The organism is Pantoea sp. At-9b (assembly GCF_000175935.2).
Taxonomy (GTDB): Bacteria; Pseudomonadota; Gammaproteobacteria; order Enterobacterales; family Enterobacteriaceae; genus Pantoea.
In genome coordinates this window covers 2132060-2247402 of record NC_014837.1, presented here as the reverse complement: position 1 = coordinate 2247402, position 115343 = coordinate 2132060, and the positions used below count along the sequence as shown (strand labels likewise).

Annotated in this window: 104 protein-coding genes and 1 pseudogene (2 of these 105 running past the window's edge); 57 read left to right on the top strand and 48 right to left on the bottom strand. The window is 55.9% G+C overall.

Features of this window, described 5'->3' with window-relative positions; translation table 11 throughout:
• The 3 genes from PAT9B_RS10285 to PAT9B_RS10275 all read left to right on the top strand — a co-directional run.
• Nucleotides 1-2020, top strand: the 3' portion of a protein-coding gene (locus tag PAT9B_RS10285) for a TonB-dependent siderophore receptor (protein ID WP_013509202.1). Its footprint begins 113 nt before the window's first position; 2020 of the gene's 2133 nt are visible here — the last part of the coding sequence; the start codon falls outside the window, past its left edge; its stop codon occupies nucleotides 2018-2020.
• Nucleotides 2021-2199: 179 nt separating this feature from the next.
• The gene (locus PAT9B_RS10280) at nucleotides 2200-3405 is read left to right on the top strand and encodes an FAD-dependent oxidoreductase (RefSeq protein WP_013509200.1); all 1206 of its coding nucleotides are present in this window, start codon (nucleotides 2200-2202) and stop codon (nucleotides 3403-3405) included.
• 139 nt (nucleotides 3406-3544) lie between these two features.
• Nucleotides 3545-3745, top strand: coding sequence for a DUF2767 family protein (locus PAT9B_RS10275; RefSeq protein WP_013509199.1), 201 nt, complete (start codon nucleotides 3545-3547; stop codon nucleotides 3743-3745).
• Between the two features lie 39 nt (nucleotides 3746-3784).
• Here the strand turns inward: PAT9B_RS10275 and nifJ are convergent, their stop codons facing one another.
• Entirely contained in the window at nucleotides 3785-7312 is a 3528-nt protein-coding gene (gene nifJ, locus PAT9B_RS10270) for a pyruvate:ferredoxin (flavodoxin) oxidoreductase (protein ID WP_013509198.1), read from the bottom strand.
• A 295-nt stretch (nucleotides 7313-7607) separates the two neighbouring features.
• On the opposite strand from nifJ, the gene PAT9B_RS10265 reads away from it, so the two are divergent.
• Complete coding sequence (locus tag PAT9B_RS10265) at nucleotides 7608-7880, top strand: DUF333 domain-containing protein (protein WP_013509197.1); 273 nt, start codon at nucleotides 7608-7610, stop codon at nucleotides 7878-7880.
• Nucleotides 7881-7895: 15 nt separating this feature from the next.
• Here PAT9B_RS10265 and PAT9B_RS10260 read toward each other — a convergent pair whose 3' ends face one another.
• Nucleotides 7896-8888 carry a 2-hydroxyacid dehydrogenase gene (locus tag PAT9B_RS10260; protein ID WP_013509196.1) on the bottom strand — a complete coding sequence of 331 codons (993 nt, stop codon included), beginning with the start codon at nucleotides 8886-8888 and terminating at the stop codon, nucleotides 7896-7898.
• A 176-nt stretch (nucleotides 8889-9064) separates the two neighbouring features.
• Here PAT9B_RS10260 and PAT9B_RS10255 point away from each other — a divergent pair, with 176 nt between their 5' ends.
• The 3 genes from PAT9B_RS10255 to PAT9B_RS10245 are packed head-to-tail and all read left to right on the top strand — an operon-like array spanning nucleotide 9065 to nucleotide 12203.
• A complete protein-coding gene (locus PAT9B_RS10255; protein WP_013509195.1) occupies nucleotides 9065-11686 on the top strand; it encodes a YdbH family protein in 2622 nt (873 codons plus the stop codon).
• A complete protein-coding gene (locus PAT9B_RS10250) occupies nucleotides 11683-11871 on the top strand; it encodes a YnbE family lipoprotein (protein ID WP_013509194.1) in 189 nt (62 codons plus the stop codon). Before PAT9B_RS10255 ends, PAT9B_RS10250 begins: the two co-directional genes overlap by 4 nt.
• Nucleotides 11872-11882: 11 nt before the next feature.
• The gene (locus PAT9B_RS10245; protein ID WP_013509193.1) at nucleotides 11883-12203 is read left to right on the top strand and encodes a YdbL family protein; all 321 of its coding nucleotides are present in this window, start codon (nucleotides 11883-11885) and stop codon (nucleotides 12201-12203) included.
• A 56-nt stretch (nucleotides 12204-12259) separates the two neighbouring features.
• On the opposite strand, the gene azoR is transcribed toward PAT9B_RS10245, so the two are convergent.
• The gene (gene azoR, locus PAT9B_RS10240) at nucleotides 12260-12859 is read right to left on the bottom strand and encodes an FMN-dependent NADH-azoreductase (protein WP_013509192.1); all 600 of its coding nucleotides are present in this window, start codon (nucleotides 12857-12859) and stop codon (nucleotides 12260-12262) included.
• A gap of 203 nt (nucleotides 12860-13062) precedes the next feature.
• Here azoR and hrpA point away from each other — a divergent pair, with 203 nt between their 5' ends.
• The gene (hrpA, locus tag PAT9B_RS10235) at nucleotides 13063-16959 is read left to right on the top strand and encodes an ATP-dependent RNA helicase HrpA (RefSeq protein WP_013509191.1); all 3897 of its coding nucleotides are present in this window, start codon (nucleotides 13063-13065) and stop codon (nucleotides 16957-16959) included.
• 92 nt (nucleotides 16960-17051) lie between these two features.
• On the opposite strand, the gene PAT9B_RS10230 is transcribed toward hrpA, so the two are convergent.
• The 5 genes and pseudogenes from PAT9B_RS10230 to rstA all read right to left on the bottom strand — a co-directional run bounded on the left by PAT9B_RS10230 (nucleotide 17052) and on the right by rstA (nucleotide 22224).
• The gene (locus tag PAT9B_RS10230; RefSeq protein ID WP_013509190.1) at nucleotides 17052-17858 is read right to left on the bottom strand and encodes a serine protease; all 807 of its coding nucleotides are present in this window, start codon (nucleotides 17856-17858) and stop codon (nucleotides 17052-17054) included.
• 280 nt (nucleotides 17859-18138) lie between these two features.
• Nucleotides 18139-18479, bottom strand: a pseudogene (asr, locus tag PAT9B_RS10225) (acid resistance repetitive basic protein Asr).
• A 213-nt stretch (nucleotides 18480-18692) separates the two neighbouring features.
• Nucleotides 18693-20180, bottom strand: a complete 1488-nt coding sequence (locus PAT9B_RS10220) for a carboxypeptidase M32 (RefSeq protein WP_013509188.1) — start codon at nucleotides 20178-20180, stop codon at nucleotides 18693-18695.
• A gap of 14 nt (nucleotides 20181-20194) precedes the next feature.
• On the bottom strand, nucleotides 20195-21502 hold the full coding sequence (gene rstB / locus PAT9B_RS10215; protein WP_013509187.1) for a two-component system sensor histidine kinase RstB: 1308 nt from the start codon (nucleotides 21500-21502) through the stop codon (nucleotides 20195-20197).
• Entirely contained in the window at nucleotides 21499-22224 is a 726-nt protein-coding gene (gene rstA / locus PAT9B_RS10210; RefSeq protein ID WP_013509186.1) for a two-component system response regulator RstA, read from the bottom strand. Before rstA ends, rstB begins: the two co-directional genes overlap by 4 nt.
• Before the next feature lie 176 nt (nucleotides 22225-22400).
• Between rstA and PAT9B_RS10205 the strand changes: the two genes are divergently transcribed.
• Nucleotides 22401-22814 carry a hypothetical protein gene (locus tag PAT9B_RS10205; RefSeq protein ID WP_013509185.1) on the top strand — a complete coding sequence of 138 codons (414 nt, stop codon included), beginning with the start codon at nucleotides 22401-22403 and terminating at the stop codon, nucleotides 22812-22814.
• Here PAT9B_RS10205 and PAT9B_RS10200 read toward each other — a convergent pair.
• Together PAT9B_RS10200 and ydgH are read right to left on the bottom strand one after the other, a co-directional pair.
• Nucleotides 22811-24202, bottom strand: coding sequence for a basic amino acid/polyamine antiporter (locus PAT9B_RS10200; RefSeq protein WP_041525790.1), 1392 nt, complete (start codon nucleotides 24200-24202; stop codon nucleotides 22811-22813). The two genes, PAT9B_RS10205 and PAT9B_RS10200, sit on opposite strands and share 4 nt — an antisense overlap.
• 208 nt (nucleotides 24203-24410) lie before the next feature.
• Nucleotides 24411-25364 carry a DUF1471 family protein YdgH gene (gene ydgH / locus PAT9B_RS10195; RefSeq protein WP_013509183.1) on the bottom strand — a complete coding sequence of 318 codons (954 nt, stop codon included), beginning with the start codon at nucleotides 25362-25364 and terminating at the stop codon, nucleotides 24411-24413.
• 540 nt (nucleotides 25365-25904) lie between these two features.
• Between ydgH and pntA the strand changes: the two genes are divergently transcribed.
• Complete coding sequence (gene pntA, locus PAT9B_RS10190) at nucleotides 25905-27437, top strand: Re/Si-specific NAD(P)(+) transhydrogenase subunit alpha (protein ID WP_013509182.1); 1533 nt, start codon at nucleotides 25905-25907, stop codon at nucleotides 27435-27437.
• An 11-nt stretch (nucleotides 27438-27448) separates the two neighbouring features.
• Nucleotides 27449-28837 carry a Re/Si-specific NAD(P)(+) transhydrogenase subunit beta gene (gene pntB / locus PAT9B_RS10185; protein ID WP_013509181.1) on the top strand — a complete coding sequence of 463 codons (1389 nt, stop codon included), beginning with the start codon at nucleotides 27449-27451 and terminating at the stop codon, nucleotides 28835-28837.
• Between the two features lie 62 nt (nucleotides 28838-28899).
• Here pntB and uspE read toward each other — a convergent pair whose 3' ends face one another.
• Together uspE and PAT9B_RS10175 are read right to left on the bottom strand one after the other, a co-directional pair.
• On the bottom strand, nucleotides 28900-29862 hold the full coding sequence (gene uspE / locus PAT9B_RS10180) for a universal stress protein UspE (RefSeq protein ID WP_013509180.1): 963 nt from the start codon (nucleotides 29860-29862) through the stop codon (nucleotides 28900-28902).
• A 118-nt stretch (nucleotides 29863-29980) separates the two neighbouring features.
• Nucleotides 29981-30733, bottom strand: a complete 753-nt coding sequence (locus PAT9B_RS10175) for an FNR family transcription factor (RefSeq protein WP_013509179.1) — start codon at nucleotides 30731-30733, stop codon at nucleotides 29981-29983.
• Between the two features lie 295 nt (nucleotides 30734-31028).
• Here PAT9B_RS10175 and smrA point away from each other — a divergent pair, with 295 nt between their 5' ends.
• On the top strand, nucleotides 31029-31595 hold the full coding sequence (gene smrA / locus PAT9B_RS10170; RefSeq protein ID WP_013509178.1) for a DNA endonuclease SmrA: 567 nt from the start codon (nucleotides 31029-31031) through the stop codon (nucleotides 31593-31595).
• Here the strand turns inward: smrA and PAT9B_RS10165 are convergent.
• Nucleotides 31592-32512 (bottom strand): LysR substrate-binding domain-containing protein, encoded by a 921-nt coding sequence (locus PAT9B_RS10165; protein WP_013509177.1) that lies wholly within the window; start codon nucleotides 32510-32512, stop codon nucleotides 31592-31594. The genes smrA and PAT9B_RS10165 overlap by 4 nt on opposite strands.
• A gap of 312 nt (nucleotides 32513-32824) precedes the next feature.
• Between PAT9B_RS10165 and PAT9B_RS10160 the strand changes: the two genes are divergently transcribed.
• Together PAT9B_RS10160 and PAT9B_RS10155 are read left to right on the top strand one after the other, a co-directional pair.
• Nucleotides 32825-34159 carry an aromatic acid/H+ symport family MFS transporter gene (locus tag PAT9B_RS10160; protein WP_013509176.1) on the top strand — a complete coding sequence of 445 codons (1335 nt, stop codon included), beginning with the start codon at nucleotides 32825-32827 and terminating at the stop codon, nucleotides 34157-34159.
• 88 nt (nucleotides 34160-34247) lie between these two features.
• Nucleotides 34248-35585 carry a VOC family protein gene (locus PAT9B_RS10155; RefSeq protein WP_013509175.1) on the top strand — a complete coding sequence of 446 codons (1338 nt, stop codon included), beginning with the start codon at nucleotides 34248-34250 and terminating at the stop codon, nucleotides 35583-35585.
• 42 nt (nucleotides 35586-35627) lie between these two features.
• Here the strand turns inward: PAT9B_RS10155 and PAT9B_RS10150 are convergent, their stop codons facing one another.
• Nucleotides 35628-36062 carry a DoxX family protein gene (locus PAT9B_RS10150; protein ID WP_013509174.1) on the bottom strand — a complete coding sequence of 145 codons (435 nt, stop codon included), beginning with the start codon at nucleotides 36060-36062 and terminating at the stop codon, nucleotides 35628-35630.
• A gap of 191 nt (nucleotides 36063-36253) precedes the next feature.
• Here PAT9B_RS10150 and PAT9B_RS10145 point away from each other — a divergent pair, with 191 nt between their 5' ends.
• Both PAT9B_RS10145 and PAT9B_RS10140 read left to right on the top strand, forming a co-directional pair.
• Nucleotides 36254-37771, top strand: a complete 1518-nt coding sequence (locus tag PAT9B_RS10145; RefSeq protein WP_041525789.1) for a carboxylesterase/lipase family protein — start codon at nucleotides 36254-36256, stop codon at nucleotides 37769-37771.
• Nucleotides 37772-37984: 213 nt separating this feature from the next.
• Nucleotides 37985-39661, top strand: coding sequence for a methyl-accepting chemotaxis protein (locus PAT9B_RS10140; protein WP_013509172.1), 1677 nt, complete (start codon nucleotides 37985-37987; stop codon nucleotides 39659-39661).
• On the opposite strand, the gene PAT9B_RS10135 is transcribed toward PAT9B_RS10140, so the two are convergent.
• Nucleotides 39619-40500, bottom strand: coding sequence for a LysR substrate-binding domain-containing protein (locus tag PAT9B_RS10135; RefSeq protein ID WP_013509171.1), 882 nt, complete (start codon nucleotides 40498-40500; stop codon nucleotides 39619-39621). The genes PAT9B_RS10140 and PAT9B_RS10135 overlap by 43 nt on opposite strands.
• A gap of 129 nt (nucleotides 40501-40629) precedes the next feature.
• On the opposite strand from PAT9B_RS10135, the gene PAT9B_RS10130 reads away from it, so the two are divergent.
• Nucleotides 40630-41796: a methionine aminotransferase gene (locus PAT9B_RS10130; protein WP_013509170.1), complete on the top strand. Its 1167-nt coding sequence runs from the start codon at nucleotides 40630-40632 to the stop codon at nucleotides 41794-41796.
• A 15-nt stretch (nucleotides 41797-41811) separates the two neighbouring features.
• Nucleotides 41812-42591, top strand: a complete 780-nt coding sequence (locus tag PAT9B_RS10125; RefSeq protein WP_013509169.1) for a transporter substrate-binding domain-containing protein — start codon at nucleotides 41812-41814, stop codon at nucleotides 42589-42591.
• An 82-nt stretch (nucleotides 42592-42673) separates the two neighbouring features.
• Here PAT9B_RS10125 and pepT read toward each other — a convergent pair whose 3' ends face one another.
• Nucleotides 42674-43900, bottom strand: a complete 1227-nt coding sequence (gene pepT / locus PAT9B_RS10120) for a peptidase T (RefSeq protein ID WP_013509168.1) — start codon at nucleotides 43898-43900, stop codon at nucleotides 42674-42676.
• Between the two features lie 131 nt (nucleotides 43901-44031).
• On the opposite strand from pepT, the gene PAT9B_RS10115 reads away from it, so the two are divergent.
• The gene (locus PAT9B_RS10115; protein ID WP_013509167.1) at nucleotides 44032-45627 is read left to right on the top strand and encodes an ABC transporter substrate-binding protein; all 1596 of its coding nucleotides are present in this window, start codon (nucleotides 44032-44034) and stop codon (nucleotides 45625-45627) included.
• Between the two features lie 3 nt (nucleotides 45628-45630).
• Here PAT9B_RS10115 and PAT9B_RS10110 read toward each other — a convergent pair whose 3' ends face one another.
• A complete protein-coding gene (locus PAT9B_RS10110; protein ID WP_013509166.1) occupies nucleotides 45631-46557 on the bottom strand; it encodes a LysR family transcriptional regulator in 927 nt (308 codons plus the stop codon).
• A gap of 149 nt (nucleotides 46558-46706) precedes the next feature.
• On the opposite strand from PAT9B_RS10110, the gene PAT9B_RS10105 reads away from it, so the two are divergent.
• Nucleotides 46707-48128 (top strand): M20 family metallopeptidase, encoded by a 1422-nt coding sequence (locus PAT9B_RS10105; RefSeq protein WP_013509165.1) that lies wholly within the window; start codon nucleotides 46707-46709, stop codon nucleotides 48126-48128.
• On the top strand, nucleotides 48125-49399 hold the full coding sequence (locus PAT9B_RS10100; protein ID WP_013509164.1) for an MFS transporter: 1275 nt from the start codon (nucleotides 48125-48127) through the stop codon (nucleotides 49397-49399). Before PAT9B_RS10105 ends, PAT9B_RS10100 begins: the two co-directional genes overlap by 4 nt.
• Before the next feature lie 89 nt (nucleotides 49400-49488).
• Here PAT9B_RS10100 and aldA read toward each other — a convergent pair whose 3' ends face one another.
• From aldA to PAT9B_RS10090, 3 genes are all read right to left on the bottom strand, one after another.
• Nucleotides 49489-50925 (bottom strand): aldehyde dehydrogenase, encoded by a 1437-nt coding sequence (aldA, locus tag PAT9B_RS10095; protein ID WP_013509163.1) that lies wholly within the window; start codon nucleotides 50923-50925, stop codon nucleotides 49489-49491.
• A 202-nt stretch (nucleotides 50926-51127) separates the two neighbouring features.
• Nucleotides 51128-51226, bottom strand: a complete 99-nt coding sequence (locus PAT9B_RS30580) for a YoaK family small membrane protein (RefSeq protein ID WP_150105782.1) — start codon at nucleotides 51224-51226, stop codon at nucleotides 51128-51130.
• Nucleotides 51227-51251: 25 nt separating this feature from the next.
• Nucleotides 51252-51575, bottom strand: a complete 324-nt coding sequence (locus PAT9B_RS10090) for a hypothetical protein (RefSeq protein ID WP_013509162.1) — start codon at nucleotides 51573-51575, stop codon at nucleotides 51252-51254.
• 367 nt (nucleotides 51576-51942) lie between these two features.
• Between PAT9B_RS10090 and rhaT the strand changes: the two genes are divergently transcribed.
• Entirely contained in the window at nucleotides 51943-52977 is a 1035-nt protein-coding gene (gene rhaT / locus PAT9B_RS10085) for an L-rhamnose/proton symporter RhaT (protein WP_013509161.1), read from the top strand.
• A 55-nt stretch (nucleotides 52978-53032) separates the two neighbouring features.
• Here rhaT and rhaR read toward each other — a convergent pair whose 3' ends face one another.
• The gene (gene rhaR / locus PAT9B_RS10080; RefSeq protein WP_013509160.1) at nucleotides 53033-53896 is read right to left on the bottom strand and encodes an HTH-type transcriptional activator RhaR; all 864 of its coding nucleotides are present in this window, start codon (nucleotides 53894-53896) and stop codon (nucleotides 53033-53035) included.
• A gap of 15 nt (nucleotides 53897-53911) precedes the next feature.
• Nucleotides 53912-54733, bottom strand: coding sequence for an HTH-type transcriptional activator RhaS (gene rhaS / locus PAT9B_RS10075; RefSeq protein ID WP_013509159.1), 822 nt, complete (start codon nucleotides 54731-54733; stop codon nucleotides 53912-53914).
• A 292-nt stretch (nucleotides 54734-55025) separates the two neighbouring features.
• Between rhaS and rhaB the strand changes: the two genes are divergently transcribed.
• The 4 genes from rhaB to rhaM are packed head-to-tail and all read left to right on the top strand — an operon-like array spanning nucleotide 55026 to nucleotide 58905.
• On the top strand, nucleotides 55026-56507 hold the full coding sequence (rhaB, locus tag PAT9B_RS10070; RefSeq protein WP_013509158.1) for a rhamnulokinase: 1482 nt from the start codon (nucleotides 55026-55028) through the stop codon (nucleotides 56505-56507).
• A complete protein-coding gene (locus PAT9B_RS10065; protein WP_013509157.1) occupies nucleotides 56491-57747 on the top strand; it encodes an L-rhamnose isomerase in 1257 nt (418 codons plus the stop codon). Before rhaB ends, PAT9B_RS10065 begins: the two co-directional genes overlap by 17 nt.
• An 11-nt stretch (nucleotides 57748-57758) precedes the next feature.
• Nucleotides 57759-58601 (top strand): rhamnulose-1-phosphate aldolase, encoded by an 843-nt coding sequence (gene rhaD / locus PAT9B_RS10060; protein WP_013509156.1) that lies wholly within the window; start codon nucleotides 57759-57761, stop codon nucleotides 58599-58601.
• On the top strand, nucleotides 58591-58905 hold the full coding sequence (gene rhaM, locus PAT9B_RS10055) for an L-rhamnose mutarotase (RefSeq protein ID WP_013509155.1): 315 nt from the start codon (nucleotides 58591-58593) through the stop codon (nucleotides 58903-58905). Before rhaD ends, rhaM begins: the two co-directional genes overlap by 11 nt.
• An 84-nt stretch (nucleotides 58906-58989) precedes the next feature.
• Here the strand turns inward: rhaM and PAT9B_RS10050 are convergent, their stop codons facing one another.
• Entirely contained in the window at nucleotides 58990-59637 is a 648-nt protein-coding gene (locus PAT9B_RS10050; RefSeq protein WP_013509154.1) for a TetR/AcrR family transcriptional regulator, read from the bottom strand.
• A gap of 270 nt (nucleotides 59638-59907) precedes the next feature.
• On the opposite strand from PAT9B_RS10050, the gene PAT9B_RS10040 reads away from it, so the two are divergent.
• On the top strand, nucleotides 59908-60165 hold the full coding sequence (locus PAT9B_RS10040) for a YdgH/BhsA/McbA-like domain containing protein (RefSeq protein WP_013509152.1): 258 nt from the start codon (nucleotides 59908-59910) through the stop codon (nucleotides 60163-60165).
• Between the two features lie 42 nt (nucleotides 60166-60207).
• On the opposite strand, the gene PAT9B_RS10035 is transcribed toward PAT9B_RS10040, so the two are convergent.
• The 4 genes from PAT9B_RS10035 to PAT9B_RS10020 form a co-directional block, all read right to left on the bottom strand.
• A complete protein-coding gene (locus PAT9B_RS10035) occupies nucleotides 60208-61392 on the bottom strand; it encodes a sugar transporter (protein ID WP_013509151.1) in 1185 nt (394 codons plus the stop codon).
• A 189-nt stretch (nucleotides 61393-61581) separates the two neighbouring features.
• A complete protein-coding gene (gene cybB / locus PAT9B_RS10030) occupies nucleotides 61582-62121 on the bottom strand; it encodes a cytochrome b561 (RefSeq protein WP_013509150.1) in 540 nt (179 codons plus the stop codon).
• A gap of 111 nt (nucleotides 62122-62232) precedes the next feature.
• A complete protein-coding gene (locus PAT9B_RS10025) occupies nucleotides 62233-62484 on the bottom strand; it encodes a hypothetical protein (protein ID WP_013509149.1) in 252 nt (83 codons plus the stop codon).
• A gap of 158 nt (nucleotides 62485-62642) precedes the next feature.
• Entirely contained in the window at nucleotides 62643-63899 is a 1257-nt protein-coding gene (locus PAT9B_RS10020; RefSeq protein ID WP_013509148.1) for an MFS transporter, read from the bottom strand.
• Between the two features lie 94 nt (nucleotides 63900-63993).
• On the opposite strand from PAT9B_RS10020, the gene PAT9B_RS10015 reads away from it, so the two are divergent.
• From PAT9B_RS10015 to PAT9B_RS10000, 4 genes are all read left to right on the top strand, one after another.
• Nucleotides 63994-64890: a LysR family transcriptional regulator gene (locus tag PAT9B_RS10015; RefSeq protein ID WP_013509147.1), complete on the top strand. Its 897-nt coding sequence runs from the start codon at nucleotides 63994-63996 to the stop codon at nucleotides 64888-64890.
• A 134-nt stretch (nucleotides 64891-65024) separates the two neighbouring features.
• Nucleotides 65025-66242 (top strand): ROK family protein, encoded by a 1218-nt coding sequence (locus tag PAT9B_RS10010; RefSeq protein ID WP_013509146.1) that lies wholly within the window; start codon nucleotides 65025-65027, stop codon nucleotides 66240-66242.
• Between the two features lie 105 nt (nucleotides 66243-66347).
• Nucleotides 66348-67049 carry a dethiobiotin synthase gene (gene bioD / locus PAT9B_RS10005; protein ID WP_013509145.1) on the top strand — a complete coding sequence of 234 codons (702 nt, stop codon included), beginning with the start codon at nucleotides 66348-66350 and terminating at the stop codon, nucleotides 67047-67049.
• Nucleotides 67050-67227: 178 nt separating this feature from the next.
• Entirely contained in the window at nucleotides 67228-68604 is a 1377-nt protein-coding gene (locus PAT9B_RS10000) for a nucleobase:cation symporter-2 family protein (RefSeq protein WP_013509144.1), read from the top strand.
• Between the two features lie 39 nt (nucleotides 68605-68643).
• Here PAT9B_RS10000 and osmV read toward each other — a convergent pair whose 3' ends face one another.
• From osmV to PAT9B_RS09980, 4 genes are read right to left on the bottom strand one after another with little or no spacing between them, the layout of a single operon-like run.
• Nucleotides 68644-69780: an osmoprotectant ABC transporter ATP-binding protein OsmV gene (osmV, locus tag PAT9B_RS09995; protein ID WP_013509143.1), complete on the bottom strand. Its 1137-nt coding sequence runs from the start codon at nucleotides 69778-69780 to the stop codon at nucleotides 68644-68646.
• Nucleotides 69780-70427, bottom strand: a complete 648-nt coding sequence (osmW, locus tag PAT9B_RS09990; protein ID WP_013509142.1) for an osmoprotectant ABC transporter permease OsmW — start codon at nucleotides 70425-70427, stop codon at nucleotides 69780-69782. Before osmW ends, osmV begins: the two co-directional genes overlap by 1 nt.
• Before the next feature lie 9 nt (nucleotides 70428-70436).
• Nucleotides 70437-71363, bottom strand: a complete 927-nt coding sequence (locus tag PAT9B_RS09985; RefSeq protein ID WP_013509141.1) for a glycine betaine ABC transporter substrate-binding protein — start codon at nucleotides 71361-71363, stop codon at nucleotides 70437-70439.
• 15 nt (nucleotides 71364-71378) lie between these two features.
• Nucleotides 71379-72095, bottom strand: coding sequence for an ABC transporter permease (locus PAT9B_RS09980; protein ID WP_013509140.1), 717 nt, complete (start codon nucleotides 72093-72095; stop codon nucleotides 71379-71381).
• 385 nt (nucleotides 72096-72480) lie between these two features.
• Here PAT9B_RS09980 and PAT9B_RS09975 point away from each other — a divergent pair, with 385 nt between their 5' ends.
• Nucleotides 72481-73944, top strand: a complete 1464-nt coding sequence (locus tag PAT9B_RS09975; protein ID WP_013509139.1) for an MDR family MFS transporter — start codon at nucleotides 72481-72483, stop codon at nucleotides 73942-73944.
• 80 nt (nucleotides 73945-74024) lie between these two features.
• Here the strand turns inward: PAT9B_RS09975 and PAT9B_RS09970 are convergent, their stop codons facing one another.
• Nucleotides 74025-74318: a DUF1161 domain-containing protein gene (locus PAT9B_RS09970; protein ID WP_013509138.1), complete on the bottom strand. Its 294-nt coding sequence runs from the start codon at nucleotides 74316-74318 to the stop codon at nucleotides 74025-74027.
• Nucleotides 74319-74370: 52 nt separating this feature from the next.
• On the bottom strand, nucleotides 74371-74706 hold the full coding sequence (locus tag PAT9B_RS09965; protein ID WP_013509137.1) for a DUF1283 family protein: 336 nt from the start codon (nucleotides 74704-74706) through the stop codon (nucleotides 74371-74373).
• 130 nt (nucleotides 74707-74836) lie between these two features.
• Here PAT9B_RS09965 and PAT9B_RS09960 point away from each other — a divergent pair, with 130 nt between their 5' ends.
• Nucleotides 74837-75166 (top strand): YnfA family protein, encoded by a 330-nt coding sequence (locus tag PAT9B_RS09960; protein WP_013509136.1) that lies wholly within the window; start codon nucleotides 74837-74839, stop codon nucleotides 75164-75166.
• Between the two features lie 35 nt (nucleotides 75167-75201).
• Here PAT9B_RS09960 and ydfG read toward each other — a convergent pair whose 3' ends face one another.
• The gene (gene ydfG / locus PAT9B_RS09955; protein ID WP_013509135.1) at nucleotides 75202-75948 is read right to left on the bottom strand and encodes a bifunctional NADP-dependent 3-hydroxy acid dehydrogenase/3-hydroxypropionate dehydrogenase YdfG; all 747 of its coding nucleotides are present in this window, start codon (nucleotides 75946-75948) and stop codon (nucleotides 75202-75204) included.
• Between the two features lie 120 nt (nucleotides 75949-76068).
• On the opposite strand from ydfG, the gene PAT9B_RS09950 reads away from it, so the two are divergent.
• The 7 genes from PAT9B_RS09950 (at nucleotide 76069) to dcp (ending at nucleotide 85259) form a co-directional block, all read left to right on the top strand.
• Nucleotides 76069-76638 (top strand): hypothetical protein, encoded by a 570-nt coding sequence (locus PAT9B_RS09950; RefSeq protein ID WP_013509134.1) that lies wholly within the window; start codon nucleotides 76069-76071, stop codon nucleotides 76636-76638.
• 68 nt (nucleotides 76639-76706) lie between these two features.
• The gene (locus PAT9B_RS30575; RefSeq protein ID WP_013509133.1) at nucleotides 76707-76889 is read left to right on the top strand and encodes a hypothetical protein; all 183 of its coding nucleotides are present in this window, start codon (nucleotides 76707-76709) and stop codon (nucleotides 76887-76889) included.
• A gap of 357 nt (nucleotides 76890-77246) precedes the next feature.
• The gene (gene guaD, locus PAT9B_RS09945) at nucleotides 77247-78575 is read left to right on the top strand and encodes a guanine deaminase (RefSeq protein WP_013509132.1); all 1329 of its coding nucleotides are present in this window, start codon (nucleotides 77247-77249) and stop codon (nucleotides 78573-78575) included.
• On the top strand, nucleotides 78572-80014 hold the full coding sequence (gene xdhA / locus PAT9B_RS09940; RefSeq protein WP_013509131.1) for a xanthine dehydrogenase small subunit: 1443 nt from the start codon (nucleotides 78572-78574) through the stop codon (nucleotides 80012-80014). The genes guaD and xdhA overlap by 4 nt, the downstream gene beginning before the upstream one ends.
• Nucleotides 80004-82370 carry a xanthine dehydrogenase molybdopterin binding subunit gene (gene xdhB / locus PAT9B_RS09935; RefSeq protein ID WP_013509130.1) on the top strand — a complete coding sequence of 789 codons (2367 nt, stop codon included), beginning with the start codon at nucleotides 80004-80006 and terminating at the stop codon, nucleotides 82368-82370. The genes xdhA and xdhB overlap by 11 nt, the downstream gene beginning before the upstream one ends.
• The gene (xdhC, locus tag PAT9B_RS09930) at nucleotides 82357-83139 is read left to right on the top strand and encodes a xanthine dehydrogenase accessory protein XdhC (protein ID WP_013509129.1); all 783 of its coding nucleotides are present in this window, start codon (nucleotides 82357-82359) and stop codon (nucleotides 83137-83139) included. Before xdhB ends, xdhC begins: the two co-directional genes overlap by 14 nt.
• A 74-nt stretch (nucleotides 83140-83213) precedes the next feature.
• Nucleotides 83214-85259 carry a peptidyl-dipeptidase Dcp gene (dcp, locus tag PAT9B_RS09925; protein ID WP_013509128.1) on the top strand — a complete coding sequence of 682 codons (2046 nt, stop codon included), beginning with the start codon at nucleotides 83214-83216 and terminating at the stop codon, nucleotides 85257-85259.
• Between the two features lie 61 nt (nucleotides 85260-85320).
• Here dcp and hpxO read toward each other — a convergent pair whose 3' ends face one another.
• A complete protein-coding gene (gene hpxO / locus PAT9B_RS09920; protein WP_013509127.1) occupies nucleotides 85321-86478 on the bottom strand; it encodes an FAD-dependent urate hydroxylase HpxO in 1158 nt (385 codons plus the stop codon).
• A gap of 310 nt (nucleotides 86479-86788) precedes the next feature.
• On the opposite strand from hpxO, the gene PAT9B_RS09915 reads away from it, so the two are divergent.
• Together PAT9B_RS09915 and PAT9B_RS09910 are read left to right on the top strand one after the other, a co-directional pair.
• On the top strand, nucleotides 86789-87034 hold the full coding sequence (locus PAT9B_RS09915) for a hypothetical protein (protein WP_013509126.1): 246 nt from the start codon (nucleotides 86789-86791) through the stop codon (nucleotides 87032-87034).
• 75 nt (nucleotides 87035-87109) lie between these two features.
• On the top strand, nucleotides 87110-88369 hold the full coding sequence (locus PAT9B_RS09910) for a phosphatase PAP2 family protein (RefSeq protein WP_013509125.1): 1260 nt from the start codon (nucleotides 87110-87112) through the stop codon (nucleotides 88367-88369).
• 77 nt (nucleotides 88370-88446) lie between these two features.
• On the opposite strand, the gene PAT9B_RS09905 is transcribed toward PAT9B_RS09910, so the two are convergent.
• Nucleotides 88447-88776, bottom strand: coding sequence for a DHCW motif cupin fold protein (locus PAT9B_RS09905; RefSeq protein WP_013509124.1), 330 nt, complete (start codon nucleotides 88774-88776; stop codon nucleotides 88447-88449).
• Between the two features lie 63 nt (nucleotides 88777-88839).
• Nucleotides 88840-89679, bottom strand: coding sequence for a class I fructose-bisphosphate aldolase (locus PAT9B_RS09900; protein ID WP_013509123.1), 840 nt, complete (start codon nucleotides 89677-89679; stop codon nucleotides 88840-88842).
• 154 nt (nucleotides 89680-89833) lie between these two features.
• Between PAT9B_RS09900 and ampC the strand changes: the two genes are divergently transcribed.
• The 6 genes from ampC to PAT9B_RS09870 all read left to right on the top strand — a co-directional run bounded on the left by ampC (nucleotide 89834) and on the right by PAT9B_RS09870 (nucleotide 94296).
• Nucleotides 89834-90964 (top strand): class C beta-lactamase, encoded by a 1131-nt coding sequence (ampC, locus tag PAT9B_RS09895; RefSeq protein WP_013509122.1) that lies wholly within the window; start codon nucleotides 89834-89836, stop codon nucleotides 90962-90964.
• Nucleotides 90965-90966: 2 nt separating this feature from the next.
• Complete coding sequence (locus tag PAT9B_RS09890) at nucleotides 90967-91407, top strand: GNAT family N-acetyltransferase (protein ID WP_013509121.1); 441 nt, start codon at nucleotides 90967-90969, stop codon at nucleotides 91405-91407.
• A 38-nt stretch (nucleotides 91408-91445) separates the two neighbouring features.
• Nucleotides 91446-91988, top strand: coding sequence for a hypothetical protein (locus PAT9B_RS09885; RefSeq protein WP_013509120.1), 543 nt, complete (start codon nucleotides 91446-91448; stop codon nucleotides 91986-91988).
• Between the two features lie 17 nt (nucleotides 91989-92005).
• Nucleotides 92006-92467, top strand: a complete 462-nt coding sequence (locus PAT9B_RS09880; protein ID WP_013509119.1) for a GNAT family N-acetyltransferase — start codon at nucleotides 92006-92008, stop codon at nucleotides 92465-92467.
• Between the two features lie 14 nt (nucleotides 92468-92481).
• Nucleotides 92482-92877, top strand: coding sequence for a VOC family protein (locus tag PAT9B_RS09875; RefSeq protein ID WP_013509118.1), 396 nt, complete (start codon nucleotides 92482-92484; stop codon nucleotides 92875-92877).
• Between the two features lie 90 nt (nucleotides 92878-92967).
• Nucleotides 92968-94296 (top strand): FAD-binding oxidoreductase, encoded by a 1329-nt coding sequence (locus PAT9B_RS09870; RefSeq protein WP_013509117.1) that lies wholly within the window; start codon nucleotides 92968-92970, stop codon nucleotides 94294-94296.
• A gap of 3 nt (nucleotides 94297-94299) precedes the next feature.
• On the opposite strand, the gene PAT9B_RS09865 is transcribed toward PAT9B_RS09870, so the two are convergent.
• From PAT9B_RS09865 to PAT9B_RS09845, 5 genes are read right to left on the bottom strand one after another with little or no spacing between them, the layout of a single operon-like run.
• Complete coding sequence (locus tag PAT9B_RS09865) at nucleotides 94300-95241, bottom strand: agmatinase (RefSeq protein ID WP_013509116.1); 942 nt, start codon at nucleotides 95239-95241, stop codon at nucleotides 94300-94302.
• Nucleotides 95231-96007, bottom strand: coding sequence for an amino acid ABC transporter ATP-binding protein (locus tag PAT9B_RS09860; RefSeq protein WP_013509115.1), 777 nt, complete (start codon nucleotides 96005-96007; stop codon nucleotides 95231-95233). The genes PAT9B_RS09865 and PAT9B_RS09860 overlap by 11 nt, the downstream gene beginning before the upstream one ends.
• Nucleotides 96004-96675 carry an amino acid ABC transporter permease gene (locus tag PAT9B_RS09855; protein WP_013509114.1) on the bottom strand — a complete coding sequence of 224 codons (672 nt, stop codon included), beginning with the start codon at nucleotides 96673-96675 and terminating at the stop codon, nucleotides 96004-96006. Before PAT9B_RS09855 ends, PAT9B_RS09860 begins: the two co-directional genes overlap by 4 nt.
• Nucleotides 96676-96687: 12 nt before the next feature.
• The gene (locus PAT9B_RS09850) at nucleotides 96688-97416 is read right to left on the bottom strand and encodes a glutamine ABC transporter substrate-binding protein (RefSeq protein ID WP_013509113.1); all 729 of its coding nucleotides are present in this window, start codon (nucleotides 97414-97416) and stop codon (nucleotides 96688-96690) included.
• Nucleotides 97417-97431: 15 nt separating this feature from the next.
• Nucleotides 97432-98397 (bottom strand): agmatinase, encoded by a 966-nt coding sequence (locus PAT9B_RS09845; RefSeq protein WP_013509112.1) that lies wholly within the window; start codon nucleotides 98395-98397, stop codon nucleotides 97432-97434.
• Between the two features lie 105 nt (nucleotides 98398-98502).
• On the opposite strand from PAT9B_RS09845, the gene PAT9B_RS09840 reads away from it, so the two are divergent.
• The 4 genes from PAT9B_RS09840 (at nucleotide 98503) to PAT9B_RS09825 (ending at nucleotide 102149) form a co-directional block, all read left to right on the top strand.
• Nucleotides 98503-99384 (top strand): LysR family transcriptional regulator, encoded by an 882-nt coding sequence (locus PAT9B_RS09840; RefSeq protein ID WP_013509111.1) that lies wholly within the window; start codon nucleotides 98503-98505, stop codon nucleotides 99382-99384.
• 246 nt (nucleotides 99385-99630) lie between these two features.
• The gene (locus tag PAT9B_RS09835; RefSeq protein WP_013509110.1) at nucleotides 99631-100065 is read left to right on the top strand and encodes a helix-turn-helix domain-containing protein; all 435 of its coding nucleotides are present in this window, start codon (nucleotides 99631-99633) and stop codon (nucleotides 100063-100065) included.
• 141 nt (nucleotides 100066-100206) lie between these two features.
• Entirely contained in the window at nucleotides 100207-101208 is a 1002-nt protein-coding gene (gene gap / locus PAT9B_RS09830; RefSeq protein WP_013509109.1) for a type I glyceraldehyde-3-phosphate dehydrogenase, read from the top strand.
• A gap of 215 nt (nucleotides 101209-101423) precedes the next feature.
• A complete protein-coding gene (locus PAT9B_RS09825) occupies nucleotides 101424-102149 on the top strand; it encodes a pirin family protein (protein ID WP_013509108.1) in 726 nt (241 codons plus the stop codon).
• 41 nt (nucleotides 102150-102190) lie between these two features.
• Here the strand turns inward: PAT9B_RS09825 and PAT9B_RS09820 are convergent, their stop codons facing one another.
• From PAT9B_RS09820 to PAT9B_RS09805, 4 genes are read right to left on the bottom strand one after another with little or no spacing between them, the layout of a single operon-like run.
• Nucleotides 102191-103009, bottom strand: a complete 819-nt coding sequence (locus tag PAT9B_RS09820; RefSeq protein ID WP_013509107.1) for an alpha/beta fold hydrolase — start codon at nucleotides 103007-103009, stop codon at nucleotides 102191-102193.
• Nucleotides 103010-103059: 50 nt separating this feature from the next.
• Nucleotides 103060-104679 (bottom strand): MFS transporter, encoded by a 1620-nt coding sequence (locus tag PAT9B_RS09815; protein WP_013509106.1) that lies wholly within the window; start codon nucleotides 104677-104679, stop codon nucleotides 103060-103062.
• Nucleotides 104666-105094 carry a DoxX family protein gene (locus tag PAT9B_RS09810; RefSeq protein ID WP_013509105.1) on the bottom strand — a complete coding sequence of 143 codons (429 nt, stop codon included), beginning with the start codon at nucleotides 105092-105094 and terminating at the stop codon, nucleotides 104666-104668. Before PAT9B_RS09810 ends, PAT9B_RS09815 begins: the two co-directional genes overlap by 14 nt.
• Nucleotides 105095-105098: 4 nt before the next feature.
• Nucleotides 105099-106976 (bottom strand): amidohydrolase, encoded by a 1878-nt coding sequence (locus PAT9B_RS09805; RefSeq protein WP_013509104.1) that lies wholly within the window; start codon nucleotides 106974-106976, stop codon nucleotides 105099-105101.
• 266 nt (nucleotides 106977-107242) lie between these two features.
• Between PAT9B_RS09805 and PAT9B_RS09800 the strand changes: the two genes are divergently transcribed.
• The 5 genes from PAT9B_RS09800 to PAT9B_RS09780 are packed head-to-tail and all read left to right on the top strand — an operon-like array spanning nucleotide 107243 to nucleotide 114438.
• On the top strand, nucleotides 107243-107929 hold the full coding sequence (locus PAT9B_RS09800) for a hydrolase (RefSeq protein WP_041525948.1): 687 nt from the start codon (nucleotides 107243-107245) through the stop codon (nucleotides 107927-107929).
• Nucleotides 107930-107979: 50 nt separating this feature from the next.
• Nucleotides 107980-108180 carry a DUF1427 family protein gene (locus PAT9B_RS09795; RefSeq protein ID WP_013509102.1) on the top strand — a complete coding sequence of 67 codons (201 nt, stop codon included), beginning with the start codon at nucleotides 107980-107982 and terminating at the stop codon, nucleotides 108178-108180.
• Nucleotides 108181-108182: 2 nt separating this feature from the next.
• Nucleotides 108183-108437 carry a XapX domain-containing protein gene (locus PAT9B_RS09790; RefSeq protein ID WP_013509101.1) on the top strand — a complete coding sequence of 85 codons (255 nt, stop codon included), beginning with the start codon at nucleotides 108183-108185 and terminating at the stop codon, nucleotides 108435-108437.
• Between the two features lie 44 nt (nucleotides 108438-108481).
• Nucleotides 108482-108865: a response regulator transcription factor gene (locus PAT9B_RS09785; protein WP_013509100.1), complete on the top strand. Its 384-nt coding sequence runs from the start codon at nucleotides 108482-108484 to the stop codon at nucleotides 108863-108865.
• Nucleotides 108865-114438 (top strand): AAA family ATPase, encoded by a 5574-nt coding sequence (locus PAT9B_RS09780; protein WP_013509099.1) that lies wholly within the window; start codon nucleotides 108865-108867, stop codon nucleotides 114436-114438. Before PAT9B_RS09785 ends, PAT9B_RS09780 begins: the two co-directional genes overlap by 1 nt.
• On the opposite strand, the gene PAT9B_RS09775 is transcribed toward PAT9B_RS09780, so the two are convergent.
• Nucleotides 114435-115055, bottom strand: coding sequence for a response regulator transcription factor (locus PAT9B_RS09775; protein ID WP_013509098.1), 621 nt, complete (start codon nucleotides 115053-115055; stop codon nucleotides 114435-114437). The two genes, PAT9B_RS09780 and PAT9B_RS09775, sit on opposite strands and share 4 nt — an antisense overlap.
• Before the next feature lie 260 nt (nucleotides 115056-115315).
• Nucleotides 115316-115343, bottom strand: the 3' portion of a protein-coding gene (locus PAT9B_RS09770; protein WP_013509097.1) for an alpha/beta fold hydrolase. The gene runs 809 nt beyond the window's last position; the window shows 28 of its 837 coding nt (coding positions 810-837); the start codon falls outside the window, past its right edge; the stop codon is at nucleotides 115316-115318.

Sequence of the window (115343 nt, the reverse complement as noted above, 5' to 3'; positions counted from 1 at the left end):
TAATACCTTGACGGTGACGGCCGCCCAACAAACAGAACAAACTAACAACGGATATTCCAGCCCAACCACTTCGGTCGCCAGTAAAACGCCCACGTCCAAACTGAATGAAGCGCAGTCGGTGAGCGTGGTGACGAATAAACAACTGAGCGATTATCAGTCCACCACGTTATCAGATGCTATGCGTTTTGTGAGTGGTGCGGCGCAAGCGAATACGCTGGGCCAGACGGAAGATGGTATTGTGCGCCGCGGCTTTGGTTCAAACTCCGATGGTTCTGTGTTCCGTGACGGTATCCGTAGCAGCCAGGGACTCAACCTTGATGCCACCACAGACCACGTTGAAGTATTGAAAGGGTCGTCTTCACTGTTATACGGTATTTTAAATCCCGGTGGGATGATTAATGTCGTGAGTAAAAAACCGCAATATGAGTGGCACACCATTGTGGGTGGACACTACAACAGCACAGGCGGCGGCGCAGGAAATATTGATATTACCGGCCCACTGGGCAATGGTTTTGCTTTCCGTCTGATTGCCGAAAAACAAGCGCAGAACTACTGGCGCGGATACGGCAACGAAAAACATAATCTGCTGGCACCTTCATTACAGTGGTATGGCGAAAAAGCCAGTTTTAATATCAGCTATGAAAGTTATCAATATGATATTCCTTACGATCGTGGCACGGCATTTATTGATGGCAAACCGATCGATATCGGTTATAAAACGCGTCTGGATGATTATTCCAACCGTGCATGGGGGCGTAATCAGACCTTCAACAGCTACTGGGATTATCAGTTCAATGATATTTGGTCGACCCGCGTTACCGTAGGTATGAACCAGCGCAAGTACAATAGTAATACCATGACAACCACCGCCATTAATACAACCACCGGTGTTGTTACGCGACGTCCGGATGCCTTCCGTGGCTTTAACCACAAAACAAAATATATTTCGTGGGATGCCATCGGTACGCCCGAAATATTTGGCATGACGCATAATCTGGTGGTCGGTACGGATTATGAAATGAACCAAACTTATCGTGCTCACGCTTATAACGGCACAAAAAATAATGACTTTACCCTGAGCAACCCGGTTTATGGATTAGAAACCATCACCGATAGCAGTACGGAAAAAACCGCCGACAGTAATCTGCTCAACCGCATTCACAATCGCTCGATCTATCTTAAAGACAACATTGACCTGACGTCGCAATGGACCGTGGTAGCGGGTGCCCGTTATCAGCACTTCGAACAACGCGAATCAAGAGGCAGTGATTCCACACTGACTTATAGCGATGAAGGTAATAAGTTTTTGCCACAAACAGGGCTGATTTATAAGCTGACACCGACGGTTTCTTTCTATGGCAGTTTGAGTAAATCGTTTACGCCATCGACTAATCCGGATGACAACGGTAACGTTGAAGCGCCGGAACAGGGTACGACCTATGAAGTCGGCAGCAAATGGCAGATGACACCTGCACTGCTTGGAACGGTTGCACTTTACCGTATCGATGAGCGTAATGTGGCCTTATCATTAAACGATGGCACCTATGCCGTGGATAAAGCTCGCTCCAGTGGCGTTGAAGTAGAGGTTAACGGTGAGATTTATCCTGACTGGGATCTCAGCGCTAATTACAGCTACAACGAGGCGAAAATCGTTAACGATAAAACGGACCCAACGAATAATGGCAACCGTCTGCAAAACGCACCACGCAATTCCGGCGCGGTATATTTAAGCCACAATCTGCGCTTAAATCTGTTGCCGGGCAGTTTCCGTATCGGTGGCGGTGTTCGTTATATGGGCACGCGTGCCGGTGATCCGAGCAACAGTTTCACCCTGCCTGCCTACACCGTCGCGGACAGTTTTATTGGTTGGGACAATCAGCTGCTGGGTAAAAAAACGCATTTACAATTAAACCTCAACAACCTGTTTAACAAGCACTATTACACCTCCAGTGGCGGCAATTTACGCGTTGCGGAAGGTGAAACGCGCAACCTGGTGCTCAGCGCAAGCGTTGAGTTCTAAGGCGGAGGTTTAAAGCTGCCAGCAAAAACAACACCGTAATCCGGGGGTATGCAGAGAGGCTGCCGACCGGATTACGGCTGTTCACTTCAGACATCCCCATTAAGCCTCGCCGCACCCATCACTATACACAAATGATAATTATTATCATAAACTCAGGTGGTGCTGACCAAGGAGCGAGAATGAAGCCTGAAGCGAATGCGATCCTGAACACCGATTGCTGCATTGTGGGTGGCGGCCCGGCCGGGTTAATGCTGGGATATCTGCTGGTGCGTGCCGGCCTGCGGGTGGTGGTGATTGAAAAGCATGCCGATTTTCTGCGTGATTTTCGCGGGGATACCATTCATCCCTCGACGCTGGAGATCATGCACCAGCTTGGTCTGCTGGAGGCGCTGCTGCAACTGCCGCATCAACGGGCGGAGAAATTGCAGGCTGAAATCGCAGGCCAGGAAGTCACCATGGCGGATTTCTCCCGTCTTCCCGTCCAGTGCCGTTTTATCGCCTTTATGCCGCAATGGGATTTCCTCAACTTTCTCGCCCAGCAAAGTGCGGGTTATGCCGGATTTACGTTGCTGCAATCCACCACCTTTGACCGGTTTATTGACAACCAGGGCCGCGTCGCCGGGATTCACGCGATCACCGAACAGGGGCCGGTCGAGATCCGCGCGCAACTGGTGGTGGGGGCCGATGGCCGCAACTCCGCCGTGCGTGCTGCTGCCGGGTTAACCAGCCGGGCGTTTGGTGCTTCGCGCGATGTGGTTTGGTTCCGGCTGGATAAGCAGCAGGGCGATCCGGTCTGGGGCATGGGACATAAAGGGCCACGGCAAAACTTTATCGTTATCGATCGCGGTGAGTACTGGCAGTGTGGCTACACCATCCCCAAAGGTGAGTTTGAGGAGCTGCAAGTGGCGGGGCTGGATCAATTCAAAGCTGCGATTGCGCAGGTTGCGCCCTTTGGCGTGGCGCGGCTGTCCCAGTTGAAGGAGTGGCAGCAATTTAAGCTGCTGTCGATCCGCATTGACCGCCTCGATAGCTGGATGAAACCGGGTTTACTCTGTATCGGTGATGCGGCGCACGCCATGTCGCCGATTGGCGGTGTTGGTGTGAATCTGGCGATACAGGATGCGGTCGCCGCCGCCAATTATCTGACGCAGCCACTACGCCACGGGGAGGTTACCCTGCGTGACCTGGCTCGCGTGCAGAAGCGACGTCAGTTCCCGACGGTGGCGACCCAGTTCCTGCAAATTAAAATGAGTAGCAACAAACGCAAACCGGGTAAGAAAAGCAACATGCCAACCCTTATCCGCCGTTTTCCGTTCTTACGTTTCGTATTTGGTCGCCTTATCGGGCTGGGATTCCGCATGGAGAAGCCGCGTTTTTCCGGTTAATCATCGCTCAGGATAAAGATCAGCATTCTTTGCCCGAATTATTTGTGCATTTATTGATCTGCGCGAAGATTTTGCTCGCGCCACGCTGACAGGATGAAGGCAAGAGTTACTTTAGTTTCTAAAGGGTGAGGAGAGGCGGATGCAAACTTACGATATGGTTTTTGAAGAAGCGTGCCGGTTAGTCGGTCAATGTTACCTGGAACTGGCGCAGCGTGGCGTGGCAACAGAAAAAGATGTGTTAGCAACGGAGTTACAAAATTTGCAACTCCGCTACCGTGAATTAACCGGATCACCCAATCGGGCGGTGGAGATGGCGATTACCCAACTCAAGCCCTGTTAATTATCATCAAGCCCGGCCTTCTGCGCCGGGCTTTGTTTATCACTCACTTTTCTCAGCTTTCCCTGCCAGCTCCGCTAACCGCTGATAACGCTGGTTAGCGGCCTCGCTGGCATCCCGCCAAAGCTGTGCCGCGGCTTCTGGTTGTTCGGTTTGCAACTGGCGGAAACGCTGTTCGTTCATCAGCGCCTGTTCCAGCTCGGAAGTGGGTGGGCGCGAATCCAGCGCCAGCGCGGCTTTACCCTGTTCCGCCCGTCGTGGGTCAAAACGATACAATGGCCAGAATCCACTGGTGGTCAGCAGGCGCATCTGTTCGTGGCTGTAAGCGAGATCATAGCCGTGTTCTTCACACGGGCTGTAGGCGATGATCAATGACGGTCCGGGCCAGGCCTCGGCTTCCTGAATCGCTTTCACAGTTTGATTCAACTGCGCGCCAAGGGAAATCTGCGCCACATAGACATGGCCATAGAGCAAGGTCGCCATGCCGAGATCTTTACGTGCCTTACGTTTTCCCTGCTCGCCAAATTTGGTGACCGCGCCGAGCGGGGTGGCCTTCGACGCCTGGCCGCCGGTGTTGGAGTAACATTGCGTATCCAGCACCAGGACATTGACGTTTTCACTCAGGCTCATCACATGATCCAGCCCACCGTAACCGATGTCGTAGGCCCAGCCATCCCCGCCGATTAACCACACCGATTTATCGACCAGCGCATCCGCCGCAGCGATTAACGCCTGAGCGGCGGCGTGCGGCGCATGCTGTAAGTGCGCACGTAACTGGCTGATCTGTTCCCGTCGCACGGAAGTGGTGACGTTGTCACCTTTAAGTTCGGCAACTAACGTTGCGGGCAACTGCGCCGCGCATTGCTCCAGCAGACGGAGTGCGCGCTGGCGCTGTTGATCGACGCTCAGACGGAAGCCTAAGCCAAATTCGGCGTTATCTTCAAACAGCGAATTGGCCCATGCCGGACCGCGTCCTTCCGCATTGGTGGTATAGGGCGTGGAGGGTAAATTACCGCCGTAGATGGAAGAACAGCCGGTGGCATTGGCGATCAGCAGGCGATCGCCGTATAACTGCGTTAACAGCTTGATATACGGCGTCTCCCCGCAACCGGAACAGGCACCGGAATATTCGAACAGCGGGGTGATCAGCTGCGAGGTACGGATATCAATCCGCTCCAGCTGCTCGGCGCTGATCTCCGGCAGGGCGAGAAACGCATCATAATTGATTTTTTCCGTTTCGACGTGTTCGAGGCGCGATTGCATATTGATGGCTTTGATCTCCGGGTGCTGGCGATCGCTGGCCGGACAGACCTCGACGCACAGATTACAGCCGGTGCAATCCTCCGGTGCCACCTGCAACACGTATTTTTGTCCACGCATATCGCGGGATTTGACATCCAGAGATGCCAGGCTGATAGGCGCGCCTTCCAGCGCTTCTGGCGTTACCACTTTGGCGCGAATCGCCGAATGGGGGCAGGCCGCCACACAATGATTGCATTGGGTACAAAGGTCGGGCTGCCAGATGGGGATCGCTTCGGCAATATTCCTTTTTTCCCACTGCGTCGTACCGGTGGGCCAGCTACCATCGGGCGGCAGGGCGGAAACCGGTAACTTATCGCCCAGTCCGGCCAGCATGGCGGCGGTGACGGTTTTAACAAAATCGGGCGCGTTAGCGGCGACCACCGGCGGGCGATGTGGACTGTCCGCATCCACCGCCTGCAACGGTACGGCCTCCAACGCTTGTTGTGCCATGGCCAGCGCCTGCCAGTTGCGCTGCACCAGCTCTTCGCCTTTGCTGCGATAGCTGCGGGCAATGGCGTTTTGCAGTTCGCTCAGGGCGCTGTCGCCCGGCAGGATTTGCGTCAGTTGAAAGAAAGCCATCTGCATCACGGTATTGATGCGTGCGCCGAGCTGGCATTCCCGCGCGATGCGTGCCGCATTGATCACATAAAAACGCGCCTGCTTATCGTTGAGCTGTGTCTGCACCTCCTGCGGCAGGCGATGCCAGACTTCATCGGCGGCATAGGGCGTGTTAAGCAGAAAAATGCCGCCGGGCTTCAGTTGATCGAGCATCGAATATTTGTCGATAAATTGTAATTGGTGGCAGCCAATAAAATCGGCCTGCTGGATCAGATACGCGGACTGAATCGGCTGCTGGCTGACGCGCAAGTGCGAAACCGTCAGGCCGCCCGCCTTTTTCGAGTCATAAACAAAATAACCCTGCACCTGCCACGGCGTAGCATTGCCGATGATTTTCAGGTTGTTTTTGGTTGCGCTGACGCTGCCATCACTGCCCAGTCCGTAGAACAACGCTTCAAGATGGGCGCGGTTCGGCACAATGTTGGCTTCGGGCGGCAGCGAGAGATGGGTAACATCATCATAAATTCCCACGGTAAAGCGCGCGGGGGGCTGGGGGCGTTGCAGCGCGCGGAACACCGCCAGCACCGCGTCGGGGGCAAACTCTTTGGACGACAGGCCATAACGCCCGCCGCACACCTGCGGCAGGGTGCGGCGTTCGCCCCGGCTGAAGGCTTCAGCCAGTGCCGTCATCACATCAAGAAACAGCGGTTCACCCAGCGCGCCGGGTTCTTTGGTGCGATCCAGCACCGCCACGCGTTGCGCCGATAACGGTAGCACACTGAGCAGATGCTGTGCGGAGAACGGGCGATACAAGCGCACCTTCACCAGCCCGACTTTCTCACCGCGCTGTAGCAACTCATCAATGGCTTCTTCGGCGGTACCACAGCCGGACCCCATCATCACGATCACCCGTTCCGCCTGTGGGTGGCCATAAAACTCAAACGGCTGATAACGGCGGCCGGTTTGTGCGGCAAACGCCGCCATCGCGCTTTCAACATGCCCGGTGCAGGCGTCATACCAACGGTTGGTTGCTTCACGCGACTGGAAATACGTATCCGGGTTAGCCGAGGTGCCTCGCACGCTGGGATGATCGGGCGTCAGGGCGCGAGCACGATGTTGCGCAATCGCCTCCTGTGGCATCAGCGTCAGCAGCGTTTCGTCACTGATCGGCACAATTTTGTTGATTTCGTGTGAGGTCCGGAAGCCATCAAAGAAATGAATAAACGGGATGCGGCTGTTGAGTGACGCCATCTGGGCGATCAGGGCGAAATCCTGCGCTTCCTGGACGCTGGAGGCACATAACTGTGCACAACCGGTCTGGCGCACCGCCATCACGTCGGAGTGATCGCCAAAGATGGATAACGCATGGGTGGCAACGGTGCGCGCGGCAACATGCAGTACAAACGGCATCAACTGTCCGGCCAGTTTGTACAGGGTCGGGATCATCAACAACAATCCCTGCGATGAGGTGAATGAAGTGGATAATGAGCCGGTTTGCAGTGCGCCATGCACGGTGGCAATCGCACCGCCTTCGGATTGCATTTCAACCACGCGTGGTACATCACCCCAGATATTGCGGCGGCCTTCCCCGGACCAGCCATCGGCGAGTTCAGCCATGGTGGAACTGGGGGTGATGGGATAAATGGCGATAACTTCGCTGGTGCGGAAAGCGACAGATGCCACTGCGCCATTGCCGTCGACGGTAATCATAAAACGTCCTTTGCTTCGCTGAGAATGCCCGCAAAATTGCCGGGGTTAATTATCTCAGTCTAGCAAAGCGGCCAGGCGTCACTTTCTCATCTGTGTGATGCCATTGGTTTGCCGCACCGCTGACTAAGGTTGCGGTTTTTTGCATCACTTTGAGGGTGTGAAAGGGGATTCAGGATAATTCTGGTTGCAAAGTGTGAAAGAAAATTTTGTAAAAAGCTGTGTCGCCTCTCGACCCCTTGCTGCGCCTGACATATGCTGGTTCGAATTTTTCCCCCAACCGCCCGGAGCCTGATCGATGAAAGCCGCTTCCTTCCTGCTGGCCGGTGCTGCGCTGTTACTTTCCGCTTGCAGCAGCAATAGTGATAATGAACCGCCACAACAGGCGACCGCTGCACATATTCAACCGCAGGTGGTGATGTCGTCATTGGCGGAAACCAATTGCGCCAATGCCGGGGGAACGCTGGCGTTTTCACGCCAGTTAGATGGTTCGCGCATCGGCATGTGCCAGATGGCGAATGGTCGTCGCTGCGATGAGCAGGCGCTGATCGGTGGACGTTGCGCCCGCTAACGCAGGCGCGCGTTGTCAGGCTTGCACCAGATTAGGACAGGTTTCACCGCGTTCCAGTTGCTGCAAATTGCTCAGCGTGGTTTCGGAGATGGCGGTCAAGGCTTCCGCCGTCAGAAACGCCTGATGGCCGGTAAACAACACGTTATGGCAGGCGGACAGGCGACGGAACACGTCATCCTGAATCACATCATTCGATTTGTCTTCAAAGAACAGATCGCGTTCGTTTTCATACACGTCCATCCCCAGTGAGCCGATTTTTTGCTGCTTCAGCGCATCGATCGCCGCCTGAGAATCAATTAAGCCGCCACGGCTAGTATTAATAATCATCACGCCATCTTTCATCTGGCTGAAGGCGGCAGCGTTGAGCAGATGGTGATTTTCTGGCGTTAGCGGACAGTGCAGGGTGATGACGTCGGAGGCTGCCAGCAGGGTTTTCAGATCGACGTATTCCGCACCCAACTCCAACGCCTGGGCGCTGGGATAAGGATCAAACGCCAGCAGACGCATGCCAAATCCTTTCAGAATACGCATCGCCGCCACGCCAATCTTACCGGTGCCGACCACACCGGCGGTTTTACCGTACATATTGAAACCGGTTAGGCCATCCAGTGAGAAGTTGGCATCACGCGTGCGTTGATACGCGCGATGGATGCGACGGTTCAGCGTCATCATCAGGCCAACGGCATGTTCCGCCACGGCTTCCGGCGAATAGGCGGGCACGCGCACCACCTGCAATCCGAGAGCGGCCGCCGCCTCGAGATCGACGTTATTGAAACCGGCACAGCGCAGCGCGATATATTTCACTCCCAGCGCCGCCAGCTCTTCCAGCACCACTTTGCTGCCATCATCATTAACGAAAATACACACGGCATCACAACCTACGGCGTTCTTGGCCGTGGTTTCCGTCAGCAGAAAGTCAAAGAACACCAGTTCGTATCCATAGCTGGCGTTAACATGTTCAAGATACTTCTGGTCGTACTGTTTGGTACTGTAAACCGCAACTTTCATTGTTTCGCTCCTGAAAAATGGAATGTTGGCAGAAGACAGAATAACGTTTTCTGTGTCACTTTGCTGATAAAAACCGCGCGATTAATTGGCTGCTGGCGGGTAAAACCTTCATTTACCCGGCATAACATGCCATCATCTTTGTCAGGATTTTGTAAGGGACAGGAACGTTAGCTGCCATGACGCGGAGCCTTCGCCGAATACTTGCTGCGCTACTGGCGCTGATACTGCTGCTACTGGGATTGCTGCTGACGGTGACACAATGGCTGCCGCGGCTGGCGGGCATCTGGCTGCCGGAAAATACCCGTGTGGAGCTGAACGGTGCGCCTGGCTGGCAGCAGGGCGGCCTCTATTTCCCGGAAGTGCGTTACCTGGCGGGCGATTGCGAACTGGCGAAAGTCAGCGAGGCCCGCCTCGGTTGGCAGCAGCAGCGCTGGCAACTGCGCGCCCGACAAGTGCAACTCGACAGCCACTGCCTGCAAGCGCTGCCGCAAAACACCGCCCCGAGTGATGCACCCCGCACGCTGGCACAGTGGCAGGCCATGCTACCGGGCGCGGATATTCACCTCGATCAACTGGTACTGCTGCCGTGGCAACACTATGCCGGGCAATTTGATCTCACCCTGGATAACACCGCGCAGCAACTGCATTATCAGGGCGAGAATCTTACCGTGGACGCCCGTCTGCAAGGACAGGAGCTACACCTCTCGCGGCTAACGCTGACGCAGCCGTTGCTGCCCAAACCACTGGATTTACAAGGCTCGCTAACGCTACCGACCTTTGCCGACGGATTACCGGTCGCCGGGACGTTACAGGGCGATGTCAGCCTGAGGCAATGGCCACAGCCACTGCGAATGGCGCTGGACTGGCAGCAGCAGCAGGGGAGTTTGACGGTGAGCCAACAGGGCGACGATCAACCCTTACTGCAACTGCCGTGGCAGGTTGATGAGCAGCACATCCAGATTAGCCAGGGGCACTGGCGCTGGCCGCAGTCTGAGCAGCCACTGTCGGGTGGCCTGGCGCTGACCTTTACCAACTGGCAGCAGGGGCTGGATCACACCCAGGTTCAGGGGCGCTTCAACCTGCTGACGCAAGGCAAAGGGGGCAAAGGCAACCTGGTGCTGAGCGTCGGACCCGGCACCCTTAGCCTGACTGACAGCGCCTTACCGTTCCAGCTTACCGGCGAAAGCAAATTTGCCAGCTTGCAATTGTATGGTGCCATCCCCGGTGAGTTGCAGGGAATGTTGACCGACCCACAACTGGTGCTGAAACCGGGCGCGTTGCTGCGTCTGCGTGGCCGCCTGCTGTCGACGCTGGAGGTGGATGAGGCGCGCTGGCCACTGGCTGGTGTCACCCTGAGCAGCAAGGGGATTAATGGCCGCTTGCAGGCAATCCTGCAAGCGCACGATCCCAGCTTTGGCCGTTTACGCTTGCACCTTGATGGCCGTGCGACGCAGTTTTGGCCGGACAGCGGGCGCTGGAACTGGCGTTACTGGGGGGATGGCCTGATGCAGCCACTCGACGCTAAATGGGATGTCAGAGGTACCGGCAGTTGGCAGGATACGCTGATCAGTCTCGATACGCTGGATACCGGTTTCGATCAACTGGCGTATGGCATGGTGCAAGTTGGCAAACCCCGTTTAACCCTGACCGCGCCAGTACGTTGGCAACGCGATGCGCAACAACCCAGTTTCAACGGCGGCTTTGTGCTGAAATCCGGCCAGACGCAATTTAGCTATGGTGGCTGGCTGCCGCCTTCAGAACTTGAATTTGCCGCCAAAGGTCGCGATCCCAGCCAGTTTATCTGGCGCGGCCAGCTTAAGGCCGGAGATATCGGCCCATTACGGGTACACGGACGTTGGGATGGTGAGCGCCTGCGCGGTGAAGCCTGGTGGCCGGCGCAATCGCTGACGGTATTCCAGCCGCTGCTCAGTAGCGATTTAAAGATGCGTATTCAATCCGGGCAACTCCAGGCTCAGGTGGCTTTCTCTGCCGCCACCGATCAGGGCTTAGAAGCCGGAGGCCACTGGGCGGTGAAAAAAGGCAGCGTATGGATGCCGGACAGCGAAATCAACGGTATCGATTTTTCACTACCGTTCCGCCTCAAGGCGCACCAGTGGCAGCTCGGACGGCGCGGGCCGGTTTCGCTGCGCATTGCTGAGGTGAAAAACCAGTTTGCCTTGCAGAACATCACCGCCGATTTACAGGGGCATTATCCCTGGCAGGAACGCCAGCCGTTGACGCTGTCCAACGTCAATCTTGATCTGCTGGGCGGCCATGTCAGCTTGCCAGAACTGCGCCTGCCGCAGCATGAGGCGGCGCATATTTCCCTGCGCGACATCGATCTCAGCCGTCTGATTACCGCTATCAAACCAAAGCAATTTGCCATGTCCGGCAAGGTGAATGGCGAGTTGCCGCTGTGGGTGAATAACCCGCGCTGGCTGATTGAAAAAGGCTGGATCGCCAACAGTGGCCCCCTCACGTTCCGCATGGATAAAGATATGGCCGATGCCATTACCAGCAACAATATTGCCGCAGGCGTGGCGATGGACTGGCTGCGCTATATGGAGATCTCCCGTTCGTGGGCCACACTGGATCTGGATAACTTCGGCAATCTGACTCTGCAATCGGAGGTCAAGGGCACCAGCCAGTTCAGCAATCGCCGCCAGTCGGTCAATCTTAACTACCGTCATCAGGAAAACCTGTTCCAGCTGTGGCGCAGCCTGCGTTTTGGCGATAATTTGCAATCCTGGGTGGAGCAAAATGCCACCCTGCCATCCAAGAAGGATCCCCAACCATGAGCCTGAGGGCATTACTGGTGCTGGCAGCCGGGCTGCCGCTGATCGGTTGCGTGCCGCGTATTGAAGTTGCCGCACCGAAAGAGCCGATCACCATCAATATGAATGTGAAAATCGAGCATGAAATCCACATCAAGGTCGATAAAGATGTGGAAGCGCTGCTGAAAAATCAGAGCGGATTATTTTGAGGAGGGTGGCGATGAAACGCAAAGCAATCGCCTTGTTGCTGGCGACGTTATTGATCCCTTCCGCCTGGGCGCTGACGCTCGATCAGGCTCGTCAGCAGGGGCGTGTCGGGGAAACCCTGAGCGGCTATATTGCGGCCCGGCAACAGGACAGCGAAACCCTGGCGCTGGTGAAACGGATTAACGAGGGACGGAGCCAACAGTATCAGCGAGTGGCGCAGCAGAACAATCTCACCACCGGCGAAGTGGCGCGCATTGCCGGGGAGAAACTGGTCGATCGTGCCGGAACCGGCGAGTATGTGCAGGGTATTAACGGGCAATGGCTGCGAAAATAGCCCAAAAAAAACCGGGCACTCAGGCCCGGCAAAAAGATAGCATTCTTTTTTAGCGCTTACGCAGCAACAATTTCTTTGATCGCGTCTTTGGCATCGCTGGCCGCTTTGGTCGCCACTTCTGGACCGTAAGCGATACCTTCAGCGAACACGAAGTTCACATCGGTGATACCGATGAAGCCGAGGAACAGCTTAACGTATGGGGTCAGCAGGTCGGTCGGGGTATCTTTATGGATGCCGCCACGGCTGGACAGGATCACCGCACGTTTGCCTTTCACCAGACCTTCCGGGCCTGCTTCGGTGTAACGGAAAGTCACGCCAGCACGGGCAATCAGGTCGAAGTAGTTTTTCAGCTGAGTCGGGATGTTGAAGTTGTACATTGGCGCAGCGATCACCACCACGTCATGAGCCTGCAATTCAGCAATCAGTTCGTCAGACAGCGCCAGCGCTTCCTGTTGACGCGGAGACAGCGGAGCGTCAGACGGACGCAGCGCGCCAACCAGCTCACCGTCCAGAACCGGGATCGGATTCGCAGCCAGGTCGCGCACGGTGACGGCATCACCTTTGCTCTGTGCCTGCTCAACATAGAAATCAGCCAGTTGGTTGGACTGAGAGTAACCGGCGAGGATGCTGGATTTCAGAACTAATACTTTGCTCATGGTGTTTTCCTGTTTGTTACGCGGAAGGCTTACCGCTCAATGCGTTACACTCTACGGAGATCACCGTGCGGTGAAAAGCGCAATATTTCGAGACCTATGTTCGAATTTATTGAATAAGGCCGCACGCACGGTCAGGGCGGCAGGGGCAAATTATGCTATCATGCCGTCCATTAATTCGTTGAATACGCCGGTAATTCACCACTATGTCATCATCTGTTACTTCACCTTTGGCTCCTCTCTGGACGCGTCTTGATAACCTGATGCTACGCGACCGCCAACGGTTACAGCGGCGGCTCCAGGGCGCGACCAAAGTGAAAAATCCTGACGCGCAGCAAGGGATTGCGGCCGAGCTGGACGCTGAGTTCAGCCTCGCCGAGCAGCGTGTGGCGCAGCGCATGGCCGCCACGCCGCGCATTACCTTTCCGGAAAATTTGCCGGTCAGCCAGAAACAGCAGGCGATTGCAGAGGCGATTCGCGATCATCAGGTGGTGATCGTTGCGGGTGAAACCGGTTCGGGGAAAACCACCCAGTTACCGAAGATTTGTCTGGCGCTGGGGCGTGGGGTGAAAGGGCTGATTGGGCATACCCAGCCACGCCGTCTGGCGGCACGAACGGTGGCCAACCGCATCGCCGATGAGCTGGAAACCTCGCTCGGCGGCTGTATCGGCTACAAGGTACGTTTTAATGATCAAGTCAGTGACACCACTCAGGTGAAGCTGATGACGGACGGTATTCTGCTGGCAGAAATCCAGCAGGACCGGTTGCTGCTGCAATATGACACCATCATTATTGATGAAGCGCACGAACGCAGCCTGAACATCGATTTTCTGCTCGGTTATCTGCGCGAGCTGCTGCCGCGCCGTCCTGATTTAAAGGTGATCATCACCTCGGCGACCATCGATCCACAGCGTTTTTCACGCCATTTTCATCACGCGCCGGTGATTGAAGTTTCCGGGCGTACCTTTCCGGTGGAGGTGCGTTATCGCCCCATCGTTGAAGAGGCCGAGGATACCGATCGTGACCAACTTCAGGCGATTTTCGATGCGGTGGATGAACTGGGGCAGGAAAGCCGGGGCGATATCCTGATCTTTATGAGCGGGGAACGCGAAATTCGTGATACCGCCGATGCGCTGATGAAGCGCGATTTGCCCCACACCGAAATTCTGCCGCTGTATGCCCGACTGTCGAATGCAGAGCAGAACCGGGTGTTTCAGTCACACAGTGGACGCCGCATCGTACTGGCGACCAACGTGGCGGAAACCTCACTGACCGTTCCCGGCATTAAGTACGTGATCGATCCCGGTACGGCGCGTATCAGCCGCTACAGCTATCGCACCAAAGTGCAGCGTTTGCCGATTGAGCCGGTTTCCCAGGCATCGGCTAACCAGCGTAAAGGCCGCTGTGGCCGTGTGTCGGAAGGTATCTGTATTCGTCTCTACTCCGAAGACGATTTCCTCAGTCGGCCAGAGTTTACCGATCCGGAAATTCTGCGCACTAACCTCGCGTCGGTTATCTTGCAGATGACCGCGCTCGGCCTCGGCGATATTGCTGCGTTCCCGTTTGTCGAAGCGCCGGATAAACGCAATATCCAGGACGGGGTGCGGCTGCTGGAGGAGTTGGGGGCGATCACCGTCAATGAAGACAGCCACTACAAACTGACGGCGTCAGGACGTCAACTGGCGTTGCTGCCGGTCGATCCCCGTCTGGCACGCATGGTGCTGGAAGCGCAGAAATTTGGTTGTGTGCGCGAAGCGATGATCATCACGGCGGCCTTGTCGATTCAGGACCCGCGTGAGCGTCCGGTGGAGAAACAGCAGGCATCGGACGAGAAACATCGGCGATTTGCTGATAAAGAGTCCGATTTCCTCGCCTTCGTCAATCTGTGGAACTATCTCCAGGAACAACAGAAGGCGCTGTCAGGCAATCAGTTCCGCCGTCAGTGTAAAAGCGATTACCTCAACTATCTGCGCGTGCGCGAATGGCAGGATATCTATACCCAGCTGCGTCAGGTGGTGCGGGAGCAGGGCATGCCGGTCAACAGCGAGCCAGCCCCTTATCGTGAAGTGCACTGCGCGTTGCTGAGTGGTTTGCTCTCCCACATCGGCCAGAAAGATGCTGAAAAACAGGAATTTACTGGTGCGCGGAATGCGCGCTTCTCCATCTTCCCCGGTTCCGGGCTGTTTAAGAAACCGCCCAAATGGACCATGGTGGCTGAGCTGGTTGAGACCAGCCGGTTGTGGGGACGCATTGCGGCACGCATCGATCCGGAGTGGATCGAACCGCTGGCGCAGCATTTACTGAAGCGCAGCTACAGCGAACCGCACTGGGAAAAGGCGCAGGGCGCGGTGATGGCGAGCGAAAAAGTGACGCTGTACGGTTTGCCGATTGTGCAGGCGCGTAAGGTTAACTACGGCCAAATTGATGCGCCATTGAGCCGTGAGCTGTTCATCCGCCATGCGTTAGTCGAGGGCGACTGGCAGAACCGTCACGCTTTTTTCCGCAGCAACCAAAAGCTGCGCAGCGAAGTGGAAGATCTGGAACATAAATCACGACGCCGTGACATCCTCGTTGATGATGAAACCTTGTTTGCTTTCTACGATCGGCGTATCGGCAGCGAGGTGGTTTCCGCCCGGCATTTTGACAGCTGGTGGAAAAAAGCCAGCAAAGATAACCCGGATCTGCTGAGTTTCGACAAACAGATGCTGATCAAAGATGGCGCGGAGAAAGTCAGTCAACTGGATTACCCGAATTTCTGGCATCAGGGCAACCTGAAACTGAAACTCAGTTACCAGTTTGAGCCGGGTGCCGATGCCGACGGGGTGACGGTGCATATTCCGCTGCCGCTGTTAAACCAGGTTGATGACGCGGGATTTGAGTGGCAGATCCCGGGCGTGCGTCGTGAGTTGGTGATTGCGTTGATTAAGTCGTTGCCGAAACCGGTGCGACGCAATCTGGTGCCCGCCCCGAACTATGCCGAGGCGTTCCTCGGTCGCGTCAGCGCGCTGGAGCTGCCGTTGCTGGACGCGCTGGAACGTGAATTCCGCCGCATGACTGGCGTCACCATTGACCGCGAAGCCTGGCAGTGGGATCAGGTGCCCGATCACCTGAAAATGACTTTCCGCGTGGTTGACGAACATAACCGTAAGTTGCAGGAAGGCAAGGACCTGCATCAATTGAAGCTGGCGTTGAAAGGCAAAGTACAGGAAACCCTGTCTAAAGTGGCCGATGACGGGCTGGAACAGAGCGGTCTGCACATCTGGAGCTTCGGTGATTTGCCGCAAAGCTATGAACAGAAGCGTGGCAGTTATCAGGTTAAAGCCTGGCCAGCACTGGTGGACGAAAAAGACAGCGTGGCCATTCGCCTGTTCGACAGTGAGCAGGAGCAACAAAAGATGATGTGGCGCGGTCAGCGCCGCTTGCTGCTGCTGAACATTCCGTCACCGATAAAATATCTGCATGAGAAGCTGCCGAACAAGGCCAAACTCGGTCTGTACTTTAACCCTTATGGCAAAGTGCTGGAGTTGATTGATGACTGCATCGCCTGCGGTGTCGATAAACTGATGGGTGAAGCTGGCGGCCCGGCGTGGCAGCAGGAGAACTTCGAGCAGTTGCGTGACAAAGTGCGGGCTGAGCTGAATGAAACGGTGGTCACCATCGCGAAGCAGGTGGAGCAGATCCTGACCTGCGTATTCAATATCAACAAACGCCTGAAGGGCCGGGTGGATATGTCATTGGCGCTGGCTCTGACGGATATTAAAAATCAGATGAGTGGCCTGGTATATCGAGGTTTCGTGACCGGCAATGGCTGGCAGCGGCTGGCGGATACCTTACGGTATTTGCAGGGCATCGAACGTCGTCTGGAGAAACTGCCGGTCGACCCACACAGCGATCGGGCGCGGATGCTGAAGGTGCAGGCGGTGGAGCAGGCGTGGCAGAGCTGGCGTAACAAGCTGCCGCCGCAGCGTCAGGATGATGAGGAAGTATTGGCGATTCGCTGGATGCTGGAAGAGTTGCGCATCAGCTACTTTGCCCAGCAACTGGGGACACCTTATCCGATTTCGGAAAAGCGCATTGTGCAAACGATGGAGCAGATGGGGTGATGCTCGTAGCGGCGCGATTAATCGCGCCTTTCTGTGCGCGTTGCTGGTAAGACCCGCGCGATAAATCGCGCGGCTACAGGGCTAGCGCAATGTTATTGCGCTAGCGCTTCCAGCTTGTCACGGAACGAGGTGACAGCAATGGCGCGGTTATCGGCACGATAACGATCGGCCGGGGCGGGTGCCGAGCTTTGTACGGCAATCAGCTGCCAGCCATCATCTTTTTTCAATAACAACGGTGAACCACTGTCGCCTGGCAGGGTATCGCATTGATGCGACAGCACCGCACGCTGCGCCCAGCCGGTAATCAAACAATCGCTGTGTGAATACAGCGTATCCAGATGGTCTTCCGGATAACCCGCCTGCGTCACTTTGCGTCCGGTGGCTTTTAACGCATCGGTTAAATCGCCACGCGATCCGTCAAACAGCGGAATCGGGGTGATCGCTGACGGCGGATTGTGCAGAATCACCAAACCGTAATCAAACGGGGCCGCGTCCGGCGGCACGATCCAGCCTTCACCATCTGCTTTTAACTTACGCGCCAGCGATGGTTCCACGCGTGCATCAATGTCATGAATTTCATAGCGCCAGCCTTTGCTGCCCGCCATAAAACGCAACGCCACGGGTTTATCAAACTTACCGGGTGGGGTAAGCAGGCAGTGACCGGCGGTTAACGCCAGATGGGCCGAGATCAGCGTTGCGGTACACAGGTTACCGCTTTCGGTTTCCAGTTGGCCGATAGCGTCCCACGGGGCAGCGCTGACATCGCTGATGGCTTTACGGTGATCCTTGCCAAAGAACAGGGTTTTGATGTCATCAGGACTTGGCCCGTCTTCATCATCGGCATGTGCTGCGAGGTTAAAGCTGAAAATACCAACAAATAACAGGATAGCCAGGCGCATAGTTCTCTCAATGGCGAGAATAAGTAGAGGTTTTTGTCATCACGCTTGAGCGATAACTATAGTCGGTGAGCGGTAAAAAAGGGAGAAATATTGGAATAATCAGCACGCTACAACGACTAAATAAAAAAACTGGCTGCGACAATGCCGCACAGGATCACCACAATCAAAATGATTTCGAAGCGATAGCGACGCACCATATTCCGCTACTCCAGTAAACAAACACCCGGCAGAACCGGGTGTTTTCAATCATTAATGCAAGGTCGGGCGCGCGAAGGCAACCTTATTTAGCGGCTTTTTTGGTCGCTTTTTTGTGGTGCTTTTTAGCAGCCTGAGCTTTCTGTGCAGCAGGTTTGTTACTTTTTTGTGGTGCTTTTTGGCAGCCTGAGCCTTTTGTGCGGCTGGAGCGGCTTTTTTCTTTGCTGCTTTTTTGTGTTTTTTGGCAGCCTGTGCTTTCTGAGCAGCGGCTTTCTTGTGTTTGTGCGTAGTCGCTTTATGTTTAACCGGTGCAGCGGTGGTGGTTGCAGCAGCAGCCGGAGCCGGGGTAGCAGTGGTTTCAGCTGCGAACGCTACAGAAGACAGACCCATAGCAGCGGCGATCACCAGCGCAAATAATTTTTTCATTGCAAATTCCTCGAACTATTTTTTCATGTGTAGCCCACTGCGGGGCCGGTGAAATGACTATATGAAATCGCAGCAGTTCTTTCCGTGAGGGATTGGTATCGGCGTGTAACGGATTGTACAAAGGAAAGGTTGTAGCGGCGCGATTTATCGCGCGGGGTTTTATACGGCGAAAAAGGCGCGATGAATCGCGCCGCTACGAAAACGCCGCGCAGTTTACTCAGCCAGGTAACGTTGTTCAAGATGCTGACGGAAATAGTCAGGATTTAAACCTTCGCCGGTGGCGTTCACCAGTAATTGTTGGGTCGGGAAACGGCTGCCGTGCTGCCAAATGTTTTGTTGCAGCCAGTCAAACACCGGTTGCAGCTCACCCTGTTGAATCAGCTCGCTGACCTGCGGGATCGCACGTTTAACCGCCTGGAACAATTGAGCGGCATACATCGCCCCTAAGGTGTAAGTCGGGAAGTAACCAAAGGCACCGTCCGTCCAGTGAATATCCTGCATACAGCCGTCACGGTAATTACCGCGTGTATCGATACCCAACGACTGCTGCATCTTCTCGTCCCACAGCGCCGGGATGTCGTCGACGTCAATCTCTCCCTCAATCAACGCACGTTCGATTTCGTAACGCAGGATGACATGCGCCGGGTAGCTCAGTTCATCGGCATCGACACGAATAAAACCCGGTTTCACGCGTTGGGTCAGGCGGATAAAGTTTTCGCTACTCAGGGCCGGTTGATCGCCCATCAGGCCAATCACCTGCGGCTGAATATGCTGGAGAAACTCACGGCTGCGTCCGAGTTGCATCTCCATAAACAGGCTCTGCGATTCGTGCATCGCGGTGGAGCGTGCATGGGCGACCGGCTGCCCGCGCCACTGTTGTGGCAGATTCTGCTCATAACGCGCATGGCCGGTTTCGTGAATCACCCCCATCATGGCGCTGAGGAAGTCGTTCTCGTTGTAACGGGTGGTAATGCGCACGTCTTCCGGCACACCGCCACAGAACGGATGGGCGCTGACGTCGAGGCGGCCATGATTAAAATCGAAGCCCAGCGTCGCCATCAGGCTCAGGCCGAGCTGTTTTTGGGCATCAATGGCGAAGGGGCCAACCGGGGCGAGGGTGGTTTGCTGTTGCTGTTTCGCCACCACTTTTTGTAACAGGTCCGGCAGCCAGCTTTTTAAATCACCGAAAGTTTGGTCGAGCTGGGCGCTGGTCATCCCCGGTTCAAACACGTCCAGCAGGGCGTCGTAGCGCGAGACACCGAGCGCATCAGCACGCAGTTGCGCTTCTTCGCGGCTCAGTTTCACCACCTCTTTCAGGTTGGCCGAGAAACCTTGCCAGTCGTTCGCCGGGCGCTGGGTACGCCAGGCATGTTCGCAGCGGGAACCGGCGAGGGACTTGGCTTCGACCAATGAGGCGGGCAGTAAGGTGGCCTGCTGCCAGGCGCGTTGCATTTCCTTCAGGTTTGCCTGCTCTACATCGTTGAGCGATTCCTGCTGCGCCGCAGTAAACAACCCGCCAAGACGCTTATCGGTCAGCAGTTCGTGCATAAACACGCTCAATTCCGCCATCGCTTCACCCCGGGCGCGACTGCCACCGGCAGGCATGGCGGTTTGCATATCAACGCCAGCAATGGCACCTAAATGACCGAAACGAGACAGGCGCAGAAAAGTGCGGCTAAGTTCCTGATAAGCTGAGGACACGGGCAAACTCCTTGTTAAGTTAAGCGCGACGGGACTTCCCGCAAGGGTAAATCAACCGGCCAGCAAAAGCGAACGCTGGCACCGCCCAACGGGCTGCTTTCAATGGTGACGTTGCCTTGCAACGCCAGGGCGATGGAGTGGACAATCGCCAGCCCCAGGCCACAACCCCCGGTGGCGCGATCGCGGCTGGGGTCAAGACGTACAAATGGCTCAAACACACGCTCGCGTTCTTCCTGCGGGATGCCCGGGCCATCATCCTCCACTTGCAGGCAACCGACGCTGCCGTCAAACCACAGGCTGACGCGTAACCGTGACTGGGCGTAGCGCAGCGCATTGTTCACCAGGTTATCCAGCACGCGCTCCATCAAACGGGTGTCGGCGACACCGTAGTTTTCACGCTGTGGGATGTCGAGGTCGATCTGCGCCTGGGGATTGATCGCCTGCACATCTTCAATATGCAGCCGGAGCCATTCGGCGAGATCAAAGGATTTCAAACTGAGATCCACCCGTGGACGATCGAGACGCGCATAGGTCAGCAGTTCTTCAATCAGGCTTTCTAACTGGCCGATATCACGGTTCAGCGCGGCGGATTCGGATTCGCTCAGGTTTTCGCTCATCTCCAACCGATAACGCAGCCGCACCAGCGGGGTACGTAGCTCGTGGGCGATGCCGTCGATCAACTGCTTTTTGCTGGCGACCAGCGTATTGATGTTATCGGCCATTTGGTTGAAGGCCACGCCGAGGCGGAACAGGCTGGAGGTACTGTCGAAATGGGTGCGCACGTCAAGTTCGCCACGCCCGAAGCGCTGCGCTGCTTTCTCCAGCCGCAGCATCTCTTTCCAGTGTGGGCGCATCCAGATAAACACCGGCAACGCCAGCGACATACCGATAAACGCCAGCAAGGCGATATCCAGCAGGCGCATCTGATGCAGATAAAACAGGTAAGGGATCGGCCCAACCGACAACACATAATGGCTGCGCGGGATGTGTTGCAGGAAGGTGTACTGATCATCAAGCGCGACGATTTCACCGGCACGCAGCCGCTTCATATTCAGCTCATCAAGTTCATATTTACTCATTGGCTCGATGTGCAGGTCAAACGAGAGGTTAAGATCGAGGCTACGAATGGTTTTGTTCCAGTCGTGTGGCGGTATCTCGCGCAACTCGCTACGCATCAAAAACAGCGAACTGGCCATCAAATCGTTCATCGACTGGCGTCCGGCACGTTCGGCGGTGAATTTGTACACCAGCCCAACCAGCAGGGTCATCACCAGAAAGCAGACAAACAGCAGCAGATAGAACTGGATAAAGAGCTTTCTCATGCGGAACGGGTATCCCAGGCCTGCGGCGCGAACAGATAACCTTTGTTACGGATGGTTTTGATGCGGAACGGCTCGGTTGCGCTGTCGTAGAGCTTTTTGCGCAGGCGGGAAATTGCCACATCAATGCTGCGATCCATCCCGTCATAGCTGACGCCACGCAGGGTTTGTAACAGCGCATCGCGATTGAGGATCTGTCCGGCGTGGTTCGCCAGCTCCCACAGCAGATCGAAATCGGCAGTCGACAGGGTGATGTTTTCGTCAAACAGCGTCACCTGGCGATTCAGCGCGTCGATAGTCAGCGAACCAAAGCGCAATACTTTTTGCGAGCTTTGTACCGCCGGTGTCATTTCCGGCTGACTGATGTGCGCCTGGCGTAAATGGAGACGCAGGCGCGCCAGCAGCACAGCGGGCGGAGTGGTTTTGAGAATATAGTCGTTGGCACCCATTTCCAGCGCCAGAATGTGGTTCATATCGCTATCGAGCGAAGTCAGCAGCACAATCGGTCCCTGCCAACTGGCGCGCAAATCACGGCACAGCGTCATCCCGTCTTTGCCCGGTAGCATGATATCCAGCATCACCAGGTCGGGATCGGCGGCGGCAATGGTGGCCTCAGCGCGATCGCCGCGCGTTTCCACGATAACGTCAATGTCATGACGTCCAAGGTAGGCGGCAATCAGTTCACCGACTTCCGGTTCATCTTCCACATATACAATCTTGTTCATAATCCACTGCGACTGGTGAGTATGGACAGCAGCATAGCTTTTTCGGCCCTTCAGCTCTATGCCACAGCACGAAATATCCTTTGCTCTCTGGTATCCACACGGTGAAATGTGCCATTATTACCAACGCGTTGTGCGCAAGGTTTGGAACCGTAATGAAAAACAGGAGGAGTGCGAGGGTGTCTGATAAAGAGCTGGCTTCAGCCGGATACAGTGACCGCATCTGCTTCAATTACAGTGATTTCCTTTCCGCCTCGTGTAAAAAGCGCTGGAGCTTCGTGGATGCCATTTATGGTGTGCTGCCAATTTTTGGCATGGTCACCCGTAAATCTGCGCACAGTTTACAGGCCAGCGATGACCATCTGAAAGAATTAGCATTACAAATCATTTCAACTCAGGTCAGTGACGAGATTAACATTGCTCGCCTGATTACCCTTGCTGAACAGCAGCAGATCAGCCGTTTTGATATCCAGTTACCTTATCCGCTGTCGGCGGAGCAGCTTGACGCTATCCATCATGAATACCGTAAGCCGCTCAACCTGACACAGCAGGGGGATTTACTGTGTGTCATCATCCCCGGCAAGCCGCACTAATTCGTTAATTGCCACACGGCAGGCAGAGACGCGGCCATTAACATCGCGATCGCGATACGTTCCAGTTGTGACAGCGTTTTGCTGGCACGGCCACCACGACGCGCGTACAGAAACAACAACACGCCGGGCGCGTAAAGCACCACCGACAGCAGCAGATGTAGCGGGCCGGACGCGTACAGTAGCCAGAGGCCATACAGGCTGGCACCGATGCCGGTCAGCATCAACAGCGGTTTTTGCTGACCGCGCACCACCTTGATCAGATACAAACCCACCAGCAGATAGGGCACGAGGATCATCTCCGACGCGATGGTCAGCAGGGTATTGTAATCCGCGCCGGTGACGGCAATCAGAATCAGACAGACCTGCACGCTACCGTTGGTCAGCCACAGTGACGCTGAAGGGGCGCTGTGACGGTTCTGACCGGCGATACTGCGCGGGAAGGCACCCTGTTGCGCTGCGAGAAACGGCACTTCGGCAGCCATAATGGTCCAGCTCAGATACGCACCGCACACCGAGATAATTAACCCAATGGCAATCACCGCGTCACCCCAGTGGCCGATCAGATGCTGCATCAGGCCCGCCATCGAGGGATTGCGCATCTGCGCCAGTTCAGCACGCGGCACCACACCCAGCGACAGCAGCGTCACCAGCAGATAGACCAGCAGCGCAGCCAGCACCGCCAGCAGCGTGGCGCGTCCAACATCCTTCTTATGCCGGGCGCGTGCCGACACCACCACCGCGCCTTCCACACCGATAAACACCCACAGGGTGATCAACATGGTCTGCTTAACCTGTTCCCACAGCGGTTTGCCGAGGGCCACGCCGCTAAAATCGAGACGAAAGCGATCGAGGTTAAAGGCCAGTACCGCCAGTACCACAAACAGCAGTAACGGCACCAGTTTGCCCAGCGTCGCCAGTAAGTTAATGCTGGCTGCGGTCTGTACCCCACGCAGCACCAGCGCATGGACCAGCCACAACAACACCGAAGCACCCAGCATCGCCTGCCAGGTATTGCCATCGCCAAAGACCGCGTGATCGGGGGTATCGGTGAAAAAGCTCAGGGCCGAAAAGACAATCACCAGATAGGAAACGTTGGCGATCACCGCGCATAGCCAGTAGCCCCAAGCGGAGCAGAAGCCCATCAGCTCGCCAAATCCGGCGCGCGCATAGCTGAAAATGCCGCCATCCAGCTCCGGCTTGAGACGTGTCAGAAACAGCATCGCCAGCGAGAGCAACACAATACCGACGCCGGTGATTAACCAGCCAATCAGCAACGCTGCCGGACCGGCAACCGCCGCCATATTTTGTGGCAGACTAAACACGCCCGCACCCAGCATTGAACTGAGCACCAGCGCGGTAAGCGCACCAAGACCTAATTTTTTATCCAAAACGCCATTCCTGAGTAGCAGAGTCTGCTGGGTAAAAAGCATTCCGCTGGATATTAATGCGACGAATTGCCGCAATGAACATGGAATGCCCTGAAAATCAGGCGGCAGATTCTACGGAGTGCGCTACGGGAAGGCAATGCATGATGATGCACAGATGCTCAGCATTTATGCAAACAGCAGGGCGACGGAGGGTCGCCCTGGCGGGAGATTACTTGAACAGGTCAGCGGTGACGGTGAGGTTACCGCCACTCTGGTTCTGCCACTGGCGGGTCACGTGATAGTACTTCGCCCCTTTATCCGCGGCGCGTTTTGCCACTTCTTCAGAGATTTCTGTCGGTGAACCGAAGTGGCCGGTAAAGGTCACGGTATCAAACGGCTGCATCTGCGCCGCCGTAATGGCGTTCACTTCCTGGATTTTGGTACCGTTTGCCAGGGTGACAGTGTAACGCTGACCGGTAGACGACTGGGTTTCGAAGAAACGGCCTACGTTGCTGCTTGGGGTTTCAGAGGACGCAACGCCAGGGATTTCCACTTTCTTCGCTTCAGCACCACCGGCGGCCAATGCCGCTTTACCCGCTTCAGAGTCAGCCGGGATCAGGTTCGGGCTTTGTACTTTGCGTTCCGGGGCATCGGCCTTGTAGACATAGGCGGTGACGTACTGGTTGCCGCCGTTGTTGGCATCAATCTGACGGATAATAAAGAAGGATGCTGCGCCTTTCTCTTTCGCCGCTTTAGAGATGGCGTCGTTCACGTCCGGCTGGCTGGGGAAGAAACCACTGACGGAAACCGTGTCGAACGGCTCCAGGTGATAGGCTTCTGCTTTCGGCAGGGCTTTAACACCGTTATAGGTCAGGTATTCGGTCTCTTTCGAGGCTTCCGGGGCATCAGCATGGTACAGGTCAGCCGTCACACGCCAGTTACCGCTGTTACCGGTGGCATCGTTGATGCCCTGGATGTAGTAGGAGGCTGCGCCCAATTCATCAGCACGCTTAGAAACGGCGTCAGCAGCATCGCCAATGGCGTTGAAACGGCCGGTGATATTAATACGTTGGAATGGCTTCAACGCGGCCGCTTTTTCCGGCGTCAGTTCCTGCGCAGCAAACGCATTGGCTGCCAGCAGAGATAACAAGGTGGACGCCAGAATGGTGTTCTTCAGCTTCATAAAAATGATCCTTCGCCTTACGCAAAAATGAGTACGAAAACGTGCTGGACTCTTGATGTATAACAGATTAGCCGCTGATTATTGCATGTAATAATCAGCCTGTCTCAGCCAATTTATGCGACCTGGATTGACAATCAACCCGAATTATTCATCTGGCTGTCATCACTCTCTGCTATGGCGTTTTTTTGCGCGTGTTATCACTAAATCTGGTAACACTTAACGCTGTAATAGTTAAAGTATTGTTAAATAAAGGTTTTTAATAATACTAAATTCGACATGACACGATTTTTCTTAGCATATAATTTTTTATTATGGCCGAAATCTAGTGGCAAAACGTGGCAATCAATCTTTGCGTCTGAATATTTGTGTGAATGTCATAAGTATGCATTATCGCTGTGGATCGCTATTCATATTTTCAGTAGGTTATAAAGACTTTGTTACATTGCGCATTTCGCTCATAAGTAGCTGAAACATCGTTTCAGTTGCCTGAGCTTGTGCCGCTTACAGACCCTCATCCTTTAACCGATGAAAGGAAACAGTATGTTAATTGGGATACCCAAAGAGCGGTTAGCTAACGAATCGCGCGTGGCCGCCACGCCGAAAACCGTTGAGCAACTGATCAAGCTGGGATTCAGCGTAACCATCGAGCAGGGCGCAGGTATCCGTGCCAGCTTTGATGATGAAAGTTTTGTTGCCGCAGGCGCGACCATCAGCCACACCGACGAGGTGTGGCAGTCAGATATCGTGTTGAAAGTTAATGCACCTGATGATGATGAAATTGCCCTGACACGCGCGGGGAGTACGCTGGTGAGCTTTATCTGGCCAGCGCAGAACCCGGCGTTGCTGGAGAAACTCGCGGCACGCAACGTCACGGTGATGGCGATGGATTCCGTACCGCGTATTTCCCGTGCTCAGGCGCTGGATGCGCTCAGCTCCATGGCGAATATTGCGGGCTATCGTGCCATCGTTGAAGCCGCCCATGAATTTGGCCGCTTCTTTACCGGTCAAATCACTGCCGCAGGTAAAGTGCCACCGGCCAAAGTGATGGTGATCGGTGCGGGTGTGGCCGGTCTGGCGGCGATCGGTGCGGCAGGTAGCCTTGGCGCTATCGTGCGTGCCTTCGATACCCGTCCGGAAGTGAAGGAGCAGGTGCAGAGTATGGGCGCCGAGTTCCTCGAGCTGGACTTCGAGGAAGAAGCAGGCAGCGGCGACGGTTACGCCAAAGTGATGTCAGAAGCCTTTATTAAGGCGGAGATGGAGCTGTTTGCCAATCAGGCCAAAGAGGTGGACATCATCGTCACCACGGCGCTGATCCCGGGCCGCCCGGCACCGAAACTGATCACCAAAGAGATGGTGGCCAGTATGAAACCGGGTAGCGTGATTGTCGATCTGGCGGCACAAACCGGTGGTAACTGTGAATTGACGGTGGCCGATCAGGTCACGCTGACCGACAACGGCGTGAAGATCATCGGCTATACCGATCTGCCGAGCCGTCTGCCGACCCAGTCTTCCCAGTTGTACGGCACCAACCTGGTGAACCTGCTGAAGCTGCTGTGCAAAGAAAAAGACGGGCAAATCGCCGTTGATTTCGAAGACGTCGTCATTCGTGGCGTGACGGTGATCCGTGACGGCGAAGTGACCTGGCCGGCTCCGCCGATTCAGGTTTCCGCTGCGCCGAAAGCGGCTCCCGCTGCGGTCGCACCCAAAGAGAAAGTTGCCGCAGAACCGGCCTCGCCGTGGCGCAAGCTGGTACTGCTGGCGTTGGCGGTGGTGCTGTTCGGCTGCCTCGCCAATGTGGCACCGCCGGAGTTCCTGTCGCACTTTACCGTGTTCGCGCTGGCCTGCGTGGTGGGTTACTACGTGGTGTGGAACGTCAGCCACGCGCTGCACACGCCGTTGATGTCAGTCACCAATGCGATTTCCGGCATTATCGTGGTCGGTGCGGTATTGCAGATGGGGCACGGTGGTTGGGTCACGCTGCTGGCGTTTGTTGCGGTGCTGATCGCCAGTATCAACATCTTTGGTGGCTTTACCGTCACCCAGCGCATGCTGAAAATGTTTCGTAAGAATTAAGGGGTAACAACATGTCTGGCGGATTAGTCACTGCAGCATACATTGTTGCCGCGATTCTGTTTATTTTCAGCCTTGCCGGTCTCTCGAAACACGAGACATCAAAGCAGGGTAACATTTTTGGTATGAGCGGGATGGCTATCGCGCTGCTCGCCACTATCTTCGGCCCCAACAGCGGCAACGTTGCGTGGATCCTGCTGGCGATGGTAATCGGTGGTGCGATTGGCATGCGTCTGGCGAAGAAAGTTGAGATGACCGAGATGCCGGAGCTGGTGGCGATTCTGCACAGCTTCGTTGGTCTGGCGGCGGTACTGGTGGGCTTCAACAGCTACCTCGACCACGCGCCGGGTCTGGCGGCGGTGATGGAAAACATCCATCTGACCGAAGTGTTCCTCGGCATCTTTATCGGTGCGGTGACCTTCACCGGTTCAATCGTCGCCTTTGGTAAGCTGCGCGGTAAGATCTCATCGCGTCCGCTGATGCTGCCTCACCGTCACAAGCTGAACCTGCTGGCGCTGGTGGTGTCGTTCCTGCTGTTGGTGTGGTTTGTTCGCACCGAAAGCACCGGCGCACAGGTGTTTGCGCTGTTGCTGATGACCGTGATTGCCCTGGCGTTTGGCTGGCATCTGGTGGCGTCTATTGGTGGTGCCGATATGCCAGTGGTCGTGTCAATGCTCAACTCCTACTCGGGTTGGGCAGCCGCTGCCGCCGGTTTTATGCTGAGCAACGATTTGCTGATCGTCACTGGTGCGCTGGTGGGGTCGAGCGGTGCCATCCTGTCGTACATTATGTGTAAGGCGATGAACCGCTCATTTATCAGCGTGATTGCCGGTGGTTTTGGTACTGACACCAGCGTCGGTGGTGAAAGCGAAGAAGCCGGTGAACACCGTGAAATCAACGCAGAAGAAACCGCTGAGCTGCTGAAAGCGTCATCTTCGGTGATCATCACCCCGGGCTACGGCATGGCGGTGGCACAGGCGCAGTATCCGGTGGCGGAAATCACCGAGAAACTGCGGGCGCGCGGCATCAAGGTTCGTTTCGGTATCCACCCGGTGGCGGGGCGTCTGCCTGGTCATATGAACGTGCTGCTGGCGGAAGCGAAAGTGCCTTACGACGTGGTGCTGGAGATGGATGAAATCAATGATGATTTCAGCGATACCGACACCGTGCTGGTGATTGGCGCGAACGACACCGTCAACCCGGCCGCGCAGGAAGATCCGCGCAGCCCGATTGCGGGCATGCCGGTGCTGGAAGTGTGGAAAGCACAGAACGTTATCGTGTTTAAGCGTTCAATGAATACCGGCTACGCCGGGGTGCAGAACCCGCTGTTCTTCAAAGACAACACTCAGATGTTGTTTGGTGATGCGAAGGCCAGCGTAGAAGGCATTCTGCGCGCGTTATAAAACAAAAAGGGCGACATCTTGTCGCCCTTCATTATCCGTAACGGCGCGATTTATTGCGCACCTTAGTCGTCGTCATCCTCTTCGTCATCATCATCGAGTTCGATCGGCGATTTAAAGTCATCCGGTTTGATGGCCAGCAGATCGCAGCGCAGATGATCAATCACCTGTTCCGCCGTATTACCCAGAAACGCCGCTGACAATCCGGTGCGTCCGATGGTGCCAAGCACCACGATACCGGCACTGAGATGGCTGGCGATGTCCGGGATCACCTCTTCCGGTAAACCTTTCGCTACGTGGGTAAACTCTTCGCTGATCGAGAATTTCTGTCGCAGCGCTTTCATCGCCACCAGATGCTGACCGCGAATCGCGTCGTTATACACGCTGGGGTCAAAATCCGGCAGTTCGATAGCAATATTGATTGGGGTAATCGGATAAGCCCCCACCAGATGCACTTCGGTATGGTTAACCATGTCAGCCAGCTGCGTGGTTTCGCGGATCAGCTTTTGATTGAGGGCATCATGATGCGGTTCTTCACTGGCGAGATTGACCGCCACCAGCGCTTTGCCACCTTCCGGCCACGGCTGGTCTTTCACCATCCACACCGGGCAAGGGCACTTTCGCAGCAGATGCCAGTCGGTAGGGGTGAAAATCACCGCTTCCAGGCGGTCGTGCTGGTGCGCCATCTTCAGTACCAAATCGTGATGATGGGTCATCACCTCATGGATAATCGCTTCGTAAGGGCGGTTGTGCCAGATCACCTTGATCTCGATATCAACGCCAGCCTCCAGATACGCGTGGGCCTGCTCACGGATCCATTCGGTACGCTGGCTGATCACGCCTTTACGCATATTGGCGCGCTCATCCGGCGACAGCAGGGTGGTCATTTCATACGAGAAATCGTAGATAGGCAGGAAAGCTTTGATTTTTCCGCCGATACGTTGATTGAGATAAACCGCACGCCGCAGCGCGGGCTGATCATCCTGTTGTGCGTCAATCGCGACCAGAATATTTTGGTACCGGGACATAGGCAATCTCCTCAAAACCAAAGCAAGTTGGGTTAAAGATAGCCTAAGTTATGACAGTGCAGAAAGGAAAAAGTTGTTGCCGGATCAATAAAATAACAATTATTGATCCGGCTGAGTATCAGGCGGCTTGCTCAGTCTGACCAGCGAGTTCTGCCAACATTGCGTGGTTTTCGATAGTGATATATTTGCCTTTTACTGCCAGCATGCCACTTTTCTGGAAACGTCCGAGTAAACGACTGATGGTTTCTACGGTTAGTCCCAAATAGTTACCAATGTCGCCACGGGTCATGGTTAAGCGAAACTCACGCTGGGAGAAACCGCGCTGACCAAAACGGCGAGACAGGTTCCAGATGAAGGCGGCGAGGCGTTCCTCGGCATTCTTTTTCGACAGCAACAGGATCATGTCCTGGTCGCCTTTGATCTCGCCACTCATCAGGCGCATCATCTGCTGGCGCAGCGCGGGCATTTTACCGGACAAGTCATCCAGGGTTTCAAACGGGATCTCGCACACCATCGCCGTTTCCAGGGCCTGGGCAAAGCTGGGATGATGGGCGCTGACAATGGCGTCAAAACCCACCAAATCACCGGCCAGATGGAAACCGGTAATTTGCTCGTCACCCTGTTCAGTGATGGTGTAGCTTTTGATGGTGCCAGAGCGAATGGCGTACAGCGATTTCAATTCATCACCGGCTTTGAACAGCGTTTGGCCTTTCTGAATCGGCTTTTTGCGTTCGATAATATTATCCAGTTGATCCAGTTCGTGTTCGTTCAGCGTGAAGGGAATACACAACTGGCTGATACTGCAATCCTGGCAATGGATGGCACAACCGCCAGACTGAATACGTCGAATGCTGCGTTTTTCCGGGATCATAATATGTACGCTCGATGATTATTGACTGCCGTCAATTTTAACATTTTTTCATGTAAAGGGCACTCATCCGAGGTGTAATAATCCTCAAAAAAAGTGTGGCCGACGCAAAAATAGTTGATCACCGCTCATGCCGCTATTTGCGGATAATTTCTACAACTGAAATATTGATCTGGAACGTTTTGTTGACACTCAGGCCGCGTGGCACGCCGAAATTCTGCTGCGCAACGTGACAGATGTGATGCCAGAAAGCATTTGCTAAGCTTGCAACGCTGAAATTGTATTGTGAGAGAAAACCATGAACCTCGACGATGATGACCTTTTCCGGGATGCCATGGGTGATGTGACACCGTTGAAAGATTGCGCGAATACCCAATGGCTGCGTGCTCCCTCGACGACCGCGCCACGCGCACTGCAACGCAATGATGCAGAAGAAAACTTTTTGACGCGTGGCTTTCTGGAGATTATTCCGTTGGCGACGCCGCTGGAGTACAAAGCGGACGGTATCCAACAGGGGGTGCTGGACAAATTACGCCAGGGGAAATATCCGCTGGATGCCAGCCTCAATTTGCTGCGCCAGCCGGTGGAAAGCTGCCGTCAGTCACTGTTCAGCTTTATGATGCAGGGCCGCAAACTGGGGCTGCGCAATCTGCTGATCATTCATGGTAAGGGGCGTAATGACGAGTCGCACGCCAACATTGTGCGCAGCTATGTCGCACGCTGGCTGCAACAATTCGATGAGGTGCAAACCTTTTGTGTGGCGCAGCCCCAGCATGGCGGTGCCGGGGCGTTATACGTTGGCTTGCGTAAAACCGCGCAGGCACGGCTGGATAACCGCGAGCGGCATGCCAAGCACAGCCGTTAGCTGTGGAACTTGCGGATCGTCGCCATTAACACCTCCGCGCTCAGGCTCAGGGTATTGCCGGTACGGGTGATAATACCGACCGGCTCGCCCGGACCGGCTGATGAGATGGGCAGGGCGCACAACGCGTTATGGCTCAAATCCTCTTTAATGGCACCCGAAGGCACAAACCACACGTAGTCGTAGCGTAACGCCAACTGGCGAGCCAGTGAGGTTGAAGAGGTTTCGACGCAGTTGGCGGGTAGCGTACAATCCTGATCATCTAACATCTGTTGCGCGATGCGGCGTGGTGCCGTGCCTTCCGGGGAGATGACCACCGGCCATTGCATTGCACGTGATAACGTGACGTTGTCACTTAGTAGCGGGTGTTCCGGGCGCACCACCAACTTTAATGATTCCAGAAACAACAACTCGTAAGTCAGGCCCGCCATCATTTCGCTGTCGGCCATCCGTCCGATACCAATGTCGAATTCACCCGCCCGCAACCCCGCTAATAGCACGTTGTTATGCAGCGTCGCGACCTGGACGGTGGTATTCGGCTGTTGCTGATGAAAACGGTCTAAAATTTGTGGCAGCATCCCCATCGCGGCGGTGGTCAGCGCGCCAAGACGGATCACCATCGGGCGTCCAGGTAATGGCGAGTTGAAACTCTGTCCGGCATGATTGAGGGCATCCAGCACTTTTATCGCATGGGTCAGGAATTGTTCACCCAGCGTGGTGAGTTGCGCACCGAGACGACCACGCTCAAACAAACGTGCTCCGGCCAGCTCCTCCAGTTCGTTAAGGGTTTTCGATAGCGCAGGCTGGCTCAGGCTCAGCGTTTCTGCGGCGCGCCCAAGGGTGCCTTGCTGCGCAACGGCAACAAAGGTATGTAGATGGCGCAAGCGAATGCGCTGATTGAAAAGAATATTTTTGTCCATAACCTCACACTTAATGAGATCTCCGGGTTGCAGGCAACTGGCAAAACGAAATTTTGTTAACTTACCTGCAAAATTATATTAACAATATTAGCTTGCTATTTGGCAAACGCATAAGCTGCTGTTATCACAATAAATCCCGAATATTCATCTGGTTGAGTGGTTGCCAGCTTCTGAAATTTCAGAGGGTTAAGAGGGCAAATCCTGAATAATTCTCAGTTACATCCAAAAATCCTGCCCGTTATTGTTAACAATGAGCTATCATAAGCGCCGTTTTTTTTACCAAAACTGATGTTTAAAAGCAGGAGTTCGGCCGTGACCAGCGTTGAAGCAGTAGATGTACGCCAGCTGATTAATCAGAGCGCGCTGAGCAGCTGGCAAAAGCGCTTAATTGCGCTCTGTTTCATTGTGGTAGCACTGGACGGCATGGACATTGCGCTGATGGGGTTTATCGCGCCAACGCTGCGCGCGGCCTGGGGTGTCAGCAATCATCAACTCGGTATGGTGATCAGTGCGGCCTTGATTGGACTGGCGCTGGGCGCGGTGTTCGCCGGGCCGCTGGCGGATCGCTATGGCCGTCGCGTGATGATCCTGCTTAGCGTCCTGTTCTTTGGCTTGTGGACGCTGGCCACGGCGATGGCGCAAAACATCGAACAGATGATGTTGTTCCGTTTCCTCACCGGGCTGGGATTAGGTGCAGCGATGCCGAACGTCGGCACCCTGGTGGCGGAATATGCGCCGGAACGCCGCCGCTCTTTCATTATTACTGTGGTGTTCTGCGGTTTTACCTTTGGCGCGGCCTCCGGTGGTTTTGCCGCTTCCTGGTTACTGCCGCGTTATGACTGGCATTCGGTGATGTTGTTGGGGGGAATGCTACCGCTGGTGGTATTGCCTTTTCTGCTGCGCGGCCTGCCTGAATCGGTACGTTTTCTCATCAGCCGCCAGGCACCGGCGGCACGTATCCACGCCATTCTCGACCGCATGTTGCCGGGTGCGGTGCAGGCCAACAGCCATTTCCACAGCGTTGAACCCACCACCGTGCGTGCTGGCGCGATTGCCACCGTCCTCTCACGCCGTTATTTGTTTGGCAGCCTGATGCTATGGGGCGGTTACTTTATGGCGCTGTTCCTGGTCTACCTGGTCGGTAGCTGGTTGCCATCGCTGGTCCGTACCCTTGGCATGTCAGTGACCGCAGCCGCGATCATCACTGCGATGTATCAGGCGGGAGGTACCCTCGGCTCGCTGTTTACCGGTTGGCTGATGGACCGTGTTAACGCAAACCTGGCGCTGGCGGTGATCTACTTCTGTGGCGGCATCGCCATTGTCGGCATGGGTTTCTCTCCGGCGCGGGTTGACCTGATGAGCGCCATCGCCTTTTGTAGCGGTTTTTGTTTTAACGGTGCCAACACCGGAATGAATGCGCTCTCCGCCAGCTATTATCCTACGCATGCCCGCGCGACGGGTTCCAGTTGGATGCATGGCGTGGGGCGGGTCGGGGCGATCCTCAGTGCCTTTATCGGCGCGGAGCTGCTTTCCCTCGGCTGGTCATTCAGCCATATCTTCCTGATGCTGGCACTGCCAGCGGTGCTGACCACCGTGATGCTGTTGCTGAAATGTCGCTTTGGTGATCCGCGAGCGGCGGGCGAGTGACAGCGCGATCACACTTCGAGGAAATTGTTACCCGGCGCTAAAGGGTTGATCTACATTAGCATCACCCCCTTAGCCCAAGGTGATGACGATGGACAATTTCCTCACCAGCGATGCTATCCGCACGCTGTTTTCCCAGGCCATGTCGGCGATGTATCAGCAGGAAGTGCCACAGTACGGTGTGCTGACCCAACTGGTCAGCGCCGTGAATGAACGCGTGCTGGAAGCCAATCCTGATCTGAAAAACCGCCTGGCGGCGGCGGATGAACTAGGCCGCCTGAGTGTCGAGCGTCACGGCGCGATTCGCGTGGGCACCGCAGCAGAGTTAAGTATGTTGCGCCAGATGTTTGCGGTGATGGGTATGTATCCGGTGGGGTACTACGACTTGTCACAGGCTGGTGTGCCCGTTCATTCCACCGCGTTTCGACCGGTGAGTGACAGCGCACTGCGACGTAACCCGTTCCGCGTATTCACCTCGCTGTTGCGGCTGGAGTTAATCAATGATGAGACATTGCGGGCGAAAGCAGCGGCCATTCTGGCTGAGCGCGATATCTTTACGCCACGCTGCCGGGCGTTGATTGCACAACATCAGCAGCAGGGCGGTCTTAACGCGGCGGACGCCGCGCAGTTTGTTAAAGAAGCGCTGGAAACTTTCCGCTGGCACGCCAATACCACGGTCGACAGCGCCACCTACCTGGCGCTCAGTCATCAGCATCGGCTGATTGCGGATGTCGTCTGCTTCCGTGGTTGTCATATCAATCACCTGACACCGCGCACGCTGGATATTGACCGGGTGCAGGCGCTGATGCCCACGCGCGGCATCGATCCCAAAACCCTGATTGAAGGCCCACCGCAACGCCAGGTGCCGATCCTGCTGCGCCAGACCAGTTTTAAAGCGCTGGAAGAGCCGGTGCATTTCCGCGATGGTTTTCAGGGCACCCATACCGCCCGCTTTGGCGAAATCGAACAGCGCGGCGTGGCGCTCACGCCGAAAGGACGCGCGCTGTACGATAAATTGCTGGCAGAGGCGGGCACCGGTAAGGACAACCAGCAGCATCAGCAACATCTGGCGGAGGTGTTTCGCGCCTTTCCTGACGATGAACTCAGCCTGCGGCGTGAGCAACTGGCGTGGTTCAGCTATCGGCTCACCGACAAGGGTATCCAGTCACCGCCTAATGCTGAAGAGAGTATGGAGCAGTTGATGGCCGAAGGTCGCCTGGTGGCAGAACCGATCACCTACGAGGATTTTTTGCCGGTGAGCGCGGCGGGCATTTTCCAGTCCAATCTGGGCGATACCGCCCAGGTTCGCGGAGCCGGTCATGCCAGCCGGACGGCGTTCGAAACGGCGCTGGGCGCGGTGGTACAGGATGAGATGGCGTTGTATCAGCAGATGCAACAGCGCAGTCTGGCACGTTGCGGTTTGGCCTGAGGTAAAAAGCCGGTCTGCCGCTGGCAGACCGGCTGGCTTTTATTATTGCAGGCGCGGATTACGCACCAGCGTATATTTCCCGGCACCCAAAAACATAATGGCGAGTGCACCAAGCGTGTAAAGGGCTTCCGTCTCCAGGGACCACGCACCCACATCCGTCAGATGCCAGACAACACCCATTTTTACCAATAGCGTGGCGACAATCATGTTGATCACAATAATGAACGCCGCAGGACGCGTCATTAAGCCAACGATCATCATAACGGGTGCCAAAATTTCCCCGATGTAAGCACCGTAAGCGATGAAACCGGGCATGCCTCTGACGGTGAGCAGATGCTCAATCCACGCCACACCGTGGACCACTTTAAATTCGCCGTGAAACAACAGCAAACCGCCAAATGTCAGGCGGAGCAGCAGCTTAGCGAAATCCGGGTGATCACACATCCGGGTAAACAGTTGGTTAATTCCACCAAACATCGCGCTTCTCCGTCTCGCCAGGTTAACGTGTAACCTTAATGTAGACGGGCAAACGTTTACCAGCCAAAAAATTTGAACGAGATGTTCAGCTTTTCGCGTGATATTTCGGCTTTATCTGCAAATTCCTGAGCGACATGGACATTCGCCCCGGTCCTGCAAATAATAGAGAGATGATGATCAGGGAAGCCGAAATGAAAAACCAACGACGTCTGAGGATCGTGACTGCGGAAGGAGAACTCAGAGGCTCAATGGATGATGAGCTGTTTGTCTTCAAAGGCATACCCTATGCGGCGCCACCCGTGGGCGCATTGCGTTGGCGACCACCACAGGCGCTGCAACCCTGGCAGGGCGAACGTGACGCTACGGCATGGGGGCCAGCCAGCTGGCAAAATCGGGACTATTGTCTGCTTGCCGGTGGCGGTGATCCCGGTCATTTCAGCGAAGATTGTCTCTATCTCAATGTCTGGACGCCAGATATTGAACCGTCACGTCCGCTGCCGGTCATGGTTTGGCTGCACGGAGGGGGATTCAGCATCGGCGCAGGCAGTCTGGACCCTTATCGCGGCAAAGCGCTGGCGGCGCAAGGCGTGGTGGTGGTAACGATCAACTACCGGCTCGGCCATTTTGGCTTTTTTGCGCATCCGGTGCTGGATGCGGAATATGCTGCGGGCAACGTGGTGAACAATTTTGCGCTACTCGATCAGATCGCGGCGCTGCAATGGGTACAACGTAATATCCCGGCATTTGGCGGCGATCGGCGCAATATCACGCTGTTTGGCGAATCGTCTGGTGCGCGTAGCGTGCTGTCGCTGTGCTGCTCTCCGCTGGCGGAAGGTTTATTTCACAAAGGGATTGTCCAGAGTGCCTACAGCCTGCCCGATACCCCACGCGCGGAAGCGCAGCAGGTGGGGTTACAGGTGGCTGCGCATTTTGGCCTGGCGGCGGATGCCAGCGCCAGCCAGCTACGCGCGTTACCGGCGGAGGCGTTCTGGCCGCTGCAACGTCCGCTGGCACTCGGTCCGGTGCCTGTCAGCGGCGATATCGTCCTGCCAGACCCGATGCTGGCAACCTTTATGGCGGGCAAACAGCATCGGGTTCCCTTAATGATTGGCAGCAACAGCGATGAGGCCAGCGTGCTCGATTTTTTTGGCGTCGATGCCACGCAGGTGCTGCAACAGTTGCGGCGCAAAAATCGCCTCAGTTATCAACTGATCAAATGGATCTACGACATTCACGACGATGCCGTGCTGGGCCGCGCGGTGGCGCGCGATATGGCCTTCTCAGTGATGCCGTTATTGATTGTCAAAGCGCAACACAATATCGGCATGCCCGGCTGGCGCTACTGGTTTGATTACGTGTCTGAACAGGCGCGCGATCTCTATCCGCACGGTGCCTGGCACGGCAACGAAATCCCCTACGTCTTCAATACGTTAGAGTCGCAAGCGTTACCTGCGGGTCGGGGTTATAGCGCCGCGGATTACGCGATGGCGGCGCAGATAAGCACCCTGTGGGTGACCTTTGCCCGTGATGCGACGGAATTCAGCTATCAACTGCACGGGGAGATTGACTGGCCAGTGTGGCGTGCGGATAACGATATCACCCTGATGTTTGGCGGTGACGCGGAAAAACCGCTCCGCTTGCAGCCGCGTTTTATGCGCGGACGGTTACGTTTGTTCCGCCTGATGATGCGCAGCATGGTGAAACTTTAGTTCACTGGCTAATGGTTAAATTTTGCAAACGTTTTTTTAAAACAAATTTCCCTGCATCCCTCTGATTTCATTCAGACAATCCTTTCCCTCAAGCGAACGAACCAGCAATTAATTAGCTTACGAAAGCGGTACATTTTCTGAATCCACTGCCGATAAACGCAATATGCCCGATTTTATCGGGCCTCCATTGCGGTTCACATCAAGGGATTTCGTATGGGTATCTTAAAAAATTTTACTATTCGCGCCGTCATGCTGACCATTCTCGGGCTGTTTTGCCTGTTGTGGTGCGCCGTCGGCTTATTTAGCGTCCATTCCCTCAATGCTCTGGGTGAGGGGAACGAGGTTGATCGTCTGCTGGTGAATCAGATGACGGTACTCAGTAAAGGTAACGATCAATATTTTCGCGTGGTGACACGTCTTTCTCGCGTGATGGAGATGCGTGCGGCGGGCACTGCGCTGCCTGCTGATGCTTTTGCTTCCGTACAGCAGGCGCTGGACAGCATGAAGCAGCAGTTGGAACAGTTTAAAGCGATGGCACCCGGACCGATGGATGCTGACACCGCCAACAACGTGATTACCAACTGGCAAAAACTGCTGGATGAAGGCATTGCGCCCCAGGTCTCGCTGGCACAACAAGGGACGCTTGAGGCTTACCGCGCCCAGGCCAATAACGTGACGCCGGCCCTGAGCCGTGCGTTCGGTGCCAGTGCAGAGAGTTTTAACCAGGCGGCAGGGATCAAGCTGGACGATACGCGTGTCACCGTGGACAAACTGACCAATGTCACTAAGGTGATCATTCTGACGGCGGTGGTAGTGGGTCTGCTGATTCTGCTGTTTACTGACCGCTACCTGGTCGCCATGCTGGTGAAGCCGCTGGATCGCATTCGCGATCACTTTGCGATTATCGCGCAGGGCGATCTCAGCCAGCCGGTGCAGGAATTTGGGCGTAACTGTGTTGGCAAATTGGTGCCGTTACTGCGGGCGATGCAGGACAGCCTGCGTGAAGCGGTCAGCGCGATACGCAGCGGTACTGAAAATATCTATCGCGGTGCGGCAGAAATCTCGGCAGGTAACAACGATCTCTCTTCGCGTACCGAGGAACAGGCTTCGGCGCTTGAGCAGACCGCCGCCAGCATGGAGCAGTTAACCGCCACGGTGAAATTCAACGCCGACAACGCGCGTCAGGCCAGCTCTCTGGCGGAAACCGCCACGGGCACCGCCCAGCAGGGCGGTCGTCTGGTGGGCGAAGTGGTCACCACCATGGCCGGGATCTCCGGCAGTTCGAAGAAAATTGCCGAAATCACCAACGTCATCAATAGCATCGCGTTCCAGACCAATATCCTGGCGCTGAACGCTGCGGTCGAAGCGGCGCGAGCCGGTGAACAGGGCCGGGGCTTCGCGGTAGTGGCCAGTGAGGTGCGTAACCTCGCACAGCGCAGCGCCAACGCGGCGAAGGAAATTGCCACCCTGATTGAGGATTCGGTGCAGCGTGTCGAAAAAGGTTCTGATCTGGTCAACAGCGCCGGTCATACCATGAACGACATTCTGAAATCGGTGCAGGATGTGAATGAAATCATGAAGCACATCGCATCCGCGTCAGAAGAGCAAAGCAAAGGCATTTCGCAAGTGGGCACGGCGGTGACGGAGATGGACAGCGTTACGCAGCAGAACGCCTCGCTGGTGGAAGAAGTGTCGGCGGCGGCCAGTGCGCTGGAGCGTCAGACGGAAGAACTGCAAGCGTCAGTGGCGAAATTCCGCCTTGCGCCCGCTGCGGCGGTCACCCCTGCCGCAACCCCACCGGCAACACCGTTGTTACGTCGTCCGACGTTAAATGCCGCGCCTGCGACTCAGCCTAAATCGGCCAGCGCAGACGAATGGGTTTCTTTCTGAGGCTGACAAAGCCACGCCACCAGTTCCTGCAGGAACGGTGGCGCATCACGCTCGGCACGATGTAGCAAGCTGTAACTCGCCCCGGTAGTGACGCAGTGGTCAAACGGGGCGGTCAGGCGGCCATTCGCCAGATCGTTCTGCACCAACGATATATCTGCCACCGTGACACCAAATCCCTGAATAGCTGCGCTGATCGCCAAATCCATGGTGGCAAAGTGTTGGTTACGCGCCATGGGCACGCTGACCTGCTGCGCATTGAGCCACAGTTGCCAGTCGCGCGTGTCATTGGTGGGATGCAGAAAGGTAAAACGCGACAGCGCAGCCACGTCAGTTGGCGGCGGCACGCTGCTGGCCAGCACCGGCGTCAGACGTTCATCAAAGAGAGGAATAGCCTCCGCAGGCGCGCTGCCATAGACAATCGCCGCATCGAAATTGTCCAGCTGCGAGGCATGATCGAGGGTGGTGGTGAGCGCCACATGGATTTCCGGCCGCTGCTGCTCCAGCGCCACGAGGCGCGGTACCAGCCAGCGCATCGCGCAGGTCGGGGCTTTCAGCCGAATCGACACATTGCTACGGCTGGCTTTCTCCGTGGCATTCACCAGCATGGCAAACCCCTGCTGCAACTCCGGCAGCAAGGCCGCGCCTTGTGAGGTCAGATGCAGCCCACGGGCATGGCGTTCGAATAACGCAAACCCCAGCCAGCTCTCCAGTGCCGCAATCTTGCGGCTCACCGCCCCCTGGGTGATGCACAGCTCATCAGCAGCGCGCGTCAGATTGAGGTGGCGCGCCGTGACCAGAAAGGCGTGAATCGCGTTGAGCGGCAGAGCGGAGCGGGACATAACAGCCTCAGCTATGATTAAAAGTCATGGCTATTATGACAACAATTCGCTTGTCGACTCAAGCGACAGACCGTTGAATAGAAATCTAATTTCCTTACGTGGTTATGCAATCCTTTAGGCGGAGTTACCATGTCCATCCAATCAAGTGTTCAGACTTCTTCAAAATTACCTGATGTTGGCACCACCATTTTCAGCGTGATCGGGCAACTGTCGGCGCAACACAAAGCCATTAACCTGTCTCAGGGCGCGCCCAATTTTCCTTGCGACCCGCAACTGGTTGAGCTGGTCAGTAACGCCATGCGCGAAGGGCATAACCAGTACGCACCGCTTACCGGCCTGCCCGCGTTGAAAGAAGCGCTGGCACAGAAAGTACACACCCTGTACGGCCAGCAATATGATGTGGGCAGTGAAGTGCTGATCACCGGCAGCGCCAGCCAGGGTATCTACATGGCGATCTCCGCGCTAGTGCATCCGGGCGACGAAGTGATTTTCTTTGAACCGGCTTTTGACAGCTATGCGCCCGTCGTGCGTTTGCAGGGCGGTACGCCGATTGGCCTGAAATTGCAGGTGCCGGATTTTGCCATCAACTGGGACGAACTGCGCGCCACCATTACGCCGCGTACCCGGATGATCATCATCAATACGCCACACAACCCCAGCGCCCAGGTGTTAACCCCGACGGATCTGGATCAACTGGCACAGCTGACGCGCAATACCGATATCGTGGTGCTGTCCGACGAAGTGTATGAGCACATCGTGTTTGATGGCCGTCCTCATTGCGGCATGGCGACACACCCGGAACTGGCGCAGCGCAGCGTGATCGTCTCCTCGTTTGGTAAGACTTTCCATGTTACCGGCTGGCGCGTCGGCTATGCGCTGGCACCGGCCGCGCTGATGACCGAAATCGTCAAAGTGCATCAGTTTATGATGTACGCCGCGGATACCCCGATGCAGGTTGGATTCGCGCAGTATCTGCAACAGCCGGAAAACTATTTGCAGCTGTCGCCGTTCTATCAGCAGAAGCGCGATCGCCTGATGTCACTGATGGCGGATTCGCCGTTTAAATTGCTGCCTTGCGCCGGTTCCTTCTTTGTTTTAGCCAGTTATGGACATTTCAGTGACGAAAGCGATAGCGAAATGGTAAAACGTCTCATCGTCGAACACGGTGTGGCAACCATTCCGTTGTCGGCGTTTTATATGGACGGCACAGACAATAAATTAATCCGTTTGTCGTTTGCCAAAGACGATGCGACATTACAGGCCGGTGCAGAGGCGCTCTGCCGGGTCAAAGGGTAACTCAGGGGTATAACAATGAAAAAATTAAACGCACTTTTTATCGCGCTGGGCATGCTGACTTCTGCTCATGCGTTGGCGCAGGAAACGTTACGCTACGGTCTGGAATCACAATATCCGCCGTTTGAAAGCCGTAACGCACAGGGCGAATTGGAAGGTTTCGATATTGAACTGGGTAAAGCGATTTGCCAGACCGGCAACTTCAAATGTAGCTGGGTTGAAAGCAGCTTTGATGCCTTGATCCCGGCGTTGCAGGCGAAGAAGTTTGACGCCATCAACTCGGCGATGAACATCACCGAAGCGCGCGCGAAAAGCATCGATTTCACCAAACCGATCTACCGTATCCCAACCATGCTGGTGGCGAAAGAGGGCCAGGGCCTGCTGCCAACCGCTGAGTCGCTGAAAGGCAAAAACATTGGCGTGTTGCAGGGTTCTATTCAGGAAACCTATGCCAAGAAGCACTGGGAATCGCAGGGTGTCACCGTGACCTCTTACCAGGACCAGAACCAGGTTTATAACGACATGGTCGCCGGTCGTCTGGATGGTACCCTGGTGATGTCGGCTGCGGGCCAGTCTGGTTTCCTCGATAAGCCGCAGGGTAAAGGTTTTGCTTTCGTCGGCAAACCGGTGGAAGACGACACCATCCTCGGTTCAGGCATCGGTTTTGGCCTGCGTAAAGGTGATGCTAAGTTGAAGCAGGAGCTGGATGCGGCCATCACTAAAGTGCAGACCGATGGCACCGTTACTAAGCTGGCAGCCAAGTTCTTCCCGGGCATTGATGTCAGCGCCGCGAAGTAAAGTTTAAAACCGCGCGATGAATCGCGCCGCTACAACCCTGTGCCTTGCCGTAGCGGCGCGATTTATCGCGCAATGTTTTGTGCTATTTAGCCGCTAAATAGCACAACGCCTCCGCCACCTGATACGACTTCACAAACGACGGCACCGGCAAAAATTCAAAACGCGAATGGAAATTGTGTGCGCCGGTAAAGAAATTCGGCGTCAGCAAGCCACGCGCTGACAACGCAGCACCATCCGTACCCCCACGCATCGGAATCACTTTCGGCTCAATTTCCAACTGCGCCAGCGCGCTAAAAATTAAATCAATCGCACGACGATCGTCGCCAATCGCATTGCTGATATTGCTGTAGGTATCATTGATACTCAGGGATACCGCGCCGGTGGGATAGCGTGCCGCAATCTCATCCGTCACCTCGACCAGCTGCTGCTTCTTCGCATCAAAACCGTTAAGGTCGAAATCGCGAATGGATGCTTTCAGCACCGCGCGACTGGCGTTGGCCTGCATATCGTTAAACCAGATATAGCCTTCGCGTCCTGCGGTGTGCTCCGGTGTCGCCAGACGATCAAAACGGGCGATAAAGTCATGCGCCATCAATAACGGGTTAACCAGCACGCCTTTGCCAGACATCGGATGGGCGGCCACACCGGTAAACACAATCTCAGCGGCGGCGGCGTTAAAGTTCTCAAAAACCACCTCTCCCAGCTCACAACAGTCGATAGTCCAGGCAAAATCGACGTTGAAGCGCTGCTCGATGTCGAGCGCTTTGGCCCCACGCAAGCCGATTTCCTCATCCGGTACAAACGCCACACGGATATCGCCGTGATCGCCGTGCAGGTTCTCCAGCAGCGTCATCACCACCGTAACGGCGGCTTTGTTATCTGCGCCGAGCACGCTGGTACCGTCGCTGAAGATAATCTCCTGGCCGAGGTAGGGGGCAATCTCCGGGTGTTCTGCCACGCGTAGCCAGATATCCTGGTGCGTATTCAGACAGAGATCCTCACCGGTGAAGGTTAAGGTTTGTGGATGAATATCCGGCGATAAGCCAACATCGACGGTATCAATATGGGTAATAAAACCGATGCGTGGCGCGTCAGGACGGTTGCCGCGCTTCAGCGCTGTCACCGTGGCATGTTGGTCGATGACGATCTCTTCCAGCCCCAACTCGCGCAGTTCGGCGGCTAACAGCTCAGCCATGGCGTGTTGTGATGGCGTGCTCGGCAGCGTGGTGGATTTGGCATCGCTCTGGCTGGAGACCGCCAGATAGCGATAGAAGCGCTGAGTCAGTTGGCGGGCGAGTTGGTCTGTCATCACAATTCCTTATCAGTCTCATTGCGTGGTTGAGGGTTCGCAGCGCGACTAAATCATGTTAATTATTAATCAGATGAACGACTGATATACCGATGCTGGCTCATGGAAGTCAATAAAAAGCGAGAAACAAGATGAAAAAAATGATGGCAAAATTGGCGCTCACCGCGCTGGGTCTGGCGATCGCCAGCAGTGTTTCAGCCAAAACCCTGGTTTACTGTTCAGAAGGCTCACCAGAAAACTTCAACCCACAGCTTTACACCGCAGGCACCAGCGTCGATGCCAGTGCGGTGCCGGTGTTTAACCGGTTAGTCGATTTCACGCCAGGCACCACCGAGTTGGTGCCGAGCCTGGCGCAAAGCTGGGATATCAGCCCGGACGGCACGGTCTATACCTTCCACCTGCGCCAGGGCGTGAAGTTCCACAGCAACAAATTCTTCAAGCCGACGCGAGATTTTAACGCTGATGACGTCATCTTCTCGTTTATGCGGCAGATGGACCCGAACAATCCGTACCATAACGTGTCCGGCGGGGTGTATTCCAACTTCAACAGTCTGGAGTTCGCCACGCTGATTAAGAAAATCGATCGGGTTGATGACCACACGGTCCGTTTCACACTGGCGCATGCTGAAGCGCCTTTCCTCGCCGATCTGGCGTGGTATTTTGCCTCCATCCATTCGGCGGAATATGCCGACCAGATGCTGAAAGCCGGGACACCGGAAAAGGTGGATATGGAACCGATTGGCACCGGCCCGTTTGAGCTGGTGCAGTATCAGAAAGACTCGCGCATTCTCTACAAAGCCTTCCCGGAATACTGGCAGGGCAAGGCGAAGCTGGATCGCATCGTATTCTCGATCACGCCGGATGCGTCAGTGCGTTACGCCAAACTGGAGAAAAACGAATGTCAGATCATGCCATTCCCCAATCCGGCTGATCTCGACAAAATGCGCAAAAATCCTGACCTGACCCTGATGCAAAAGTCCGGTTTAAATACCGGCTTCCTCTCCTTCAACACCACCAAAGCACCGCTGGATAACGTGAAAGTGCGTCAGGCGCTGGCGATGGCGATCAACAAACAAGCGATTATCGATGCGGTGTTCCAGGGCACCGGTACGGTGGCAAAAAACATTCTGCCGCCCGGCGTCTGGAGTGCGGATAACAATCTGAAAGATTACGACTACGATCCTGAGAAGGCGAAAGCCTTGCTACAGGAAGCGGGCATCAAACCGGGCACCGAGATCTCGCTGTGGGCGATGCCGGTCCAGCGGCCTTACAATCCTAATGCGCGACGAATGGCGGAGATGATTCAGGCCGACTGGGCGAAAGTGGGTATCAAAGCCAATATCGTCAGCTATGAGTGGGGCGAATATCTCAAACGTATCCGCAATGGCGAGCACCAGGCGGCGCTGATGGGCTGGACCACCGCGACCGGCGATCCGGATAACTTCTTCGGTCCGCTGTATAGCTGCACCTCGGCGAAGGACGGTTCGAATTCGGCGAAGTGGTGTTATGCGCCGTTTGATAAAATCATCACTGAGGCGCGTGCCGAACAGGATCACAACAAACGCATTGCGCTGTACCTGGAGGCACAGCAAATCATGCATGACCAGATGCCTGCGGTGATGATTGCCCACTCGACCATCTTCGAACCGGTACGTAAATCGGTTACCGGTTATCAGGTGGACCCGTTTGGCAAACACATCCTCTATCCGGTGGATATCCAGCAGTAAATCTCAGGGCTTCCAGCGCTGGCGCAGGGGTTCCTCCAGCGCGTTGAGCTGCTGATGGAGAAAGTCCAGCAACAGATTCAGGGCGGCACTTCGGGGCCGCCCTGATTGCGTCTGGAGTTGCAGCGTGCGTTGATTTAACTGGTCGATCCCGACCGAACGCAGGATCAACCCGTGCGTTTCCGCTTCATACAACACGGTAAACGGGCTGCTGATGGTCACGGCCAGCGGGGTGCGCAGCAGGAAGTGATAGAGGGTGGAGAAGTTATCGCAGGTCAGCACCGGTTCTACCACGTTCCCGCTCATATGGCAGGAGAGATCAAACAGTTGGCGCACCGTGGTGTTTTGCTCTGGCAGTGCCAGCGGATACTGGCTGAGATCCGCCAGCGTGACCTGTTCGGCGTGGGCCAGTGGATGGCTGTGATGCATAACCAACAATACCGGCGCGGGCCAGGAACCAATCACCTCGACACCGCGTTCGGCGTGCAGACTGAACTGTAACGCCAGATCGCATTCCCCGTTACGCACCAGCTCGGCGACGCCCTGAGTACTGGCCACTTTCAGGCTGAACAACACGCCGGGATTACTGGCGCGGAAATCGGCAAACAAGCGCGGCAACAGGGTGAAGGCCATGCCATCGGTACAGGCGACGCGGATTTGCGTGCGCCGCACGGCGGTCAGGCCCTTAATCTCCGCCAGCGCATACTCCATCTCCAGCATATTTTTACGCACCTGATGGGCAAAAATTTCCCCCGCTTCGGTCAGTACCATGCCGCGCGCGTGGCGCTCAAACAGAGGGACACCGACCTGCACCTCAAGCCGCTGAATCTGGCGACTGATGGCGGATACCGCGACAAACAGCTGTTCACTGGCGGCGCTGAGCGATCCGGCATTCACGACGGCGAGGAAATAGCGGATCTCGCTACTTTGCATGTTTCTGCCTCCTGATGGTGCATGCCTCATAATCGGGCAGCCTGGCTTTGCTTTAAAAGCAAATCTTACTCGATAAATTGATAATTGTGGCAAATCAGCCTTTCCGCAAAGATAAGGATGATGATAAAACCAACAACAGACAGGCAAACATGACAGCACAACAGGCCGTACAACAGGCCAGCGACTATTTTGATAGCGGGGAATTCCAGCAACAGCTGGCGCGCCGGGTGGCGCAGGTGACCGAAAGCCAGCGCGCGGATCGGGACCAGCAGCTCCATGATTATCTGCACAAGGAGATTGGCCCGCAGCTGGCGGCGCTCGGTTTCACCCTGCATTTTATCGACAATCCCGTGACCAGCCATCGTCCATTCCTGGTGGCGGTGCGCATTGAAGACCCGGCGTTGCCGACCCTGCTGAGCTACGGCCACGGTGATGTGGTATTTGGCGATGATGAGAATTGGCGTGCAGGCTTATCGCCATGGCAACTGAAAGAAGAGGGCGATCGCTGGTATGGTCGCGGCAGCGCGGACAACAAAGGCCAACATTGCGTCAATCTGGCTGCGCTGGAGCAGGTGTTTCAGGCACGCGGTGGCCGCCTCGGCTTTAACTGCAAAATGCTGTTTGAAATGGGTGAAGAGATCAGCTCACCGGGGCTGGCCGAACTGTGCGAGCAATACGGCGAACTGCTGAAGGCTGACCTGTTTATTGCTTCCGATGGCCCGCGCCTGAATGCGGTGCGTCCCACGCTGTTTCTCGGCTCACGCGGTTGCGTCAATTTCCGTCTGACCATCAACGCCCGCGACAATGCCTACCATTCCGGTAACTGGGGCGGCCTGCTGACCAATCCGGGAACACAACTGGCCAATGCCATCGCCACCCTGGTCAATACCCAGGGGGTATTGCAGGTTGCGGCCCTGAAACCGACTTCTCTGACCGACGACGTGCGTGCCATCCTCAGCGATATCGAGGTGGGCGGGATGCCGGGCGATCCGGCAATCGATGTGACCTGGGGCGAACCGGGCCTGACGCCCACCGAACGTCTGTATGGCTGGAATACGCTGGAAGTGCTGGCGTTTCTGACCGGCAACCCGGCACGGCCAATGAACGCCATTCCCGGTAGCGCTACCGCCGTGTGCCAGCTGCGATTTGTGGTCGGCACCGACTGGGAAAATCTGGCGCAGCATATCGAGGCGCATCTGCAACAGCATGGCTTTGACCAGGTAAAAGTGGAGTTTATGCGCGGCTCACCGGCCACCCGTCTCGATCCCACCGATCCGCTGGTGAGTTGGGTGCTGGACAGCATGGCTTTGACCAGCGGCAAAAAACCGGCGCTGTTGCCTAACCTTGGCGGCTCCCTGCCCAACGAAGTGTTCTCCGATATTCTCGGCCTGCCGACGCTGTGGGTGCCGCACTCCTATCCGGCCTGCGGTCAGCACGGCGTTAACGAGCATATGTTGAAATCCATCGCCCGCGAGGGTCTGCAAATCATGACGCGTCTGTTGTGGGATCTGGGTGAGCAAGGCACAACGCTGATTGCCCGTCACCAGGCGCATGCCGGAGGTGCCCAATGAGTAGCATCAGTCACAGCGCACCTGCCAGCGCGGTTAAACCCAATCTGCACAAAACCCTGTTCGCCACCTGCATCGGTAATGCGCTGGAGTGGTTCGACATTGCGGTATATGGCTTTTTTGCCAGCTATATCGCCCATGCTTTTTTCCCGACCAGCGATCCCTCGGTATCGTTGCTGCTGACCTTTGGCAGCTTCGGGGTTTCATTCCTGATCCGTCCGCTGGGGGCGATTGTGCTCGGCAACTACGCCGATCGCCACGGTCGCAAAAAAGCGCTGTTGTTGTCGATCAACCTGATGATGCTGGGCGGCGCGATTATCACCTTTATGCCGGGCTACGCCACAATTGGCCTGCTCGCACCGGTGTTGATTCTGCTGGCACGTCTGATTCAGGGCTTCTCCGCCGGGGGCGAATTCGGCAGCTCCACCGCATTTCTGGTGGAACACTTCCCGGAGCGTAAAGCCTTTATCGCCAGCTGGCAGTTCGCTACCCAGGGAGCCAGTACCCTGATGGCATCGGCGTTTGGCCTTGGCCTGACGCAGATCCTGACGGAAAGCCAGATTCAGGAGTGGGGCTGGCGTATCCCATTCGCCTTTGGCCTGCTGATTGGTCCGCTGGGTATTTATATTCGTCGTCACGTGCATGAGCCGGCCAGCTTTGCCCAGCAACAGCCGGAGGCCGCACCGCTGAAGCGTCTGTTTGGTCGTCAGAAGGAGCTGATGTTGCTGGCGATCGGCTTAATGGTGATCTCCACCGCCGTTAACTACATGCTCAACTATGTGCCGACCTATGCCACTAAAACCTTGCACCTGCCGGGTTCGGCGGCGTTCAGCGCCACTTTGCTGGCCGGGGTGATTTTGACGGTGGTCACGCCGTTGATGGGCTTGTGGGCCGAGAAGGTTGGGCGTGTGCCGTTGATGTGGGGATCGTTGATTCTGCTGCTGGTCACCATCTACCCGGCGTTTACCCTGGTGGTGAATCACACCACGCCGATGACGTTAATGCTGTTGGTGGGGTGGATGGCGCTGCTCAAGTCGGTGTACTTCTCCACGGTGCCTTCGGTGATGGCCGATCTGTTCCCGATTGGCACGCGCGCCAGCGGCATGGCAATCAGCTATAACATCGCGGTGACGGTATTTGGCGGTTTTGCACCGCTGATTTGTACCCTGCTGATCAGTGCGACCGGTACCAGTCTGGCACCGAGTTATTATCTGATGGCGGTGGCGTTGTTGAGTGGTATTGCGCTGGTACGCAGCAAACAACGGCTGAATTAACAGCTTACGTAGCGGCGCGATTTATCGCGCGGGTGTTTCCGACATCGCGCATCAAATTGCGCGATAAATCGCGCCGCTACGGGTTATTTTTACGAAAACTGCAAATACGCTACATGGGTTTGCAGATACTCTTCCAGGCCATGACGGCCATCGGCACCGCCAACGCCGGATTTACGCCAGCCGGCATGGAACCCCTGCATTGCTTCGAAGTTCTCGCGGTTAATGTAGGTTTCACCGAATTTCAGTTTACGCAGGGCAATCATCGCGCTATTGAGGTTTTGCGTGTAGATCGATGAGGTCAGGCCATATTCACAGTCGTTTGCCAGGTTGATTGCCTCATCCAGCGTTTTAAACGTCATCACCGGTAGCACCGGACCAAAGATCTCTTCGCGCATGATCTCCATCTCCTGACGCACGTCGGTGATAATGGTCGGCTCAAAATAGAAGCCTTGCTCACCGACCCGTTTACCGCCGAGAATCACTTTCCCGCCTTGCTCCACAGCCTTCGCCACTTTTTGCTCGACGCGACCCAGCGCAGCTGCGGTGATCAGTGGTCCCATATCGATGTCAGTACGCTCAGCCGGGTTGCCGAATTTCACCTGTTTAAAAGCATCCGTCAGCGCGCTGATAAAGCGATCGTAAATGCCTTCCTGCACGTAAACGCGTTCGGCGCAGTTACACACCTGCCCGGTATTGATGACACGCGAACTGACAATGGCTTTCACTGCCAGTTCGAGGTCGGCATCGTCCATTACAATCGCCGGGGCTTTCCCGCCCAGCTCCAGTGACACTTTCGTCACATTCTTCGCGGCCGCTTCCATGGTGGCGATCCCGGCATTCACGCTGCCCGTAAGGCTGACCAGACCCACTTTGGGGTTGGCTGCCAGCTCCTGGCCGACCTCCGGGCCATAGCCGTAGACAAAATTGATGACCCCGGCAGGCAAGCCGATATCATGCAGAATCCCGGCAAAAATCGCCGCGTTATTCGGTGTCAGTTCACTGGGTTTAATCACGATGGTATTGCCGGTGACCAGCGCCGGTGCCGCCTTGCGTGCAATCAGGAAGAAGGGGAAGTTCCACGGCAAAATACCGGTGGTCACCCCGATGGCTTTCTTAAACACGAAAATGTTTTCGTTTGGACGATCGCTGTTAACGATTTCGCCCTCATAGCGGCGCGCCCACTCGGCCATATAGTCGAGATAGTCGGCGGTGAACAGCACTTCGGTTTGTGCCAGCCCCTGCGTTTTCCCGCCTTCGGCGACGATAGTGGCGGTGAGCTCCGCCTCGCGCTGACGAATGCCGACGGCGATTTTACGCAGCCAGTTACCGCGCTCAATCGCCGGTAACGCTTCCCAGGCCGGTTGTGCCGCTTCAGCGGCAGCAATCGCCTGGCTGGCAACCTGTTTGGTGCCTTCTGGCACGCGCGACAGCAGGGCTTCGGTGGCCGGGTTGATCACCTCAATCCATTTGTCGTTCTGATTGGCAACAAACTCGCCATTAATGAAATGTTGATGGTGCGTTGTCATCTGTAGGGTCTCCGCGATCGCTTTGGTTAAATTTGTGTGAAATGCAGAGTGAAGCAGATCAAGGTGTAGCACCTTTTCGTCATTGCCAGGGTGGGGAGGCAGATGGCAGCGAAGAGAAGAAACAGATGACAAGCGCAGCATATCTGGCGAAATGCTGCGTATTCAGTAGGTTAGCTGATGGAACGGCGAAGTCTGAAAAAGGTTACGACCCCGGCATCATCGCGCCGCTGGCGATAAACCAGGCGAGGAAGCTGACACCGGCAATAATAATGGCGATGGGGAAAAGCAGTCCGATTTTCATGATTATCACTAAAGTGAAGGCGGGTTCAGGTCAGTTGAACCAGCGCACGATGCGTTTTCATCATACTGAACAGCTGGAACTGCGTGGCATCGTCAATTTCACGCAGATGTTCACCCTTTTGATATTGAATACTGTGTATGTGACCCAGTTGTCGCCACACCACAATCGCTGAGGCCAGCAGGGCGCAGTTATTTTCGCTCTGTACGCACTCAAGGCGAGCATAGTGTATCTCTTCCAGCCCGTTTATAAAGATGTTAAGTGATTCGGGCGGCACAATGGCGCGGATATCATCCAGCATTACGCGACTCACCGGACGTGAGAGCAACAGCGTCAACCTCTTGGTATTCATCCCAATCCTTGTCCTGATGATTTTCCTCAACGTTATACGGATTAATTGCGGCGGGGGGAAGCCACGATCCGTGCTTTGTGTGATTGCCATGTTAATGCTGCGCGTGGCACTCAGGTTAAAACTGTGCTGATCAACACAACAATTCCAGAAAATATCGATAATAATAAGTGAGTTATCTTTTTTTCTGACGTGCCTGCCTGCAAATGCGATTTTGTGATCCTTATGTTGAAAACCCACCGGATATTGCCAATCCCGCCCACTCTCCGGCAGCCATTCAAAGGCTGAGGAAAAGCTGACCGCCGTAGACTGCCGGGTAATCGGGAGACCGCCGGTTTCCTGTTGGCCTCAACCTTACGAAGGAATAACAATGAACAGTGCCATCATTGCAGGTATTTTCTGGCATCTGGTGGGTGCCGCCAGTGCCGCATGTTTTTATGCTCCGTTTAAACAGGTGAAAAAGTGGTCGTGGGAAACCATGTGGTCGGTCGGTGGTGTGATGTCGTGGCTGATCCTGCCGTGGGTGGTGAGCGCGGCGCTGCTGCCAAACTTCTGGGCGTACTACAGCAGTTTCAGCTTCTCACAACTGCTGCCGGTGTTTCTGTTCGGTGCCATGTGGGGCGTCGGTAACATCAACTATGGCCTGACCATGCGTTATCTGGGGATGTCGATGGGTATCGGCATTGCCATTGGTATTACGCTGGTGGTCGGTACGCTGATGACACCGTTGTTGCAGGGCCGTTTTGTCGAACTGTTCAGCTCGGAAGGGGGCCGACTGACGCTGCTGGGGGTGTTTGTGGCGTTGATCGGCGTGGCTATTGTTTCCCGTGCCGGATTGTTGAAAGAGCGTGCACTGGGGATTAACGCGGAAGAGTTTAACCTGAAGAAGGGGTTGGTGCTGGCGGTCATTTGCGGCATTTTCTCCGCCGGGATGTCCTTTGCGATGGATGCCGCCAAACCGATGCACGACGCGGCGGCCAGCCTGGGTATCAACCCGCTGTATGTGGCGCTGCCCAGTTATGTGGTGATTATGGGCGGTGGCGCGTTGGTTAACCTTGCCTACTGCTTTATTCGTCTGGCCGTGAAGCCAGAGCTTTCCGTGCGTGCCGACTTCTCGGTGGCGAAACCGATGCTGTTCGCCAACATCGCCTTTGCCGTGCTGGGTGGCACCATGTGGTATCTGCAATTCTTCTTTTACGCTTGGGGCCACGCCAAAATTCCGGCGCAGTATGACTTTGTCAGTTGGATGCTGCATATGAGTCTGTACGTGCTGTGCGGGGGGCTGGTCGGCCTGGTGCTGAAGGAGTGGAAAGCCGTCGGACAGCGTCCGGTGCGGGTGTTGTCGCTGGGTTGTGTGGTGATTATTATCGCCGCCAATATTGTCGGATTGGGGATGGCGTCTTGATGGGGCATATTCATTGCCGGGTTTGTAGCGGCGCGATTTATCGCGCCACTACGAATTAGTGCGATTCACCAATTAGCGCCGGGCGCTGTGGCAAAAAACGCTGCCGCCAGGCGCTCGGCGTGAGGCCGGTTTCACGCGTGAACACCACCGAGAAATAGTTGCTGTCATCAAAGCCGCAGCGCGCGGCCACTTCACTGATGAGCCAATCTTGGGTACGAAGCAGGTATTTTGCCTGGCACAGCTGTAACTGACGCAGATAATGACCGACGGTCATCCACGTTTGCTGACGGAACAGTTGCTTCAGCCCGCGTTCACTCAACTGATTTTGCTGACAAAAGGTAGCGAGATCGAAAGGGCGGTCAATCGCGCCCTGTAACGCCGACATCAGCAAATCCAGTTGTTCGCCTTCTGGCAACGCCCAGGGCCGATCCGCCGCATAACCGTGGCGACGTAATATCAACGCCAGTTGCAGAAACAACGCTTCCGAAAGCTGGATCGACAGCGGGTCGCTTTTGCGACTTTCACGCTCCAGTTGGGTGATCACGCCGCGTGCCAAGGCCATGCCGCGCGTGGTCAGACGCCAGCAACCGGGGGATTCCGCATCCTCGGCAGGCAGCAACTGGCTCCAGTCCAGTCCCAGATGAAAGCGGTCACGGCAGTAGAGAATATTATCCAGCACCAGATCATTGACGCTGTCGTAACTGTGGCAGTCGTTATCGCGGATATAAAAGACATCGCCACAGGTGATCAGCCACGGACGATCGTTGAGAACATGCAGGCCGTTGCCGCGCCAGACGATGACAATCTCACTGAACTCATGTCGATGTGGCGGGAACGAAGGTTGTGGCAGGCGTTCGGCCACCGCAATTGGCAGGCTGGGGGCCGGGAAGTAGTCTTCGCGCGTCAATATTAGCGACATGAGGGGCACTCCAAATTACATCATCTGCTGGCGCTCCGCCCGGGGCGCACAGCCAAACTCCCGCCGAAACAGCGTGGAAAAATGGTTACTGTCACCAAATCCGCACTGGAAAGCGATATCCGTAATGCGCATATCGCTGTGTCGCAACAGGTGGCGAGCCTGGAGCAGACGCAGCCGGTTCAGATAGCGCTGCGGCGTGTTGCCGGTTTGCTGCTTCATTTGACGATGCAGGGTACGCAACGACAGCGAAAATTGGTCCGCTAAGGCTTCCCAGGCAATTTCTTCACTGTAGTGCTCATTAAGCCAGTCGAGCAAACGATGCAGACGCGCTTCCTGATCCTGCGCGACCTCGTTGTGACCGGCCTCGCGTAACAACACCAGCAGTTGCAGGAACGCCTGCTCCTGACGTGCCTGTTTCTCCAGTGACCAACTGCCCTGCGGATTCATCTGCGCCACGATCTGCAACGCCTGCGCCATCACTTTTTGGTTGATGCGCCAGTGCGAACTGTAGTTGCCATCTTCCTCACGCGGCAACAACGCCTGCAAGCCAGAGAGAAAACGAAATGCTGCCGGGCTGCGATACAGCACGTTGGTCAGGCATAAATTGTCGGTTTGCTCATAAAGATGGCGATCGTGATCGCGCACAAAACACACGCAACCGGCGCATAACGCCTGCGGCTGACCATTAAACACATGGATGCCAGAACCCTGTTCGACCAGCACGATCTCATGGAAATCATGGTGATGTTCGGGAAAGGCCAGCTGCGGCACGCGCGGTTCAATAGCAATGGCGTACTCCCCGGCGGGGAAAAAATCTGCGCTGTGTAAAACGGTCATGGATCGCCTCTCATTATTAACAAAACCGTAACCGAGTCTACTCAGGCGATCGGCACCTTACCTTGAATTTCACACCGGTGGATGCAGGAAAATGGCTAATTTTTCAAGATCTCCCGAGTTGATGCAGAAAATGCGGCAAAGCTCACAACTCGACGCTTGTGTGGTTCTGTGAGCTGCCTCACGAACATCTTTGCCACGATGCCAGTGGGTCTGTTGCGCTGGCAGTAACGGGAAGGTGAGGAAAAGGCAGGATTTTTACTCTGTATGCATCTCATCACAGGAAGAACACGCCATGAGTATGCGTAACATTGTTGCCATTGATTTAGGCGCATCCAGCGGGCGCGTGATGCTCGCGCAATGGACCACGGCAAGCCAACAACTCAGGCTACGTGAAGTCCGTCGTTTTGCTAATCAGCGCGTGCGGCGTGCCGGTTATGACTGCTGGGATCTGGACGGGCTGGAGCAGGAGATCCGTATCGGGCTGCAACAACTGGATGAAGAAGGCATCGTGCCGGACAGCATTGGCATCGATACCTGGGGCGTGGACCTGGTGCTGCTGGATGCCGATGGCCAGCGCGTGGGTGAGGCCGTCAGCTATCGCGACGCGCGCACCGACGGCCAGATGGCGCAGGCGATCAATGATCTGGGTAAGTCGGCAATTTATCAGCGTACCGGCATTCAGTTTCTGCCATTCAATACCCTGTACCAGCTGCGCGCGCTGCATCGGCAACAGCCGGACTGGCAGGCGCAGGTGCGTCATGCATTGATGATTCCGGATTACCTGCATTACCGTCTGACCGGCCAGTTGAACTGGGAATACACCAACGCCACTACCACGCAACTGCTGAATATCACCCGGGGTGAATGGGACCGGGATTTACTCGCCTGGGCTGGGGTGCCCGCCAGTTGGTTTGGCACCCCCACGGCCCCAGGCAACACCGTTGGATACTGGACCAGCCCGCGTGGTCATCGCATCCCGGTGATCGCGGTGGCGACCCACGATACCGCCAGCGCGGTACTGGCAACGCCACTGCGACAGGATGATGCCGCTTATCTGAGTTCGGGCACCTGGTCGCTGATGGGCATTGAAAGCCTGCAACCGTGCCTGAGCCAGACGGCGCTCGACGCGAATATCACCAATGAAGGTGGGGCAGAAGGCTATCGGGTGCTGAAAAATATCATGGGCCTGTGGCTGTTGCAGCGCGTATGCAGTGAACTGCACATCACTGACTTGTGCGACCTGATTCAGCAGGCCACGAATGAACCCGCCTGTGTCGCGCTGATCAACCCCAATGCCAGCCGCTTTATCAATCCCGCCAGCATGGTGCAGGAGATTCAGGATGCTTGTGCGGAGCAGCAGATGCCGGTGCCCCAGACCCCGGCGGCGCTGGCGCGTACCATTTTTGACAGTCTGGCGCTGCTTTATCGTCAGGTGATCGGTGAACTCGGCCAGTTGCGCGCATCACCGTTACGCCAACTGCATGTGGTGGGCGGCGGTTGCCAGAATCCGTTACTGAACCAACTGTGCGCCGATGCCTGTCAGTTGCCGGTGCTCGCCGGGCCGGTAGAAGCCTCAACCCTCGGCAATGTCGGTTGCCAGCTGATCGCCCTGGGCGAATTACGCGATGTGGCGGATTTGCGTCGCTGCATCAGCCAGAACTTCCCGTTAGAAACATTTGCTCCGCTTAACAACAGCGCTTTTCGTGCCAACCAGGCACGCTTCGCCGCGCTGAGCCAACCCGCTAAGGAACTTGCTTATGACAAAGCTGATTGAACAGGCCTTTGACCTGGCGAAACAACGTTACGCTGCGATTAACGTCGATGTGGAACAGGCAATGGCACAACTGGACACCATTCCGGTGTCGATGCACTGCTGGCAGGGAGATGACGTGCGCGGATTCGAAAATCCGCAAGGTGCGTTGACCGGCGGTATCCAGGCTACGGGCAACTATCCTGGCCGGGCGCGCAATGCGGAAGAGCTGCGCGCCGATCTGGATAAAGCCCTGTCGCTGATCCCGGGGGCGAAACGCCTCAACCTGCACGCTATCTACCTGGAAAGCGATAAGCCGGTAGAGCGTGATGCGATTGAACCGGCGCACTTCAGCAACTGGGTCGAATGGGCGAAAAACAACCAACTGGGGCTGGACTTCAACCCGACCTGTTTCTCCCATCCGCTGAGCGCTGAAGGTTTTACCTTATCCCATGCGGATAAAGGCATTCGCCAGTTCTGGATTGATCATTGCAAAGCCAGCCGCCATATCTCCGCCTTCTTTGGTGAGCAGTTAGGTACGCCGTCAGTGATGAATATCTGGGTGCCGGACGGCATGAAAGATCTGACGGTGGATCGCCTGGCCCCGCGCCAGCGCCTGCTGACGGCGCTGGACGAGATCATCAGCGAAAAACTGCATCCGCAGCATCATATCGACGCGGTAGAAAGCAAGCTGTTTGGTATCGGAGCCGAGAGCTATACCGTGGGTTCCAATGAGTTCTACCTTGGCTACGCCTGTAGCCGCCAGACCGCGCTGACGCTCGACGCGGGCCATTTCCATCCGACCGAAGTGATCTCCGACAAGATCTCTACCGCCATGTTGTATGTGCCACGTCTGCTGCTGCACGTCAGCCGTCCGGTGCGCTGGGACAGCGATCATGTGGTGATTCTCGATGATGAAACCCAGGCGATTGCGCATGAGATCGCGCGGCAGAAATTGTTCGACAAAGTGCATATCGGCCTCGACTTCTTTGATGCTTCGATCAACCGCATCGCCGCCTGGGTCATTGGTACGCGTAATGCCAAGAAAGCGTTACTGCGCGCCTTGCTGGAGCCAACGGATCAGTTGCGCCAGCTGGAAGTCGCAGGGGACTACACCGCACGTCTGGCGCTGCTGGAAGAACAAAAATCGCTGCCGTGGCAGGCGGTGTGGGAGGCCTGGTGCCTGCGTCACGATGTCCCGGCCGACGCCAGTTGGCTGAGCGATGTCCGTCACTATGAACAACAGATTCTGGCTCAACGTTAAGGGACACCACCATGCAAAGTATTCTTTCTTCCGCGTTTGTACAGGGAATGGTTAAAGCGACCAGCGATATGTGGCTGAAGGGCTGGGACGAGCGCAACGGGGGCAACGTCAGTCTGCGGCTGTTGCCGGAAGAGGTGCAGCCTTATGCCGCCGATTTCTACGCCGAACCGCGCTGCATCGAGCTGAGCAAACCCGCTCCGGCACTGGCGAACGACTGGTTTTTGGTGACCGGTTCCGGCAAGTTTTTCCGCAATGTGCAACTGGATGCGGCTGATAGCCTGGTGTTGTTGCAGGTGGATGACAAAGGGTTGTCGTACAAAATCCATTGGGGGTTGAGCAACGGCGGGTTGCCGACCTCGGAACTGGCGGCACATTTCCAGTCGCACAGCGTGCGCAAGCAGGTGAGCAACGGCGCTGACCGCGTGATTATGCATTGTCACGCCACTAACTTTATGGCGCTGAGCTACGTGGTAGAGCTGGATGCGGCTCGTTTCACCCGGTTACTGTGGGAAGGCAGCACCGAGTGTCTGGTGGTGTTCCCGGATGGCGTGGGCATTTTGCCGTGGATGGTGCCGGGCACGGATGGTATCGGCCAGGCCACCGCGGATGAGATGGCGACTCACAGCCTGGTCATGTGGCCGTTCCACGGGATTTTTGGTGCCGGTCCTACGCTGGATGAAACCTTTGGCCTGATCGACACCGCCGAGAAGTCGTCTGAGGTGGTGGTGAAAGCGCTATCGATGGGGGGCATTCGTCAGAGCATCACCACCGAGCAGCTGATTGCGCTGGGTGAGCGCTTTGGCGTGCAGCCATGGCAGGCGGCTTTGCAGGTGGAGCGCGCCAATGTTGCGTAGAGCCTTTGTCATGCAGGTGCATGCAGACTGCCATGACGAATATTTGCGCCGTCATTCGCCCATCTGGCCAGAATTGGCTGCGACCCTCAAGGCGCACGGTGCGAGCAATTACGCTATCTGGCTGGATGCCGAGCGCAATTTGCTGTTTGCCAGTGTTGAAATAGAGTCAGAAGCACGCTGGCAAGCCGTCGCACAAACGGAGGTTTGCCAACGCTGGTGGGCGTCGATGAAGGATTTGATGCCGTCGCATGCGGATAACAGCCCGGTCAGCGCTGAACTTAAGCCTATGTTTTTCCTGCCATAAACCACGACCACCCCACATATTGCACGTCTCCTTCTCCCGCTTGCGGGAGAAGGCCGGGATGAGGGGGCGGATATAAGCGGCAGGTTAGTTAATCGCGCAATATCCTGCCAATGCAGGCCAAATCGCCATCTGCGTGTCCACTATCTGTTCTAAATCCTCACGTGTAGCGCCTTCACGGGCGCGCACCGACATGCCCTGCAACACACAGGCGAGGAAACTCGCCAGCGTTGCGGTATTGCTGCATGCCGGTAACTCACCGCGCTGCTGGCGTGCTGCAAGGAACTGCTGCAAAGCACGCTCTTGCGCATGATGCTGCTGTTCCAGCATGTGGGCCACCTCTTCGGAACCGGCCGACAGGGCGCTGGAGGTACAAATAAAAAAGCAGCCTGCGGGTTTATCGCATTCGGTGAAACAGGCGGCGGTGGCACGAAAATAGCCTTCGACCGCCGTCTTCACATCCAGTGAGGCATCATTCAGCACCGCGTTGCGCTGGGCGCTAAACCTTTCGATATAGCGCTGCATGGCGGCTTTAAACAAGCCCTCTTTGTTGGCGAATTCCGCGTAAAGCGTCGGTGCTTTAGCACCGGTGGCGCTGACCAGATCAGCCAGTGAGGTGCCTTCATAGCCGTGCGCCCAGAACAGCATCAGGGCTTTATCCAGCGCATCATCGCGATCGAAGACTTTTGGTCTGCCACGACTTTTACGCAGGGTTGGTTCAGTTATCTGGCTCATAGATCCTCACCACAGCTCAACATGCTTAATAAATTACCGATCATTAAATTAATATGCAAGGCCACTTTGTCCGTTTGTGCCTTCGTGAGCAAAATCCCCTGAATGGTAAAGTCCGAACACGCGCTGAAGCCCATACTTACGCCACTTCCAATTAAAATAACGACCGTTAATAAAATCATTGACGCGAGCCAGCCTTTGGATCTAGTATTTATTTAACGGTTGTTAATTAAATGACGACCCACCCAATTTCATCTGCAAAGAGAGACGATCATGAAAAGCATTAAACTGACCCTGGCCGCTGTGGCCCTGTCATCAATCGCATTTGGTACTATGGCGGCTGATCTGGTAAGTGAAGCCCCGACTAATCAACAGCAAATCGGCGTGGTCAGCGCATCTGGCAGCACCGATTTAACCTCGCTGGAGAATCAACTGGCGGAGAAGGCCTCTGCTGCGGGAGCAAAGTCTTTCCGCATCACTTCGACCTCTGGCAACAACAACCTGCATGGCACCGCAGAGCTTTATAAATAAGAAGGGGCAGGCTTCAGATAGCTTCTATCTGAAGCCCCTTTTTTAACCGTTGGAACGTAACTGCGGATAACGACGGAAGATATAGATACACCAGAACAACGCCACCAGGCCGATTAACCCACCAATATTGCCCACATCCGCCATGCTCATATGCAGGCTGACCTGATTACCGAGCAGTGCACCGGCACCAATCCCAATGTTATAAATGCCCGACATCAGCGACATGGCAACGTCGGTCGCATCCGGTGCCAGCGACAGCACACGCACCTGCATTGCCAGACCAATCATCATCATCGCCATGCCCCAGAAAATACACAGCGTTGAAATCGCCGCCGGGCGCACAGCAGCGAAAATCAGCAGTCCCATGCACAGGGTGATCACCGCAATGGCGGCGATCAGCAGCGCCGAAGGATATTTATTGCCCAGGGTGCTGAAGAGCACGCTGCCGATAATGCCCGCCGATCCAAACAGCAGCAGCAACAACGTGGTGAAGTTCTCCCCGGAGTTGGCCACCACCTGCATAAAGGGTTCGATGTAGCTGTAGGCGGTGTAATGCGCCGTCACCACGATGGTCACCAGCACATACATGCTGACCAGCGCCGGGCGGCGGAATAGCATCGGTACACTGCTGAGCGAGCCGGTATGTTCACTGGGCAGGCGGGGCAGGATGCGTGCGAGCAGCACCAACAGCACCAGCGCGGACAAACCAATCATACCGAAAGTGGTACGCCAGCCGAGATACTGACCGACGACACGCCCAATCGGCACACCCAGCACCATCGCCAGCGCCGTGCCGGTCGCCAGCATACTTAACGCCTGGGTTTTTTTGCCTGCCGGCGCGACACGGATCGCCAGCGACGCGGTAATTGACCAGAACACTGCATGAGCCAGCGCGATACCAATACGGGAGATCACCAGTGAGGTGAAATCCCACGCGACCGAGGAGAGCACGTGGCTGGCGATAAACAACACAAACAGGATCGACAGCAGCAGGCGACGTTCAATATTGCGCGTCAACAGCATCAGCGGCAGCGACAGCAGGGCCACTACCCAGGCATAGATGGTCAGCATGATGCCGACATCTGCCGTTTTCATCGCATAACTGGCGGCGATATCGGACAGTAAGCCGACCGGGACAAATTCGGTGGTATTAAAGACAAAAGCGGCAATGGCCAGCAACACGACGCGTAGCCAGGCCGTTTTACGGGAGACGGTTGTTGATTGCATGAATTTCAGATCAGTCAGGCAGCAAATGACGGGCACAAGGCCCGAGGTAAAGTGACTTGGGTCACAAATTATGCCTATTGTGGAGGATTAATACGCTGAGGGAAACCGTCTAACCGTATTTTATTGCTGAATATTTTTTATCACCAGGGCTCAGGGTAATAGCCTGAGGTTATTATCCTGAGCTCAGGGTTAACTGCGTTTACGCGTTGGCATCATGCGGATAAGCGTATTGTCCTTCAGGATATAGTGATGCAGCAGCGCGGCTGCGGCGTGCAGACCAATCAGCCAGTAGCCCAGCGGGGCCAGGGTTTCATGCCAGCCAATCAGCGTATCGGCGAGGTCAAAATTCGGGCTGCTGCTCACCGGCATCGACACGCCAAAGACTTGCCACGGGCGACCATTGAGATATTTCGAGCTGACGCCGAGGATCGGTAACGTCAGAAACAGCGCGTACAGCAGAAAATGCATCAGATGGGCGAGGTTATGCTGCCAGCGTGGCGGTGCGGGAATGATGTCAGGTGAAGCGTGGCGATGACGTAACGCGGTGCGCACCAGCATCAGAACCCAGACCGATACACCACAGCTGAAATGCGTCATTATCATCAGGCTACGGGTGAGTGAACCACGGGCGGCCAGACCGCGTAGCTCAATGGTGGTGTAGGCAATGGCGATCAATAACAGGGTCAGCCAGTGAAGGGCGATTTGCGACGTTGCGTATTTTTCACGCATGAGCGTTTTACCTGAAGCAATGTTGTTGGGGTCTAACATAGCGAAATGCCAAAGGAAAACTTAACAAAATGGCGCAACGTCGCGCTCCGGCTCAGACCGGGAATATCAGAGTCAGACCAGGTGTTTTAGCGCCACGCTATTCTGGGTTATCAGATTTTTTTTTACCCCAACCGGACAACAATGTTCGCAACCTAAGGCGGAAGGATAAAACTTACGCGCTTGTTGAATCGCCGCATTGGCGGTGTAAAACGTGCCGAGAAAGCGTCTGGCGGAGTCTGGAGGAAGGAAAGGACATCCGGTGGCGTGCACCACATGGTTGTCGTTATAGCCTGCGTATTTATCGACGTAATAATAAAGTTCCATCGGGCTTCCTCGTTGCTGTGAAAGAAAAAATCTAACTATTTTTGGAATAGAACAAATTATAGCTAGCTATTTTTATTTTGTTTTCACTGGCACTAAAAGTTTGCCGGGATGGGGAATGTACGCGAGGAAAACGGGGCGCTGCGGCCCCGTAAAACAGGTTACAGTTGGCGGCACTGCAAACGCCAGCCGACCAGCAATGCCAGCACCAGCAGCACACTGATAAATGCGGTCACACCGCCCCAGCCAAAGCTGTGCCAGAACACGCCACCCAAGGTTCCGGCGACGCTGGAACCGACGTAATAACTGAACAAATAGAGGGAAGAGGCCTGGCCTTTTGCCCGACGTGCACGCGGGCCAATCCAGCCACTGGCAACCGAGTGAGCGGCAAAAAAACCGGCGGTAAACAGCATCATACCCGGCAGGATGACCCATAAGGTATTGAACGCCGTCAGCAACAGGCCACACAGCATGATCGCCGTGGCGGTAATCATCACCGGACCGCGACCAAAACGGCTGGTCATCGCCCCGGCTTTCGGCGAACTCCAGGAACCGGTCAGATACACCACCGACAATAAACCGACCACCGCCTGGCTGAGAAACCACGGGGCGCTCAGCAGTCGATAACCGATGTAATTGAACAGGGTGACAAACGCGCCCATCAGCAGAAAGCCTTCCGCGAACAGCAGCGGCAGACCTTTGTCACGCCAGTGCAGGCGGAAATTAATCAACAAATTATGCGGACGTAATGACGCCGGGCGGAAATGGCGTGAAGCGGGCAGGATTTTCCAGAACATCAGCGCCGACGCCAGCGAAAAGCATCCGATGACACCAATGGCGATGCGCCAGGAGAAGAGGTCGGTCAACACCCCCGTCAGCAGGCGACCGCTCATGCCGCCAATCGAGTTGCCGCTGATATATAAGCCCATTGAAAAGGCGATCACTCGCGGATGAATCTCTTCACTCAGGTAGGTCATCCCCACCGCCGCAACGCCACTTAACGACAAACCAATCAGGGCACGCATCAACAGAATACCGTGCCAGCTGGTCATCATGGCGGAAATCACGGTGCACAGCGCGGCGAGCATCAAGGCCGTCACCATCACCGACTTACGACCAATGGCGTCGGACAGCGGTCCGGTGACCAGCAAACCCAGCGCCATCAACCCGGTTGATAACGACAGCGAGATACTGCTGGCCGCCGGAGAGACGCCAAACTGCTGGGATAACACCGGCAGAATCGGCTGGACGCAATACAGCAGGGCAAACGTGGCAAGACCAGCCGAGAACAGGGCAAGGGTAACACGCATAAATTGCGGCGAACCGCGTTCAATCCATGTTACTGACGCTGGAGCAGAAGCAGGCACGACGGACACTTCGTCCTCATCGAGTGTCACTGCCTGAGAAGAGCGACTCACGGAAAATCCTCAAATTTCAAAAGGTATTGCTATCGTAGGAAAGTGATAATAGGTTGTACAATATATTAATAATCTCGAATAAGACGTTTTAAATATGAATGTTGAACTCCGTCATCTTCGCTATTTCATTGCGGTGGCTGAAGAACTGCATTTTGGCCGTGCCGCCATTCGTCTCAACATTTCGCAACCACCGCTCAGCCAGCAGATCCAGCAACTGGAACAGGAAATTGGCGCGCAGTTGTTTACCCGTACCAATCGCAGCGTGCAGATCACTGCCGCCGGGCAGCAATTTTTACAGGATGCGCGCGGGATTTTGCTGCAAGTGGAACAGGCCGCCAGTCGGGCGGCCCGCCTGCACAACGGCCAGGAAGGGGAACTGCGTATTGGCTTCACCTCCTCCGCGCCTTTTACCGGGCTGGTCTCCGATGCGCTTTACCATTTCCGTCAGCGCTGGCCAGCCGTGCATATCCAGATGCAGGAGATCAACACCCGCCAGCAACTGGCACCGTTACATGAAGGGCGTCTCGACCTCGGCGTGATGCGCAATACGCCGTTGCCAAGTGATTTACAGCATCAATTGTTGCTGCGGGAACCCTTGTGTGCGGTGGTGCATTGGGCGCATCCGCTGGCTGATGCAGAGGCGATCTCGATTCAGGCGCTGGCGAATGAACCTTTTGTCTTTTTCGACCCGCTAGGGGGAACGGCCTTATATGGCGAGATTCTGGCGTTGTTGCACCGCTACCAGATCAAACCGTTTATTACCCAAGAAGTGGGCGAAGCGATGACGATCCTCGGCCTGGTGGCAACCGGGCTGGGCGTGTCCATTTTACCGGCATCCTTCCGCCGTGCACGACTGGCGGATGTCGTGTGGCTTCCGCTCCATGAAGCCGATGCGCTTTCTGAAGTGTGGTTGGTGTGGTCAGCAACGCGCGAACCGAGTGCGCAAATGGCAAATATGATGAAGCTGTTACAACGTAACGCTGAAACTTAAGCCAGACGCGAGAAAACAGTCTGACAATATGTGCGACAAATCACATATCTAATCAAATATTTGGCGCTATCCGCCATTCTGCCGCACCATAGTTGCTATTTATTTAGAAGCGCGAAAATAACCGGGAGCAGGGTGTGAATCTGGACAGTCAACCTGGCCACATTGATCAAATCAAGCAGACCAACGCAGGTGTGGTTTACCGATTGATCGATCATTACGGCCCGATTTCGCGTATTGAACTGTCCAAACGTGCGCAACTCGCTCCGGCCAGTATCACCAAAATCGTGCGCGAAATGCTGGACGCACATCTGGTGCAGGAAACGGAGTTTCAGGAGCCGGGCAGCCGTGGTCGTCCAGCGATTGGTTTGGTTCTCGATACCCTCGCCTGGCACTATCTGGCAATCCGCATTCAACCCGGTTATATCACCCTGACATTACGCGATCTCAGCAGCCGTGCCTTACAGGAAGATCGCCTGCCATTGACCGCCAGCCCGGATAAACCCTTGCTACAGACGTTGCAGGAGTTGGTTGACGCTTTCTTTATTCGTCATCAGAAACAGCTGGAGCGTTTGACCGCTATCGCCATCACCTTACCCGGTCTGATCAATGCCGCCTCCGGCGTGGTGCACCGCATGCCGGGCTACGCGATTGAAGATATGCCGTTGGGTGAAACCCTGTCTCAACGCACCGGGGTGCCGGTGTTTGTCCAACATGATATTTCGGCCTGGACGCTGGCCGAATCGCTGTTCGGTGCTTCACGCGGTGCGCAGGACGTGATCCAGATTGTGATCGATGAAACCGTCGGTGCCGGGGTAATTACCGGTGGGCAACTGCTGCACAAAAGCGGGCGGGCGTTGGTGGAAATTGGTCATACCCAGATTGATCCCTATGGTCAGCAGTGCTACTGCGGCAACCACGGTTGTCTGGAAACCGTGGCCAGCATCGGCAGTCTGCTCAACCTCGCGGCGCAACGTTTACTCCATCAACCGGACAGCCGTTTGCATGACGTACCGCTGACGATTGAATCCTTGTGTCAGGCGGCACAGGAGGGCGATCGTCTGGCGAGTGATGTGATTGCCGGGGTCGGACACCATATTGGCCGCATGCTGGCGATGATGGTGAATATTTTTAATCCACGACAAATTCTTATCGGTTCGCCGCTCAATCAGGCACCCGGCGTGTTGTTTCCCGCCGTGACCAGCACCATTCGCCAGCAGGCGTTACCCGCCTACAGTGATGAAATCCAACTGGCCCCCACGGCATTTAACGATCCTGGCACCCTGGGTGCGGCGGCGTTAATCAAAGATGCCCTTTATTCGGGTTATTTGCTGATAAAACTGCTTCAGGGCTAATCAGCCCACCTTAAGTTTGTTCTAACGCAATCTGTCAGGTACGACATTTCCTTAAACTACTCCTTCGTCACCTCTGGTTCACATCGCTAAACGTAAGGAGGAAGGGTGAAAACACTCTTTATCACCGGTACTGACACCGCGGTGGGCAAAACCGTGGTTTCCCGCGCACTGTTGCAGTGCTTTGCACAGAATGGTCAATGCGCCGTAGGTTATAAACCTATCGCAAAGAGTGCCAAACCCACGCCTGAGGGTTTGCGCAATAAAGATGCGCTGCTGTTGCAGCAGGCTTCTGGCCTGGCATTACCTTATGCCGCGATCAATCCCATTACCCTGGAAGAGGATGAAATCAGCACCAGCCCAACCCATCAGATTGATTATCCGCTGATGAGCAAAGGACTGGCGGCGTTACAGGAACGTTCACCCCATGTGGTGGTCGAGGGAACAGGCGGCTGGCGCAGCCTGATGAATGACCTGCAACCGCTGTCAAATTGGGTGCAAAAGGAACAACTGCCGGTGGTGTTGGTGGTCGGCATCAAAGAAGGATGCATCAGCCACGCTTTACTGACCGCCGATGCGGTGGCACAGGATGGCCTGCCGTTGGTGGGTTGGGTAGCAAATCGCATCAACCCTGGCCTGGCACATTATGCGGAAATCATTGATGTATTGAGTGAAAAACTGCATGCGCCACTGCTGGGTGAATTGCCTTATCTGCCGCGGGCAGAACAACGTGAGTTAAGCGGTTATCTCGATCTGTCCCTGCTGGCGTACCCGGTTTCGCACAGCGACAGTGCAAAACCTGCCGCCTGATGAAACGAAAAGTGGCAAATCCTGGCTGGCTGAATCTAAGGTTACAGATTCGGCCACCGTTTTTTATGAATTAATTTCTTTTATATTCAATGTCCTGCTAAAAATATCACCAAATCTTATTGCTCTGGCGTGATTCATGCATCAGCTGGTCTGATGAATTTATTGCCGGAGCACCGTTATGTCGCACTCAGATGAAAAAGGTTTGCTGTATGGGCTGGAACAGCGTATTGGCCCAGCCCCCGCATTTTTTGCCGCACTGCAACATGTGTTGGCCAGCGTGGTGGGCATCATCACGCCACCGCTGATTATTGGTTCGGTACTGGGGTTACAGGCGTATATTCCTTATCTGATTAGCATGTCGTTACTGGTTTCAGGGCTGGGTACCTTTATTCAGGCGCGTCGCTTTATGGGTATCGGTGCCGGTATGATCTGCCTGCAAGGCACCAGTTTTGCGTTTCTTGGCGTGATCTTATCCGGTGGCTTGCTGGTGAAAGCGCGTGGCGGCTCCCCGGAAGAGATCATGGCGATGATCTTCGGCTGTAACCTGGTTGCTGCACTGATCCCGATGTTGATCAGCCGTTGTGTGGCCTCGTTGCGCAAGGTGTTAACGCCGGTGGTGACCGGTACGGTGATCACCCTGATCGGCATCAGCCTGATCAAGGTCAGCATCACCGACTGGGCCGGTGGTCACAATGCTGCCGATTTCGGGGCACCCTGGAACCTGGCGCTGGGGGCTCTGACGCTGTTGGTGATTGTAGCGCTGAACCGTTCGCGTAACCGCTGGGCGCGTCTGGTGGCGGTGGTGGCAGGCATTGCGGTCGGCTGCATTGCCGCCGCACTGACGGGCCATCTGCAACTCAAACCGATGGCCGAGAGCAGCTGGCTGGTGCTGCCGGGCTTCTTCCGCTTTGGTTTCAATTTTGACTGGGCGATCTTTGTGCCGATTGCGCTGGTGTCGGTGATTAGCGTGATTGAGGCCGTCGGAGATTTAACCGCCAACTGCCTGCTGTCACGTCAGCCGATTGAGGGTGAAGGTTTCCAGCGTCGTTTGCAGGGCGGTATCCTCGCGGATGGTCTCAGTTGTGTGCTGGCCGCGATGTTCTCGGCGTTCCCCAACACCACCTTTGCGCAGAACAACGGCGTCATTCAGATGACCGGTGTCGCCAGCCGTTATGTCGGCATGGTGATTGGCCTGATGCTGGTGCTGCTGGGGGTTTTCCCGGTGATTGGCAACCTGTTGCAGCAAATTCCCGCACCGGTATTGGGTGGGGCGACGTTGGTGATGTTTGGCAGCGTGGTTGCCGCCGGTATCCGGGTGATGACACAAACACCGCTCGGACGCCGCGAGATGCTGATTGTGGCGGTCTCTTTTGGTCTGGGACTGGGGGTTGAAGCGGTGCCGGAGGTGCTGAAACAGTTCCCGATGCTGGTCACCAATCTGTTTGGTCATGCGGTGACCACCGGGGGAATTCTGGCGATTGTGCTGAACCTGATTTTGCCGTCAGAACAGGCGAACCCCGCACTGGCAACCACTGCCGCAGAGGACTCACATTAATCACCAACGATAACGGCGCGATACATCGCGCCGTTAGGTTTAAGGATTTAACCGCCGCCGGGTTCGCCCGGAACTCAAATAATCCGCAATATAATCCTGCGAGATCTCCCCGCTATAGCGGCCATCTTCATCCACAATCGGCATCCACACCAGATTGTGTTCGTACAGTTTCGACAACACCACACGCAAGTTCTCTTCTGCCTTACCGGTAACGGTAAAGGTATGCAGCATCTCTTCACAGCGCCCACTGGCACCGCGCGCTTCGCGGCGTTTCACAAAACCCAGCGGTTTACCGTCATTGTCGACCACGGTTACCGAACGCATATCGTTGTCGTCCATGGTGGCAAAAGCCTCCGCCAGTGGCGTGCTGCGTTGTACGGTGATGGTCGGTTGTTGGTCGGTGACATCACCCGCCTGTACCAGCAACAAACGTTTCAGGGTACGGTCCTGACCGACAAACGAGCCGACAAAATCATTGGCCGGTTTTGCCAGCAACTCGTCCGGGCTGGCACACTGCACAATTTTACCCTGGCCGAACACCGCGATGCGGTCGCCCAGCTTCAGCGCCTCATCAATATCATGGCTCACCAGCATGACGGTTTTTTTCAGCTGACGCTGCATATCGAGAAACTCGTTCTGGATCACCTCACGGTTAATCGGGTCAACGGCACCGAAGGGTTCATCCATCAGCAACACCGGCGGGTCCGCCGCCAGTGCGCGGATCACGCCGATCCGCTGTTGTTGACCGCCCGACATCTCCCGTGGGTAACGATGTAAGAACTTGGTTGGATCAAGCGCCACCATACTCATCAGCTCAGTGGCACGTTCGCGGCAACGTTTTTTATCCCAGCCCAGCATGCGTGGCACTACGGTGATGTTCTCTTCAATGGTCATATTCGGGAACAGGCCAATTTGCTGAATGACATAACCGATATTTCGGCGCAGCGTCACGGTGTCCTGCGCGCTGGTATCTTCGCCATTAATCAGGATGTTGCCGCTGGTAGCCGGGATCAAGCGGTTAATCATCTTCAGCGTGGTGGTTTTGCCGCAACCGGAAGGGCCGAGCAGCACGCACATTTCCCCGGCAGGAACCTCCAGGCTGACGTTATCGACGGCGTTAAACGCCGTACCGTTTTTCTGGGTAAAGGTTTTCGTCAGGTTTTCCAGTTTAATCATTAGCGAATCCCCTTAGGAGTCAGCGCTGACTGCAAACGGTGCAGCAGCCAGTCAAGCACAATAGCCAGCAAACAAATCATCAGCGCACCGGCAATTAACATACGCACATCACTGCCGCTGATACCGTCCAGCAGCTGTAAACCCAGGCCTCCCGCGCCGATCACCGCAGCAATTGCCATCACGCCAACGTTCATCACCACAGCGGTGCGGATACCGCCGAAGATGACCGGCAGCGCCATGGGAATCTCCACCCAGCGCAGACGTTGCCAGAAGGTCATGCCAATGCCGCGACCTGCTTCGCGCAGCCCCGGCGGCAGATTCTCCAGCGCAGTATGGGTGTTACGCACAATCGGCAACAGCGAATAGAGAAACACGGCGGTAATGGCTGGCAGGGCACCAATCCCTTGGCCGATGAGTGAGAACAGTGGGATCATCAGGCCAAACAGCGCGATGGTTGGAATGGTCAGCACAATGGTGGCGATGCCCAGTACCGGCGTCGCCAGCCACTTAAAGCGCACAATCAAAATCCCGAGAGGGACGCCAACGATAATGGCAAAGCCCACCGCAACCAGCACCAGCCAGGTGTGCTGCCACGTCAGGGCCAACAGGCTGTCCCAGTTATCCATGATGTAATGCAGGGTCTCCATCACGCCTCCTTACAGCATGTTTTTTGATTTAAGGAAATCACGCGCCACCTGTTCGGGTGACTGATGATCGATATCGACGCGCTTGTTCATCTCGGTGATGGCCTCGTCGGTGATCAGCGGTGACAGCTGATTCAGCGCCTCGGCCAGTCCGGGATGGCTGTCCAGCACGTCTTTTCGCACCACCGGCGTGACGTTGTAACTTGGGAAGAAGTGCTTATCATCTTCCAGCACCTTGAGATCAAAGCCTTTTACCCGTCCGTCGGTGGTGTAGATCAGACCGGCATCGACAAAGCCTTCCTTGACGGCGTTGTACACCAGCCCGGGGTCCATCTGGCGAATCTGCGGGCGGTCGAGCGGCATGTTGTAGGCTTTTTGCAGCGGAACCAGACCATCCGAACGTCCGGCAAACTCCAGATCCAGTCCCAATTTCCAGTTATGGTCCGGGTCGGTTTTGCGGATCTGTTCCAGCTTTGCCACCAGTTGCGACATCGTGCTGATGCCTTCTTTGTCGGCACGCGCGCGCTGCATGGCGAACGCGTAAGTGTTGTTCATCGGTGCCGGATCGAGCCACACCAGCCCCAGCTTGCCGTCAAGTTGCTTCACCGTGTCATAGGCTTCCTGTGATGACATCGGTTTGGTGATGTGATTGAAGATGATTAACGAGGTACCGGTGTATTCCCACGTCATATCAATCTGTTTATTGATCATGGCATTACGACCGATGGTCGTCGCGATGTTGGTTTTCGGGATCACCTGAAACCCTTTCTTTTGCAGCCACATCACGGTCATGGCGGACAGAATGTGTTGCTCGGTAAAACTTTTGGTCGCCATCACCAGCGGTGTGGCAGCCGCAGCCATCTGGCTAAGCGCCAGGGTTGCGGTCAGAGCCAGCGCGCTACGTTTTATCCAGCGCGCCAACAGGTTGGCAGTGGCCATCACAGACTCCTGTTGTTATGCCGCTGCATGCGGGCTGAGATAACGTCCCAGCGCCGCTAACAGCATGTCGAGGATGAGCGCAAACAGGGCGGTTGCCACTGCGCCGAGGATCAGCGTCGGGAAGTCATTGAGGTAAATACCCGGAAAAATCAGCTCACCGTAGCTGCTGGCACCAATCAGGAACGCCAGCGGTGCGGTGCCGACATTGATAGCAGTGGCAATACGCACCCCGGCGAGGATCACCGGCAACGCGTTGGGAATCTCCACCTGACGCAGGCGCTGAAATTTGGTCATGCCAATACCGTTGGCGGCTTCCAGTAGCGACGGGGGAACCGCGCTCAGTCCGGCATAGGTATTCCGCACGATGGGGAGCAAAGAGGCGAGAAACAGCGCAATCAACGCCGGACGATCGCCGATACCGACAATCACCATCGCCAGAGCCAGCACTGCCAGCGGCGGCAGGGTATTGCCAACGTTGAAGATCTGCATCACGTACTCGGCCCAGCGACGGGCAAACGGGCGACTCAGCAGAATCCCGCTGGGAATCCCCACCAGCAGCGCAAAGAACATTGACCAGAACACCAAGAACAGATGCTGCTGCCCAAGGTAGATCAGGTCCACCTTACGGGCGCGCAGGGTATCCAGCCCGAGTCCCCACACCAGCAGGCCAACCACCAGCACAATGGCAAGCACTGCTAACCCGGTTCGTCGGGCAAGCGATGCATTTTGCATAGCGAACGTCTCCCTGGTTATTTAAAAACAACGCGTTATAGGATTTTTGGCGGGCACGATTTATGGCGTAAATCGTTGGTTCGCACAATAAATCGCGCCACCTCACAATTGCAGATAAAACGACTACTTAATGACCATTTTCCAGTGAGAATCAGGAAAAGGGTTTTAAACCTATAGCAACGTTATGCATGACATGCCAGTTTTTAGGGGAAAATCAGACAGATAGAAAAGAGGAAAAAATCTGCTTAGCCCGCGTGAAATAAGGCACAAACCTCAATAAAAAAAATTCATCGAGGTTTTGTGACACCGTCACACCAGCGTCGCACGCAGAGGAAATTGACGGATAAAAATTTCGACTAGTCTTGCGACAAAGGAAGGTAGAAAAATGACTGAGAGCGCAGAAATTCAAACCGGTAACCGCCACTGGGTCCTGATCGCCTGCATGCTGGCGATGTTTATGGCGGCGATTGAGGTCACGATCGTGGCCACCGCCATGCCGACCATCATTGCTGACCTCGGCGGTTTTTCGCATTTTGGCTGGGTATTTTCCATCTATCTGCTGACCCAGGCGGTAACCGTGCCGCTTTATGGTCGGCTGGCCGATATGTGGGGGCGCAAAACGCTGTTTTTTATCGGTGTCTCGCTGTTTCTGAGCGGATCGGTGCTGTGTGGTTTTGCCCACAGTATGACGTGGCTGATTGTGTTCCGGGCGTTTCAGGGCTTAGGCGCGGGTGCCATCATGCCGCTGACCACCACCATTGTGGCGGATATCTATGCTCCGCGAGAGCGCGCCAGCGTGCAGGGCTGGCTCTCCAGCGTCTGGGGCGTGGCGGCCATTCTGGGGCCGTTAAGTGGTGCCTGGCTGGTGCAGCACTTCAGTTGGGCGGTGATCTTCTGGGTCAACCTGCCGATTGGCATACTCTCCATGTTGCTGCTGGCGCGCTTTCTGCCTGCGCGGGAACAACGCCAGCACAGCACGCTGAATATTACCGGCTGTGCCTGGTTGATGATCAGCGTCAGCGCGCTGCTCATCGCCTTATTGCAGGCCGAAGTGCTGGGATACTGGCTGTTGCTGTTTCTGCTGCTGGCGTTGATCGCTGCGGTGCTCCTCAAACGTCATGAACAACGCGCCAGTGCACCGTTGTTTCCCCTGGCTATCTGGCGCAGCCGCTTGATTGTGGCGGGCAATGCCGGGAACTTGATCATTGGTGCCGCAATGATGGGCATCAGTGCTTTCCTGCCGACCTGGATTCAGGGGATTACCGGCGGTACGCCGTTACAGGCGGGCAGTGCGCTGGCGATGATGTCGATTGGCTGGCCGCTGGCCAGCACCCTGAGCGGCCGTCTGATGTTGGTCACCTCCTACCGTTTCACCGCACAACTGGGGGCGCTGCTGCTGATTGCCGGTAGCGCCTTGTTGCTCTTGCTGCGTGCCGACAGCAGCCTGATGCAGGCGGGGCTGACTGCTTTTGTTATTGGTACCGGCATGGGGATGACCAGCACCACGTTCCTGGTTTCGGTACAGAATCACGCACATTACGACATTCGCGGCATCTGCACCGCGTCGATCATGTTCAGCCGGATGCTGGGATCGGCGATTGGTACGGCGTTGATGGGGGCGGTGCTGAATTACAATCTGATGCGTCGCTTACCCGAAGCGAGCGATCCGATGCAAAAAATCATGTCGCATGACAGTCGCCAGGCGTTACCGCATGGCACCTTACAGGAATGGATCACGCAGATTGCCAGTTCATTACATTGGGTGTTTGTGGTGGCGTTGTTGATCGCGCTGCTGACGCTGTGGATCGCCTGGCTGATGCCGCACCAGCGGCCAGAGAACGGGGATTAATCCGTAGCGGCGCGATTTATCGCGCAATTTAGTGCGCGTTGCAGGAAAAAACGCGCGATAAATCGCGCCGCTACGGTCGTTTACTGTGGTGTATCGTGTGAGCTGCCCGCATCATTTGGCACATTGCTTTCTGCGTCGCGGCTCAGCTTCTTGTAGACAATTTTCTGGGTGTCGTTTTCACAATGCCCAACCACCTGACCACCCGCCTGGTCGGCCTGATCGTTCGGGACGATATCCAGCGTAAAATCCGATTCGGCCAGTCCGTTGCTGACCAGTTTTTTGCTGATCTCTGCTTTAACGCTTTCACACGAGGCTTGCGCCAGCAGCGGCAACGCCAGCAGGGACAGCCACACCACGGCAACACGCTTTTTCATCACACACTCCTTTGGTTTGAACTCCCTTGATAACTATAGCAGCGTCAGCCACTTATGGGGTGACGACGCGACCAGTGCGACGGTCAAGGCAGCGCAGGGTGTTCGGTTCCCAGTAGGCGTTGACGTTATAGCTTTTTTCGCAGGAGTCACGGGTATCAAAGGCTTTGTCGGTTTTATCGAACTCTTTCTCGACGCGGGTGTTCACTTTATTGCGCAGATTGCGGGTGTCATTCCATTGCTCCTTGCTTTGACGTGCCGCTTCATTACTGGCAGCGCTATTGCCGTTTTCAATGATCAGGCGATCGGTTTGCGCTGAGGCCAGCGGGGCAGTCAGCAGTACGCTGGAGGTCAGTGCCGCAGCAAGCAGTGCGGTAAACAGTTTTTTCATCGTCTTTTCCTTCAGTTAACGCCAGCACAGCCGCAATGGTGGCTGTAACAACAATGCCCGTTAGTATATCATCGCTGCTTCTTTACTCACCAGCGGTGAGGCATTTGTTGAGACTTTTGAGAGACTTTTTATGCTGGTGAAAACCACGTTGCTGTTTTTTTTAACTGCAATTGCGGAAATTGTTGGATGCTTCTTACCCTGGTTATGGCTGAAGAAGGGCGCGACGGCATGGTTGTTGCTGCCTGCGGCGGCCAGCCTGATGCTATTCGTCTGGTTACTGACCCTCCATCCGGCGGCCAGCGGTCGCGTGTATGCCGCTTACGGTGGCGTTTATGTGCTGACGGCGCTGATCTGGCTACGGGTAGTGGACGGCGTAAAACTCAGCCCGTGGGATTGGGCAGGGGCATTGATTGCGTTCAGCGGGATGCTGATTATTGTCGCGGGCTGGGGACGGGCCTAAAGATAGCGACGCGTGATGGCGCGTCGCTCCAGCTTTTAGTCTTTGTGCACCTTCAAACCCGCCAGGGTTTGCGTCACCGGCATCATTTCCAGCGTATTGATGTTGACGTGTTTCGGTAACGTCGCCACCCAGTACACCGCCTCGGTGACATCCTCAGCGGTCAGTGCAGTGGTGCCTTCATAAACCTTATCGGCTTTGCCGTCATCACCTTTGAAACGCACATTGGAAAACTCGGTGCCGCCCACCAGACCGGGTTCAATATCGGTCACGCGCAGCGCGGTGCCGTGCAGATCGGTACGCAGGTTCAGGCTGAACTGGCGCACAAAGGCTTTAGTCGCGCCGTAGACGTTGCCACCGGCATACGGCCAGCTACCGGCAATCGAGCCAATATTGATGATATGACCGATATTGCGTTCCACCATGCCGGGCAGCAGGGCGCGCGTCATATACACCAACCCTTTGTTGTTGGTGTCGATCATATTTTCCCAATCTTCGATATTGGCTTTATGCGCGGGTTCAATACCCAGTGCCAGACCGGCATTGTTAACCAGCACATCAACATTGCGCCATTCGGCGGGCAGCGCGGCAATCACCTCTTCGATGGCAGCGCGGTTACGCACATCCAGTTGTACGGTGTAGAGATTGTCGCCCAACTCGTCTTTTAATTCCTGCAAACGCTCAACGCGGCGTCCGCTGGCGATCACTTTATGACCTGTAGCAATGAAGCGGCGGGTGATACTTTGACCAAAACCGGCCGTCGCACCGGTAACAAAAATAATCATCTCACTGTTCCTCAAACGATTAAGCGTTAGATTAATTTATTGATTCAGATTGAAAAAATCCACCTCAAATTTAAAATAAGGCCAGTGTCCCGCAAATCGGGAAATAGGGAATGAACGCTTATGGATGACGAAACCATTGCTTTGATTAATGAACTGGCACTCGTCCAGACCCAGGAACAGCTTGAGGCAATGAATCTCAAGCTCACCCTTGATTTTCTCACAAAAAGTCAATCGCTTATGGTGGAACAAACGCGTGGGAAAGTTTTGGATTGGAGCGATTGGTTCCGTAATCATCACCATCGGCTAGAAAATAAGTTCACCCTCGCGGTGTCGACAAAAGGCAGGCCGCCAATGACCATCGGTGCGGCAGTTTTCTCATACGACATGAGAAACCAGATTGTTAATATACATATGGTCGAGCATTTTAAACGGGTTGCTTACGATGACCCGCTTACCGGTCGAATGGGTTTTGTTGCATTAAACGTTGCATTTATCTTCGCTCGCACAGTTCAGGCCACACATATTCGTGTCATTAATCCACTCGAACATGCTAAAGCTTATTATTCGTATTTAACTTTTGAACCTCTTTCTGGGGGAAGTATGGAAGCTTCACTGAGATCCATTCAGGATAAACTGGTGCATTTAAGAGGTCTGGCTGGACTGCATGATTTTGAGTCGGCTGAAGACTAACTTAAGCTGCTGTAGAACATTTGAGCAGAAGGGAGTAGACTCAGTAAAGCCGTTGACGGGAGAAAAACATGAGAACCACTCAAGAAATACTTGACGCTATGAGTCCTGAGTTGCAAAAAAATGCAATCAAAGCTGTGAATGACTCTCACATGTTTTCAACCACTCTCGCACAAGTGCCATCTCCTTCAGTGTTAAATGGTGTGGTTGAATGTGCTGACGATAGCGCCCATCGCAACGAAGCATGTGCTTAATCTGTATGACTAAATCAATTAAGGTCGCTAAGGCGGCCTTTTTTAATGCCTGATATCTACTGCTGAATTTTACCTGCACGCTTTCAGCGCACCGCTGCACCAACATGGCACAACCGAGCGCGCGGCAAAGGTCATCAAAACGCGCGCTTCACGGCAATTGTTAAATCGCAACCGATTGCGAAACTGAGCAACCGTTTGCGCACTCGGTTGCTTGCGCAAACAGCCATAAAAATAGCTTATATCAACCTAATTCATTGAATATAAACATAAAAACAAGTTATTTGCGTTGGCATGCAGTTTGCAAAACTCATTAAAGGCCATCACCTGCCATAACAATGAGAACGCAAGGAACTCCTTATGTCTTTTGCATCCGAAACCACGCTGCGTGCCAGTTTTTTTGATTTTACTGCCGTGGCGCAGCAACCCGATACCATTGCTGACCAGTCTCGCTATCTCGAAGACGGTGTACTGACGCTGCGCGACGGCAAAGTGGTCAGTCTGGAAAGTTGGGAAAGCGCGCAGTCGTGGATTAATCCGGCCACGCTCATCGATCTGCGCGGCAAACTGATCGTGCCGGGTTTTATCGATACCCATATTCACTACCCGCAAACTGAGATGATAGGGGCTTTTGGTGAGCAGCTGCTGGAGTGGCTGAACCAATACACCTTCCCGGTGGAAAGCCAGTATCACTGTCCCGACCACGCGGCGCAGATGTCCGCGTTTTTCCTGCATCAATTGCTGGCGAACGGCACCACCACCGCGCTGGTGTTTGGTACGGTGCACCCGCAATCGGTGGAAGCGCTGTTTAGCGCCGCAGAACAACTGAATATGCGCCTGATTGCCGGTAAGGTGATGATGGATCGCAACGCACCGGCGTACCTGACCGAGACCCCGCAGGCCAGTTATCTGGAAACCCGTGCCCTGATTGAGCGTTGGCACAACCGTGGCCGCCTGAGTTATGCGCTGACGCCGCGCTTTGCCCCGACATCATCACCCCAGCTACTGGAGAAAGTCCGTCAGTTGCGCGCAGAGTTCCCCGATACCTGGCTGCATACCCATCTGAGCGAAAATCCACAGGAAATCGCCTGGGTCAAAGAACTGTTCCCGGACCATAACGGTTACCTTGATGTGTATCACCAGCATCAGCTCACCGGCAAACGTAGCGTTTTCGCTCACTGCCTGCATCTCGATGACCATGAGTGGCAATGCCTGCACGATACCGACTCGTCGATCGCCTTCTGCCCAACCTCTAACCTGTTTCTCGGCAGCGGATTGTTCAACATCAAACGCTGCTGGCAGCAGGGCGTGCGCATGGGGATTGGCACCGATGTGGGCGCAGGCACCACGTTTAACCTGTTACAGACCCTGGGTGAGGCGTACAAAGTGGGCCAGCTCCAGCGTTATAAACTCAGCGCCTGCGAAGCCTTTTACCATGCCACGCTGGGCGGGGCGCATGCGCTCGATCTCGATCATGCGATCGGTAACTTCAACCCCGGTAAAGAGGCGGATTTTGTGGTGCTTGATCCCGCCGTCTCCGCGTTGCAGCAATTGCGCTATGCCAACAGCAAAGATATCTGGGAAAAATTGTTTGTGCTGATGACGCTGGGCGACGATCGCAACATCGCCCAGACCTGGGTCAACGGGCAGCCGGTCTGGCAACGGGAAAGCGGGGTAAAAGCGGCATGATTCAGTTTCTGTTAAATAACCGGCTGGTCACCGAGTGCGATCTCGATCCCAATCTCAGCGTGTTGAATTATCTGCGCAATCACCAGCAGCGCCGTGGCACCAAAGAAGGCTGTGCCTCCGGCGATTGTGGTGCCTGCACCGTGACGCTGGGAACGGTGGTGGAAGGTCGTATGCGCTATGAAACGGTCAACAGTTGCCTGACGTTGGTCAGCAGTTTGCAGGGGAAGCAGTTGATTACCGTCGAGGATTTGCGCCAGGGGCGTGATTTGCACCCGGTACAACAGGCGATGGTCGATTGCCACGGTTCGCAGTGCGGCTACTGCACGCCGGGCTTTGTCATGTCACTTTTCACCTTACAAAAAAACAGCCATGGCTGGGACCGTCATCAGGCGGAGCAGGCGCTGGCGGGCAACCTGTGCCGCTGCACCGGTTATCGACCCATTATGGCTGCGGCACAGCAAGCCTGCGAACAGGGCGCGGCAGATAACTTCAGCCAGCACGAAGCCAGTGTGGTACAGCGCTTACAGGCGCTGGTCAACAACGAGGTACAGATACTGGAAGCCAACGGCAGCCGCTGTCTGGTGCCAAAAACCCTGTCGCAACTGGCGGCCCTGTATCAGCAGCATCCAGACGCGCGCTTAGTGGCGGGCGGCACCGATCTGACGTTACAGATCACCCAACACTATCAGCGGATACCGTTGCTGATTGCGCTGGAGCAGGTGGCTGAGTTGAAAGTCTGTAGCGAAGATGAGGCGCACTGGCGTCTGGGCGCGGGTGCTTCATTGCATCAGTGCGATCGCTTCCTCGCCGCGCGCATCCCGGCATTCAGCCACATGCTGGCACGGTTTGCTTCGCTGCAAATCCGCCATCAGGGCACGCTGGGCGGCAATATTGGTAACGCGTCACCGATTGGTGATGCTGCCCCGATGCTGCTGGCGCTCAATGCCCGACTTGAATTGCAGCAAGGCGCGCAGTGTCGGGAAGTGCCGCTGGATCAATTCTTTACCGGCTATCGCCAGACGGTATTGCAGCCAGGTGAGTTCATCCGCACCATCATCATCCCTCGCGTGACAGTGTCACCCAACTTTGTCGCCTGGAAGGTCTCCAAACGGCTTGATGACGATATTTCCGCTATCTTTGCCGCCATCAACATCCGGGTCGAGCACGGCACGGTGCAGCATGCGCGCATCGCGTTTGGCGGTATGGCCGCCACCCCGAAACGCGCGTTGCAGGCTGAAGCGGCACTCAGCGGCGCAGCGTTTAACCTGAGTACCCTTGAAACCGCCTGTGCCGCCCTGAGCCAGGACTTCCAGCCGCTGAGCGATTTCCGTGCCAGCGCCGCCTACCGCTTGCAGGTGGCGCGCAATTTGCTGCGGCGTTACTACGCGCAGGCCAGCGGTGAACTGACCATCGCGGAGGTAACGCGCTATGTCTCATAATCGTCCGCAACTGAATGAAACCTTGCTAAAAACCCAGTTTGACGCCGGTATTCAGAGCGGTGTCGGACGCAGCCGCAAGCATGAAAGCGCGGATAAACATGTCTCGGGCGAGGCGATTTATATCGATGACAAACCCGATTTACCGGGCCTGCTGCACCTTTGTCCGTTGCTCAGTCCACATGCCCATGCGCGGATTATCCGCCTGGACGTGCAGCCGTGCTATGCGGTGCCCGGCGTAGTCAGCGTGCTCACCTGGCGTGATGTGCCTGGCAGCAACGATGTTGGCCCACTGGAACCTGGCGATCCGCTGCTGGCACAGGACAAAGTCGAGTATCTCGGCCAGGTGGTGATTGCCGTCGCGGCGGAGTCACCCGAAGCGGCACGCGCTGGCGTTGCCGCGGCGATTGTCGAGTACGAAGCCTTACCGGCGATCCTGGATGTTTGCGAGGCGCTGGAGCAGGGGCATTTTGTCCAGCAACCTCATGTGCACCAGCGCGGCGATGCCGATGCGGCGTTGGCACGTGCGCCGCACCGTATTCAGGGCAGCTTCCACATCGGCGGTCAGGAGCATTTCTATCTGGAAACCCAGACGGCGCTGGTGATCCCTGGCGAAGACAGCGCGCTTCAGGTGTTCTCCTCCACCCAGAATCCCACGGAAGTGCAGAAGCTGGTGGCTGAGGTGATGGGCATCAGCATGAATAACGTCACCATCGATATGCGTCGTATGGGCGGAGGCTTTGGTGGCAAAGAGACGCAGGCGGCAGGGGTTGCTTGTCTGTGTGCCATTGCGGCACGTCAGACGCGGCGACCGGCAAAAATGCGCCTCGCACGCCGCGATGATATGCGCATCACCGGTAAGCGCCATCCGTTCTACGTGCGCTACGATGTTGGCTTTGATGACGCCGGTCGTTTTTGCGGCGTGAAGATCGATCTGGCAGGAAATTGTGGTTTTTCTCTCGATCTTAGTGGATCGATAGTCGATCGAGCGATGTTCCATGCGGATAATGCTTATTACCTCGGAGACGCGTTGATTACCGGGTATCGCTGCCGCACCAACATCGCGTCGAATACCGCTTATCGTGGCTTTGGTGGGCCACAGGGGATGGTGGCGATTGAACAGATCATGGATCACATCGCCCGCGAGTTGCAGATCGATCCGCTGGAGCTGCGCAAGCGGAACTACTACGGCAAGCAGGATCGCAACATCACCCATTATCATCAGCAGGTCGAGGATAACCTGCTGGAGGAGATCACCGCCCAGCTGGAAGCCAGCAGCGATTACCCGGCACGGCGTGCGGAAATTCAGGCGTTTAACGCCGCGAATCGCGTGATGAAACGCGGGTTGGCGCTGACGCCAGTGAAATTCGGCATCTCCTTTACCTCCAGTTTTCTCAATCAGGCCGGTGCACTGATTCTGATCTACACCGATGGCACGGTGCAGCTGAATCACGGCGGCACAGAGATGGGCCAGGGGCTGAACACCAAAGTGGCGCAGATCGTCGCCGAGGTGCTGCAAATCGATATCAGCCACATCCAGGTGACCGCCACGGATACCGGTAAAGTGCCCAACACCTCGCCTACGGCGGCGTCCAGTGGTGCCGATCTGAATGGTAAAGCGGCACAGGATGCCGCGCAGACCTTACGTGATCGTTTAACCACGATGTTGTGCCATCTGCATCAGTGCTCGACTGAACAGGTCAGCTTTAGCAACGGTATCGTGCGCGTCAGGGAGCAGCACTTCACCTTTGCTGAGGTGTGCCAGCAGGCGTGGCTGAATCAGGTGCCACTTTCCGCCACCGGGTTTTATCGGGTGCCGGGTATCCATTACGACCGCAACGCCGGACGGGGTACGCCGTTCTATTACTTCGCCTATGGTGCCGCCTGCTGTGAAGTGTTGGTGGATACCTTCACCGGCGAATACCGTCTGCTGCGCGCTGATATCTTGCATGATGTCGGCGCATCGCTGAATCCGGCCATCGATATTGGTCAGGTCGAGGGCGGTTTCGTGCAAGGCATGGGTTGGCTGACCTGTGAAGAACTGGTGTGGAATGACCAGGGCAAACTGCTCACCGAGGGTCCGGCCAGCTATAAGATCCCGGCCATCAGCGATGTTCCTGCCGATTTGCGTGTCACCCTGGTGGAGAATCGTAAAAACCCCCAGCAGACGGTGTTTCATTCCAAAGCGGTCGGCGAGCCGCCGTTCATGCTGGGGATTGCCGTGTGGTGCGCCTTGCAGGATGCGGTCGCCAGCGTGGCGGATTACCGTCAGCATCCGCTATTGGATGCACCCGCCACACCGGAACGGGTTTTCTGGGGCGTTCAGCGCCTCTCGGGAGCGGATGATGATCTACCATGACTGGATTAGCGTACTGCATCGCCTGCGGGAAAAACGTGAAAGTTGTGTGCTGGTAACCGTGCTGAGCGAGCGCGGTTCGGTACCGCGTGACAGTGGCAGCAAAATGGTGGTCACCGCCAGCGACAGTTTTCTCACCATCGGCGGCGGCCATCTGGAGTACCAATGCATCGCGCAGGCTCGCGCGCTGTTGCAGCAGCAGCGCAGTGCGCCCCATAGCGAAGAATTCGCGCTCGGCGCGCGGCTCGGTCAGTGCTGTGGCGGTATGGCGACCATTCTGTTTGAACCGCTGATGCAACAACAGCCGGAAATTCAGGTGTACGGTGCCGGACATGTCGGGCAGGCGCTGGTACAGCTGCTGGCAACGTTACCCTGTCACATCACCTGGATCGACAGCCGCGCGGCGCAGTTCCGTAGCGTGCCGGAAGGCGTCACGGTATGTCAGGTAGATGATCCGTTGGATTGCGTGGCAGACGCCGCACCGGGCAGCTATTTCGTGGTGATGACCCATCATCATCCGCTCGACCTGGCGCTGAGTGAAGCCATTCTGCGGCGCGGTGATTTTCGCTATGCCGGGGTGATCGGTTCGGAAACCAAAGCGCAACGTTTTCGTTATCGCCTGGCAGGCAAAGGCATTGCAGCGGATACGCTGGCGCGTCTGCGCTGCCCGTTGGGATTGCCGGATGTGAAAGGCAAACTGCCCGCGGAAATCGCCGTGGCGGTCGCGGGTGAAATCATCAGTGTTTATCAGCGGCAGACGATGAGTTGTTGAGACGCGCTGAAACTGCCAGGATAGAAACATTCCGCCGGGGCGTGCTCCGGCGTTGCTGATGATCAGGAGCGATAATGAATTCAAGAACTAATCCTTTCTTCACCGCCAGCACCTTGCCGTATCAAACCCCGCCGTTTGACCAGATTCAGGAAGACGATTTTCTCCCGGCGCTGGAAGCCGGCATTGCAGAAAAACGCCAGCAAGTGGCGGCGATCGCCAGCAATCCTGCACCAGTCAGTTTCGAAAATACCTATGAAGCGCTGGAACGCAGCGGGCAATTGCTGAGCCGGGTTAACCTGGTGTTTGGTGCCATGACCTCAGCCAATACCAGCGAACGACTACAGGAAATTGATGAGCTGATCACCCCCCAACTGACCGCGCTGACCGATGAAATCACCCTGAACAGCCAGCTGTTTAGCCGTCTGGATGAGGTTTATCAGCATCGTGGCACGCTGTGCCCGGATGCGGAAGCGATGCGTCTGACGGAGGTCACCTGGCAACATTTTAAACTGGCAGGTGCGGCATTGAATGATGCCGACAAAGCGCAGTTGCGTGCCTGCAACCAAGAGCTGGCGACGCTGGGCACCAAATTTGGCAACCGCCTGTTGGCCGCCACCAAAGCGGGAGCGTATACCGTCAGCGATCCTGCGGCACTGGCCGGACTGAGCAGCGAAGAACTGGCGCACGCCAAAGCGGCTGCCGAAGCACGTGGCTTATCTGGCGAATGGCTGCTGCCGTTACAAAACACCACCCAGCAACCGGCGTTACAGTCACTGAGCGTGCGCGCCACGCGCGAAGCCTTGTTCCAGCGCGCACTGACGCGTTGTGAGCAGGGCGACGATAACGATACCCGGGCGCTGGTGCTGCGCATGGCGCAACTGCGCGCGCAACGCGCCAGCCTGCTTGGCTTCAACAGCTATGCCGAGTGGAGTTTGCAGGACCAGATGGCGAAGACCCCGGAAGCAGCGTTCAGTTTTATGCGTAACATCGTGCCCGCAGCACGTGGACGCGCGGAACGAGAAGCGGCGGATATTCAGCAGGCGATTGAGCAGAGCCACCACAGTTTCCCGTTACGGGCCTGGGACTGGAACTACTACGCCGAGCAGGTGCGTAAAGCGCAATATGATCTCGATGAAAGCCAGATCCGTCCTTACTTTGCGCTGGAAAACGTGCTGGAGAAAGGGGTGTTCTGGTCTGCCAGCCAGTTGTTTGGTATCCGCTTCAGCGAACGTCACGATCTGCCGGTCTACCATCCTGATGTGCGCGTGTATGAAATTTTCGATGCCGATGACACGCCGCTGGCGCTGTTCTACACCGATTTCTTCAAGCGTGACAATAAAAGCGGTGGCGCGTGGATGAGCAACTTTGTCGATCAGTCGACGCTGCTCAGCACCAAACCGGTGATCTACAACGTCTGCAACTACACCAAACCGGCCAACGGGCAACCGGCGCTGCTAAGCTGGGATGAGGTCATTACCTTGTTCCACGAATTCGGTCACGCGCTGCATGGCCTGTTCGCGTCGCAACGTTATGTCAGCCTCTCCGGCACGGCCACACCGCGCGATTTTGTTGAATTTCCGTCGCAGATTAACGAACACTGGGCCAGCAATGCGCAGGTGTTTGCCAACTATGCCTGCCATTACCAGAGCGGAGAGCCGATGCCCGCCGATCTGCGCGAAAAAATGGTACGGGCGGCAACGTTCAACAAAGGCTATGACATGACCGAGTTGCTGGCCGCGGCCTTGCTCGATCTGCAATGGCATTCGCTGACCACCGGGGATAACCCGCAAGATGTCAGTCATTTCGAGTTGCAGGCGCTGGCGGCGGAGAATATCGCGCTGAGCACGGTGCCACCACGCTACCGCTCCAGCTATTTCCGCCATATCTGGGGCGGCGGCTATGCGGCAGGTTATTACGCCTATATCTGGACGCAGATGCTGGCGGATGATGGCTACCAGGCGTTTGAGGAGCGGGGCGGATTGACGCGCGAGAATGGCCAGCACTTCCGCGAGCAGATTCTGTCACGCGGCAACAGCACTGATTTGCAGTATTTGTGGCTGGCCTGGCGTGGTAAAGCGCCAGAAATCGGCCCAATGCTGAAGAACCGAGGGCTGGCGTAACGGCCCTCATCACGGCCTTCTGCCGCAAGCGGGGGAAGGCCGGGTGCACCAGGTGCGCTGCTTAACCTAACGGTCCGCCTTCAATGGTGTCACACATACCGGCCAGCACGCGCTCGCCGGTTTCATTTTTCAGTTCCTGATACCAGGCGGCGGTGACGGCTGCATCTTTGGCGTGGGTGACGTCGCAACGCTTACGGGCTTTCAACACCAGGTCCTTGGTGCGCTCCACTCGTCGCGCCTGGTAACGCAACAAACCATCTTCGATGCCGAGCGAGTGCGCAGCCAATGTCTGTGCCAGCACAATCGCGTCTTCCATCGCGGCACAACCGCCCTGGCCGATATCCGGCGTGGTGCTGTGTGCGGCATCGCCCAGCAGCGCCACGCGTCCTTTGACAAACTGGCTGAAAGGTTCGATATCGTGGATCTCCACCCGGTTGGTCGTCTCTGGGTTAATCGCGTCGATCAGGCGTTGTACTGGCTCGGCCCAGCCAGCAAAGTAGCCATGCAAATCGGCCTTCAGCGTGCTGCGATCTTCCGTCAGGCCTTTCGGTAACGGCACATCAAAGAAGAAGTAAAAACGGTTGCCGCTCACCGGCATCAGCGAAACGCGTTTGCCTTCGCCGACAAAGGTGGTCCACTGATCCGCCGGGGCGATGCTTTCATCAATCGTTACCAGACCGTTCCAGTTAACGTAACCGGCATAGCGGCGTTCGACGCTTTCACCCAGCACGTAATGGCGGATCACCGAATGGGTGCCATCGGCGGCAATCAGGAAATCCGCCTGCTGCTGGCTACCATCATCAAACCAGGCCGTCACGCCGCTGGCGGTTTGCTCCACCTGGGTGACGCGCTTGCCGAAGCCAATGCGCGACCGGCCATAAGTATCAATCAGCATCGCCTGCAATTCCGCGCGTGCGACCGGATAAGGATGTTCGCCAACCTGCTGCACCAGCGGATCCATGCTAAAGCGGGTCAGGGTCGCACCGCTGTGGGCATCGTTGTAGGCCATAAACGCCATATTGCCGCCCAGCGCGCGCAACGAGTCTTTCATACCCAGTGCATTCAGACACTTCACCCCATTGGGCCAGATTGAAATAGCCGCGCCGACCGGTTTCATCTCTTTCACCGCTTCAAACACCGCTGTGCTAAAGCCTGCCTTTTCCAGCGCAATCGCCGCGCTCATCCCGCCGATACCGGCACCAATCACAATCGCTTTCATATCCATCTCCTTTGCTATACCGCAACAGGCTTGCAACTTTTGTACCAATGGTGAAAAACACCACCCAATCACATCAAGGTGCTGATATTTATTGATATTAATTAATTTTTATCAGGGTTATTTCAGATGGATGCACAATGATGATTCATGGTGTTGCACTAAATTAGTTCATTAACGTTAAGGGAGTGAATCAATGGTTTCACACGTAGCGGCGCGATTTATCGCGCAATATCACAGAAGGCTAAAAACCGCGCGATAAATCGCGCCGCTACAGCCATACTTTTGCCATCAACCACACGAGGGTAAGGCGATGAAGTGGACTATTCTGTTGCTGCTGCTTACCAGCATCGGCGTTGCTGCACAGGCGCAAACCCACTGGCAACCTGAGAGCAAATCCCCGATCCCGCAGCTCACGCCCGTTGCCGCAAAATGCGATGTGTCTGCCTGTCAGCAGAACTGTTATATCCAGCAATCACAATGTAACAACGATAAAAACGGTGCATGCGGCTCGCTGGCACAAATTTGCGTACAAAACTGTACCAGCCAGTGCCGTTAACTGAAATAAAACTGTCACAACAGGGTGCTAGCGTGTTTCCCCGGCAAGGTAATATTCTGATAACAGGGGAAAATAATGAAAACCCGCTTCACTCTGATCGCCACCCTGGTGCTGCTGGCGCAACAGGCACACGCGATCACACTGCCGGACGCCGCCGCGCTCGCCAGTCAGACTTCAATCGGTTCTGCTCAGGCAGGTTACAACGATCTTGAACAGCAGATGCAGCAGGCACTGCGGGCGGCGTTACAGGGTAACCACCCGCAGCTCACGCGCAATCTGCTGGAAAAAGCCAAACAAACCCCGACCCAGGCGGATTACGCCTGGCTGAAAAACAGTGGCTATGATTTCCAGACGAAAGCCAATCAGCAGGCGGGTATCGCCCTGTTGGCCGGGTTTAGTGCGCTGCCAGCCAGCGTGCTGGATGCCAATCGCGCCACTGTCACCCAAATCAATCTGAACGCCACGCAGGGCACACGCCATCAGGCCCTGGCCGATGCGGAAGGTATCAACCATCTCTATTTCCTCGCCGATGCGCTCGGTCCTCGTCTTGGTAAAGCCTTCCTGACTGCTTATGACAAAGGCGAACTGAGCAAGGCGGCGGCGCTGATCAAAGCCAGCGAAGTCAGCACCAGCGCGGCGAAGAAACACTTCAACTATCCGCGTCCGTTCCTGCATGAAGGTAACACCATTCATCTGGTGCCGGACGATGTGGTGGTGAAGGATAACCAGCCTTACACAGCCGACGGCGGCTCTTTCCCCAGCGGGCATACCAACACCGGCTATACCGATGCGCTGTTGCTGGCGGAAATGGTGCCGGAACGCTTCGAAGCGTTGGTCATCCGTGGGGCGCGTTATGGCTACTCGCGTCTGGTGCTGGGCGTGCATTATCCGCTCGACGTGATGGGTTCACGCATGGTGGCGGAGCGCAATGTGGCGAATTATCTTAACGATGCCCGCTATCAGGCGTTGTTCAGCGAAGCACGCGATCAATTGCGTAGCGCGCTGGAGAAAGAGTGTGGCACCTCGCTGGCGGAGTGCGCACGCACGACAGGCAAGGACGATCCTTACCGTTCGCCGCAGATGAAACAATTCTACCGTTTCACCCTGAGCTATAACCTGCCGCAAGCCACGGGCAAACCTGTTGCGGTAACGGTGCCAGCCGGGGCAGAGGTGCTGCTGAAAACCGCGCTGCCGAAACTGTCTGATGCGCAACGTCGGGCGCTCATGGTGAAATCGGCCCTGGCGGGTGGCTATCCGCTTTCCGGCAATGCGGATCAATCATTCTGGCAACGTCTGGATTTGACGGCGGCTTACGCGCTGGCAACACATCAGTAAAGCGTAAAACCGCACGATGAATCGTGCCGCTACGGGGTAATTGCGGTCTTGGGTAGCGGCGCGATTTATCGCGCAAATCAATCGACGATAAACAACTTCGCACCGCTGACCGTTGAGGAGCGGTGCGCCTCGGCGTTATCCGCCACCTGATAACTGACGCCAGGTGTCAGGGTAAAACGGCGACCATCCTCCAGTTCCGTCACCATCTCACCTTCAAGACACAGCAGAATATGCCCCTTCAGGCACCAGTGATCGGCGAGATAGCCTGGCGAGTACTCCACCATGCGCACGCGAATATCATTGAAACGTTGGGTACGCCACACCGCAAAGCCACGATCGCCGGTGTGGGTTTCCGGTGCAATCTGATCCCATTGGGTAATGCCAAAGGGTAACTGGTTAATGTGCATGCTGCCGATCCTTTCATCAGGGTGAGGATTGTTTATACATGCCTTTTAACCCGCTGCAAACCCTTATCCCTGCTGATAAATTTCCAGCGCGTCCGGGCCGCTGGCCCCCTGATGAATGATGGCCATCAGCGCTTTTACCACCCGTGATGGGTTATCGTGTTGATACACATTGCGCCCATACACCATGCCGCTGGCACCTTGCGCCATCAGCGCAGCGCTTTTTTGCAGTACCGCTGCCAACTCACCTTTGCCCCCGCCGCGCACCAGGGTTGGGCAGCGTGCGGCTTCCACCACGCGATGAAAATCTTCCACCTGATCCGTCGGGTCAGCTTTGACGATATCGGCCCCCAGTTCACGCGCCAGGCGCACCAGCGGCACGATTTTTTCTACATCACCCAATGAGCCATAAGCCGCACCCTGACCGGCCGGGGCCATCACCAGCGGTTCAATCATTAACGGCATGGCGTAGCGATCGCAGGCCTGACGCAGACGGCCAATGTTCTCAACGCACATGCGAAAGATGCCGGGTTCATCCGGGATCAGATAGAGATTGACCACCACCGCAGCGGCATCCATCTGTAACGCCGCCAGAATCGGTTCTTCCGGGTTATGCAGTACCGCCCACATCTCGCGATGGCGTGCGGCGTTATAGGCATTACCGACATCGGTACGCATCACCAGCGCCGGTTTACGTCCTGCTGCGCGTTGCAGCAAGTCGGCCTGGCCGTAGTTGACCTGAATGGCGTCCGGCTGGGCAGCGATCAGGTTGTGCATCACGCCTTCAATATTCTCCAGTCCGATCAGAAAATCCGGTTCATTGGCAATGCCGTGGTCGATCGCCACATCGAGGCATTTGCCCTGTTGAAACAGGCGATTCATGCGTACTTTAGGGCTGACTAACATGACGTGTTTCCTCCTGAAAAACCGCGAGATAAGAAAATCATTGTAAGTCCCGCTGCGTCTCAGCGGCCAATTACGCTTACGCAGTTGTGAAGTTGTTCACTTAATTGAAAAAGGTTCTATAGTGATGGCGGCACTCAAAATAAAAGGAATTTCAATGCGTTTACTGACCAAACTCACGCTGTTGCTGGCATGGGCCAGCGGCAGCGCCCTGGCGCAGGCTCCCGATATCGCCAGCATCACCCGACCGCTGATGCAGCAATATCAGGTTCCCGGGATGGCCGTAGCGGTGCTGTACCGCGGTAAAACCACGTTTTACAACTACGGTGTCGCATCAAAAACCACGCAACAGCCGGTCACGGAACAGACGCTGTTCGAAATTGGCTCGTTGAGTAAAACCTTCACCGCCACGCTCGCCAGTTACGCGGTGCAGCAACATAAGATGCGCTTCAGCGATAGCGCCAGCCAGTGGTTGCCAGAACTGAAGGGCAGCGCCTTTGATCATGTCTCATTGCTCAATCTGGCAACCCATACCAGCGGCATGCCGCTGTTTGTGCCGGATGCCGTAACCAACACGGCGCAACTGATGGCGTGGTATCAGCAGTGGCAGCCCCCGGCAGTGCCGGGCACGCAACGCGTCTATTCCAACCTGGGTATTGGCATGTTGGGAATGATCGCCGCCAAAAGCCTGCATCAACCGTTCCGCCAGGCGATGGAGCAACAGCTTCTGCCAGCGATGGGGATGCATCATAGCTGGATTACAGTGCCATCCGCCCGGATGCAGGATTATGCGCAGGGATATAACAAGCAAGACCAGCCGGTGCGCGTCACGCCCGGCCCGTTGGATGCGGAAGCCTATGGTTTGAAATCCAGCAGCGCGGATTTGATCCGTTGGCTGGCCATTCAGATCAACGCGGTGAAAATTGATCCCAACTGGCGGCAGGCGATCGCCGCCACCCATAACGGGCAATATCATACCGAGGCGTTCACCCAGGCGATGATGTGGGAATATTATCCATTACCGGTGACAGAAAGCGCGCTGGTGGCGGGCAACAGTGGGCAGCGGATTATGCAGGGGATGGCAGCCCAGGCCATTACGCCGCCGCAACCCGCACCGCAGCAGGCATGGTATAACAAAACCGGTTCCACCAATGGCTTCTCGACCTACGCCGTGTTTATCCCGTCACAACAGGTCGCGGTGATTATGCTGGCCAACAAATGGTTCCCGAATGATGACCGGGTGGTCGCCGTGCACAAAATTATTCAGGCAATTCAAGGTAAGGAATAACCATGCAATTACGTGCATTACGCAGTGACGATTTTCCCTTATGGCTGGCGTTGTGGCAGGGCTATCAGCGTTTTTATGCCACCGCAATCAACGAAGAAACCACCCAGGTGACGTTTGAACGTTTGTTAGCGGATGGCGAACCGATGCATTGCCTGGTCGCGGAAGAGGACGGGGCGCTGATCGGCCTGGTGCACTATCTGACGCACCGCACCACCTGGACGGTCGGTGATTATTGTTATCTACAGGATCTGTTTGTCAGTGAGGCGGCGCGGGGTAAAGGCGCAGGCAAAGCGCTGATTCTGGCCGTGTATCAGCAGGCGGAAGCGCTGGGCTGCTCACGGGTGTACTGGACAACGCAGGAGTCCAATGCCACCGCACGTAAACTCTATGATCAGATCGCCAGCAAAACCGAGTTTATTCAATATCGCAAATTGCTCGGATAACAGCGTGAGCTATCGCGCTGCTACAGCGAAGGTGAAGAATGAGCAATAACGATGAGTTATCTTATTGGCTACCTGCCGTGCATTTTCATGAACGGCACGATGCCACCATGAGCGCAGCCAGTCCCGCACACATCATCGCGGCGCTGAAATCCTTTGATATCCAACAGGATCCGGTGGTGCGCACGCTGATGAGTCTGCGTCAATTGCCCCAGCGGCTGCTGACCAAATCGCCACCTGATTTTACGCTTTCGCGTTTTACCGAACTGGAAACCACCGCAGATTCCAGCACCCAGGGGTTAATTGGCCGTTTCTGGCAACCCGATATGGGGCTGGAATCGATTGCCGATGTGCAAGCCTGGCAAAACTTTCACGCCGCAGACTGCGCCCGGCTGATATTAAAAAATCGCGTCATCGCCAGGCCGGAAGGCAATTATCAGGTGATTACCGAAACATTTATTTATTGTCCGACGCAGCGTATTTACCGCAAGATGCAGCTGTATTGGTTATTTATCAGAATCGCAAGTGGCTGGATAAGAAAACGCACCCTGAAACAGGTTGCTCGCAGCCTCCATAATAATTAGTTATCAGGAGAGCAGGGATGTTTGCGATTAACACCACGTCCGCCCATGACCGTGATTTCCAACTGCTGGTCGCCGAACTTGATGCCTACCAGAGTGTGCTCTATCCGGCGGAAAGCAACCATTGTCTCGATTTGACCCGCGTCGCGGAGGATGCCCTGCATTGTGTCATCGTCACCGATGTCGCCGACCAGCCGGTGGGTTGTGGTGCGCTGTTAGTGCAGGCGGGCGGTGCCGTAGAATTAAAGCGGATCTATGTGCGCAGTGCCTGCCGTGGCAAACAATTGGGCGAGCTGATTGTGCAACAGCTGGAAAAGATTGCGGTCGCGCAGGGCTGTACTCTGGCCCGGCTGGAAACCGGCAATCAGCAAGCTGCCGCCATTCGATTGTATGAAAAATTGGGCTATCGCCAGTGCGATGCCTTCCCGCCGTATCAGCCCGATCCGCTAAGCGTCTTTATGATGAAACCGCTTGAAAACTGACAAGGAGTGAAGCAATGCGCACGCAAAAACGTTGTATGGGATATGTCGCGATTGTCGTGGATGATTATGATCGGGCAATAGAATATTACACGCAGAAACTGGGTTTCCACTTAATCGAAGACACGCCGCAGCCCGGCAAACGTTGGGTCGTGGTGAATCCCAACCCGGAGAGCGACTGCAATCTGTTGCTGGCTAAAGCCTCTAATCCACGCCAGGAACAATTTATCGGCAACCAGTGTGGCGGGCGCGTGTTTCTGTTTCTGCAAACCGACGACTTTTGGCGTGATTACCAGCAGATGAAGGCCAATGGCGTCACGTTCTGCGAAGAACCGCGCGAAGAAGAGTACGGCATGGTGGTGGTATTCGAAGATATTTACGGCAATCGCTGGGACCTTTACCAAAACGCCTGATACCAGACCGGCCATAAATAACTCCGATAGTTAATTGTTGTCCGATAAATCAATAATAAGCGATGAGCCTGTGATGCTGAGGATGTGTTTATGCGCGTAAAGATTGATGCAGTACCGGACAGCCCGTCGTTTCCCGATGCGGTTGACGTGGTGGTCATTGGCGGCGGAATTATTGGCGCCTCGGTCACTTACGAACTGGCGAAACGTGGCGTAGCCGTGGCGCTGTTTGAGAAAGGGGTGATGGCCGGTGAACAATCCAGCCGCAACTGGGGCTGGGTGCGCCAACAGAATCGCGATCTGTATGAGTTGCCGATGGCAATGTACAGCCTGCAACGCTGGTCCGAGTTGGGTGAAGAAATTGGCATGGATTTAGGTTTTCGCCGCAGCGGTATTCTGTATGGCACCACCGAAACCGCCGATCTGGCGAAATGGGAAAGCTGGGGCAAACAGGCGAAAAATATCGGTTTCCATAGCCAGATGTTATCCGCGCAAGAGGCGCAGGCACGTATTGGCGGTAAGACGTCATGGCTGGGCGGCGTCTGGTCGCCCACCGATGGCCGTGCTGAACCTTCCCAGGCGGTGCCTGCGCTGGCGATGGGGGCGCAAAAGCTCGGAGCCAATATTCAGCAACGCTGTGCGGTGCGTGGCCTCGACATCAGCGCGGGACGGGTGACCGGCGTCTGGACCGAACGCGGGCTGGTGAAAGCCAGTAAAGTGATCCTCTGTGGCGGGGCCTGGAGTTCGCGCTTCTGTACCCGTTATGGCATTGATTTGCCAAGTGCTAACATTTTGGGCACCGCATTTAAAACCACGGTGGCAGCCGAGGTGACAGAAGGTTGCCTGAGTGTGCCCGGTCTGGCGATCCGCCGTCGGCTCGATGGCAGCTATACCGTGGCGATTTCCGGGCGTGGGCAGCTCGATCTGGCCCCGCAAAACCTGCGCTATGCCACGCGTTTCTATCCGATGTACCGCAGCAAAATCGCCAAAAAACTCAAGATCCGCCTTAACGGATCGTTCTTTTCCGGCCCAGAAGCTGCCGGATCCTGGTCGATGGACGGGATCTCGCCATTTGAAAAGATCCGCGTCCTCGATCCGGCAGCAGATAAACACATCCTGCGCGAGGCGATTGCCAAAATGGTACATGAATTCCCGCAATTACAGGGGATTGCCGTTGATCACGCCTGGGGTGGCTGGATTGATACCACCCCGGACCTGGTGCCGGTTATTGACGAGATCAGCCAACTTCCGGGGCTGGTGGTCGCCAGCGGTTTTAGCGGTCATGGCTTTGGCATCGGGCCGGGAGCCGGTAAGTTGTGCGCGCAGATGGTGATGCACGATCAACCCTACACCGACTTATCCCCTTATCGCTTAAGTCGCTTTGCCCGTGGCAATGCCATCCGTGAACCGCAGATGATGTAACGCTTATTGCAGCAGGTGGCCGAGCATCTCCACCAGCAGATGCGCGGCAAGGTAAGAGGTGACCCCGGTAGCGACATCCAGCTGTGGGTTAACCTCCACCAGGTCGATGCCCACCACCTCCATCCGCGCCATCAGTGCCAGCAGGGACTGGAGCAGCTCATCATAGTGCATGCCGTTAGGTTCAGCGGAGGCACAGCCCGGCACCAGCGCCATATCCAGCACATCAATATCAATGCTGATATAACATTTTTCTCCGGCGGGCAGATGGGTAAACAACGCGTCCGTGGCGTGCTGGCGAAACTGTTGTTGCGTGATAATGGTACTGCCCTGAGCCCTGGCATCGCTGAATTCCGAGGGACGCACACGTCGACTGCGAATGCCAATCTGCGTCAGGCTTTGCACCTGCTCCAGCGCCATAATATGCCGGAAGGGCTGCCCGTTGCTGTAATGCACCCCGTTGGTCACCGGCGCGAAATCGAGATGGGCATCGAACTGCACCACATGCAGCGGCTCTTGGATGCCGCGAATCAGCGGCCAGGACACTGAATGATCGCCGCCGATCGCTACGGGAATCGCCTGACGCTGGCGAATTAACTGCGTCATGGCACTGATGTTGTCATGGGTACCGATCACATTGGTGGGCAGCACATCCACATCACCGACATCCACCAAACGCCCTTGCGTCACCACATCGGTGAGGAAATGTTGCTGGCGGTCAATATCGAAAAAACCCGTTGGCGCGAAGCGCATCGAGTGTTCACGAATGCTGCGCGGGGCAAAACGGGTGCCGGGCTGCCAGGGCGAACCTTCATCAAAGGGGACGCCAAACACCGCCACCGTCGCATTCAACTCGCTCAGGCTGGCGCAATAGTCAGCGCGCAAAAAGGTGGGGATGCCGGTAAACGCGCGGTTGAGCCGTTCGCTGCCGCGCAAATTAATGCTCATGCTGTTCTCCGGGGGATGTCAGCGCATGTTGCAGCAGCGCGCGGGTGCGTGGATGGGCAGGTGAGGAGAACAGCGTCTGGGTGGGGCCTTGCTCGACAATCACCCCATCCTCCATCACCACCAGACGGTCAGCGACCTCACGGGCAAAGTTCATTTCGTGCGTGACGATGATCATCGTCATACCGTCCTGTGCCAGTTGTTTCATCACCTGCAACACTTCTCTGGTCAGCTCCGGGTCGAGGGCGGAGGTCGGTTCGTCAAACAACATCACCTCGGGTTGCAACGCCAGCGCGCGGGCAATGGCGACGCGTTGTTTCTGACCGCCGGAGAGGCTGGCGGGCATCGCCTCGGCCTTATGCGCCAGCCCGACTTTTTCCAACAGGGTCAGCGCCAGTTGGCGGGCAAAAGTGCGCCCCTGTTTCAGGATTTTGTGCGGGCCGATGGCGACATTGTCGAGAATGGACAGATGAGGAAACAGGTTGAAAGACTGGAACACCATCCCGGCCTGACGCCGCAGAATATTCAGGTCTGGCTCGCCCAGCAGTTTACCATCCTGCAACAGTTGCTGGCCGCACAGGCGGATACTGCCGCGCTGCGCCACTTCCAGCCCGTTGCAGCAGCGTAAAAGGGTGCTTTTGCCGGATCCGCTCGGACCGATAATCACCACCACTTCACCGCGCGTCACCGACAGGCTGACATTCTTCAGCACCCGATGCTGGTCAAAAGACTTTTCGAGGTTGAGTGCCTCAATGATGGCTGTACTCATTGCACCATCCCCCCGGCACGCAGTTTTTTCTCCACCACCCGCAGTAATAGCATGGTGCTGCTGGTCATCAGCAGATAGATAAAGGCAATCACGATATAGACCTCCAGCGACCGATAGGAAACGCTGATCACTTTCTGCCCCTCATGCATCAGGTCGTGAATGGTGACCAGCGAGACCAGCGCGGAGTTTTTCGTCAGCGCGATAAATTCGTTTGCCAGCGGTGGCACCATACGTACCAGCGCTTGCGGCAGAATAATCAGGCGCATTGCCTGAGCAGCGGACATCCCCATGGAACGCGCTGCTTCGCTCTGCCCGCGATCAATCGACAAAATCGCCCCGCGCACCAGTTCGGAAACATACGCCGCCGAGTAACAGCCCAGACCGATAATGCCGCAGACAAAGGCCGGGATAACGATGTTGAAATAGGGCAGCCCGAAATAGAGGATAAACAGCTGCACCAGCAGCGGGGTGCCGCGCACGAACACCACATAGCTATTGCATAACCACCACACCAGTTTGCGCTGGGGAGTGAGTCTCCCCAAGCCGATTAAGGTGCCGAGACAGCAGCTGATCAGCAGGGCGCAGAGGGTGACTTCAATCGTCACCCAGGCCCCGGACAACAGCTCCGGCCAGGCAGCAAACGCGGGGGTAAAATCAAATTCAACCATGCTTACCCCGGCTTATTGTGCGGCGGTGCCAAACCATTTTTTCTGCAACGCATCGTAAGTGCCGTCGGCTTTGATGGCTTTCAGCGCGTCATTGAGCTGCTGGCGCAGTTCCGGTTCACGTTTGCTGACCGCAATGCCGTACTCTTCATGGGTGAGTGGTTCCGGCAGGATCTGCGTGGTGCCTCGGGTTTTACTGTAAAGCAGCGCCGCCGGTTTACCGGTCACCACGGCATCGGCGCGGCCCGCTTCCAGTGAGTTGAACATTTCTTCGTTCTTTTCCACTTCTACGCTCTGGGCGCTGGGGAACTGATCCGCCAGCACCTTGACTGATTTGGTGCCGACCTGCACGGCAACCCGTTTACCGGCCAGGTCTTGCGGCGTTTTGATGCGGGTGTCGCCTTTCTTCACCATCACCACCAGCCCGGCAGAGAAGTAAGGGTCGGTAAAATCCACCACTTTTTTGCGATCGTCAGTGATGTAAATGGCGGACAACACGATGTCCTGACGTCCGGCTAATACCGAGGGCACCATCGCTTTAAAATCCATATCGGTATACACCCACGGGCGGCCCATCTGTTTTGACAAGGCGGCGGCTAAATCCACATCAAAGCCGGTACGCTGGTTGTTCTGGATATATTCCATCGGCGGGAAGGTGGGATCAATCGCCACCCGGATGGGGTCAGCAGCCTGAGAAACAGATGAAAACAGCAGCGCAGTGAGCAGAAGCGAGCGAAGAGTCATAGGTCCTCCAAAAGATTAAACATTGCTGTCGCAGTAACCGGCGCGAATGGCCGCACCAATCAAATTGAGCACCAGACGGCCTGCGGTCATGCAGGAAATCTGGTGGACATCTTTGGCCGGCTGGATCTCGACGATATCCATCCCCACCACCCGGCCTTTTTTCACCAAACCGTGAATCAGTTTGCGCGCCTGAACAAAGGTCACGCCGCCCGGGGCCGGGCCTGCCACGGCGGGCATCACCGCTGGATCAAAACCATCGGCGTCGATCGTCAGGTAATAGCGACCGCCGTCCGGGATCTGCGCCAGCACCGCATCCATGCCGTGATCGTGCAGTTCATAGGCGGTGATGATTTTGGCACCCCATTCACGGGCATAATCCGCCTCTTCCTGGCGGGCGCTGCCGGAGGCGCGCATACCGATTTGAATAATGTCTTTAACGAACGGCAGCTCAGAAGCACGGCGCATCGGGCTGGATAAACCGTCAGTCACCCCGTTGACCTCGTCACGCCAGTCGAGATGTGCATCAAGATGGACAATGGTGATCGGTCCCTGGTCGTCAAAGGCACGCAGGATCGGATTGGTGATGCCGTGGTCGCCGCCCAGCACGATGGGAATGGCACCCGCCGCGAGAATTTTACGTACCGCCTGTTCGGCACGGACGAAATGGCCGCGCGGGTCGTTAAGATCGGCCGGGACATCACCACAGTCCACAAAACGCACATCATCTCGACCCTGCAATAACGGCCCATCAATATCGAAGTCGTAACGTTCAGGGCTGCGGATAACGCGATCGGAGGCCTGACGAATGGCTGTTGGCGCGCGAACCTGGTCATTATTGTAGTCCTGCGGGGTGTAAGCCGCGCCGTAAGGCATCCCCAGCACGGCAAAATGTGCTTGCAAATTATCGAGATCGAGGGCTAATTCGGAAAACAGCAGTGATTTATGATTAGTTTGCGGTGGCACTGTTAACGGTAAAGACATAATGATTTCCTGGTATTGGCGAAAACGAACTGAGGCGAGTGTAGGGATACGGATTGACCAGGAAAACTGATCTTATTTGCAATCACGGTTACGGAAACAGCAACCATGAAACCCCGGACACTGAATGAGAAAGACCTGCGCGCCTTGCGAATATTCTGCGTGGTGGCGCAATCTGGCGGATTTTCTGCTGCTGAGAAATCCCTGAACATGACCAAGGCGACCATCAGTCGTCAGATCAAATCGATCGAAGAAACCCTGGGAACGGCGCTGTGTACCCGCGGCCCGAAAGGCTTTGAACTGACCGCGGCGGGGGAGTCAGCGCTGCTGTATGCCCGCGAAGCATTAGGCGCACTGGATCGTATCTTCCCGGCGATGGATGCCAGTCGGGGCGTGATTTCCGGGCCGCTGGTGATGGGTATCACCGACAATGTGATCAGCCACAGTGGCTCGCATCTGCAACAGGCGCTGCGCGCGTTGCGCCACCATGCGCCAGGTGTCCAGCTATCGTTAAGCGTGATGGCGGGATCGCAATTGATTCAGGCGTTGCTGGACAGACGGCTGGACATTGCCATCAAAGGGGTGATGGATTATCAGAAAACCCCGTCACTGCACTATGCCGCGTTGTTTGACGAGTCACATGGCCTGTATACGCTGGCGGGCAGCGAGCTGCGCGCCCGGCAGTTGCCGCTGGTGTGGCGCGCGCAGCAACCCTTTGTTGAAGATGCGTTGGCGCGTTGGCATCTGACCCGGGGGCCGGAGGCCGTGGGTATCGAAGCGGTCGCGATGCTGATTGCGGCGGGCGATGTGGTGGGCATCCTGCCGCACCATTATGCGCGGTTGATGCAGACGCGCTTTCCGCTGGTCAGCGTGCCTGATTCGCCAACATGGACCGTGACCCATTATGCCGTCACCCATGCGGCTTATCCGGTCTCCCCGGCAGCAGAACAAATGATCAGAGAACTGCGCCAGGCGCAGCAAATGATGTAAATACCCGGTAATCGGCTTTGGTTATGGTTAGCTGCGGCCTGGCGGTGGCAGAGATAGATAATTCATATCAAAAACGCGCGATAAATCGCGCCGCTACAAAAATGTGCTCAGCCGTAGCGGCGCGATTTATCGCGCATCCTGAGCAACAATCAATTATCCCTTTGTATACCTATCCATTTGTATAACTACCTTTTCCCGCCAGCATGATTGATATTGTTGCTCAATCTCTGCAAAGCTGGGTGTGATATGAACGCTATCACTGCGGTAAAACCGTTTTTGCCGACCTTCTATCCGACGCATGACAAGATGATTTATTCGGTGGTGGATGACATTATTCACTGGATCGAAGAACACCTGTATGACGAAACGATTCGTGTCAGCACCATCACCGGCAAAAGTGGTTATGGCCACTGGCATTTCCAGCGTATTTTCCGTGAGGTGACCGGCTACAACCTCGGCGAATACATGCGGCTGCGCCGCGTCATCAGGGCGACCTTCGCCATTATCCACAGTGAGAAAACCTTACTGGAAATTGCCGTGGCGAATGGCTTCACCAGCCAGCAAACCTTCACGCGGGTGTATAAAAAATATATGCACGCCACCCCGGGTGAAATCAGGCTGTTACATGCCAACGATAAGCAGGCGTTTTTCCGCATCACCAAAAATCTGATGAAGAAATAACCCCGTCATACCCGCGGCCAACACGCTGGTGTTTTTTTGCGCACAGAATGTGTGGGGCAATGGCCGCAGTTGCGTTAATTTAATTGTCATCTTTCCCGGTTGTTATTGAATTCCTCTTCACCCTTGGCAAGGACTTCTGTCATGAAAAAAATCGGTATTAACGGCTTTGGACGTATCGGTCGCCTGGTTCTGCGTCGTCTGCTGGAACAAAAAGAACCCGTTGAAATTGTTGCCATTAACGATCTCACCTCACCAGAAATGCTGGCTTACCTGCTGAAGTACGACTCCAACTATGGTGCTTTTCCCGCCACGGTGAGCGCGGAGGGGCAGAGCCTGGTGGTCGGTGGTAACAGCATCAAGGTGTTTGCCGAAAAAGAAGCGAAGAACATCCCCTGGGGCGATCTCGGCGTGGATGTGGTGATTGAATGTACCGGCTTCTACACCTCGGCGGAAAAAGCCCAGGCGCATCTCGATGCCGGGGCGAAAAAAGTGCTGATCTCCGCTCCGGCGGGTGAGATGAAAACCATTGTCTTCAATGTTAACGATGACACCCTGACCGCCGATGACACCATTATCTCCGTCGCATCCTGTACCACCAACTGCCTGGCACCGATGGCGAAAGCGCTGAACGACAGCTTTGGTATTAAGGTCGGCACCATGACCACCGTGCACGCCTATACCGGCACCCAGGCGCTGGTCGATGGCCCGCGCGGTAAAGATTTCCGCGCGTCCCGCGCCGCTGCGGAGAACGTGATTCCGCATACCACCGGGGCGGCCAAAGCCATTGGCCTGGTCATCCCGGCGCTTTCCGGCAAGCTGAAAGGGCACGCGCAGCGCGTACCGGTCAAAACCGGTTCCGTGACGGAGCTGGTGTCGGTGCTGGATAAAAAGGTCACTGCGGCGGAGATCAATGCCGCGCTGAAACTGGCGTGTGAGAACAATGAATCCTTCCTCTACACTGACGACCCGATCGTCTCCTCCGACGTGGTCGGCCTGCCGTTTGGCTCGATTTTCGATGCCACCCAGACGGAAATCAGCGAAGCGGGCGATATCCAGTTGGTAAAAACCGTGTCGTGGTACGACAACGAATACGGCTTTGTCACCCAACTGGTACGGGTGCTGCATAAGTTTTCTCATTTGTAATTGCCCGACGCGCGATGAATCGCGCCGCTACCCCCGGCAGGTTTTCGTAGCGGCGCGATTTATCGCGCTTTTTTTATCGCATAATTGTCCACTAAATCGCGACACTGATTGCATTTTGACGTAATTGTTCGGCAAATTTGTTTACCTTACTCTGTGTTCAACGAAGGGCAACATCCCCTTTATCCAGTTAAATACAGAACATTGAGGAGCAAATCATGATTGAACAACGCCTGTCAGAACAACGCGGTGTCGGTGCCCACGGCTGGTTACATTCACACCATACCTTCTCCTTTGCCAACTACTGGGACCCGAAACAGGTCGGCTTTTCTGACCTGCTGGTGATTAATGATGACCGGGTGGCAAAAGCCCGTGGCTTCGGTGCCCACCCGCATAGCAACATGGAGATCCTCTCCTATGTGCTGGAAGGCGCGCTGGAACATAAAGACTCAATGGGCACTGGCTCCGTCATCGTCCCGGGTGATGTGCAGCTGATGAGCGCCGGTAGCGGCGTAACGCACAGTGAGTTCAACCATTCCAGTGAAGAGGGGGTGCACTTTCTGCAAATCTGGGTGGTGCCGGATGAGAAAAATACCCCGCCGGGTTATCAGCAGATTTCGGTGCCGGACCATGAAAAACGTGGCAACCTGCGGCTGATTGCGTCACCAGAAGGTGAGGATGGGGCGCTGAGTATTCGTCAGGATGTGCGGATTTACGCCGGGTTATTTGATCAGGGCGAACAGCAAACCCTCACGCTGGACGATGATCGTTACGCCTATATTCATGTGGCACGCGGTAATGTCACGGTAAACGGGGTGACATTCAAAGCCGGAGACGGGGCGCGGGTGCGTCATGAGAAGACGCTGACGTTTAGCGCGGGTGAGGCGGCAGAAGTGCTGTTGTTTGATCTGCGCCCGCTGGAAGTGAACCATCCTTCACGTTAAGTCATGAGAGCGGCGCGCGCGATAACGCGCCGCTGGATTAATTAACGTTGCAGAAACGCCAACAGGTCTTCATTCAACTGATCCTGATGGGTCACGGCAAAGCCATGTGGGCCATTTTCATACACCTTCAATTCTGCGCCCGGGATCATCTCTGCTGCCACTTTACCGGTGGTGGCAAAGGGCACAATCTGATCGTTGCTGCCGTGGATCACCAACGTCGGAACATTCACTTTGGCGATATCGCCACGGAAATCGGTTTCAGAAAACGCAGTCACGCAATCCAGGGTGCCTTTCAATGACGCCAGCAGGGCGATATTCAGTGTCTGGGTCAGCACGCCTTCAGAGACCGTCTGACCGGCATTGGTGCCATAAAACGGCGCAGCAAAATCCTGAATAAACTGTGCGCGATCTTTGCGTAAACCGTCGCGAATACCGGCGAATACCGACAAATCGACACCTTCGGGATAATCTTCCGCCTGACCAAAAATAGGGGTAACCGCACCCAGCAACACCAAGCCTGCAACGCGCGCGCTGCCATAGTTGCCGATGTAGCGGGTCACATCGCCACCGCCCATCGAAAAGCCAACCAGCGTCACTTTATCCAGACCCAGATGGTTAATCAGATCGTTAATATCGGAAGCGAAGGTATCGTAGTCGTAACCCTGCCACGGCTGGTCGGAACGGCCAAAGCCGCGACGATCAAAGGCGATAACGCGATAGCCGCGTTCCGCCAGAAAATTCATCTGGCTGTCCCACATATCCCCGTCCAGCGGCCAGCCGTGGCTGAACAGTACCGGATGACCCTTGCCCCAATCTTTAAAATAAATCTGCGTACCATCTGTGGTTTTAAACGTGCTCATTGCATGGACCTCTTATTGCTGTTGTGGGTTGATATGGCTGGGTTGTGGCCTCAAGCCGGTGCAACCAGATAGCGCACTTCGGGCAAACTCTCGCCCTGATGGAAGGCGTAAACCCGGCTCTGGATTTTGCGGTCGTTCATGGTGTAGCGCTCTTTCTCGCGCAGGTGTTCCATCCATGAACCGACGACAAAGGTTTCGACGAAAATGCCGGGTTGCAGCACGTCTTCATAAATTGACCAATTGATAGCCCCGCCACGGCGGCGTACCCGGCGCATGTCCTGCATGCACACCGTGAAATCATGGGCATCTTCGCTGCGGATCACATATTCATAGCTCACCATCACCGGACCACGGTTGTGGTGGATATCCGGCACCGGGCCGTTTTCAGCGTCATTGAGGATCTCCAGATTTAAATCCGGGTCTTGATCGAGCCGCCAGCGCCAGACGGTGACACAGGAGAGGAACATGCCGACAGCCGCAAAGGTCAGTGACAGCGGGATGGAGAAATGCGCGGCCAATTGTCCCCATAAGGCGCTGCCGACGGTCATCGAACCGAAAAACACCGTCAGGTAAACCGCCAGGGCACGCGCTTTCACCCATTTAGCCGCGCTACGCTGGGCACCGAGGTTGAGGGTAGAGAGCACCGCAATCCAGGCGAAACCGGTAAAGAATTCGCAGGCATTGAGCCACCAGAAATGGCGGATAAACGCCAGCGCCAGCATGGTCAGCCCGAACATGATGCTGGCGAGCACCATCAGGCGGTCGGCGCTGAATTTTTTGCGTAACCCTGGCAGCAGCACTGCGCCACAAATGGCACCGACACCGATACAGGCCAACATAATGCCGTAGCCGCCCGGCCCGAGACCCAGTTCCCGCCGCGCGACCAGCGGCAACAACGCCCATCCGGCACTGCCAAACAAGAAAAAGGCGCAGGTGCGCACCAGCACGTTACGGAAAACCGGCGCGGCATGGACGTAACGTAACCCCACCCGCACTGCCGGGAAGAAGTGTTCTGGCGGTAGACGTTGGATGCTGGGAGCCGCTTTCCAGCGATACAACACCCAGGCCACGCCCAGCACCGACAGGGCATTGAGCAGAAACACCATCCACGGACCAGCAAAGGAGAGGATCAGGCCACCGAGTGCCGGACCAATGGCTCGGCTGATATTAATGCCGAGCGAGTTGAGGGCGATGGCGGGTCCCAGTTCGTGCTTATCCACCAGATCCGGCACGATAGCCTGGAAGGGCGGTGAGCTCATCGCGGCACCGGTACTGAGCAGAAAGGCCGCAACCAGCAGCACCCAGGGCGTCACCAGACCAAAAAAGGACAGCAACGTTAGCCCGGCGGCAGCAATAAACACCCACAGTTGCGAAAACAGCAGGTATTTACGGCGATCGACAATGTCCGCCATCACGCCGGAAGGCAGCGCGAACAGAAACATCGGCAGGCTGCTGGCAGCCTGCACCAGCGCCACCGACAGCGGATCGGCGCTTAACGTCAACATGCTCCAGTTGACGCCAACATCGTTCATCCATGAACCGATGTTGGAAACCACCGTCGCCAGCCACAGCATGCGGAACACCGGCTGATGTAACGGTTGCCACGGTGAGGCGGCAGGCGTGGGTAACTCTGTCACCACCGCGCTGTGCATATCATTAACCTGAGCCATGGCGCAGCTCCTGCTTTGCTTTGACGCCGATACGCCAGCCACCCGGCCCGGTGAGTGCCAGGGTGGTGAAGATGATCAGCAACAACCAGCCAAACTGACCGTCAGCGATGGACCAGTCCGGGTGCACCACCAGCATCGCCACCAACAGCACGCCGATAATCGGCAGACAGGCGAGGCGCGACCACCAGCCGAGGATGATCAGAATCGGACAGATCACCTCAGCAATGATCGCCGGGATCAGGCTCATGTACGGCCCCATGCCGAACGGATCTTCAATGCGCGTCAGTTCCTGCTGGAAATGAAACACCTTGGGCAACCCATGCACATGCAACAGCAGCAGGCTGCCGGTGAGACGCAGGAAAAACAGCCCCAGATCGATCCGGGGCGGGGATGAGAAAACCGATGACGTTTTCATAAGATTAAAACGCAAAGCAACTGCAACCGAGCGCGCCCCAGAAGGCGTTATCTTCGGCGACCGGAACGTTAGCACCACGGGCGATATCATGCTGGTGGCTATGCACACCGCAAGGGCCGCTGCAATGGTGCGCCTGTGGCATCATGCCGACGCGGCTCACGGCGCTGGGCGGCGCGCTGCGGTAGTGGCCTGGCACCTTGACCACGGGTGACCACTCCGGCAGCACTGGCAGGGTTGGCGGCGCTTCGCTGTTAAACGCACCGGCAGCATACACCACGTTGCCATCCACCACGGTCAGCACCGATTCAATCCCTTTGATCTCTTCCTCTGGCACGCTGAAGAAGTCCTTGCTTAGTACCGCCATATCCGCCAGTTGGCCGACTTTGATCTGGCCTTTTTTACCTTGCTCACTGGAGAACCAGGCGCTGCCTTGCGTCCACAACATCAGCGCAGTGTCACGGTCGAGGCGGGCATTGACGTCATACATCTGCATGCCGCCCACGGTACGACCGGAGACCAGCCAATAGAGCGCGGTCCACGGGTTATAGCTGGCGACCCGTGTCGCATCGGTACCCAGACCGACCGGCACGCCGGTTTCCAGCATCCGCGCCACCGGCGGGGTATGACGGGTGGCTTCGATACCATAACGTTCGGCAAAGTATTCGCCCTGGAACGCCATACGGTGCTGTACCGCAATGCCGCCGCCGAGCGCTTTAATACGGTCGATGTTTTTCTGCGTCACGGTTTCCGCATGGTCAAAGAACCAGTGCAGGCCGTTAAACGGAATATCGCGATCCACCTTCTCAAACACGTCCAGCATGCGGCTGATGGATTCGTTGTAGGTGGCGTGTAAACGGAACGGCCAGCGGTGTTCCACCAGATGACGCACCACGCGCTCCAGCTCATCTTCCATGCCAGGCGCTAAATCCGGACGCGGTTCGAGGAAATCTTCGAAGTCGGCCGCAGAGAACACCAACATTTCACCGGCACCGTTATGCCGGAAATAGTCGCTGCCCTGGCCGGGGGTGAGCATATCGGTCCATTTTTCAAAGTCTTCCAGTTCATGGCCGGGACGCTGGGTAAACAGGTTATAAGCGATGCGCACCGTCATCTGCTTCTTGCTGTGCAGTTCGGCAATCACTTCATAATCGTCAGGATAGTTCTGGAAGCCGCCACCGGCGTCGATGGCGCTGGTCAGGCCAAGACGGTTCAGTTCACGCATAAACTGACGGGTGGAGTTAATTTGCAGCTCCAGCGGCAATTTCGGGCCTTTCGCCAGTGTGGCGTAGAGGATCATCGCATTCGGGCGCGCAATCAGCATCCCGGTCGGGTTGCCGTTGCTGTCGCGCTGGATTTCGCCCCCTGGCGGGTTGGGGGTGTCTTTGGTGTAACCCACCACTTTCAGCGCGGCGCGGTTGAGCAGGGCGCGATCGTACAGGTGCAGGATAAACACCGGGGTATCGGGTGCCGCTTCGTTGATCTCTTCCAGCGTCGGCATACGGCGCTCGGCAAACTGGAATTCGGTCCAGCCACCGACAACCCGTACCCACTGCGGTGAGGGGGTGCGCAGTGCCTGCTCTTTCAACATCCGCAGTGCATCGGCCAGAGACGGCACGCCTTCCCAGCGCAGTTCGAGGTTGTAATTTAGGCCGCCACGGATCAGGTGCAGATGCGAGTCATTCAGGCCAGGCACCGCAGTATGACCTTTAAGGTCGATCACCTTGGTACCTTCGCAGTGATGTTCCATTACTTCAGCCTGACTGCCCACCGCGAGAAATTTTCCTTCGCGAATTGCCACGGCGGCGGCCACCGGGTTGGCGCGGTCGACGGTGTGGAATTTGCCGTTGATTAAAATCAGCTCTGCCTTACCGAGCGTCACCATAGATCCTCCTGAACTGAGATGTCCGGGGTAGCCGGACGGGAAGTGCGCGGTCGCACCATCAGCTCAGGATTATGGTTAGCGGGGCGAAATTGCGTCTAGTTATACAAAGGGATACCTATACGAACGTATACCTATACACAGAGATAATGGTTCGGCCCGCTGATGCCGCCTAGACTCAGATCGGACAGTGACCAGCCGGTGACTGCCACTTTTGCTCCGTATTTTTGTTCGCGGAAATCCAGTTACTAACCTCAATGGGTAAATTCATGTCCAACTCAAAACTTGAAGTTCTGACCCCGCTTAACAGCCAGATTATCTTTATCGATCAGCAACCGCAGATGGCGTTTGGCGTGCAGTCAATCGACCGTCAGGTGCTGAAAAATAACACCGTGGCGCTGGCGAAAGCGGCCAAGGTTTTTAACATCCCGACCATCATCACCACCGTCGAAACCGAAAGTTTCTCCGGCTATACCTACCCTGAGTTGCTGGACGTTTTCCCGGGGCTGGATATCCTGGAGCGTACCTCCATGAACTCTTGGGACGATCAGAAAGTGCGTGATGCGCTGGCCGCTAACGGCAAGAAGAAAGTGGTGGTTTCCGGCCTGTGGACAGAAGTGTGTAACAACAGCTTTGCGCTGTGCGCCATGCTGGAAGGCGGTTACGAAATCTATATGGTGGCTGACGCGTCTGGCGGCACCTCAAAAGAAGCCCATGACTATGCCATGCAGCGCATGATCCAGGCGGGGGTGATCCCGGTGACCTGGCAGCAGGTGATGCTGGAGTGGCAGCGTGACTGGGCGCACCGTGATACCTATGACGCGGTGATGAAGATTGCCAAAGAGCATTCCGGCGCTTACGGTATTGGCGTGGATTATGCCTACACCATGGTGCATAAAGCACCGTCACGTCAGGAAAGCGAACACCGTACCCTGGCACCGGTTCCGGCACGTTAATTCCCTGCGCCTGACCGGCACCGTGCTGTGCCGGTCACAGGAGGATCATGATGAATCCTTTGATCATTTCTCTGGGGGCGGGCGTCCTGGTCGGGTTGTTTTATGCGCTGCTGCGGGTACGATCGCCCGCACCGCCCGCCATTGCCTTAGTCGGTTTGTTGGGCATGATTATTGGTGGGCAGATTATGGCGCATGTCAAACCCCAGCCTCAGGCCAGTACCGTCATCACCCACGTTGATAAGGTCGGCTGAACATGTTGAAATCCTACGCTATTTCGTTGGGGGTCGGCGTGTTGGCGGGTCTGATTTATGGCCTGATCGATGTCAATTCCCCGGCACCACCGGTTATTGCCTTGCTGGGACTGTTTGGCATGCTGGTGGGGGAGCAACTGGTGCCGCTGGCGCAACGGCTGATTCGCCGTCAACCTGTGACGCTGGCCTGGTTCCGCCATGAATGTGTGCCGAAAATCAGCGGCACGCCACCGCCGCAAGGAGAGAAGGAACCCTAAGGAACATCCTCACGTTCGCGTGAGGATTATCAGAGGATCACAGCATGACGCTGCCACAGCATATTGTTATCGTTGACGATGAACGCTCAGTCCGTAATGGCCTGAGCAATTTACTGCATTCTGACGGATACACCACCAGCCTGTATGAATCAGGCGAAGCACTCCTCTGCGATGACAACGCACTCACCGGCGCGGCCATGCTGATCATCGACGTCAGACTGAAAGGGATGAGCGGTTTTGAGCTGTTCGCCGTCCTGCAACAACAAGCCGTTACACTACCGGTGATCTTTATCTCCGCCGAACAGGAAGAAGCGGTGCAATGGTATGCCATTGCGCTGGGGGCGGTGACCTTTTTGCGCAAACCTATCGATGTTGATACGCTGCTGACCATCATCCGTAACGAACTGTCTCACGGGGAACCACGCTAATGGGCATCATCTCTGTGCCGCAGGAAGATAACGAAGAACAGAAAATCATCCTGCCGGACGAATGGGTGCTGACGCCACTGGCGCAGGATGGCAGCATCGCCTGGCTGATGGGGCGTGAGGCGACAGGGGAAGCGTTTATTATCGCCACCGCAGCCAGTGATGAACGGGCGTTTCAGGGCGCGCAACTGTTAAAAAATGAGCTGGCGCTGGCCCCCCATCTGATGACCCGCTGGGCAGTGAAACCGGTAGGGCACACCCGTTATCTCGGACGCTATGCGCTGGTGTATCCGGCCTTTCCTTTTCGCTCCCTCGCCGGGATCATCGCGATGCCGCCCGAGCAGATTGCCGATTATCTGCGCAATGCGATTCAGCTTTGTTTGCCGCTCAGCCAGGCACATCATCAGGGCATTGTGCATGGCGATATCAAACCGGCACACCTGTTTCTCAACAACGACGGTTCTTACCGGCTGGGGGGCTTTGGCCTCGCGTCGGTCACCGTGGATTCGCAGCTTAAAAATTCGCTGCGTGCTTCCGGCGGCACGCTGGCGTATATGTCGCCGGCGCATACCGGCCGCACACCGTACCCGGTGAGCAATCTGAGCGACCTCTACAGCCTCGGCGTGGTGCTGTATGAAATGCTAACCGGCAAGCTGCCGTTTGGCTCCCCCCAGGCCGGACCGGCGGAATGGGTCCACCATCATCTGGCGACCGCGCCGCGTCCACCCGCATCAATCCGCCCGGATGTCCCGCCCATGCTGTCGGCGATTATTCTGCGCCTGCTGGCAAAGTCCCCGATGGAGGGGTATCAAACCATTGACGGCCTGCTGGCCGATCTGCGGCGCTGCAAAGCCACCCTGACCCCGCAGGGCACCATCGCCCCGTTTACCCTTGGGCTTCAGGAGCGTTTCACCACCCATTACCGTGTTGAAACGCTGTTTACCGGCCATCCCCAGGCACGCGTGTTACTTCACGCGCTGGAGGAAGTGCAACGCAGCGGCACCCATCATCTGGTGATGATTGGCGGTCCCCCGGGGGCCGGGAAATCAGCGATTGTCGCTTCGGCGCTAAAAAAGCTGCAACACAAACCGATTCTGTTAACGGTCGGCAAAGCCGATCAACATTCACCGCAGATCCCTTATTCGGCACTCAGTACCGCATTGCGTACCCTGACGTTATATCTGCTCGGCCTGGCGACCGCTGAGGTGATGGTGTGGCGCGCGCGCTTATTACGGGCGCTAGGGGATGATGTCGATCTGGCGATTGAGCTGGTGCCGGAGCTGCGCCAGTTGTTAGACATGGCGCAACCCCCGATGATCACTGATGCATCAGGCGATGCCCGCGAGCGCTTTAGTCAGATGGTCTGTGCCTTGATCAAGGCATTAGCCTCATCCGGCAAAGCGCTGGTGATGTTAATCGATGACGTGCATTGGGCGGATCAGGCCAGCCTGAAATTGCTGGAAAATGTCTTTCAGCGTAACGATCATCTGCCATTTTTGCTGGTGATTGCCCACCGTGATGCGGAATCGATGCCTTGCCGTCAGGTGGCTGGCTTTCTGACGCGTATCCGTGCCGCCGCCGCCCGCCTGACCGAGATCACCCCGGAGCCGCTGAACGTGAAAATGGTGGCCCGTTGGCTGGCCGGTATGCTGCATACCCGTACCAGCGGCACCAGCGAGCTGGCACAGTTAATTCATGAGAAAACCGGTGGCAATCCGCTGTTCTTACAGGAATTTTTCAAGCAGGCGATTGATGACGGGCTGATTTTCTCCACCCAAGATCCGCTGAAGTGGCATTACGATCAAAGCGCACTGCGGGCGCGACAGTATACCGACAACGTCGCCAGCCTGGTGGTACGGCAACTGGAACGCATGCCAGAACCGACCCGCCAACTGCTGGGTTGCATGGCCTGCCTCGGCGCGCAGGGCCAATTGGTGCTGCTCAGTCAGATTCTCGGTACTCACCCGCACAACGTTCAGCAACGGCTGCGACCGGCGATCGCGGCGCGTTTTATCACCCTCACCAGCGATGACTACGCCTTTACCCACGCCCGGGTGCATGACGCGGCGTTTTTGTTGATCGGTTTTAAGCAGAAATTACTGATCCATCAGCAGGCGGCTGCGCTGTTGGCGGAGTCGGCACCGCGTGCCGAAGGTAACGAGACGCTGTTCCGGGCAGTCCACCATATTGCGATGTCCACTGAGGTGGTGTTGAGCGCGGCACAAATCCGCAACTATTTTCGCCTGAGCCTGACGGCGGCGCAGCGCGCCAAACGGGCAGGGGATTATGTCTCCGCACTGCGCTATTTAGGTACCGCCCGCGCGTTGAACGATCAGCGTGACGATGGCGAACCTTTTCTGCTCGGCTTTGAAGAAGCGGAGTGCCAGTTTTTGCAGGGCAATCTTAACGAAGCACAGGCGCAGTGCACCGCGCTACTGGGGATGCCCGGCAGTCTGACCGAGAAATCCGCTGCCGCCTGCCTGTCGGCGGAAATTCATATGCGTCAGTCGGACAACTATCTGGCGCTGGAAACCGCGCTGGCGTGGCTGGCGGTGTTTGGGGTGCAATTCAATCGCTATCCCGATGAGGCGGAGTGCAATGCGGCATGGTATGCCCTGAAGGCGCGGCTCGGTCCCGATCCGGCCATCACGCTCGGCACTTTGCCGCTGATGGCGAATCGCGAAAAAGAGTCAGTGCTGAACCTGATGGCCAGCACCATCTTTGCCTCCTCATACGATTGTCCGCAGTTGCATTTGTTACTGGTGTGCAAAATCCTTGATATGACGCTGGATCATGGCATTGCCGGTGCCTCAGTCTTTGGCCTGTCGTGGTTTAGCGTCCTGATTACCGATCGCTATCAGGAATATCATTACGGCTTTAAGTCCGGGCTGCTTGCCAGTCAACTGGCCGAGAAACACAACTTTTTGCGTTTCAAGGCGCGCACCTTGTTGCCGCTTGATCAGGTGGGGATCTGGACCCAACCGCTGGCCTTCGCAATCGATTGCGCGAAGAAAAGTTTTAATGTGGCGCTGGCGCATGGTGATAAGTCTTTTGCCTGTCTCTCATTGCGCCACCAGGTGATGAATTACCTGACGCGCGGCGATCATCTGGAATCGGTGCATACCACCATTGAACGCGGGCTGGCGTTTACCCGGCAATCCTTCTATCCCGATGTGGAAAACGTGTTGCTGATGCAAAAGCATCTGGTGATGCATCTGCGTGGCAACGAGGGCGAAAAGTTTAGCGGCGTGGATGCGTTTCCGACGCATCTGGTCGGCAGCGAGCCGGGTCCGGTTTCCGGTCCGAAAGCGATGGTGATGTTCTGGTCGTGGCTGTATCGCGGCATGGCGCATTTCTATGCCGGTGAATACACCCTGGCCAGCCCCTGTTTCGCTGAGGCCGCGCAGTTAGTCAACGCCGTTCCGGGTTATATCTACCTGATGGATTTGCACTTTTATAGCGCGCTCAGCCTGACCGTACCACTGGCAACCGGCCAGGCGAGTGCAGCGGTGCGCAAAACCGCCCACACACATTTTGATCAACTGGTGCAGTGGTCGGTGCTGAATCCGGAGCTGTTTGCCGACAAGGTGGCATTGTTGGCCGCTGAACTGGCGCGCCTGCGCGGTGAAGTGGGTGAGGCGCTGAGCCAGTACGAAATGGCGATCACTCTGTCGCGCAAAGCCGGGTATATCCATATCAATGCGTTGGCCTATGAGCTGGCTGGCTATTGCGCCAAAGCGTGGAAGCTGGAGGTGCCGGCTGACGCTTATTTAAAAGGGGCGATCAGTAGCTGGGATAACTGGGGTGCGCTGGCTAAAGTGCGGCAGCTTGAGCAACGCTATCCGCAACTCGCCAGCCAGAAACCCGGCAATGCCTTTACCACCATGCCGTTTGAAGATGAATCGATTCGCGATCTGGAAAGCGTGGTCACGGCAGTGCGCGCCCTGACCGAGGAGATCAATCTTGACCGCCTGATCCATATCCTGATGCGCATGTTGCTGGAACGGGCTGGAGCCCAACGCTGCCTGCTGATTCGCGTGCTGGATGGCAACATCCCGGAAACCGAAGCCTGGGCGGAAGCGAATGCGGATGGCGTCAAAGTCAAAATCGTCAAACAACGCCCAACCGCGAACGACCTGCCGCTGTCGGTACTGTCGGCGGTGATCCGTACCGGGCAGGAGATCCGTACCGGCAAACCGGAGGACTTCAGTCCCTTTAGTCAGGACCCGTATCTGGTCGCCTCGGGCGCTGCGGTGATGTGCGTACCGATGTTTAAACAGGCCAATATGGTTGGGGTGCTGTACCTGGAAAACCGGCTGATGCCGGATGTGTTTACTGCCGAGCAATCGCATATCGTGAAAACCCTGAGTGCTCAGGCGGCGGTGTCCATCGAAACCGCCCGTTTATATGCGGAACTGCTGGAGGAGAACATCCACCGCCGACGCGTGGAGAAACAACTACGCACCAGCCAGACCTCCCTGATGCTGGGGGAAAAAATCAGCCATACCGGAACCTGGAGTTGGGAAATTGAGCAGGATTTGATGTCAGTCTCGGATGAATATCTGCGTATTCTCGGCCTGCCGGAACAGCCAAAAACACTGTCGATGGCTGATTTTATGACCTTCGTTCACCCTGATGACCATCAATGTATCCATGACCTGGTCAGCGACAGCGTGCAGAACGGCATCAGTATGCAGGCGGAATTTCGTATTATTCGCCCGGATGGCGAATGCCGTTACATCAAAGGGATTGGCGATCCGGTAAATACCTGGCCGGAGGTGAAAGAGTACTTCGGCACCATTTCCGATATCACGGTGCAACGCCGTGCCGAAGATGCGGCGCGCATGGCGCAGGCTGATTTGGCGCGGGTCTCTCGCGCCACCACCGTCGGCCAGTTAACCGCATCAATAGCCCATGAGATCAACCAACCGCTGATGTCGATTGTCGCCCATGCCGGTGCCAGCCTGCGCTGGCTGAAACGAGAGCAGAGCCATATTGAGAATGCCTGTTTCAGTCTGGATGAGATTTTGCAGGAAGGTAAACGCGCCGGGGATATTATTCGCGGTTTGCAGGCATTAACCCGCAAACATGATTCGGTGTATGCCAGGGCCAACCTGCATTTGATTGCCCGCGATATCCTCGCGCTTTCCCGCGCGGAGATTGAACGCAAATGGATTTCGCTGGAGCTGAAGTTGCACGCCGAAATCGCGGAAGTCTATTGTGATCGCATCCAGATTCAGCAGGTGTTGTTGAACCTGGTGGTGAACGCCATCGATGCCATGACCGGTATCGACGATCGCGGGCTGATCCTGACGCTGGCCACCTCCAACCCGACGCCGGACACCATCCGTTTTGCGGTGATGGATACCGGTTCAGGTATCCCTGACGCGGTGAAGGAACATATCTTTGATTCGTTCTATACCACGAAAAAAGAGGGGATGGGGATGGGACTGACCATCAGTCACGGCATCATTAAAAAGCACTGTGGGGAGCTGAAAGGGGAAAACCGGGCTGACTGCGGCAGTGTGTTCTGGTTTACCTTGCCCACCGAGCCGCCAGCCAGCGCATCAGGTTAACGACGGCGCGTGCTGAGGATGTTCAACCGTTCGGCAGCACGCACCAGATCGGATAACGAACGGACATTCATCTTCTCCATCACCCGGCGTTTATGCACTTTGGCGGTGATTTCGCTGATGCCCATCTCAGCGGCAATTTGCTTATTCAGCAGGCCGCTGATTGCCAACAACATCACTTCGCTTTCACGCGGTGTCAGCGACAGGTGGCGCGAGGTGATGTCGTACTTTTCCTGCGAGGAGGCCAGATTCTCTTCTGCCATTTGCAAGGCTTCAGCCACGGCCTGGAGCAGCTGTTCGGGATCAACCGGCTTGGTGAGAAACTCACAGGCACCGGTTTTCATGGCTCTGACGGTAACCGGAATGGTACCAAAACCGGTGAGAAAAATGGTCGGGATGGCATAACCCCGGGCATTCAAGGCATTAACCACGGCAAAACCATCGGCACCGGGCATATTAATATCCAGAATCAGACAACCGGGCACCGCCGGGAAGGGATGATCAAGAAATGCCTGTGCGGTGGCAAAAGCGATAACGTCATAATTTTCTGAGCTAAGCAGATTACTTAAAGCAGAACGTACCGACTCGTCATCATCAACAACATACACTATGTGATTCATAGAAGGTCTCTTCTCAACCTGAATTTCGCGGATGTTTAAACGTCGTGCTCAATCGCCAATAAGGGCGAAAAAAGGCAGGTCCAACCTGCATATAGCGGTGTGTTGATACGTATAATTATGCATGGTAGCACAATAGTTATCATTATCATCAGGTAATGTTGCAGCGTGAAGTCGGCGGAATTAACGCCGTGGTAATTTAATAAACAGACCGAGAAAGAGCAGTGATTTCACTGTCTGTTTATCACCACGGCGTTAATTAATCAGGCACGAATAAAGGCGAGCAGGTCG

Bases quoted from the DNA above. Each gene is read 5' to 3' on its own strand.
- PAT9B_RS10280 (WP_013509200.1), top strand. From the start codon at position 2,200: ATGAAGCCTGAAGCGAATGCGATCCTGAACACCGATTGCTGCATTGTG.
- PAT9B_RS10275 (WP_013509199.1), top strand. From the start codon at position 3,545: ATGCAAACTTACGATATGGTTTTTGAAGAAGCGTGCCGGTTAGTCGGT.
- nifJ (WP_013509198.1), bottom strand. From the start codon at position 7,312: ATGATTACCGTCGACGGCAATGGCGCAGTGGCATCTGTCGCTTTCCGC.
- PAT9B_RS10265 (WP_013509197.1), top strand. From the start codon at position 7,608: ATGAAAGCCGCTTCCTTCCTGCTGGCCGGTGCTGCGCTGTTACTTTCC.
- PAT9B_RS10260 (WP_013509196.1), bottom strand. From the start codon at position 8,888: ATGAAAGTTGCGGTTTACAGTACCAAACAGTACGACCAGAAGTATCTT.
- PAT9B_RS10255 (WP_013509195.1), top strand. From the start codon at position 9,065: ATGACGCGGAGCCTTCGCCGAATACTTGCTGCGCTACTGGCGCTGATA.
- PAT9B_RS10250 (WP_013509194.1), top strand. From the start codon at position 11,683: ATGAGCCTGAGGGCATTACTGGTGCTGGCAGCCGGGCTGCCGCTGATC.
- PAT9B_RS10245 (WP_013509193.1), top strand. From the start codon at position 11,883: ATGAAACGCAAAGCAATCGCCTTGTTGCTGGCGACGTTATTGATCCCT.
- azoR (WP_013509192.1), bottom strand. From the start codon at position 12,859: ATGAGCAAAGTATTAGTTCTGAAATCCAGCATCCTCGCCGGTTACTCT.
- hrpA (WP_013509191.1), top strand. From the start codon at position 13,063: ATGTCATCATCTGTTACTTCACCTTTGGCTCCTCTCTGGACGCGTCTT.
- PAT9B_RS10230 (WP_013509190.1), bottom strand. From the start codon at position 17,858: ATGCGCCTGGCTATCCTGTTATTTGTTGGTATTTTCAGCTTTAACCTC.
- rstB (WP_013509187.1), bottom strand. From the start codon at position 21,502: ATGAGAAAGCTCTTTATCCAGTTCTATCTGCTGCTGTTTGTCTGCTTT.
- rstA (WP_013509186.1), bottom strand. From the start codon at position 22,224: ATGAACAAGATTGTATATGTGGAAGATGAACCGGAAGTCGGTGAACTG.
- ydgH (WP_013509183.1), bottom strand. From the start codon at position 25,364: ATGAAGCTGAAGAACACCATTCTGGCGTCCACCTTGTTATCTCTGCTG.
- pntA (WP_013509182.1), top strand. From the start codon at position 25,905: ATGTTAATTGGGATACCCAAAGAGCGGTTAGCTAACGAATCGCGCGTG.
- pntB (WP_013509181.1), top strand. From the start codon at position 27,449: ATGTCTGGCGGATTAGTCACTGCAGCATACATTGTTGCCGCGATTCTG.
- uspE (WP_013509180.1), bottom strand. From the start codon at position 29,862: ATGTCCCGGTACCAAAATATTCTGGTCGCGATTGACGCACAACAGGAT.
- PAT9B_RS10175 (WP_013509179.1), bottom strand. From the start codon at position 30,733: ATGATCCCGGAAAAACGCAGCATTCGACGTATTCAGTCTGGCGGTTGT.
- smrA (WP_013509178.1), top strand. From the start codon at position 31,029: ATGAACCTCGACGATGATGACCTTTTCCGGGATGCCATGGGTGATGTG.
- PAT9B_RS10165 (WP_013509177.1), bottom strand. From the start codon at position 32,512: ATGGACAAAAATATTCTTTTCAATCAGCGCATTCGCTTGCGCCATCTA.
- PAT9B_RS10155 (WP_013509175.1), top strand. From the start codon at position 34,248: ATGGACAATTTCCTCACCAGCGATGCTATCCGCACGCTGTTTTCCCAG.
- PAT9B_RS10150 (WP_013509174.1), bottom strand. From the start codon at position 36,062: ATGTTTGGTGGAATTAACCAACTGTTTACCCGGATGTGTGATCACCCG.
- PAT9B_RS10145 (WP_041525789.1), top strand. From the start codon at position 36,254: ATGAAAAACCAACGACGTCTGAGGATCGTGACTGCGGAAGGAGAACTC.
- PAT9B_RS10140 (WP_013509172.1), top strand. From the start codon at position 37,985: ATGGGTATCTTAAAAAATTTTACTATTCGCGCCGTCATGCTGACCATT.
- PAT9B_RS10135 (WP_013509171.1), bottom strand. From the start codon at position 40,500: ATGTCCCGCTCCGCTCTGCCGCTCAACGCGATTCACGCCTTTCTGGTC.
- PAT9B_RS10130 (WP_013509170.1), top strand. From the start codon at position 40,630: ATGTCCATCCAATCAAGTGTTCAGACTTCTTCAAAATTACCTGATGTT.
- PAT9B_RS10125 (WP_013509169.1), top strand. From the start codon at position 41,812: ATGAAAAAATTAAACGCACTTTTTATCGCGCTGGGCATGCTGACTTCT.
- pepT (WP_013509168.1), bottom strand. From the start codon at position 43,900: ATGACAGACCAACTCGCCCGCCAACTGACTCAGCGCTTCTATCGCTAT.
- PAT9B_RS10115 (WP_013509167.1), top strand. From the start codon at position 44,032: ATGAAAAAAATGATGGCAAAATTGGCGCTCACCGCGCTGGGTCTGGCG.
- PAT9B_RS10110 (WP_013509166.1), bottom strand. From the start codon at position 46,557: ATGCAAAGTAGCGAGATCCGCTATTTCCTCGCCGTCGTGAATGCCGGA.
- PAT9B_RS10105 (WP_013509165.1), top strand. From the start codon at position 46,707: ATGACAGCACAACAGGCCGTACAACAGGCCAGCGACTATTTTGATAGC.
- PAT9B_RS10100 (WP_013509164.1), top strand. From the start codon at position 48,125: ATGAGTAGCATCAGTCACAGCGCACCTGCCAGCGCGGTTAAACCCAAT.
- aldA (WP_013509163.1), bottom strand. From the start codon at position 50,925: ATGACAACGCACCATCAACATTTCATTAATGGCGAGTTTGTTGCCAAT.
- PAT9B_RS30580 (WP_150105782.1), bottom strand. From the start codon at position 51,226: ATGAAAATCGGACTGCTTTTCCCCATCGCCATTATTATTGCCGGTGTC.
- PAT9B_RS10090 (WP_013509162.1), bottom strand. From the start codon at position 51,575: ATGAATACCAAGAGGTTGACGCTGTTGCTCTCACGTCCGGTGAGTCGC.
- rhaT (WP_013509161.1), top strand. From the start codon at position 51,943: ATGAACAGTGCCATCATTGCAGGTATTTTCTGGCATCTGGTGGGTGCC.
- rhaR (WP_013509160.1), bottom strand. From the start codon at position 53,896: ATGTCGCTAATATTGACGCGCGAAGACTACTTCCCGGCCCCCAGCCTG.
- rhaS (WP_013509159.1), bottom strand. From the start codon at position 54,733: ATGACCGTTTTACACAGCGCAGATTTTTTCCCCGCCGGGGAGTACGCC.
- rhaB (WP_013509158.1), top strand. From the start codon at position 55,026: ATGAGTATGCGTAACATTGTTGCCATTGATTTAGGCGCATCCAGCGGG.
- PAT9B_RS10065 (WP_013509157.1), top strand. From the start codon at position 56,491: ATGACAAAGCTGATTGAACAGGCCTTTGACCTGGCGAAACAACGTTAC.
- rhaD (WP_013509156.1), top strand. From the start codon at position 57,759: ATGCAAAGTATTCTTTCTTCCGCGTTTGTACAGGGAATGGTTAAAGCG.
- rhaM (WP_013509155.1), top strand. From the start codon at position 58,591: ATGTTGCGTAGAGCCTTTGTCATGCAGGTGCATGCAGACTGCCATGAC.
- PAT9B_RS10050 (WP_013509154.1), bottom strand. From the start codon at position 59,637: ATGAGCCAGATAACTGAACCAACCCTGCGTAAAAGTCGTGGCAGACCA.
- PAT9B_RS10040 (WP_013509152.1), top strand. From the start codon at position 59,908: ATGAAAAGCATTAAACTGACCCTGGCCGCTGTGGCCCTGTCATCAATC.
- PAT9B_RS10035 (WP_013509151.1), bottom strand. From the start codon at position 61,392: ATGCAATCAACAACCGTCTCCCGTAAAACGGCCTGGCTACGCGTCGTG.
- cybB (WP_013509150.1), bottom strand. From the start codon at position 62,121: ATGCGTGAAAAATACGCAACGTCGCAAATCGCCCTTCACTGGCTGACC.
- PAT9B_RS10025 (WP_013509149.1), bottom strand. From the start codon at position 62,484: ATGGAACTTTATTATTACGTCGATAAATACGCAGGCTATAACGACAAC.
- PAT9B_RS10015 (WP_013509147.1), top strand. From the start codon at position 63,994: ATGAATGTTGAACTCCGTCATCTTCGCTATTTCATTGCGGTGGCTGAA.
- PAT9B_RS10000 (WP_013509144.1), top strand. From the start codon at position 67,228: ATGTCGCACTCAGATGAAAAAGGTTTGCTGTATGGGCTGGAACAGCGT.
- osmV (WP_013509143.1), bottom strand. From the start codon at position 69,780: ATGATTAAACTGGAAAACCTGACGAAAACCTTTACCCAGAAAAACGGT.
- osmW (WP_013509142.1), bottom strand. From the start codon at position 70,427: ATGGAGACCCTGCATTACATCATGGATAACTGGGACAGCCTGTTGGCC.
- PAT9B_RS09985 (WP_013509141.1), bottom strand. From the start codon at position 71,363: ATGGCCACTGCCAACCTGTTGGCGCGCTGGATAAAACGTAGCGCGCTG.
- PAT9B_RS09980 (WP_013509140.1), bottom strand. From the start codon at position 72,095: ATGCAAAATGCATCGCTTGCCCGACGAACCGGGTTAGCAGTGCTTGCC.
- PAT9B_RS09975 (WP_013509139.1), top strand. From the start codon at position 72,481: ATGACTGAGAGCGCAGAAATTCAAACCGGTAACCGCCACTGGGTCCTG.
- PAT9B_RS09970 (WP_013509138.1), bottom strand. From the start codon at position 74,318: ATGAAAAAGCGTGTTGCCGTGGTGTGGCTGTCCCTGCTGGCGTTGCCG.
- PAT9B_RS09965 (WP_013509137.1), bottom strand. From the start codon at position 74,706: ATGAAAAAACTGTTTACCGCACTGCTTGCTGCGGCACTGACCTCCAGC.
- PAT9B_RS09960 (WP_013509136.1), top strand. From the start codon at position 74,837: ATGCTGGTGAAAACCACGTTGCTGTTTTTTTTAACTGCAATTGCGGAA.
- ydfG (WP_013509135.1), bottom strand. From the start codon at position 75,948: ATGATTATTTTTGTTACCGGTGCGACGGCCGGTTTTGGTCAAAGTATC.
- PAT9B_RS09950 (WP_013509134.1), top strand. From the start codon at position 76,069: ATGGATGACGAAACCATTGCTTTGATTAATGAACTGGCACTCGTCCAG.
- PAT9B_RS30575 (WP_013509133.1), top strand. From the start codon at position 76,707: ATGAGAACCACTCAAGAAATACTTGACGCTATGAGTCCTGAGTTGCAA.
- guaD (WP_013509132.1), top strand. From the start codon at position 77,247: ATGTCTTTTGCATCCGAAACCACGCTGCGTGCCAGTTTTTTTGATTTT.
- xdhA (WP_013509131.1), top strand. From the start codon at position 78,572: ATGATTCAGTTTCTGTTAAATAACCGGCTGGTCACCGAGTGCGATCTC.
- xdhB (WP_013509130.1), top strand. From the start codon at position 80,004: ATGTCTCATAATCGTCCGCAACTGAATGAAACCTTGCTAAAAACCCAG.
- xdhC (WP_013509129.1), top strand. From the start codon at position 82,357: ATGATCTACCATGACTGGATTAGCGTACTGCATCGCCTGCGGGAAAAA.
- dcp (WP_013509128.1), top strand. From the start codon at position 83,214: ATGAATTCAAGAACTAATCCTTTCTTCACCGCCAGCACCTTGCCGTAT.
- hpxO (WP_013509127.1), bottom strand. From the start codon at position 86,478: ATGAAAGCGATTGTGATTGGTGCCGGTATCGGCGGGATGAGCGCGGCG.
- PAT9B_RS09915 (WP_013509126.1), top strand. From the start codon at position 86,789: ATGAAGTGGACTATTCTGTTGCTGCTGCTTACCAGCATCGGCGTTGCT.
- PAT9B_RS09910 (WP_013509125.1), top strand. From the start codon at position 87,110: ATGAAAACCCGCTTCACTCTGATCGCCACCCTGGTGCTGCTGGCGCAA.
- PAT9B_RS09905 (WP_013509124.1), bottom strand. From the start codon at position 88,776: ATGCACATTAACCAGTTACCCTTTGGCATTACCCAATGGGATCAGATT.
- PAT9B_RS09900 (WP_013509123.1), bottom strand. From the start codon at position 89,679: ATGTTAGTCAGCCCTAAAGTACGCATGAATCGCCTGTTTCAACAGGGC.
- ampC (WP_013509122.1), top strand. From the start codon at position 89,834: ATGCGTTTACTGACCAAACTCACGCTGTTGCTGGCATGGGCCAGCGGC.
- PAT9B_RS09890 (WP_013509121.1), top strand. From the start codon at position 90,967: ATGCAATTACGTGCATTACGCAGTGACGATTTTCCCTTATGGCTGGCG.
- PAT9B_RS09885 (WP_013509120.1), top strand. From the start codon at position 91,446: ATGAGCAATAACGATGAGTTATCTTATTGGCTACCTGCCGTGCATTTT.
- PAT9B_RS09880 (WP_013509119.1), top strand. From the start codon at position 92,006: ATGTTTGCGATTAACACCACGTCCGCCCATGACCGTGATTTCCAACTG.
- PAT9B_RS09875 (WP_013509118.1), top strand. From the start codon at position 92,482: ATGCGCACGCAAAAACGTTGTATGGGATATGTCGCGATTGTCGTGGAT.
- PAT9B_RS09870 (WP_013509117.1), top strand. From the start codon at position 92,968: ATGCGCGTAAAGATTGATGCAGTACCGGACAGCCCGTCGTTTCCCGAT.
- PAT9B_RS09865 (WP_013509116.1), bottom strand. From the start codon at position 95,241: ATGAGCATTAATTTGCGCGGCAGCGAACGGCTCAACCGCGCGTTTACC.
- PAT9B_RS09860 (WP_013509115.1), bottom strand. From the start codon at position 96,007: ATGAGTACAGCCATCATTGAGGCACTCAACCTCGAAAAGTCTTTTGAC.
- PAT9B_RS09855 (WP_013509114.1), bottom strand. From the start codon at position 96,675: ATGGTTGAATTTGATTTTACCCCCGCGTTTGCTGCCTGGCCGGAGCTG.
- PAT9B_RS09850 (WP_013509113.1), bottom strand. From the start codon at position 97,416: ATGACTCTTCGCTCGCTTCTGCTCACTGCGCTGCTGTTTTCATCTGTT.
- PAT9B_RS09845 (WP_013509112.1), bottom strand. From the start codon at position 98,397: ATGTCTTTACCGTTAACAGTGCCACCGCAAACTAATCATAAATCACTG.
- PAT9B_RS09840 (WP_013509111.1), top strand. From the start codon at position 98,503: ATGAAACCCCGGACACTGAATGAGAAAGACCTGCGCGCCTTGCGAATA.
- PAT9B_RS09835 (WP_013509110.1), top strand. From the start codon at position 99,631: ATGAACGCTATCACTGCGGTAAAACCGTTTTTGCCGACCTTCTATCCG.
- gap (WP_013509109.1), top strand. From the start codon at position 100,207: ATGAAAAAAATCGGTATTAACGGCTTTGGACGTATCGGTCGCCTGGTT.
- PAT9B_RS09825 (WP_013509108.1), top strand. From the start codon at position 101,424: ATGATTGAACAACGCCTGTCAGAACAACGCGGTGTCGGTGCCCACGGC.
- PAT9B_RS09820 (WP_013509107.1), bottom strand. From the start codon at position 103,009: ATGAGCACGTTTAAAACCACAGATGGTACGCAGATTTATTTTAAAGAT.
- PAT9B_RS09815 (WP_013509106.1), bottom strand. From the start codon at position 104,679: ATGGCTCAGGTTAATGATATGCACAGCGCGGTGGTGACAGAGTTACCC.
- PAT9B_RS09810 (WP_013509105.1), bottom strand. From the start codon at position 105,094: ATGAAAACGTCATCGGTTTTCTCATCCCCGCCCCGGATCGATCTGGGG.
- PAT9B_RS09805 (WP_013509104.1), bottom strand. From the start codon at position 106,976: ATGGTGACGCTCGGTAAGGCAGAGCTGATTTTAATCAACGGCAAATTC.
- PAT9B_RS09800 (WP_041525948.1), top strand. From the start codon at position 107,243: ATGTCCAACTCAAAACTTGAAGTTCTGACCCCGCTTAACAGCCAGATT.
- PAT9B_RS09795 (WP_013509102.1), top strand. From the start codon at position 107,980: ATGAATCCTTTGATCATTTCTCTGGGGGCGGGCGTCCTGGTCGGGTTG.
- PAT9B_RS09790 (WP_013509101.1), top strand. From the start codon at position 108,183: ATGTTGAAATCCTACGCTATTTCGTTGGGGGTCGGCGTGTTGGCGGGT.
- PAT9B_RS09785 (WP_013509100.1), top strand. From the start codon at position 108,482: ATGACGCTGCCACAGCATATTGTTATCGTTGACGATGAACGCTCAGTC.
- PAT9B_RS09780 (WP_013509099.1), top strand. From the start codon at position 108,865: ATGGGCATCATCTCTGTGCCGCAGGAAGATAACGAAGAACAGAAAATC.
- PAT9B_RS09775 (WP_013509098.1), bottom strand. From the start codon at position 115,055: ATGAATCACATAGTGTATGTTGTTGATGATGACGAGTCGGTACGTTCT.